The organism is Modestobacter sp. VKM Ac-2984 (assembly GCF_026967985.1).
In the GTDB taxonomy this organism is placed as follows: domain Bacteria; phylum Actinomycetota; class Actinomycetes; order Mycobacteriales; family Geodermatophilaceae; genus Modestobacter.
In genome coordinates this window covers 248,347-341,842 of sequence record NZ_JAPVBJ010000005.1, presented here as the reverse complement: position 1 = coordinate 341,842, position 93,496 = coordinate 248,347, and the positions used below count along the sequence as shown (strand labels likewise).

Genomic DNA, 93,496 nt, shown 5'->3' with positions numbered 1-93,496 from the left:
TCACCCGGTCAGTCGGATCTGATCCACCCAGCCCACCACCGTGGGGCGCCGTCGGACCGCTGGTCCGACGACGCCCCTCTGTGGTTTCTCCTCGGTGCCTGCCTGCTGGTCCCTGCCTGCCGTGGACGAACGCCCGCTCAGTTCAGCGGGCAGCACGCGCCTTGCGTCGACTCGGCGCCGGGTCGACGACCACCGACCGGCGTCGCGTCCCGCCGGCCCACAGGACCACTCAGTCGTGCCTGACGAGCACGCCTGCGCCGGTGAAGGTGATGCTCCCACGCTGGTAGTCCTGCCGGGTGCCCTCGGCGACGGCGTACTCGGCGGTGGTCGGCAGTCCGAGCGATGAGTACTCGGCCCCCAGCGCGTCATAGGCCCGCCCGATCGCGCCGACGACCGGTTGCGCCCCGGTGCCCGGCGTCCAGACCATCTTCCCGCGGGTGAACAGCTGATAGACCCCGGCACCAGACCCGAGCGGCAGCTCCTCGGTGACGGGGCCACCGAGGCCGGCGACCCCACCGAACTGGGTCCAACGCGCCGCGACGTCGCCCTGCAGGAGGTGCGCCCTGCCAGCCTGCGTCAGGTGGATCGAGGCACCGCTGGCGAAGGTGAGCACTCGCCCGGTCCCATCGGCGGTCGCCTGTTCCGGACCGATGGGCAGTCCCAGGTCGGACTCGTTGCCGCCGGCGGCCTGCCACCGGGCACCGATCGGCCCGGTGAGAGCCACGCCACCCGTCACGCTGGTCCAGGTGATCGCACCGCCGGTGAAGCGGGTGTAGCGGCCACCCCCGCGCGGGGTGTCCGTCTCGTCGCTCAGCGGCATGCCGAGCGTGCCGGCAGCGCCCTTCGCAGCGACCCAGGCGTCCCGGATCCCCCCGGCGACGACGTGGACCCGGCTGGGCGTCCATGTCACCGTGTAGCCCCGGGTGAACTCCTGCAGCACACCGCCGGGCGCACCGACCTCGCCGGTCATCGGCAGGCCCAGGGTCGCCGCACCACCTGCGCGGGACCAGACCGCAGCAACTCCGCCGCGCAGTTCATGAGCACCCGTGGCTGCGGCCCAGTAGACCGAGCCGTTGGTGAAGGTCTGCTGGACGCCGCCCGGCACCGCCGTCTCACCGCTGGTCGGGAAACCGAGCCCCCACTCCGCGCCCAACGCCGACCAGCGTGTCCGGATGGCGCCGCGGACCACCTGCGCCTGCGTGCCAGCCGTCCAGTAGATGGCTGCGTCGTTCGCGAACTGGTTGTACGCGCCCCCCTGGCCGGCGGTGTCCTCGTCGGTGACGGGGGCGCCGAGGACGGCCGGCCCCCCGGCTGCGAGATAGGCGGTGAGCACGTCCCCGCGCACCAGGCGGACCCCTGCGGTGGGCGACCAGTAGAGCCGCCCCTTCTCGTACCGCTGCCACGCGAACCCACTGCCGTACTGCTCGTCGCCGACCGCCTTGCCCAGGCTGCTGCGCAGGGCGGGCTCCGCGGCGTAGCGGCGGGCGATCGCGCTCAGGCTGTTGTCAGCGAGCGCGATCACCCTCGTGCGGACCTCTCCCAGGCGCGCGTAGCCGTAGGCGCCCGGGCATGCGGTCGACCCGACGTCCCGGTGCCCGAAGACGGTGGGCAGGGTGACCTTCGTGCCGCCCCCGTACCTGGCCGTGCCCCCGCCACCCGAGGTGAGCACGGTCGTGCCGCGCGGGTCCACCCCGTACAGCCCGAACTTCCAGGCGATCACATCGGCGACCGCGTCGACGGTGGCTTGCGGTACCGGGACCACGTCGTAGTTGCCGAGCATGGAGACACCGAAGGTGTAGCTGTTGAAGCCACCGGCGTGGGCACCGACGACGGTGGACGCGAGGCCGCCGTAGCGACCCTCGAAGACACGGCCGTACCTGTCGACGATGACGTTGTACCCGATGTCGCCCCAACCACGGGTCTGGGCGTGGTAGGCGTACATCGACCGGAGGATGGCCGGGACCTGCTCGGCCGAGTAGTTGTTGCCGTCTGCCGTGTGGTGGACGGTCGCGGCCTTGATGGTGGAGACGTACTCCGGTGCCCATGAACGGATCCGCTCGTCGGCACCCCACTCTGCGCGGGTGTAGATGCGCGGCTCCGCAGCGCCCGCATGCGCGGTGGCAGTCGGCAGCGCGGTGGCCAGGTCGTCGGCCGCGCTGTGACCGGGGTCGATGAGGGCGACGCGCACGTCCTCGGGGACGTCCCCGTCCTCAGCCTGGACGATCACCTGCACGCCCTGCGCTTCACCTGTCCAGTACGGTGCCGTCCCGGCCCGGACGTCGCCGCCGGTCGCGGCGCGCTCGTTCTGCTCGGCGTCGTCGGGCTCGAGGGACGTCCACTCGTCCCAGGCCCCATCCGTCCCCTGTACGCGCAGCTGGACGACGACGTCGGTGACCGACGCATCCTCTCGCCAGGTCACCCCGACGCTCGAGAACCGCTCAGCACCCTCCTGGGACACCGTCAGCGCCGGGACGCCGGCCAGTTCCCCACCCGAGTCCGGCACCTCCACGGACGCCGGCGTCGACTCCGGTGTCGTGGTCTCGGGCACCGTGGTCTCCGGCACCGCTCCCTTGGCGACCGACTCCGCCACGCCGCTTGGCTGCACCTCCCCGTCGGTGACGACCACCGCATCGCCGACCGGGTCGACGACCGAGCCCAGGGAGATCTCGTCGATCGAGGGGGCCACCGGATGGGCTTCGGGCATGGGTGCTGCGTAGACGGGCAGGGTCAGCAATGTCGCCGTCACGGCGAGGAAGGCGAAGAAGCCCGCAGTCAAGCGACGCACAGTGGTCCTCCGATGAGCGGTGGGGGCGGACCGCAACGAGCACGGATCAGTTGCACCTCATCTCATCGGCACCTCAGCCGGTCGGCTCAAGGCGTGCAGCGCACCTTCGTGAGCGGATCTGCCGGCCCGGCCGACGCGCTCGTCTCGGCGGGGGCCTCCACAGCGACCGGGCACCGGGCGGGACGACGGACTCTGGTGGGGCGGACGGGGCCGCTGGTGGTCCTGGGTCGGATCCCCCCGGCGCGTGCATGACCAGTGCACTCGTCTCCGGACGTATCGTCGTCGACGACTCCGCCGCGGGGCCCGAGGCTCTCGAGCGCTCGGCGAGCCGGCCAGCCCGACGTGAGGACACCTGTGAGCGACACCCAGCAGCCCGGCGGTGCATCTCGCCCGCTGCCGCCCCGCCTGGACCCGCGGGCCGGGCGTCCGGCGCACCGCGGCCAGGTCTCAGACCCAGCACGTCCACGAGGGCGCAACCGACTCGCCGGCATCGCCCGGGTCGTCGCCGGACTGTTGTCGTTGGTGCTGCTCGGCACGAGCGGCTGGGGCTGGTACCTCGGCCGGGTCGCCGACGCCAGCGTCAACCGCACCAACGCGATCCCCGCCTCGGGCAACGAGCAGACGGTGCAGACCGGCGAGGCGATGAACCTGTTGCTCGTGGGCAACGACAGCCGCGCAGGTGCCACGGAGGAGGAGCTGGCCCTGCTCAACACGGAGGCCAACGCCGGGCTGAACACCGACACCATGATCCTGGTGCACGTCCCGGCCGACGGGTCCGCGGCGTCGTTCGTCTCCTTCCCCCGCGACTCCTACGTGGAGATCCCCGGCCACGGCTGGGACAAGCTGAACGCCGCCTACGCCTACGGGAGCATGGAGGCGCCGGACGGCGCTTCCGACGCCGCGGTGCAGGCGGCCGGTGCGCAGTTGCTGATCCAGACGATCAGCTCGATGACCGGCCTGCGGATCGACCACTACGCCGAGGTCGACCTGCTGGGCTTCTTCCAGCTCTCCACCGTCGTCGGCGGCGTGGAGGTCAACCTCTGCGAACCCGCCAAGGACCGCTACTCCGGCATCGACCTCCCGGCGGGGGTGCAGACGATCAGCGGCGAGCAGGCACTGGCCTTCGTGCGTCAGCGACACAACATCGGGAACACCAGCAGCGACTTCGACCGGATCAAGCGCCAGCAGGTGTTCATCGCCGGCATGATCCGCAAGATGCTCAGCGACAACGTGCTGCTGGACCTGGGCAAGCAGCGCGAGCTGGTCCAGGCCGCCGCCGATGCCCTGACCGTCGACCAGAACCTCGACCTGCTCCGGCTGGCACAGCAGATGCAGTCGATCACCCCGGACAGCATCGAGTTCCAGACCGTCCCCTACGTCGGGACCGATCGGGACGAGCAGGACCGGTCGATCATCCGGCTCGAGGACGAGAACACGCTGCACGCCTTCTTCGCCGAGCTCAACGCGGAGCCCGAGCCTGCGGCGGAGGCGGCGTCACCCGAGGCCGCAGAGGTCGTCAGCCCGGCCGACGTGGACGTGGAGGTCTACAACGGCTCCGGCATCTCCGGGCTGGCCGGCAGCGCCGGCGACGAGCTGACGGCGGCGGGCTTCCCGGTCACCGGGACGGCGAACGCCGACTCGATGGACTACGAGGTCACCGAGATCCGGCACGCCACCGGGGACGAGGCCCTGGCAGCGACGCTGGCCGCCCAGATCCCGGGCGCGGTCACCAAGGTCGGCGACGATGCGGTCAGCGGCACGGTGCAGCTGGTGCTCGGCTCGGACTTCAACGGGGTGGGACAGGCCGTGACCGCTGCGCCCGCCGCGCCGGTGACGGAGGGCGTGGACGCCCGGACCGCCGCCGACACCGGGTGCATCAACTGATGCCGCCCACCCCCGCGGACCTGCTCACCGCCGCCCTCCGCCGGGACGCCGCGGCCCCGCTGATCACCTTCTACGACGACGTCTCCGGCGAGCGGACCGAGCTCTCGGCCACCACCCTCGCCAACTGGGTGGCCAAGACCGCCAACCTGCTGCAGGAGGAGTTCGACGTCGGCCCGGGCAGCACCGTCGGCCTGGCCCTGCCGGTGCACTGGCAGACGGCTGCGGTGCTGCTCGGGGTGTGGAGCTGCGGGGCCGCGGTCTGGGAGACCGCCGCCGAGGACGACGACCGGCTCACCGACGCCGACGTCGTGCTGGCCGATGCCGACCGGCTCCCCGCCCTGGAGGAGCTGGGCCTGGACGAGCTGCTGGGCCTGTCCCTGCACCCGTTGGGCATGGGGATGACCGGCTACACCGGCCCGGCGCGCGACTTCGCGCTCGAGGTGCGGAGCCACGGCGACGTCTTCGCCCCGTGGCAGCCCGTCGACCCCGCCGGGGTCGGGCTGGTGCTCGGCGGAGGCGAGCTGAGCCTGGCCGCCCTGGTCGAGACGGCGACCGAGCTGGCCGGGCGGCTGGGCCTCGTCGCCGGTGACCGGGTGCTGGTCGACCAGCAGGCGGCGACCGAGGCCGGGCCGGTGGCGTGGCTGCTGGCGCCCCTGGCCGCCGGGGCCTCACTGGTGCTCTGCCGCGCCGCCGCTCCATCCGGCCTCCTCCGTCGGGCGGAGACCGAACGGGTCACCGCTACGCTCGGGCTGAAGCTCGACGGGATCCGCGAGCTGGGCCGCCCCGCCTGACGCACCACCTGCCCAGCCCTCGAACGGATGGTGGTCAGCGCATGGACAAGGTCGTCGCGAGCGCACGGGAGGCCGTGGCCGACATCCCCGACGGGGCCACCCTGTCGGTCGGTGGGTTCGGGTTGTGCGGGGTGCCGATCGCGTTGATCGACGCGCTGTTGGAGCAGGGCGCCACGGACCTGACCACGATCTCGAACAACTGTGGGGTCGACGACCAGGCGCTCGGGGTGCTGCTCTACGCCGGGCGGATCGCCAAGACGATCAGCTCCTTCGTCGGCGGCAACAAGGAGCTGGCCCGGCTGTACCTCTCCGGCGAGCTGGAGGTCGAGCTGACCCCGCAGGGGTCGCTGGCCGAGCGGCTCCGCGCGGGTGGCACCGGGATCCCGGCCTTCTACACCCCCACCGGGGTGGGCACGCTGGTGGCCGACGGCGGCATCCCGGTGCGCTACGACGCCGCGGGCACCGTGGTGGCCACCAGTGAGCCCAAGGAGGTCCGCCGCTTCGGCGACCAGGACTTCGTCCTGGAGACCGCGCTGACCGCCGACTTCGGCCTGGTCCGGGCAGCGGTCGGCGACCGGCACGGCAACCTGGTGTTCCACGAGTCGGCGCGCAACTTCAACCCGCTGTGCGGCATGGCCGCGGCGATCACCATCGCCGAGGTGGAGGAGCTGGTCGAGCCCGGGGAGATCCTGCCCGAGTCGGTGCACCTGCCCGGGGTCTTCGTCCAACGCGTCGTGGTCGTGGGGCCGGAGGGCAAGCGGATCGAGCGTCGCACCACCCGTCCCCGCCCCGGCGCGGCCGCACCCGCCGGCACCGAGACCACGGAGGCCTGAGATGGCACTGTCCCGCGACCAGCTCGCCGCCCGGGTCGCCCTCGACCTGCAGGACGGCCAGTACGTCAACCTCGGCATCGGCATGCCCACCCTGGTGCCCAACCACATCCCCGACGGGGTGCACGTGGTGCTGCAGAGCGAGAACGGCGTGCTCGGGGTCGGCCCCTATCCCTTCGAGGGCGAGGAGGACGCCGACCTGATCAACGCGGGCAAGGAGACGATCACGATCCTGCCCGGGGCGAGCTTCTTCGACTCCTCGCTGTCCTTCGGCATGATCCGCGGCCACCACATCGACGTCGCCGTCCTGGGCGCGATGCAGGTCAACACCCGCGGCGACCTGGCCAACTGGCTGATCCCCGGCAAGATGGTCAACGGGATGGGCGGGGCGATGGACCTCGTCCACGGCGCCCGCGAGGTGATCGTGATGATGGAGCACGTCGCCCGCGACGGCTCCCCCAAGATCGTCGAGGAGTGCTCCCTGCCGCTGACCGGCAAGGGCTGCGTCGACCGCATCATCACCGACCTGGCGGTCATCGACGTCACCGACGCCGGGCTGGTGCTCCGCGAGACCGCACCGGGCGTCACCGTCGCCGACGTCGTCGCCGCCACCGGCGCCCCCCTGCAGGTCGACGGCGAGGTGCCCACCATGGCCCTGCCGGCCACGGTCTGAGTAAGGACCCCCCTGCCCCCCACGCCTCGCACGCTCGGCGCGGGCCCCTACAGGGAGTCCGTGAACGATCCAGGAACGAGAGCCGATGACCTTCTCCGTCATCGCCCGGGACGCCGCGACGGGCGACCTGGGCATCGCGGTCTCCTCCTGCATCCTGGCGGTCGGCCGGGCCGTCCCCACGGTCCGGCCCGGGGTGGGGGTGATCGCGGTCCAGGCGCGCAGCCGGCGGGGACTGGGCACCTCCCTGCTGGCCGGCCTGGCCGACGGCGCCTCGCCGCAGGACCTGGTACGCCGGGCCGCGCACGCCGCCGAGGACGCCGACCGGCAGATCGCCGTCCTGGACCCGGCCGGCCGGGTGGCCGCCGACACCGGCCCGGGGTCCCTGCCCACCAGCGGGCACGTGCTGGGCGAGGGGTTCAGCGTGCAGGGCAACATGCTCGCCTCCCCCGACGTCCTGCCGGCCATGGCGCAGGCCCTCACCGCGACCAGCGGGGTGCTGGCCGACCGGTTGATCGCCGCGCTGACCGCGGGACAGGACGCCGGCGGCGACCTGCGGGGCCGGCAGTCCGCCGCGCTGCAGGTGGTCAGCGGGGTCCCGGCCAGCGAGGACGACGACGGCGTCCGGGTGGACCTGCGGGTCGACGACTCCGGTGACCCGGTCGCCCAGCTGCGGATGCTGCGCAACCTGCAGCGCGCCTACGACGAGCGCGACTACGAGACCCTCGCCGTCTTCGCCCCGGAGGGAGCCCGGGACCTGTACGCGGCGCTGGCCGCCTCCCGGCGCGGGGACCGGGCCGGAGCCCGCAGCGCGCTCGAGGCAGTCAGGAACCGGCCCGGCTGGTCCACCTGGCTGGCCTCGATGGCCGGCGACGCCCGGCTCTCCGCCGTCTCCCAGCTGCTGGACTGAACGAGGACCCGGACGGACGCCTGCTCAGCGCAGCAGGCTGCGGGCGATCACCATGCGCTGCACCTGGTTGGTGCCCTCGTAGATCTGGGTGATCTTCGCGTCGCGCATCATCCGCTCGACCGGGAAGTCCTGGGTGTAGCCGGCGCCCCCGAACAGCTGGACGGCGTCGGTGGTCACCTGCATCGCAGTGTCCGAGGCGAACGCCTTGGCGGCAGCGGAGACCCGGGTGACGTCGGGACTCCCCTGCTCACCGGCGGCCGCGGCGACGTACACCAGGTGCCGGGCCGCCTGGATCTTCATGTCCATGTCGGCGAGCATGAACTGCACGCCCTGGAAGTCCGACACGGCCGAGCCGAACTGGCGACGGTCCTTGGTGTAGGCGATCGCGGCGTCCAGCGCACCCTGGGCGACGCCGACGGCCTGGGCGCCGATGGTCGGCCGGGTGAAGTCGAGCGTGCGCAGCGCCGTCTTGAACCCGGTGCCGGGCTCCCCGACGATCCGGTCGGCCGGGATGGTGCAGTCGGTGAAGTAGAGCTCGCAGGTCGGCGAGCCCTTGATCCCCATCTTCTTCTCCTTGGGGCCCACGGCGAAGCCCGGGTCGTCGCGGTGCACGACGAACGCGGAGATGCCGCTGGCGCCCTTCTCCGGGTCGGTGACGGCCATGACCGTGAACCACTCGGAGACGCTGGCGTTGGTGATCCAGGCCTTCGTGCCGTTGAGCACCCAGGTGTCACCCTCGAGCCGGGCCCGGGTCCGCATCGCCGCGGCGTCGGAACCGGCCTCCCGCTCGGAGAGCCCGTAGCTGATCATCGCGTCACCGGCGGCGATCGAGGGCAGCACCCGCTGCTTGAGGTCCTCGGACGCCGACAGGATCACCGGCACCGAGCCGAGCTTGTTGACCGCGGGGATCAGCGAGGCGCTGACGTCGACCCGGGCGACCTCCTCGATCACGATGCAGGTGGCGATCGCGTCGGCACCCTCACCGCCGTAGGCCTCGGGGACGTGCGTGGCGTGGAAGCCCGCCGCGGTCAGCGCCTTCTGCGCCTCCACCGGGTAGCGGGACTCGGCGTCCACCTCTGCGGCGAAGGGGGCGATCTCGCGTTCGGCGATCTCGCGGACCGCCTCGCGCACGGCCTCGTGCTCCTCGGTCAGCCCGTACGGCACAGCGTTGTTACTCACGGGTAGATGCTAAGCCCGCGCGGCCTCCGGCTGGAAGCAGCTCATCCCCCGGCGGGGTGTCCGATCAGGGGGTGATCCGCTGCTGCAGCGCGTCGTCCCGGGCGACGACCGACGCTGCCAGGTCCGCCTGGAACCGCTCCACGGCCGCGCGGAGTGTGTCGTCACCGGCCGCCAGGATGCGCACCGCGAGGAGGCCGGCGTTGCGGCCACCGCCGATCGACACCGTGGCCACCGGGACGCCCGCCGGCATCTGCACGATGGAGAGCAGGCTGTCCAGCCCGTCGAGCCGGTCCAGCGGCCGGGGGACGCCGATCACCGGCAGCGGCGTCGCCGAGGCGATCATCCCCGGCAGGTGGGCTGCTCCCCCGGCCCCGGCGATGACCACCCGCAGGCCCCGCACGTGCGCGGACTCGGCGTAGTCGAGCATCCGCCGCGGGGTGCGGTGCGCAGAGACGACGTGCGCCTCCCACGGGACGTCGAACTCGGCCAGCGCCTGGGCGGCCGGCTCCATCATCGGCCAGTCGGAGTCGCTGCCCATGACGATGCCGACGATCGGGTCGCTCACGGGGCCACTCCTCAGTGCTCGGTCTCGAAGGCGAACGCGGGGTCTACGACGCCGTCGGCCAGGTAGCGGGCCGCGGCCACCGCGCGGGCGCGCACCTCGGCCAGGTCCTCACCCAGCGCGGTGACGTGCCCGAGCTTGCGGCCGCGCCGCTGGCCCTTGCCGTACCAGTGCAGCTTCACGTCGGGCCAGTGCGCCATCAGGTGGTGCACCCGCTCGTCCAGTCCGGGCCCGTCCCAGCCTGCGTCCGCGGTCGCGCCGCCGAGCACGTTGGCCATCACGACCACCGGCGCGGTCATCGCCGTGGACCCCAGCGGGTAGTCCAGGACGGCGCGCAGGTGCTGCTCGAACTGGCTGGTCCGGGCGCCCTCGATGGTCCAGTGCCCGGAGTTGTGCGGTCGCATGGCCAGTTCGTTGACCAGCACCCCCTCCGCGGTCTCGAACAGCTCCACGGCCAGCATGCCCACCACGCCGAGCCGGTCGGCGATCCGGACGGCGAGCTCCTGGGCGGCGGTGGCCAGCTCCTCGGAGAGGCCGGGCGCGGGGGCGAGCACCTCGTTGCAGACGCCGTCCCGCTGGATCGTCTCGACCACCGGCCAGACCGCGACCTGGCCGAACGGGGAGCGGGCCACCTGCGCCGAGAGCTCGCGGACCATGGCCACCCGCTCCTCGGCGAGCAGGGTGCCGTGCTGCTCGAGGAGGTCGGCGACCTGGTCGGGGCCGGAGACGACGAAGACGCCCTTGCCGTCGTAGCCGCCGCGCGGGGTCTTCAACACCACCGGCCAGCCGACGCCGTCGGCGAAGGCCGTGACGTCGTGCACCGTGGTGACCTCGGCCCAGGCCGGCTGCGGCTCCCCCGCCTCAGCCAGCGCCCGGCGGAGCACCAGCTTGTCCTGGGCGTGCACCAGGGCGGCCGGGCCGGGAGCAACCCGGTGGCCGTCGGCCTCCAGTGCACGCAGGTGCTCGGTCGGCACGTGCTCGTGGTCGAAGGTGACGACCGTGGCGCCTTCGGCGAGACGCCGGAGGTCGGCGAGCTCGTTGTGGTCGCCGAACTGCACGTCGGCGGCCACGAGGGCAGCGGACTCGGCCGGGTCGGCGGCCAGCACCCGCAGCGACTGCCCCAGCGCGACAGCCGCCTGGTGGGTCATGCGGGAGAGCTGCCCGCCACCGACCATCGCCACCACGGGCATCCCGGTGGTCGGGTGGAGCGGCGTGTGCGGGGACGGGGTCGTGGACATCGACGTCCAGCCTAGTGATCACCGGGAACATGGCCGCCCGGGCCGTTCTCGCAGGCCGTCACCTCTCCCGTCTCACGCGAATCCTGTCGTCTCAGCGGTGAGGGCGGCCGTGTCGCTCCGGTGGTCACAGCCAGTGCGCGTGTCATTCTCCTGCGTGGCCGTGGCCTGGACTGCAGGAGCCCGGACGGACTCTGTGCGACAGGCCCTCCATGGAGACACGAGGGACGTACATGCGACAGGGATGGCGGGCCGCTGCGCTCGGCGCAGCGACGCTCACGATGACGACGGTGGTCGGCTGCAGCTCGACGTCCGACGATTCCGCGGCCGGGACGCCCTCCTCCCAGACGTCTGCCGATGCCGCCGCCTCTGCCGCGGCGACGGCGGCGCCAGGCACCTACGGAGCTCCTGTCGACCCGTCGATGCCCAACCCGACCGACGTGGCCACCGACACCCCGGCGATCACAGCGCCTGGAGAGACGGTGCCGGTGGTCGTCACCTACTCCGGCTGGACGGACACCAGCGCGGCCGTCGAGTTCGGGGCGTACGTCGCTGGCATCGTCGAGGCCGGTGGCACCTGCACGTTGACACTGACCGCCGGGGCGACCACGGCCAGCGCGGAGGTGACGGCGGGGCCTGACGCCTCCTCGACGTACTGCCCGACGATGGCCATCCCGGGTGCCGAGCTGGCGGCCGGCCCGTGGCAGGCCGTGGTCAGCTACGAGTCGTCGAGCACGTCGGGCCAGTCGGATCCTGTGACGGTGACCGTCCCGTGATCCGCACGGTCGCCCGACTGCTCACCATCACCGCACTGGTCGCCACGGCGCTCGCACTGCCCGGCACCGGGACCACGCCGGCCGGTACCGCGCAGGCAGCCGACCTGAGCTACTTCGAGGCCGGCAACATCATCTCCGACGCGGTGTTCTTCGACGGCCTCGCCACCGATGTAGGCACTGTGCAGACGTTCCTCGACGCCAAGGGCGCCAACTGCGTCGCCGGCGAGATGCCCTGCCTCAAGGACTACCGGCAGACGACCGCCGACCAGTCCGGCGATGCCTACTGCTCCACCTACCTCGGTGCTGCCAACGAGAGCGCCGCATCGATCCTGGTGAAGATCGGCGCGGCCTGTCGCATCAACCCGCGCGTGCTCGTGGTCCTCCTGCAGAAGGAGCAGGGACTGGTCACCGGCACGAAGCCGAGCGCCATGCGGTACACGAAGGCGACCGGCTTCGCCTGTCCGGACACGTCGCCGTGCAACCCGGAGTTCTCCGGGTTCGTCAGCCAGGTCTACTTCGCCGCACGACAGTTCCAGCGGTACGCCGCGGGGGTCGCGGGCAGCTACCGGGCCGGCAAGGAGAACAAGATCCACTACCACCCGAACCTCACCGGTTGCGGGTCCTCGCAGGTCTACATCCAGAACAAGGCGACTGCTGGCCTCTACAGCTACACGCCTTACCAGCCCAATGCCGCTGCGCTGGCCGCCGGCTACCGGACCGGCGACGGCTGCTCGTCCTACGGCAACCGCAACTTCTGGAACTACTTCACCGACTGGTTCGGCTCTACTCAATCGACCGGCGGCGGGGCCATCTACGGGAAGTACCAAGCTCTCGGGGGTGAGACCGGGGGGCTCGGTGCGCCGGTGACCTCGTTCCTGTGTGGACTTGCTGGGGGTGGGTGCTGGCAGACCTTCTCGAACGGTCGCATCTACTGGTCACCTTGGACCGGTGCGCAGGCGGTGACCGGGGACTTCCTGTCCAAGTGGGCCGGGCTCAACGCTGAACTGGGCAGCCTCGGCTACCCCTTGACGGACAGCCTCTGCGGATTGGCTGCGAGCGGCTGTTACCAGGTGTTCCAGCGCGGCTCGGTCTACAGCAGCCCCTCATCCGGAATCCGCGTCATCCGTGGGGACATCCGCGCTGCCTGGCAGCAAGTCGGCGCGGAGAGTGGCGTGCTCAGCTACCCCGTGACCGAGGAGATCTGCGGTCTCAGGCTCAGTGGCTGCTGGCAGGCCTTCCTGGGCGGGCGGGTCTACTGGACCGCATCGATCGGTGCCCGGGTGCTCCGCGGTGACATGCTGACCAGCTGGCTCGCCCTGGGGTCTGAAGCCGGCGTGCTCGGGTACCCGACGACCAACGCCCAGTGCGGGCTCATCCGGGGAGGTTGCTACCAGCTGTTCCTGAACGGCGCGCTCTACTCGTCTCCCACCAGTGGGACGCAGTTCATCCGCGGGTCCATCCGCACCACCTGGCAGGCCAGTGGATCCGAGTACGGAGCGCTCGGGTACCCGACGTCGAGCGAGGCGTGCGCCCAGCCCGGCGGTGCATGCGCTCAGACGTTCGAGAGTGGTCAGATCACCTGGTCAGCCAGCACGGGAGCACATGTGTTGACGCCTGCCATGTCCACGGCTTGGGCGGAGATCGGCGCAGGCGGTGGAGCCCTGGGCCACCCCCTGATGGACACGCAGTGCGGCTTGACGCGAAGTGGCTGCTACCAGGTCTTCCAGAACGGAGCGCTGTACTCGACCCCGACCACGGGGACCCGCTTCGTCCGCGGCGCGATCCGCACCGCTTGGCAGGCCGCGGGCCTGGAGTACGGCGCCCTGGGCTACCCGACCAGCAACGAGACCTGCGGGTTGACCGGCGGTACATGTGTCCAGACGTTCGAGGGCGGTCACGTCTACTGGAGCGCGCGCACCGGAGCACATCCGGTTCACGAGCCGGTCCTGAGCGGATGGCTCCGCATGCTCGAGGCCGACCCCTCGATCGGCTTCCCGATTGGCAGCCAGCGCTACACGACCACCGGGCTGGAACAACTGTTCACCGGGGGCACAGTCGTCTACAGCGCTGCGAATGGCTCGGTGTTCGTCGCCCGATGATGACGCTCCTCACACCTGTCCCAGGGCTCCACGTCGTCCAGATCGCAGCTCGCTCGACGACGCATAGCCTGGGGGCATGACCGAGGAGAGCGCCGCCAGGTCGCACTGGAGCAGGTGGCGAGCTCGCCTGGCGGAGCTCGGGGCCTTCGGCGTCGTCGGTGCGGTCTGTTTCGTCATCCAGGTGGCGAGCTTCCAGCTGTTCTACGCACACCTCGCCGTGGGAGCGGTCACCTCGAACGCGGCGGCCACCGTCATCTCGATGACGGCGGCGTACGCGGGCCACCGCTACTGGTCGTTCTCCCACCGAGCCCGCTCGGGCGTCGCGCGCGAGTACCTGCTGTTCGCCGCGATCAACTGCGTCACGCTCCTGCTCGGTCTGGCCGTGGTCGCGGTGGTCCGCTACCCGCTGGGGCAGGACAGCACCCTGGTGCTACAGGTGGCCAACGTCTGTTCGATCGTCCTGGGCACGGTGATCCGCTACCTGGCCTACCGCCGCTGGGTGTTCCTCGCTGCCACGGACGCGGGTCCGGACAGCGCCGAGCTCTCCCCCGTCGCCCCGGCGCAGCCGGAGTCTGCCGGCCCGACCGAGCAGACGACGCGCCGCGCACCGCTGTCCAGCTGACCCTGCTCGCAGTCGAGGGCTCCGTGGGGGACCGGCTGCGGACTGCGTCCGGGATCCGACGGGGCAGAGCTCAGGCAGCCAGTCGAGAGCCGTGCCTGCCGGAGACGACCTCCAGCCGGCTGGTGATCCGGGTCCGCAGTTCCTCGACGTGGCTGATCACGCCGACGGTCCGGCCGCCGCGGCGCAGCTCGTCCAGGACGGTCATCACCGCGTCCAGTGACTGCGGGTCCAGGGTGCCGAAGCCCTCGTCGACGAAGAGCGTGTCGATCCGGACCCCACCGCTCTCGGCCGTGACGACGTCGGCCAGCCCCAGGGCCAGGGCCAGGGACGCCATGAAGCTCTCCCCACCGGAGAGGGTCTTGGTCGGCCGCCGGGCGCCGGTGTACTCGTCGAGCACGTCGAGCCCCAGCCCACCCCGTGCGCCGTGCCTGCCCTGGGCGTCGCTGTGCAGGAACGTGTACCGGCCACCGGACATGTCCCGCAGCCGGCGGCTGGCCACGGCCGCGACCTGCTCCAGCCGGGCGGCGAGCACGAAGGACTGCAGCCGCATCCGGAGGGTGTTGGCCCCGCGGCCGTTGACCAGGTCGGCGAGCGCGGTGACCTGTTCGGCCCGGGCCCGGCACTCGTCCAGCTCCACCTCGATCTCGGTGAGGTCGGCGGTGAGCGACTCCAGGGCGTCCGCACAGCGGCGCACCTCGGCCAGCGCGCCCACGGCAGCCTCCCGGGTCCGGGTCGCGCCGCGGCAGCCGGCGGTGAGCGCATCCAGGTCCGGCCGGGGTGCGAGGTCGGCCAGCTCGGGCTCGGCGAGCGTCGCGGTGACCACCGACCACCGCTGGTCGTGCTCGGCCACCCGCCGACCGGTCGATGCGGCGGTGGCCCGGTCCAGCAGGGCGTCCGCGGCGGCCAGCAGGTCGGGGAACCCGGCGTCGGCGACGCGCTCCTCGGCGAGCCGGCGGGCTGCGTCGGCCGCCGTGCGGGCGCGCAGTTCCACGCCCTCGGCGTCCACGAGGGCCTCGCACCGCTCGGCCTCAACGGTGAGGCGGGTGATCCGGGAGCCGATGCCGGTGTCCTCGCCCTGCGCGGCGAGCAGACGCTGCTGCACCGCCGCGAGCGTCTCCTGCGCTGCCGCGCGCTCGGCGGTCCGCCGCGCCAGCTCCTCGCGGGCCGCGGCGGTGGCCGCCAGGGCGGCGTCCCGCTCGGTGGTCAGCGCGACCAGTGCCCGGCGTGCGCCGTCCAGGGCCCCGGCCCTGGTGCGCGCCTGCGCCTCCTGCTGGGCCGCCTCGGCGAGCGCGTGCTCCTTGTCGGCCAGCGGCTCCGGCCCTGCCTGGGCACGGAGCACCGCCAACTCCCGGTCGGTCTCCTCCAGCGCGGTGCGCACGTCGGCGAGCCGGACCTCGGCCCCGTCCGCGGCGGTGCGGGCGGCGTCCTCGTCGGCCTGGGTCACCACGGGGCCGTCGTGCCGGGCCAGCCGGGGGTGCTCCAACGCACCACACACCGGGCAGTCCTGACCGTCGGCCAGGCCGGCGGCGAGCTCGGCGGCCATCCCGTCCAGCCGCCGGGTGCGCAGGTCGCCCCAGGTCTCGCGGGCGTCCAGCCAGGCCTCCCGCGCGGCGTCGACGGCGCTGCGCTGCTCCTCCTGTCGACCGGCCAGGTCACCGGCGGCCCGGGCCGCGGCGAGGGCGGCACGCCACCCCTCGAGCACGGCGGTCAACCCGGGCAGGCTCGATGCCGCCTCCGCGGCCTCGACGACCCGGGCCTCCTGCTCGGCCAGCCGCGCCGGCCACTCCAGCGCGGCCGCCTCATCCGCGACGCAGCGGACGTGGAGCGCCTCGACCCGGCGAGTGGCCTGGTCGACCTCGCGAGCCAGCTCGGCAGCGCGGTCGACGTCGGGCAGCAGTGCCCGCAGGGCGGCGACCTCGTCCCGCAGCCCCCGGGAGAGCACCGTGTCGGCCGGACGACCGGCGGCGACCTCGGCCCAGCGGTCGCGGGCCGACGCCAGGTGGTCCGCCGCACCTTCGGCATCCAGTGCCGCACGGCCGGCCGCCTCGAGCACGTCCCGGACCGGCTCGGCCCGGCCGCCGGCGTCCAGCGCCGCACGCAACGGCAGCAGTTCGGCTGCCTCGGCCTCCAGCCGGACGAGCTCGGCCCGGGCCCGGTCGCGCCGGTCGTGCCGATCCACCTCGGCCCGGGCGGTGGCCAGCACGGCGTCGACCCGCTCGACCTCGGTGGCCGCCCGATCGGCCTCCCGCTCCTGGTCGGCCAGCCGCGTGGCCACCCCCGCACGCACCCGCTGCACCCAGGCACCGGCCGAGGCGTGCGGCGTGGCACCGACCAGCTCCGGCGCCAGCTCCTCGGGCACGTCCACGTCGGCCACCTGCGCCACCCGGGCCAGCAGGGTGCTGGCCCGCAGCCGGACCTCCTCCCACTGCCCGCGCGCGGCGGTGCGCTGGTCGGCGAGCCAGTCCTCGATCCGGGCGAAGCGACCGACGTCGAAGAGGGTGCGCAGCAGCCGGCCGCGGTCCTCCGGCTCGGCGCGCAGGAAGCGTGCGAAGTCACCCTGGGGCAGCAGCACCACCTGACAGAACTGCTCGGCCGACAGGCCCAGCCGGCTCCGCAGGTGCTCGGAGCCCTCGTCGATCCGGGTGCTGACCGGCTCCCAGCCGGCCGCCGTCCACCGCTGGACGGTGAGCTTGGCCTGTTCGGTGGTCCAGCCGGTGCCGCGCCGCTTGGGCCGCTGCTGCTCGGGCCGGCGGACGACCAGCAGCCGTTCCCCGCCGAGCGTGACCTCGCAGGTCACCTCGGTGCGCACCTGGTCGTCGGCGTGGTCGCTGCGCAGCCGCTTCTCCTCACCCCGCGCCCCGGGGACGGTGCCGTAGAGCGCGTACACGACCGCGTCGAGCAGCGTCGTCTTCCCGGCTCCGGTCGGGCCCCAGAGCAGGAAGAGCCCGTCCCGGCCGACCTCGTCGAGATCGACCTCGACCCGGTCGGCGAAGGGTCCGAAGGCGGTCAGGGAGAGCGAGTGGACCCTCATGCCAGCGACTCCTCGTGCGCCGCCGCAGCCAGCGCACGGCCCAGCAGCTCGAGCTCGGCCGGGGTGGCGGCCACCGCGCGGACGTGGGCGACGAACTCACCGGCGACCTCCAGGTCGCTGCGGCCGGCCAGCCGCTCGGTGTAGCTGCGCTGGTCGCCGGCGGTGCCCGTGCCGGCCCACTCCAGGTGCACCGCGTGCGCGAACCGGCCCTGCAGCTGGCGCATCGGGTCGGCCGGCCGGACCGCGTCGGTCAGCTGGGCGGAGACGAAGTGGTCGGTCACCGCCTCCAGCTCCGGATCGGCGAGCAGCGCGCCGAGCTCGCCGCGCAGCACGGTCAGCTGGCGCGGCGCCGGGAGCGGGACGGGCCGCACCTCCGACAGCCCGCGGGCGTCCAGGTCGACGAGCCAGGCCTGCTTCTGCTGGCCGGCCTCGCCGAAGGAGTAGGCGAGCGGCGAGCCGCTGTAGCGGATCCGGTCGCTGAGCGACTGGGGCCGGTGCAGGTGCCCCAGGGCGACGTAGTCGACCCCGTCGAAGACCGCGGCGGAGACCAGGTCGACCCCGCCGACGCAGATGTCCCGCTCGCTCTCGCTGGGGAGCCCGCCACCGACGAAGGCGTGCGCGAGCACCACCGACCGGGTGCCCGGACGGAGGAACAGGTCGGCCCGGACCCGGTCCATCGCCGCACCCACGACCGCCTCGTGGCCACGGGCGTCGGGCAGCCCCAGCTCGTGGCGGGCCACCTCCGGCTCGAGGTAGGGCAGCCCGTACACCGCGACGTCACCGTGCTGGTCGCTCAGCAGCACCGGCTCGTCGAGCGTCGGGGTCACTGCCCGGACGTGCACCCCGGACCGGGCCATCAGCCCCGCGCCGAAGCCCAGCCGGCGGGCCGAGTCGTGATTGCCCGGGGTGAGGACCACCTGGGCGCCTGCGCTGCGCAGCCGCATCAGCACCCGGTCGAGCACCCCGGTGGCATCGGCCGAGGGAACGGCGCGGTCGTAGACGTCCCCGGCGACGAGGACCACGTCGACGGACTCCGCCCGCACGACGTCGGCCAGCCCGCCGAGCACCTGTTCCTGTTCGGCGAGCAGGTCGGTGCCGTGCAGGGAGCGGCCGATGTGCCAGTCGGAGGTGTGCAGCAGCCGCATGCCCGGGACGTTAGGTGGCCCCTCCGACAGAACCGTCCAGGCACGCCGTGACGGACCGGTCCGGCAGACCCGTGGGGCAGGTGGGGAGAGCTGGTGCGGGCTCAGAACTGCTCGGTCGGGTGCGTGTCACCGCGGTGGTGCTCGCCCAGGTAGGCGGCGCTCTCCCGCGCCCGCCGGTCGGCGTCCTCCTCGACGAGCTGGTTGAGCAGCTGCTGCACCCCCTCGCTGTCGGGGACGGCACGGAACACGGTCGGGCCGCCCTCCCCCGCCGTCTCGATCGAGACGGTGCCGGAGTTGACCAGCCGCTCCCACAGGGTCTGCCGGTAGGAGACGTCGGTGATCCGGGACAGGCCGATGTCCCGGCCGTGCCGGGACAGGATGCCGACCCGGTACAGCAGCCGGTGGGTGGTGATCACGTAGTGCGTGGTGCGCCAGCGCAGCAGCGGGATGAGCACCAGGAACACCGCGAGGACGGCGGCGACCCCGACGACGACCAGCCGCCACAGCCCCTGCTGATCGCCTGCCGGCACGATCGCCGCGCCGAAGGAGGCCAGGCCGACCAGCGCCAGGAACGCCACGATCGGCCAGAAGACGGTCAGCCAGTGCGGGTGCAGGTGGCGCTCGACCTCTTCATCGGCACCGAGCACCTTGTCGGGGTAGGCCACGCCGCCAGGATGACCTACCCGGCTGCGCGCCGTCACCGGCCACGACGACGGAGTCGGCGGTGTCGCGGCGCGAGGGCCCGGAGGGTCTTCCGACGTGGCACGGGAAACGGCTCAGCGCCGCCAGGACACTCCCCTGGCGGCGTTGCGGCCCGTCAGGGTCGCGATGTGCTCGGCCGCACGTGTCGCACGTCGCCGGAGGCGAGCTCCAGGACCCCGGCGTCGGTGCGGACGACGAGCCGGCCGTCCCAGTCCACTGCCTCGGCGACCCCGTCGAGGGCCGAGCCGTCGGGCATCGTCACGGTGACGGCGGACCCGACCGTGCTGCACCAGGCCAGGTAGTCCTGGGCGAGGCCGGAGGAGACCGGGTCGCCGAGCACCTGCGACCAGCGGGCGTGGCGCCGCTCCAGCCCCCGCAGGAAGGCCAGCAGCACGGCGGCCCGGTCGACCGGTCCCCCCCGCACCAGCTCCAGCGAGGTGCCGGTGTCGGGGAGCTCGTCGGCGCGGGTCGAGACGTTGAGGCCGACCCCCACGACCACGGCGGTGCCCGAGCTCTCGGCCAGGATGCCGGCCAGCTTCCGGCCGTCGGCGGCGAGCAGGTCGTTGGGCCACTTCAGCGAGGTGCGGACGCCCGCGACCTCTCCGACCGCCTCGGCCAGCGCCACCCCGGTCAGCAGCGAGAGCCAGGCGCGCCGGGCCGCGGGGACGTCGGGGCGCAGCAGCACCGAGACCGTCAGGCCGGCCCGCGGCGGCGAGGTCCAGGTGCGGTCCAGCCGCCCCCGGCCGGCCACCTGGTGCTCGGCCACCAGGACCAGTCCCTCGGTCGCGCCGTCGGTCGCCCGGGCGACCAGCTCGGCGTTCGTCGACCCGATCGCCTCGACCACCTCCACCGCCCGCCACAGGCTGCTGCCAGGGGTGAGGGCGGCGGTCAGCGCGGCCGCGTCGAGGCCCGGCCGGTCGGTGGGAGGAGCTGCGGTGCGGGGGCTGTCGGGCACGTCACCTACGCTACGGCGCTGTGAGTGCCGCCGAACTGGAGAGCGCGGGAGAACCCGTCCCTGCCGACCTCGACCTGCACACCACCGCCGGCAAGCTGGCCGACTTCGAGCGGCGGGTGGAGGAGGCGACGCACGCCGGGTCGCAGCGCGCAGTCGACAAGCAGCACGCCGCCGGGAAGATGACCGCCCGGGAGCGGATCGAGGCGCTGCTGGACCCGGGCTCGTTCACCGAGCTCGACGAGTTCGCCCGGCACCGGTCCACCAACTTCGGGATGGACGCCAAGCGCCCGTTCGGGGACGGCGTCGTGACCGGCTACGGCACGGTCGACGGCCGGCCGGTCTGCGTCTTCTCCCAGGACGTCACCGTGTTCGGCGGCAGCCTCGGCGAGGTCTACGGCGAGAAGATCGTCAAGGTGCTGGACCTGGCCATGCGCAACGGCTGCCCGGTCATCGGGATCAACGAGGGCGGTGGCGCCCGGATCCAGGAGGGCGTGGTCTCCCTCGGCCTCTACGCCGAGATCTTCCGGCGCAACGTGCACGCCTCGGGCGTGATCCCGCAGATCTCCCTGGTGATGGGGGCCGCCGCCGGCGGCCACGTCTACTCCCCCGCGCTGACCGACTTCATCGTCATGGTCGACAAGACCAGCCAGATGTTCATCACCGGCCCGGACGTGGTGAAGACGGTGACCGGGGAGGACGTGACGCTGGAGGAGCTCGGCGGCGCCCGCACCCACAACACCAAGTCCGGCGTCGCGCACTACCTGGCCGAGGACGAGGCCGATGCGCTGGACTACGTGAAGGCCCTGCTGTCGCACCTGCCCAGCAACAACCTCGACCCGCTCCCGGCGATCGAGGTCCCGCCGGTCGAGATCGCCCTCCCCGAGGCGCTCACCGACGACGACCGCGAGCTGGACACCTTCATCCCGGACTCGCCGAACACGCCCTACGACATGCACACCGTCATCGAGCACGTGCTGGACGACGGCGAGTTCCTCGAGGTCCAGGCGCTGTGGGGGCCGAACATCCTGATCGGCTTCGGCCGGGTCGAGGGCCGCCCGGTCGGCGTGGTGGCCAACCAGCCCACCCAGCTCGCCGGCACGCTGGACATCGACGCCAGCGAGAAGGCCGCGCGCTTCGTGCGCACCTGCGACGCCTTCAACATCCCGGTGCTGACCTTCGTCGACGTCCCCGGCTTCCTGCCCGGCACCTCGCAGGAGTGGGACGGGATCATCCGCCGGGGCGCCAAGCTGATCTACGCCTACGCCGAGGCCACCGTCCCGAAGATCACCGTGATCACCCGCAAGGCCTACGGCGGCGCGTACGACGTGATGGGCTCCAAGCACCTCGGCGCCGACGTCAACCTGGCCTGGCCGACCGCCCAGATCGCGGTGATCGGAGCCCAGGGCGCCGTCGGCATCCTCTACCGCAAGGAGCTCGCCGCGGCCGAGGACCCCGAGTCGCTGCGCGCCGAGCTGGTCACCGACTACGAGGACACGCTCGCCAACCCCTACATCGCCGCCGACCGCGGGTACGTCGACGCGGTGATCCCGCCGTCGCACACCCGCGTCCACGTCGTCCGGGCGCTGCGGCTGCTGGCCAACAAGCGACAGACCCTGCCCGCCAAGAAGCACGGGAACATCCCACTCTGATGACCGAACAGATCCAGCCCCCACTGCTGCAGGTGGTCCGCGGCGAGCCGAGTGCCGAGGAGCTCGCCGCGCTGACCGTCGTCGTCGCAGCCCTGTCCCAGCGCCGCCCCCGTCGGCGTCCCACCCCGGTCGGGGCCTGGGCCGAGCGGGCCGACGTGCTGCGCCGGCCGCTGCTGGCCGGCCCCGGTGGCTGGCGCGCCTCGGGGCGGGCGTCATGACCCGGCGTCTCGTGCTCGCCTCGCAGTCCCCGGCTCGCCTGCAGCTGATGCGCCAGGCTGGGCTGAACCCGGAGGTGGTGGTCAGCGGCGTCGACGAGACGGCGGTGACCGCGCCCCGGGTCGGTGAGCTGGTCGCCCTGCTCGCCGCCGCCAAGGCCGCCGCAGTCGCCAAGGACCAGACCGACGCGCTGGTGATCGGCGCCGACTCGGTGCTCGAGTTCCGCGGCCAGGCGCTCGGCAAGCCGTCCGACACCGCCGACGCGCGGGCCCGCTGGCAGCGGATGGGCGGGCGCAGCGGCGTCCTGCACACCGGCCAGGCGGTCTTCGACGTACGGGACGGCGGCGTGGCCCAGCGGGACGTCGGCGTCTCGTCCACCGTGGTCCACTTCGCCACGCCGACGCCGGAGGAGCTGGAGGCCTACCTCGCCACCGGCGAGCCGCTGGGGGTGGCCGGCGCCTTCACCCTCGACGGGCTGGGTGCCCCATTCGTGCGCCGGATCGAGGGCGACCCGTCCGCCGTGCTCGGCCTCTCGCTGCCGCTGCTGCGCACCCAGCTCGCCAAGCTCGGCCTGGCGATCACCGACCTCTGGCGACGCTGACCGCGCTCGGCGCCGCTCAGCCCGCCCCCGCCTCTCAAGGGAGAACCAACGTGCAGAAGGTCCTGATCGCCAACCGCGGTGAGATCGCGGTGCGGGTGGCGCGCGCCTGCCGGGACGCCGGGCTCTCCAGCGTCGCCGTGTACGCCGACCCGGATCGGGACGCGCTGCACGTGCGCGCCGCCGACGAGGCCTTCGCCCTCGGGGGCAGCACTCCCGGTGACTCCTACCTGGTGATCGACAAGGTCCTCGCCGCGGCGCGGGAGTCCGGCGCCGACGCCGTGCACCCCGGCTACGGCTTCCTGTCGGAGAACGCCGACTTCGCCCAGGCCGTGATCGACGCCGGCCTCACGTGGATCGGCCCGTCCCCGCAGGCGATCATCGACCTCGGCGACAAGGTCGCCGCCCGGCACATCGCCACCCGCGCCGGCGCCCCGCTGGTGCCCGGCACCAAGGACCCGGTGGCGAACGCCGACGAGGTGGTCGCCTTCGCCCGGGAGCACGGGCTGCCGGTGGCCATCAAGGCCGCCTTCGGCGGCGGCGGTCGCGGCCTCAAGGTCGCCCGCACCCTCGAGGAGATCCCCGAGCTGTTCGACTCCGCGGTGCGCGAGGCCGTCTCGGCGTTCGGGCGCGGCGAGTGCTTCGTCGAACGCTTCCTGGACAAGCCCCGGCACGTGGAGGCCCAGGTGCTCGCCGACACGCACGGCACGGTGGTCGTCGTCGGCACCCGGGACTGCTCGCTGCAGCGGCGCAACCAGAAGCTCGTCGAGGAGGCCCCCGCGCCGTTCCTCACCGACGACCAGCGGGAGCGGATCCACTCCTCGGCCAAGGCCATCTGCGCCGAGGCCGGCTACGTCGGCGCCGGGACCGTCGAGTACCTGGTTGGCACCGACGGTTCGATCTCCTTCCTGGAGGTCAACACCCGGCTGCAGGTCGAGCACCCGGTCAGCGAGGAGACCTCGGGGATCGACCTGGTCCGCCAGCAGTTCCGGATCGCCGAGGGCCTGCCGCTGGAGATCACCGAGGACCCCACCCCGCGCGGGCACAGCTTCGAGTTCCGGATCAACGCCGAGGACGCCGGCCGCAACTTCATGCCCGCCCCCGGACCGGTGACCCGGCTGGAGGTCCCGCAGGGTCCGGGCGTGCGCTGGGACTCCGGGGTCGAGACCGGCGGTGAGGTGGCCGGTGCGTTCGACTCGATGCTGGCCAAGCTCATCGTCACCGGCGCCACCCGCGCGGAGGCCCTCCAGCGGGCCCGCCGTGCGCTGGCGGAACTGGTCGTCGAGGGCATGCCGACCGTCGTCCCGTTCCACCGAGCGGTCGTCGCCGACCCGGCGTTCACCAGCGAGCCGTTCACGGTGCACACCCGCTGGATCGAGACCGAGTGGGACAACCAGGTCCAGCCGTACGGCCCCGCGGCGGAGACCGACGCGGCCGAGCCGCGGCAGACCGTCGTGGTGGAGGTCGGTGGCCGCCGCCTGGAGGTGTCGCTGCCCGCCGGGCTGGCCGCAGGCGGGGCGGCACCGGCCGCCGGTGCGGCCAAGCCGCGCAAGCGCAGCGGCGGCGGCGGGTCGGCCGCCTCCGGCGACTCCCTCACCGCACCGATGCAGGGCACGATCGTCAAGGTCGCCGTAGCGGACGGTGCCACCGTCGCCGCCGGTGACCTGGTGGTCGTGCTCGAGGCGATGAAGATGGAGCAGCCGATCGTGGCGCACAAGGCCGGCACGGTGTCCGGACTGGCCGCCGAGGTCGGCGCCAGCGTGACCAGCGGCGCCGTCCTCTGCACGATCGCCGACGCCGCCGGCTGAGCCCCAACGCCGGTCACCGACCCGGCGCCGGGGCCGCCTCGTCCGCTGAGTCCACCGGGCCGGCGAGCGTCAGGCGCGGGCTCCTGCGCTCGGCGACCAGGTGATCACCCCACCGGTGCACGACTGCGCCCATGCACACCGGGCAGCCCACAGGTCTGCTCGCCGGCGCCGCAGTGACCGGCTGACGGGATGACGCACACGTGCCCCAGTGAGGGAGGGTCTCGCCCCTACATCGGCCGGCCCGGGCCCGGCCGAGCACATGTGTCCGCGGCCACCGCGTGGGCGCTGTGCCGGCGTGTGGTGACAGCCCGTGCGTCCCCCTGCCGATGCTTGCCCCCTGGCCTGCCGTGCTGAAGGATCCAGCGGCCGGTGCCAGCAGGCCCCGGCGACAGAACTGACACGGGGGCTCGTACGTGAGACGACGCAACATCCTGGTGGCCGGCGCCGCCACCTTCCTCCTCGGCCTGCCGCTGTCCGGCGTCGCCAGCGCCGACAGCGGTGCCTGGAGCGACCCGATCGACGACTGCTGCCCCGGGTACGGGACCGACATCGTGCAGCACTCGCTCGCCCTGAACAGCCAGGTCGTCTCCAGCACGGCCTACGTCTCGGCCTACGACCGGGCCTTGTTGCAGAGCGCTGCCATCAGGGCGAACCTGGACGTCACCGGCGACGGCGCGACCGACTACGTCCTCGACAAGGCCGCCGGCGGCGAGTCGGCCAGCCTGCGTTCCGGCGAGTACGGCCCGGTCGTGCCCAACTGCCCGGTCGCCTTCAGCATCGAGCCCTACGTGGCCGGCATCCAGGGCACCACCGCCACCGCGGTCACGTTGTCCACGAGCGCTGCCTGCATCGGCAGCCCGGTGTCGGCCCGGGTGAAGAACTACGTCTCGGCCGAGTCCGGGTTCGACTATGCGCCCGGGATGAAGCTCTTCAGCCCGGCGGTGTCCCGGGGATACACGGTCATCGGGGCCATCGCCGACCGCTACAACGCCCTCGGTGGCGCCCGCGGCTACCTGGGCATGCCGCTCACCGACGAGGCCGACAGCGCCCGCGGTGGCCGTTACAACCTCTTCCAGGGCGGGGCGATCTACTGGACCGAGGCCACCGGAGCCCACGCCGTCCGCGGCGCCATCCGCGACCGCTGGAGCAAGGTCGGCGCCGAGTGGTCGGTGCTCGGCTACCCCAAGACCGACGAGGTCCGCACCGGCGGCCGTCCCGGCGCGGTGAACCTGTTCGAGGGCGGGTCGGTCTACTGGTCCGCGGCCACCGGAGCCCACGAGATGTACGGCGCCATCCTCGGCGCCTGGGGCAGCCAGGGCTACGAAGGCGGCCGCCTGGGCTTCCCGACCACAGGTGAGTTCGACAGCCCCGACGGCCGCAAGCAGGAGTTCCAGGGCGGCAACATCGTCTGGACCCCCCAGCGCGGCGCGGTCATCGCCTACCGCTGACCCCGCTCACGCAGGGACGCGACGAACGACGCCCCGCACTGGCCCCCGCTCGAGGGGCCAGTGCGGGGCGTCGCGCCGTGCGGCCGCGCCTCGTGCTGCAAGATCCACGACGTCAACCGCCCGATCACCCGCTGCGACTCATCGATCACAGGAGCTCGGCCCATGAAGAAGATCGTCGCGACCGGCGTCGCTGGCCTGTTGCTCAGCCTGCCGCTGGCCGGCACCGCGAGCGCCGACCTGGGGCGGTGGAACGACCCCGCGTACGACTCCGCCCGGGACACTGACGACATCACCGGCTACTACCTGAACCACAACACCGAGGTGATGGTCACGGCCGTCGACTTCGCCAGGTACGACGCCGAGGTGCTCCGGAACTCGGACCTCTACGCCGATCTCGACGTGAACGGCGACGGGGTCGCGGACTACACGCTGTACAAGCCACAAGGGGAGTTCTCCGCCGTCCTGCTGTCCGGGGAAGACGGCTCGGAGATCGCGAACTGCCCCGCCAACTTCCACATTTACACCACCGGCACCGTGGCCATGTCGACCACCGCGAGCTGCGTCGGCAACCCGGACTGGGCACGAGTGCAGTACGCCCTCGTCAGTGGGGCCAGCATCGACGTCGCTCCTGACTCCGAGGAGTTCAGCCCGGCAGTGTTCCGCGGCTACCGGGTGATCGGCGCCATCGCAGACCGGTGGCGGGCTCTGGGCCAGGACCGCGGCTACCTGGGCATGCCCCTCACCGACGAGGCAGGCAGCGCTCGCGGTGGCCGTTACAACCTCTTCCAGGGCGGGGCGATCTACTGGACCGAGGCCACCGGAGCCCACGCCGTCCGCGGCGCCATCCGCGACCGCTGGAGCAAGGTCGGCGCCGAGTGGTCGGTGCTCGGCTACCCCAAGACCGACGAGGTCCGCACCGGCGGCCGTCCCGGCGCGGTGAACCTGTTCGAGGGCGGGTCGGTCTACTGGTCCGCGGCCACCGGAGCCCACGAGATGTACGGCGCCATCCTCGGCGCCTGGGGCAGCCAGGGCTACGAAGGCGGCCGCCTGGGCTTCCCGACCACAGGCGAGTTCGACAGCCCCGACGGCCGCAAGCAGGAGTTCCAGGGCGGCAACATCGTCTGGACCCCCCAGCGCGGCGCCGTCATCGCCTACCGCTGACCCGGATCCGGGTGGGAGACGACCAGGACGGCGGTCTCCCACCCGGGCACGCGGACCGCGGCCATCAGCGCGAGATGACCGTCCCGGAAGTCAGATCCTCGACCAGGGTGGCCGATTGGAACTCCTGCGTGACTGACCCCGCGCCGGTGCGGGCTGCCTCGACCGGGTAGCCGATGCCCGAGAACTGCGGCGATGCAGAGAGCCACTCGCCGGCTATGGCACCGGTCATCGACTGGGCCCCCGTGACCGGGGACCAGCCGATCACGCCACCGGTGAAGGTCTGCAGGCACCCGCCCCCCGCGAGACCACACGTCTCAGCACCAGTCGGATAACCCAGCACACCGTTCTCCAGCTTGGCAGCGACCCACCGGTCCCGCACCGCACCCCGCACCACCTGCGGCGCCGTCGACGCACTGTCGTACATCGACCCCCGCTCGAACAGCTGGTAACACCCACCATCACGCAGACCACACAACGTGTCCGTGATCGGGTGACCCACCACAGCCGCACCGTTCCCGGTCCGCCACACCTGACCCATCTCGCCGAGCAGGACCCGAGCGCCCGTCGCCGGGGACCAGCCGATCACGCCACCGGTGAAGGTCTGCAGGCACCCGCCCGCCGCGAGACCACACGTCTCAGCACCAGTCGGATAACCCAGCACACCGTTCTCCAGCTTGGCAGCGACCCACCGGTCCCGCACCGCACCCCGCACCACCTGCGGCGCCGTCGACGCACTGTCGTACATCGACCCCCGCTCGAACAGCTGGTAACACCCACCATCACGCAGACCACACAACGTGTCCGTGATCGGGTGACCCACCACAGCCGCACCGTTCCCGGTCCGCCACGCCTGACCCATCTCGCCGAGCAGGACCCGAGCGCCCGTCGCCGGGGACCAGCCGATCACGCCACCGGTGAAGGTCTGCAGGCACCCGCCCCCCGCGAGACCACACGTCTCAGCACCAGTCGGATAACCCAGCACACCGTTCTCCAGCTTGGCAGCGACCCACCGGTCCCGCACCGCACCCCGCACCACCTGCGGCGCCGTCGACGCACTGTCGTACATCGACCCCCGCTCGAACAGCTGGTAACACCCACCATCACGCAGACCACACAACGTGTCCGTGACCGGGTAACCCACCGAACTGCTCGGCCCCCCCAGGTCCTTCCAGCTGCTGCCCAGCTCCCCCGCCACGACGCGGGCTCCCGCCGCCGCGGACCAGTAGATCGAGCCACCGGAGAAGTCCTGGGCGCAACCGTCGGCCGGAAGACCGCAGCGCCGCACCGACGTCGCTGCACCCAGCACGCCTGCGGGGCCGCCGGTGGCTGCGTACTTGACGTCGATGGGGTGCGAGCCGACCGAGACGGCGACCACTGCGCCGGCCGGGTCGACCCGCGACACGGTGACGGAGAAGACGCCGCCCGCCAGCGGGACGACTGTCCCGATGGGCAGCGCCGTCCGGACGTCTCCATTCCAGTACGTCGAGCTGGCAGGCGTCGGGTCGAGGAGCAGGGAAGAGTCCTGCGACCCCGGGTTGCCCCGACGGATCACCACGCCGGACTGCAGCCCGACCCGGTTACGTGCCCCGTCCCCCAGCCAGGCGTCCTGCCCGGTCGGCGCGCGGTACTCGACCCAGTAGGCGGTGCCGGCGGCAGTCACGAGCTGCACGACACGGGTGCCGACGCCGCCTGACATCGGGGAGAGCGTGTACGTGCCCGATGCGCTGGAGGCGGTGATGGTCGTCCGTGCCTCGTTCGGGAGGGCACCGAGCTGGGCAGCATGCGAGGCGCTGAGCGAGCCGACCTCGTCCCAGGAGATGCCCATGACGTCGTAGTAGTCGTGGTACGACGCGATCTCGCACGCCGATCCGGCACCCTCCAGGGCCGCTGAGCACTGGAGCTTCGACGAATGGCCCAGGCCGAAGTTGTGGCCGAGCTCGTGGGCGATCAAGGAGGTGATGGTGCCCTGGACGTAGCTCCGACCACCGGAGTTCATGTCCTGGCGGACCTCACCCAGCCCGTAGGAGCACCCCGGCGCACCAGCGGGCACGTAGACCAGCAGGTGCCTGCCGGCGGCGTAGGTCCAGCCTGCCTTGGCCGCGGCCTCGGTCCAGAGCGCATAGGGGTCGGCGCATGTCGTCGTCCCCTGGAACCAGTCGACGGTCGCGGTGACCCCGACCCGGACCACGCCCCCGCTCTGCTGTTCCCAGAAGTCACCGACCGGTCCGTTGACCGCCGCGACGACCTGAGCGAGACTCGTGGAGTCACGGGCAGCACCGGCCGGCTGGAGCATCACCACCGTCACCGGGTGGTTCACCGGGGCGATGGTCTCCGCCGTCGTCTGCTGGTCGGGTACGGGCTCAGCGATGACCTCGGCGGAGAGGACCTCCAGCGCGGGGGCGTAGCCGTCGGCCGCCGCCTGGTCCTCGACGGGCTCACCGACCGTGGCTTCCACCATCGCGCCGGTGGGCACCTCGGCGACGTCCTCGGTCGGGACCCGGACGGTGTCGCCAGAATCGGTCTGCACCCAGCTGAGCAGCGTGTCTTCGTGCCCGGTCTCGTCATGGCCGGTCTCGTGGGGCCCGGCCTCAGCCTCGTGGCCTGCCGAGGGCGGAGCTGGATCGGCGTATGCCTGGACCAGCTCACCCACCACCGTGTCCCCAGGCTCGGCCACCGGGGCGTCCGTGGCCGAAGGGGCGGTCGGCGTGGCCGATGCCTCGTCCCCTCGGGCGGCCGTCGGCCCTGTCGCGAGCACCCCCGCCAGCACGACGGAGACCGCGGTGAGCCTCACGGAACGGAGGCGCAGCTGGTTGTCGAAGTGCACGAAGAGCTCCTGACCGAGAAGGGACCTCGGTGGTGATCGGCACTGCGCCAGCAGAACTGGAGCGATCCACCCGTGCCGTGTCGCAGCGCGACCCCACGGCTGCGGATGCGCAACACGCGCACCGAGCCCCTCAGCGGCGGCGAGCCGGGATCAGCTGTGCTCGTCCTCGATGCCCATCAGCCGCCGGCCGGCCTCGGTGATCGACCCGGACAGCGACGGGTAGATCGCGAAGGTCTGCGCCAGGTCTCCGGCGGTGAGGCCCTTGGTGACGGCCAGCGCGATCGGCAGGATCAGCTCCGACGCACCGGGCGCGACGACGACACCGCCGACGACGACGTCGGTGGAGCGGCGGGTGAACAGCTTGACGAAGCCGCTGTGCAGGTCGCCCATCTTGGCCCGGGCGTTGGTCGCCAGCGGCAGCCGCACGACCTCCACGTCGGCGTCCTCGGTCAGCGTCTTCTCCTGCACACCGACCGTGGCGATCTCCGGGTGGGTGAAGACGTTGGCCGAGACGGTCTTCAGCCGGATCGGCGCGACCGCCTCGCCGAGGGCGTGCCACATGGCGATCCGGCCCTGCATGGCGGCGACGGAGGCGAGCTGGAAGACCCCGGTCACGTCGCCGGCGGCGTAGACGCCGGCGACGGTGGTGCGGGAGACCCGGTCGACGACGATGTGCCCGGCGGGCGTCAGCTCGACGCCGCTGGCCTCCAGGTTCATCCCACCGCTGTTGGGCACGGTGCCCACGGTCATCAGCGCGTGCGAGCCCTCGACGACGCGGCCGTCGGTCAGCTCGACCCGCACCCCCTTCTCGGTGCGCACGACCTTGTCCGCGCGGCTGCGCTCGGCGATCCGGCCACCCCGGGACTGGAAGACCTCCTCCACGACCGCCGCAGCGTCGGCGTCCTCCCCGGGCAGCACCTGGTCGCGGGAGGACACCAGGGTGACCGGCACACCGGCCTCGAGGTAACCGGAGGCGAACTCCGCACCGGTGACGCCGGAACCGATCACGATCAGGTGCTCGGGCATCTCCTGGAGCTCGTAGACGTCGCGCCAGGACAGGATCCGCTCGCCGTCCGGCTCGGCACCCGGCAGCACCCGCGGGTCGGCGCCGGTGGCGATCAGGACGACGTCGCCCTCCAGCGTCTCGGCGACCTGCCCGTCCGCGTCCACGACCTCGACCCGGTGCACGGTCAGCCCGCGCGCCTCGTCGGCGAGCCGGGCCGAGGCACGGATGATCCGCACCCCCTCCGACTCCAGGCGGTGGTGGATGTCGGAGGACTGCGCGACGGCCAGCCCCTTGATCCGGCTGTTCACCGTCCCCAGGTCCAGCGCCGCCCGCCCCAGATCGGTGCCGGTGACCCCCAGGGCGACGGAGTCGCGCACCCAGGTCATCGCACCGGCGGAGGCGATGAAGGTCTTCGACGGCACGCAGTCGGTCAGCACGCTGGCGCCGCCGATGCCGTCGCGCTCGACGACGGTGACGTCCGCACCGAGCTGGGCGGCGACGAGCGCGGCCTCGTACCCAGCCGGGCCGCCGCCGATGATGACGATGCGGGTCATGGTCGTTGCTCCAAGCCTGGTTTGACGTCTGCGACCTTCATTGTCCCTGCCCGAGCGGTCACCGCCGTCCACCGACGCGGGCGCGTCAGTTCCGCGACGCGCTGACGCACCCCGTCAGCGGTCCCGCACCGTCGCATGCCGAGCGCGGTCAGACGGAGGGTCGCCGTCGTCGGACGCCCCGCTCTCGGAGCGATGCTCATCGACGGTGCGGTACGCAGGCACAGCTTCTTCTGCGAGCAGATGCCGACCACGCTGACAGCCATGCTCGAAGGTGGCCAGGTGCACGCCGTCGGGCAACAGTGCACCCGGATGACGCTCAGCCCAACCGGCCCAGTCCAGCAAGATCAGGTTGGGCGAGCTCGCCGCTGCCACACGCAGCTCATCGTTGAACCGCTCGGTCGCCTCGGGGAACACCGGGTTGTGGATGGTGAACCAGAGAACCGGCCGACCATGCGCCTCGTTCATGAACCACGCGACGTTGGCGCGCCACTCGTCGAGAGTCAGCTCCTTCACGTCGTTGGTGCCCAGGGAGATCAGCAGCGAGCCCGCCTCTTCCAACCATGCGCGTTCCTCGTGCAGAGAGCCTTCTGTCACAGTCCAGTCCGGCCAGGTGGGCTCCGCACCGGTCAGGCGTCCGATCAGGTCCGTCGACGTCGCGCCTGGCCACGCCGCGTACCCGACAGAGCGCTCTCCCAGGCCCATGCCTTCCCGGCACTGCTCCATGAGGGAGTCCCCGATCCCGAACACGTAGGGGTCAGCTGCCTCGACGGCCCTCTCGACAGTGGAGGTCGCCGACACCGTGGAGAGGGGCCAGCACGTCACCCCGACGATGACGCTGCAGACGACCGAGAGCACCGTGATCCCCTGTCGGGCGCGCCACCCAGCTGCCTTCCACCGGTCGCGCTCGCGCACCCTCGCCCTCACCCTCGTTGACCGACCGTCAGCGTACGACTACCGATACGTCAGAGTACGGGAGCCGGAAGCCGGACTCGGATCGACCACGGAGTCACCGCACGCGGGTGTCGGGAGCTCTTCCTCGGAGCCACCGATCCACCGCCTCCCGTCGGTCGCCTAGGTCCGGTCGCCGAGATCGTCGCCCAGCGGCGATCCGATGGGAGAGCTCCCGAACGCCTCCAGCAGCCGCCGGGCGGCCAGCGCCGGGGTGAGCTCGCCGGCCAGCACTGCCGCCTCCAGCTCCGGCGTCGCCGACCGCACCGCGGGGTGCTCGCGCAGCTGGTGCTCCAGCCCGTCGCGGACCAGCTGCCAGGTCCAGCGCACCTGCTGCGCCCGGCGCCGCTCCACCAGCTGACCCGAGGCCCGCATCCGGTCCTGGTGCTCGACGATCTTCGCCCACACCTCGGCCAGCCCGGCGCCGCTGAGCCCGGCGCAGGTGAGCACCGGGACGTCCCACTCGGTGTGCCCGCGCAGCATCCGGATCGCCCCGGCCAGCTCGCGGGCGGCGCGGCGCGCGTCGACCTCAGCCGGGCCGTCGGCCTTGTTGACCGCGATCACGTCGGCGATCTCCAGGATCCCGCGCTTGATCCCCTGCAGCTGGTCCCCGGTGCGGGCCAGGGTGAGGAACAGGAAGGAGTCGACCATCTCCGCGACGGTCACCTCCGACTGCCCGACGCCGACGGTCTCCACCAGGACGACGTCGTACCCGGCCGCCTCGACGACGACCATCGACTCCCGGGTCGCCTGGGCCACCCCGCCCAGCGTGCCCGCGGTGGGCGCCGGCCGGATGAACGCATCCGGGTCGACGGCCAACCGGGCCATCCGGGTCTTGTCGCCCAGGATCGAGCCACCGGACCGGGCCGACGACGGGTCGACGGCGAGCACCGCGACCTTCGACCCCGCCGCGGTCAGGTCGACGCCGAGGGAGTCGATGAACGTCGACTTCCCGACCCCGGGGACGCCGCTGATCCCCACCCGCCGGGCGTTCCCGGCGTGCGGCAGCAGCTGCACCAGGAGCTCCTGGGCGGCCTCCCGGTGGTCAGCCCGCCGCGACTCGACCAGCGTGATCGCCCGTGCCATCGCCCGCCGGCCCCCGGCGAGCACCCCCTCGGTCAGCCCGGGGACGTCGACGGGCCGGCCGGTCCGGGGGCCAAAGTCGCGACTTTGGCCCCCGGTCACGCGTGGCCGAGCCGGGCGGACAGGGTGCGGAGCAGGTCCTGCGCGGCCTCGGCGATCACCGTGCCGGGCGGGAAGACCGCGGCCGCGCCCATCTCCTTCAGCGTCGGGACGTCGTCGGGCGGGATCACCCCGCCCACCACGACCAGCACGTCGTCGGCCCCGAGCTCGGCGAGCGCGTCCCGCAGCGCGGGCACCAGGGTGAGGTGCCCGGCGGCGAGGGAGGAGACGCCGACGACGTGCACGTCGGCCTCCACCGCCTGCCGGGCGACCTCCTCCGGGGTCTGGAACAGCGGGCCGACGTCGACGTCGAAGCCGAGGTCGGCGAAGGCGGTGGCGATCACCTTCTGCCCGCGGTCGTGCCCGTCCTGGCCCATCTTGGCCACCAGGATGCGCGGGCGGCGGCCCTCCGCCTCGGCGAACGCAGCAGCCACCCGCCGGGTCTCCTCGACCGGGCCCGAGGCGCCGGCTTCATCGCGGTACACACCGGAGATGGTGCGCACCTGACCGGAGTGCCGGCCGTAGACCGCCTCCAGCGCGTCGGAGATCTCCCCCACCGTCGCCTTCGCCCGCGCGGCGTCGACGGCCAGCGCCAGCAGGTTCGACGACAGCTCGTCCCCGCGCCGTCCCTCTGCGGCGGCGCGGGCGGCGTCGGTCAGCCGGCCCAGCGCCTCGGTCACCGCGGCGCCGTCCCGGGAGGCGCGCAGCTCGGCCAGCTTCGCCTTCTGCTGGGCGAGCACGTCGGCGTTGTCGACCCGGAGGACGTCGACCGCCTCGTCGGACTCCACCCGGTACTTGTTCACCCCGATCACCGGCTGGCGGCCGGAGTCGATCCGGGCCTGGGTGCGGGCCGCGGCCTCCTCGATCCGCAGCTTCGGGATGCCGTCGTCGATCGCCTGCGCCATGCCCCCGTGCTCGGCGACCTCCTGGATGTGCGCCCACGCGCGCCGGGCCAGGTCGTAGGTCAGCTTCTCCACGTACGCCGACCCGCCCCACGGGTCGATGACCCGCGTCGTCCCGGACTCCTGCTGCAGCAGCAGCTGGGTGTTGCGGGCGATCCGGGCGGAGAAGTCCGTCGGCAGCGCCAGCGCCTCGTCCAGGGCGTTGGTGTGCAGCGACTGGGTGTGCCCCTGGGTGGCCGCCATCGCCTCCAGGCAGGTGCGGACGACGTTGTTGTAGACGTCCTGCGCGGTCAGCGACCAGCCCGACGTCTGGCAGTGGGTGCGCAACGACATCGACTTCGGGTTCTGCGCCCCGGCCTCGCGCACCAGTTTCGCCCAGAGCAGCCGGCCGGCCCGCAGCTTGGCGACCTCCATGAAGAAGTTCATGCCGATGCCCCAGAAGAAGCTCAGCCGCGGCGCGAAGACGTCGACGTCCAGCCCCGCCGCCTTGCCCGCCTGCAGGTACTCCACCCCGTCGGCGAGGGTGTAGGCCAGCTCCAGGTCGGCCGTCGCCCCGGCCTCCTGGATGTGGTAGCCGGAGATGGAGATCGAGTTGAACCGCGACATCTGCGTCGAGGTGAACCGGAAGATGTCGCTGATGATCTGCATCGAGGGCTTCGGCGGGTAGATGTAGGTGTTGCGGACCATGAACTCCTTGAGGATGTCGTTCTGGATCGTCCCCGTGAGCTGGTCCGGACTCACCCCCTGCTCCTCGGCGGCGACGACGTAGAGCGCCAGCACCGGCAGGACGGCGCCGTTCATCGTCATCGACACGCTCATCTTGTCCAGCGGGATGCCGTCGAAGAGCTGACGCATGTCCAGGATCGAGTCGATCGCCACCCCGGCCATCCCGACGTCGCCGGGCACGCGCGGGTGGTCGGAGTCGTAGCCGCGGTGGGTGGGCAGGTCGAAGGCGACCGAGAGCCCCTTCTGCCCGGCGGCCAGGTTGCGCCGGTAGAAGGCGTTGGACGCCGCCGCGGTGGAGAAGCCGGCGTACTGCCGGACCGTCCACGGCTGGGTGGTGTACATAGTCGGGTAGGGCCCGCGCAGGTAGGGCGCGACGCCGGGGAAGGTGCCGAGGAAGTCCAGTTCGGCGAGGTGGTCCTGGGTGAACAGCGGGGGGACGGCGATCCCCTCCGGCGTCTGCCAGGTCGCCTCGCCGACGTCCCGGCCGGTGGCGTCGGCGTAGGCCTTCGCCCAGTCGTCCGACGTGGCCGTCGGCTGCGGGCGGCCCAGCTCCAGCCCGCTGAAGTCGGGGATCGCACTCACGCCGGCACCTCCTGGCCGTTTGTAGGGCCAAGATCGCGATCTTGGCCCCTCGGGAGCAACTGAGCCACGACCTGCCCCAGGACCTCCAGGGCGTCGCACCCGGCGTACAGGTACCCGTCGACCCCGTCCACCGCCAGGGACGGCGGCCCGGCCAGCCAGACCTGAGTGGCACCGGCGGCCCGCAGCTCGGCGGCGAGCGGGGTGGCGGAGTCCGCGTAGTCGCGGTCGCTGCCGCAGATGCAGGCCACCGTCGTCCCGGCGAGCCCGTCCACCCCGTCCCCGGTCGGCGCCGCCAGCCCGCCCGCACCGAAGAGGTTGGCCGCGAACGTGGCCCGGGCGGTGTGCCGGGCGACCGGCCCGATCGTGGCCAGGTGCACCCGAGGGCGGGGATCGACGGACTCGACCCGGTCGCGCAGCTGCTCGAACGCCTGCGCGGCCCGCACCCGCGGCAGCCCGCCTGGGGCCGGCGGCAGCGCCTCGGCGGCCGGACGACGGGCGGGGAGCACCTCGGTCGGGTTCGGGAACTCGGTGACCCCGGTGATCGCGTCGGTGCGGTGCGCGACCCGCTCCTGCCGCTCCGCCCACGCGGCGCCGATCCGGTCGGCGACCAGCCCGGACGTCAGCGCCGCCGCCAGCCCGCCGGCCCGCTCCACCTCGGTGAACCAGGCCCAGGCGGCCTGGGCGAGGGACTCGGTCAGCGACTCGACGTACCAGGAGCCACCGGCCGGGTCGAGCACCCGGGCCAGGTGCCCCTCCTCGACCAGCAGTGCCTGGGTGTTGCGGGCGATCCGCCGGGCGAAGGCGTCCGGCAGCCCGAGCGCGGCGTCGAAGGGCTGCACCGTCACCACGTCGGCACCACCGACCCCGGCGGCGAAGCAGGCCACCGTGGTGCGCAGCATGTTCACCCACGGGTCGTGCCGGGTGACCATCACGTTCGAGGTGACCGCGTGCTGACGCATCGCCCGGGCCTCCGGTGGCACGCCGCTCGCCTCGCCCACCCGGTCCCACAGCCGGCGTGCGGCGCGCAGCGCGGCGATCGTCGTGAACTGGTCGGCGCTGGCCGACAGCCGGAACTCCAGCTGGCCGAAGGCGTCGGACACGTCCAGCCCGCCCTCGGTGAGCGCCCGCAGGTAGGCCACCCCGGCGGCGGCCGCGCAGCCGAGCTCCTCCACCACCGAGCCACCGGCGTCGGCGAACACCGTCCCGTCGACGACGACGGTGCGCCAGCCCGCCGGGGCGCGGCGGGCCAGGTCGGCCAGGCCGGTGAGGTCCTGCGGCTCCCCCGTCGCCGCCTGCACGCTCAGCGGGTCCAGCCCCAGACAGCCGCCCGGCGCCAGGTCGGTGCGCCCTTCGACCAGCGTCAGGAAGGCCTCCGCGGCGGACGGCCCGCCCTGCAGGGTCACCGGGGCCAGGTCCAGCAGGACGTCGGCGAGCACCTCGCCCAGCGCATCCGCCGGCACTGCGCCGTCGCCGACCACCAGCCACAGCGAGGAGACGCCGTTCTCCAGGTCCGCGGCGATCGCCTCCCGGGTGCGCGCCACGTCGGGGTCGGCGTGCCGCTGCCGCACGTCCCAGCCGGCGGGCACGTCGGCGTCGGCGCCACCGGCCGCGGTCACCCCGGCGGCGCCGGCCCGCGAGCCGCGGACGAACGGCGGTAGCCCGGGCACGCCGGCCAGCGCGGGCAGGTCCCCGGCGTCCTCGGCGGTGTAGAGCGGAGCGACGGTGACCCCGGTGGCGACGGTGCGGGCCAGCGCCTCCTCCACCGGGTCGGGCAGCTGGTCCCGGCCGGCCTTGCGCAGCACGCCGGCCACCAGGTCGCGCCACTGCTCCCGGCTCGCCGCGGGGAAGTCCCCGGCGAGGGTCAGCACGTCGGGCGCCGCGGGCTCGGCCGGCGGCCCGCCGCCGGGCCGCGCAGGTCGCTGGTCGGTGGAGCTCATCGTCGGGTCCCCGCCTCTCAGGTGCCTGAGGGAAGTGCGTCGGAAGAGGTCTACAGGGCCGGACCGACGGGCGTACCAGCGGGTACGGCGTCGGCCGCCAGCGCGTGCAGCGCCGTGCGGGCCAGCAACCGGACCCCGACCCCGATCGCCCGCTCGTCGACGTCGAAGGTGCCGCGGTGCAGGTCCAACGTCTCGCCGCTGCCGTGCGTGCCCAGCCGGGCGAGCGCGATCGGCAGCACCTCGGCGAACCAGCCGAAGTCCTCCCCGCCCATGCTCTGCGGGGACAGTGCCACGCCCTCGCTGCCCACCGTCTCCAGCGCCGCGGAGCGGAGCAGGGCCACGCTGCGCGGGTCGTTGACCACCGGCGGCACCCCGCGCACGTAGTCGATCGCCACCCGTGCCCCGGACGCCGTGGCGACCTCGGTGACCAGCCGGCGCACCAGGTCCTCGGCCTCGCTCCACACCGCGCGGTCGAGCACCCGGAGCGTGCCGCGCAGCTGCCCGGTCTCCGGGATGGTGTTGGCCGCCACCCCGGCGCTGATCGCGCCCCACACCAGGGAGACGCCGGCGCGCGGGTCGACCAGCCGGGACAGCAGCCCGGGGACCTCGGTGACCACCTGACCCATCGCGTGCACCAGGTCGACGGTCAACTGCGGCCGGGCGGTGTGCCCGCCGGGCCCGGTGAGCGTCACCTCCACCCGGTCACAGGCCGCGGTGATCGCCCCGGTGCGCAGGCCGACCGAACCGGCCGTCAGCGAGGGGTCGCAGTGCAGCGCGAACGCCCGGGTCGCGCCGGCCAGCACCCCCTCGTCGACGACCTCCAGCCCGCCGCCGGGGACCTGCTCCTCCGCGGGCTGGAAGACGCAGCGCACGGTGCCGGGCAGCTCGTCCAGCGAGGCCAGCGCCAGCGCGACGCCGAGCAGCACCGTGGTGTGCACGTCGTGGCCGCACGCGTGGCAGAGCCCCTCGCGGGTGGAGGCGTACGGGACGTCCTTGAGGTCGGCCAGCGGCAGCGCGTCGATGTCGGCGCGCAGCACGACGACCGGCCCGGCGTCCGGGTCGCCCCCGACGTCACAGACCAGCCCGGTGCCGGACTTCAGCCGGCGGGGCGCCAGGCCCGCCGCGGTGAGCCGCTGCTCGAGGAAGGCGGTCGTCTCGTGCTCGGCGAACCCCAGCTCGGGGTGGGCGTGCAGGTGCCGGCGGACGGCGACCAGCTCGGGGTGGTGTGCCTGCGACCAGGTGTCGACGGCCCGGCCGAGCACCTCTGTCGAGCTGGCCGTCTCCCCGCCGCTCACGCCGCCCCCGTCGCCGGCAGCCCGTCGCGGAGCTCGGCGAGCAGGCTGTCGACCACCGGGGCCAGTGCACCGTCGTGCGCAGCGGCCACGGCTCGCTGGCGCTGGTAGGAGGCGCCGGCGTCCAGGACCCGCCGGGCGTCGACCAGCTCGGCCTCGCAGCCCAGCTTGCGGGCGGTCGGCAGCAGCTCATCGACCAGGTCGGCGATCGCCTCGCGCACCGGGCGCACGGTGCCCTGCTCGTCGACGACGATCTGAGCGTCCATCCCGTAGCGCACCGCCCGCCACTTGTTCTCGCGCACGATCCAGTCCGTCGGTGAGGGCAGGGTGTAGCCGCGGTCGAGCTGGGTGTCGAACTGCTCGACCAGGCACTGGGCCAGCGCGGCGACCGCGCCGATCTCGTCGAGGGTCGGCAGGCCGTCGCAGATCCGCAGCTCGACGGTGCCGAAGTCCGGGTGCGGGCGGATGTCCCACCACACCTCGCGGACGCTCTCGATGGCGCCGGCGTCGATCAGCGTGCCCATGTACTCCTCGAACTCCGACCAGTCGGCCAGCTGGTACGGCAGCCCGGCGGTCGGCATCGCCTCGAAGACCTTGGTGCGGGCCGACGCCAGCCCGGTGTCGCAGCCGGACCAGTAGGGCGAGGACGCCGACAACGCCAGGAAGTGCGGCACGTACTGGGTCAGCGCGTTGACGATCGGGATGATCTTGTCGGGCGAGCGGACGCCGACGTGCACGTGCACCCCGAAGATCTGCAGGCGCCGGGCCGGCCACTGCATCCGCTCGACGAGCTCGGCGTAGCGCTCCTTCGGCGAGATCTCCTGGCTGTCCCACCGGGTGAAGGGGTGGCTGCCGGCGCACATCACGCCCAGGCCGCGCCGCTCGGCGGCGGCGACCACCTCGGCCAGGGTGCCGGCCAGGTCGGCCTTCGCCTCGGCGACGGTGGTGCAGACCCCGGTGATGATCTCGACCGTCGACTGCAGCAGCTCGTGCTTGGCCTTGGGGTGCTCGTCCATGCCGTCGGGGGTGAGCTCGGCGAGGATCTCGACGGCGCCGGAGGTGAGCTCGCGGGTCTGCGGGTCGATCAGCTGCAGCTCCCACTCCACTCCCAGGCTGGCGCGCTCGGACGAGTGGAAGGGGATCTGCACCCCGCGAGTCTAGGAGGGACGCCGGACAGCCGCCGGTCCACGGCAGCGCGTCCGCGAGATGTGGCCCTACAGTCCGGACTGTGCGACGGCGACTGGTGGTCATCGGTGGGGACGCCGCGGGTGGCAGCGCTGCCTCGCAGGCCAGGAAGCGGTGCGCCGACCTCGACGTGGTGATGTTCGAGCGCGGCCGCGCGACCTCCTACTCCGCCTGCGGGATCCCCTACTGGATCAGCGGCACGGTGGAGAGAGAGGCGGCGCTGATCGCCCGCACACCCGACCAGCACCGCGCCATGGGCATCGACGTGCGGATGCGCACCGAGGTGACCGGCATCGACCTGGACCGCCGCACGGTCACCTGGCGGGACCTGGACGGCGGCGGACGGGGCAGCGAGCCCTTCGACGAGCTGGTCTACGCCACCGGCAGCGTGCCGATGCGCCCGCCCGTGCCCGGCATCGACGCCGACGGGGTGTACGGCGTCCAGGTCCTGGACGACGGGGTGGCGCTGCGCGCCGAGCTCGACAGCGGGCGGGTGCGCCGGGTCGTGGTGGTGGGCGGGGGCTACATCGGGCTGGAGATCGCCGAGGCGTGCCGGGTCCGCGGCCTGGACGTCGCGGTGGTGGACCGCTCGGCCACCCCGGTGGGCACGTTCGACCCCGACGTCGGGCAGTTCATCGCCGACGCCGTGCGCGCCGAGGGCATCGAGCTGGTGATGAGCGAGGAGGTCGTCGCCGTCGACGTCGGCACCGACGGACGGGCCTGTGCGGTGCTGACCGCGGGCGGGCGGGAGCTGCCCGCCGATCTGGTCGTGCTCGGCCTGGGGGTGCGACCCAACGTCGGACTGGCCCGGGAGGCGGGGATCCCGCTGGGCATCTCCGGCGGCATCGCCGTCGACGCCCGGATGCACACCGAGGTGGAGGGGGTCTGGGCGGCCGGGGACTGCGTGGAGTCGCGGCACCGGCTGTCGGGCCAGCGGATGGTGGTGGCGCTGGGCACGCACGCCAACAAGCAGGGCCGGGTGGCCGGGATCAACATCGGCGGGGGGTACGCCACCTTCCCCGGCGTGATCGGCACCGCGATCACCAAGGTGTGCGATCTGGAGGTCGCCCGCACCGGCCTGTCCAGCGAGGAGGCGCGGCAGGCCGGCTACGCGTTCGTGACGGCGTCGGTCGACTCGACCACCACGGCCGGCTACTTCCCCGGCGCCCAGCCCATCCGGCTCAAGATGATCGCCGAGCGGCGCAGTGGGCGGCTGCTGGGCGCCCAGGTCGTCGGGGGCCCCGGGTCCGCCAAGCGGATCGACGCCCTGGCCGTCTCGATCTGGAACGAGATGACGGTCGACGAGATCCTGTCCCTCGACCTGTCCTACGCACCCCCGTTCGCCCCGGTCTGGGACCCGGTCCTCATCGCCGCCCGCAAGGCCTTCGAGGCAGTGGAGAGCGACGTCCGGGACCTCTGACCGGCTCGCCGGGCCGGGCGACCGGAGGTCGGGCGTCCGCCGCTCGCCCGCGGGGGTCGACAGCCGCTGGGCTAGTTTCGGCCCGTGAGCACGCCGACCGCCCCCGCCGTTCCCGACCCCGCCGCCCTCGCCGCCTCGGCGGCCGAGCAGCTGACCGCCGCCCTGGGCGGGGACCACGACGTCGCGGTGGTGATGGGCTCGGGCTGGGCGCCGGCTGCCGACGCCTTCGGCGAGACGCTGGCCAGCGTGGCCATCGGCGACCTGCCCGGGTTCGCCGCCCCGACCGTCACCGGCCACGGCGGGGAGATCCGCTCGGTCCAGGTCGGTGCGCGCAAGGTGCTGCTCTTCCTCGGCCGCACACACCTGTACGAGGGCCGCGGGGTCGAGCCGGTGGTGCACGGCATCCGCACCGCCGCGGCGGCCGGGGTGCGCACCGTCGTCCTCACCAACGCCGCCGGCGGCCTGGCCCCCGACCACCGGGTCGGGCAGGCCGTGCTGATCAGCGACCACCTCAACATGACCGCCCGCTCGCCGCTGGTGGGCGCGACCTTCGTCGACCTCACCGACCTGTACTCCGCGCGGCTGCGCACCCTGGCCCGGGAGATCGACCCGTCGCTGACCGAGGGCGTCTACGCCGCGCTGCCCGGCCCGCACTTCGAGACCCCGGCCGAGATCCGGATGCTCACCACGCTGGGCGCGGACCTGGTCGGCATGTCCACCGCGCTGGAGGCGATCGCCGCCCGGGCGGCCGGGATGGAGGTGTTCGGCCTGTCGATGGTCACCAACGCCGCCGCCGGCATCACCGGCGAGGCGCTGGACCACCTGGAGGTGCTGGAGGCCGGCAACGCCGCGGCCGGCCGGCTGGGCGCCTTCCTGGTGGAGCTGATCGGGCGGATGCCGTGACCGGTCCGGTCCTGGTCACCGGCGCCGCAGGCGGGTTGGGGACGGCGCTGCGCGGGGGGCTGCCCGAGCGGGGCTGGGCACTGCGCAGCCTGGACGTGGTGCCGATCGAGGAGCCGCGCCCGGGCGAGGAGCACCTGGTGGCCGACGCCGCCGACCTGCCCGCGATGACCGCGGCGGCGCAGGGGGCGGCCGCGGTGGTCCACCTGGCCGGGATCCTCGGCGAGGCGACCTGGCCGGCCATCGTGCGCTCGCACATCGAGACCACCCGCACCGCGCTGGAGGCCGCCCGGCGCGCCGGCGTCCCCCGGGTGGTGCTGGCCAGCAGCAACCACGCCAGCGGCTTCACCCCCCGGCCGGCCTCCGGCCTGCTCACCGAGGCCGACGCACCGCCGCGACCGGACACCTACTACGGCGTGGCCAAGGTGACGATGGAGGCGCTCGGCTCGCTGTACGCCGACCGGTACGGCCTGGACGTCGTCTGCCTGCGGATCGGCAGCGCGTTCCCCCGGCCGACGACGGTCCGCCAGCTGGCCACCTGGCTCTCCCCCGGCGACACCGTTCGGCTGGTCGACGCGGCACTGCGCACCCCCTCACCCGGCTTCCGGGTGGTCTGGGGCGTCTCGGCGAACACCCGCGGCTGGTGGGACCTCACCGCCGCCCGCGCGCTGGGCTACGAACCAGCCGACGACGCCGAGGCCTACGCCGCCGAGCTGATCGCCGCCCAGGGCGAGGCGGACCCGGCCGACCCGGTGCACGCCCGGGTCGGCGGGGAGTACACCCTGCCGGGCGTGGACGTCGACGTGGTCGAGGCGGCGCAGGGCCCGGTCCAGCCCAGTGGAGGCCCGCGATGACCGACCTGCTGACCACCGCCCGCGCCTGGGCGGCCGCCGACCCGCACGCCGGTGACCGCGCCGAGATCGAGGCGCTCGTCGCCGCGGGGGACGAGGCCGAGCTGGCCCGCCGGTTCACCGGCCCGCTGACCTTCGGCACCGCCGGGCTGCGCGGCCCGCTGCGCGCCGGTCCGGCCGGGATGAACGCCGCCGTGGTCAGCCGCGCGGCCGCCGGCCTGGCCCGGCACCTCGCCGACACCGGCCAGGGCGGCCGCGGCGTGGTCATCGGCTACGACGCCCGGCACCGCTCCGACGAGTTCGCGCACGTCTCCGCCGCGGTGCTCTCCGGCGCCGGGTTCGCCGTCTCCGTGCTGCCCCGCCCGCTGCCCACGCCGGTGCTGTCCTACGCCGTCCGGCACCTGGGCGCGGCCGCCGGGGTGATGGTGACTGCCAGCCACAACCCGCCGCAGGACAACGGCTACAAGGTCTACCTCGCCGACGGTGCGCAGCTGGTGCCGCCGGCCGACCGGGAGATCGAGGCCGCGATCGCGGCCACCGGCCCCGCCCGCGACATCCCGCTCGGGGACGAGTGGACCACTCTCGGCGACGACGTCGAGGCCGACTACGTCGCCGCGGTGGTGCGCGCCCTGGAGCCCGACCGGGTGGACGCGGCGGCCCGCCGGCGTCTCGTGGTCGCCTACACGGCGATGCACGGGGTGGGCTCGGCGACCACCCAGCAGGTGTTCGAGACCGCCGGCTTCGCCGCGCTGCACTGCGTCGCGGAGCAGGACCGGCCCGACCCGGCGTTCCCGACGGTCGCCTTCCCCAACCCGGAGGAGCCGGGCGCGGTCGACCTGCTGACCGCACTGGCCGACCGCACCGGCGCCGACGTCGCGATCGCCGAGGACCCGGACGCGGACCGCTGCTCGGTGGTGGCGGGCGGGCGCCAGCTGACCGGCGACGAGGTCGGCGCGCTGCTGGGCGACTGGCTGCTCCGCCGCGGCGTGCGCGGCACCTACGCGAACTCGCTGGTGAGCGGCTCGCTGCTGGGCACGCTCGCCCGCGCGCACGGCGTGCCGTTCGAGCAGACCCCGACCGGCTTCAAGTGGATCATCCGGGCCGGGTCGGCGGCAGCGCCGCTGGTCTTCGGCTACGAGGAGGCGCTGGGGTACGCGGTGTCGCCGTCGGTGGCGCACGACAAGGACGGCGTCTCCGCGGCCCTCGCGGTCGCCCTGCTCGCCGCCGAGCTGGCGGTCGAGGGACGCACGCTGACCGACCGGCTCGACGAGCTGGCGGTCGAGCACGGCCTGTACGCCACCGGCCAGTACTCGGTGCGGGTCGAGGACCTGACGCTCATCTCCGGCGCGATGGCCCGGCTGCGCGCCCAGCCGCCGGCCCAGCTGCTGGGCCGCCCGGTCGAGGTGGTCGACCTGGCGCACGCCACCCCGCCGCTGGACGCGGTCCGGCTGACCGGCGAGGGCGTGCGGGTGATCGTGCGCCCCAGCGGGACCGAGCCGAAGCTCAAGGCCTACCTGGAGACCGTGGTCCCGGTGCCCGCCACCGACGGGCTGCCGGCCGCCCGCAGCCGGGGCGCGGACGAGCTGGACCGGCTGCGCGCGGAGATGGCCGCCGCCCTCGGGCTGTAGCCGCCCGGCGTCAGCCCCAGTAGGGCGGCCGCTCCGGCTCGGGAGCCGGCTCGGGCTGCGGGGTTGCCAGCGGGGCCGCGGACGGCGGCGGACCGTACCGGTTGGGGCCGCCGTCGCCGGGCAGGAAGCCGGTGATCACCAGCAGCGCCAGCTGACCGAAGAGCGGCACCAGCCCGATCAGCAGCCACCACGCGGACATGCCGCGGTCGTGCAGCCGGGTCGCGCCGCTGGAGAGCGACGCCGGCATCGCCAGCAGCCCGATCGTGGTCACGATCGGGCCGTAGCCGGTCTCGCCCATGGCGATGCTCTCCAGCGAGCTGTTGCCCAGGGCCACGTCGGCCATCAGGGCCAGCACGCTGAGCGCCCCGATCGGCAGGGCGTACTGCAGCCACCAGGTGCGCCGGTCGATGCGCCCGCGGCGCACGTACCACTGCCAGAAGTCCACGCACCCAGTCTGCCTCGTGCGGCGCGTGTCAGCGAGGAGGTGGCCCGTACCGGTTCGGGTGCGGCTGGGTCCCGAGGAACCCGCAGGTGATCAACAGGATCAACCAGCCGATGCCCGGGAGCAGGCTCCACAGCAGCCACCAGGCGGAGTGGTCGCGGTCGTGCAACCGGGTGACGGTGGCCGCGACGTTCGGCACGGCGAGCACCAGGGCGACGAGCGCGGTCACCGGCCCGCCCTCCTCGGGGAAGAACCAGAGGACGTCCACGTCGACGACGCCCTCCCGGTCCTCGAACCGCGGGTAGCTGTCCGGGAACCACTGCGCGTCCACGACCGAGGCCATCAGCCCGAACAGACCGATGAGCAGCACGTAGCGGACCCACCAGTCGCTGCGCCGGATCCGCCCGGTGGGCACGTACCAGCCGAGCAGACCGCCGCGGCCGTCGTTCCCGCTCATCCCCCGACGGTCTCCCGGCAGCCGGTGTGCAACGACCGCTGCGCGGCCTCCAGCACCCGGACGACGTCCCGCCCGAAGGTGACGTCGCACGGGTGCACCCCGCCGGTCAGCGCAGCCGCCTGCAGCTCGTCGACGGCGACCGCATGGGCCTCGACCGCGGTGCCGGACTCGGGCAGCAGCACCAGCCGGCCGGCGTCCCCGTGCACCCAGATGTCGATGCCGATGGCCAGCTCTCCCACGGTCGCCGAGACGGTCACCGTGCTCGCGCGGCCCTCGGGGTGGGTGAGCACCAGGTGCACGGTGTCGCCCAGCCCGGCGCCGGCCTGGACTGCGGTCACCGGTCCGAGCGCGGGGACGAGCAGGGAGAGCGCGTGCGGTCCGAGGTCCCACAGCGCGCCGTGCTCCAGGCGCCACGGGGTCTCGAACGGCGATCCGGCCAGCCGGCCCAGCCAGGTGACCGCCCCACCGGCCAGGGTGGTGCGGGACGCCTGCTCGAGCCAGGTGGAGGTCGCCGTCCGGAAGCGGTTGGTGAAGAAGACCACCGAGGCGACCCCGGCCGCCTCGACCGCGGCGACCACCCGGTCGGCCGCGGCGACCGACAGCGCGACCGGTTTCTCCAGCAGCAGGTGCTTGCCTGCGGCGGCCGCCCGCTCGACGAGCGGCGCCTGCACGTCCGGGGGCAGCGCGAAGCTGACCGCGTCCACGTCGGCGAGCAGGGCGTCGACGTCGTCGGTCCCCGGGACGTCGAACTGCGCCCCGACCGCCTTCGCCTTGGCCAGGTCCCGACCCCACACGCCGACCAACTCGGCGTCCGGGTGCCCGGCCAGGGAGGTGGCGTGCACCTCACTCGCCCAGAAGCCGGTGCCGAGCACCCCGAACCGCATGCCCTAGACCGCGCCGAACTGGCGGTCGCCCGCATCCCCGAGGCCGGGGACGATGTAGGCGTCCTCGTTGAGCCGCTCGTCGATGCTGGCGGTGAAGACGCGCAGCGGCAGGCCGCTCTCCTCCAGCCGCTTGATCCCCTCCGGGGCGGCCAGCGCGCAGAGCACGGTGATCTCGGTGCAGCCGCGGGCGGTGAGCAGGGAGCAGCAGTGCACCAGCGACCCGCCGGTGGCCAGCATCGGGTCGAGCACGAACACCTGGCGGCCGACCAGCGACTCGGGCAGCGAGGCCATGTAGGCCTCGGGCTGGAAGGTGACCTCGTTGCGGGCCAGCCCGACGAAGCCCATCTGCGACTCCGGCAGCATCCCGTGCGCGGTGTCGGCCATGCCGAGCCCGGCCCGCAGCACCGGCACGATCAGCGGCGGCGCGGCCAGCCGGTAGCCGGTGGTGTCGGTGACCGGGGTGGTGATCGGCTCCTCGGCGACCGCGAGGTCGCGGCTGGCCTCGTAGACCAGGATCTGGGTGAGCTCCCGCAGCGCGGCCCGGAAGGCGGCGTTGTCGGTGCGCTCGTCGCGCATCCGCGACAGTCGGGCGCGGGCGATCGGGTGGTCGACGACGGTCAGCTGCACGGCGCACACCGTATCGGCCCCCGACTGCAGGTCAGGAGCGGAGCCGGGCGGCGGCCTCCCCGGCTCCCGGCCCGGTGACCCCAGAGGCCGAGACCGACCGGCCGGTGGCCAGCAGCAGGAGGTCTCCGGCGGTGCCGCGCACCTCCGGTCCCGCACCCTCCGCCCAGGCGGTGTCGGTGGCCACCAGGCGAACCCCGCCGAACCGCCGGGACGGGCGGCCGTAGAAGACGTTGGACCACACGTGCTGCAGCGCCGGGACGGCGAGCTCCGGTGGTGTCGGCAGCCGGCGGCGGAGCGGGCGGGCGACGTCCTGGCTGTGCACGAGGACGTCGACCAGCGGGTCCCAGGGGCTGGACACCCCGACCCGGCGGTCGAGGGCGGCCGTCTCGCGCAGCTGGGCGGTGAGCGTGGCCGGCGGGTGTGCGGCGGCGCGTTCCCGGGCGGCGCGGGCCTCGGCCCGGTCGAAGTCGCCTCGGGCCCGCAGGATGCGCAGCGCCATGCCGACGGTGGACTGCCGAGTGGAGAGGGCGAGGTGGGCCAGCACGTCGTGCACCGTCCAGCCAGCGCAGAGCGAGGGCGCCTCCCACTCGTCGTGGTGCAGGGTGTCGAGCAGGTCGGCGAGGGCGTGCCGCTGCGCGGCGACCTCGGGGAGCATGGCGACGCGGGGTTCGGGCACGGATGCCTCGCAGGGGACGGTGGACATCGGTCGTGTCGAGGACTCCAGCGCCACGGCGAAGTCATCGCCGTGCCCACGGACCGGGACGAGGAGCGCATGAAGCGAGCAGTCCGTCTCCTGACCCTGGCCGACGTCGGCGATCGAGCGGGAGACCGGATCTCGGTCTCGGCGCAGCACGAGCTGGAGCTCGCTGACGGGAGTCGGGTGCTGCTGCTGGACGACCGGGGCTGGGGCTCGTCGGGCAGTTGGGACACGTGCTCGGTGGCAGAGGTGGTCGACACGTCGCGCGCCGTCGTCGGACCGGACGAGCCCTTCGGTGACCGGTCGCCCGAGGACATGGCCGCCGACCACTGGGGCACGCTGGCCAACACCGCACGGGCCCAAGGGGTCGCCGTCGATGCGATCGAGCTCAGCCGGCTGCCGCACGACGTGGTGCTCAGCCCGCGACTGCGGGCGCGCTTGTGCACCCACCCTGAAGCCACCTCGGAGTGACGCTGGCGAGCGCTACGACGGCGCCCGCCCGCCCTCACCAGACCGGGCCCGGTCACAGCCGTGGGCCGATGAGGATCTCGGTGTCGTCGGGGCGGTAGGTGCGCCATCGACCGCCGGGATCTCGCTGGACCCGGAAGCCGTGGTGGACCTTGGTGTGGTGCCGCTCGCACAGGAGCGCTGAGTTCTGCAGCGAGGTCTCTCCGCCGTGCAGCCAGTGGATCAGGTGGTGCACGTCGCACCACCAGCTCGGGGCGCCACAGCCGGCGAACACGCAGCTCTTGTCGCGGCTTTCGACGGCCTTGCGCAGCCCGGGGGTGACCACCCGGTGATCTCTACCGAGATCGAGCGGGGTCCCGTCGGGGCCCATCACGATGCGGGAGATGCTGCCGTCGCAGGCCAGGTAGCGGGCCCGCGCCGCGGAGATCGTGGCTCCGAAGCCCATCTCCGCAGCACCGGCGCCGGTGGCCGGGTCGACCAGGTCGTCCAGGTCGATCCCCACCACCACGTGCGGCTTCACCGTGCGCAGGATCGGCAGGTTCCCCGAAGCCAGTTGGTTGTCACACAGCTGCACGAAGGCATCGGCGTTCTGCTGCGCCCGGGTGCGGTCATCGCCCTTCGGGCGGTCGGCCTGCACGATCGACTCGATCGCCGCCTGCGCCTTCTCCCCACCGACGGCATCCAGTTCGAACCGGCCGGTGACGCTGCCGTCGGCGTGCGTGACCATCGTGAACCGACGCCCCTCGGTGGGATCGGGCTCGGTCCCGTCGGGATCAAGTGCGTCCTCGAACGCCTGCACCGCCGTGGCCAGCGACTGGTGCGGCGAGTCGACCGCCACCTGGGTCCAGACCTGGTCGAAGGCCGCGAGGTCGATGCCCTGCTCCTCGGCCCGGGCCACCTCACCGGCCCCGATCTTCTCGGCGACCACGTTCACCTGCGCCGCGGTGACCACGCCCTCGGCGAACCCGGCCGCCAGCACCGGGAAGTGCTCCAGCACCCGCCCCGACCGCACGATCCGAGACGCCTCCGTCTGCGACAACCGCGCATGCCCGATGAGCCACGACCGCATGCTCTTGAGCCCGTCGCGCTCGGCGGCCTGCGTGGTCTCCGCCCGGCGCACGGTGCGGGTCAACTCCGCCGCAACCCGGTTGCCGAGCTGCACCAGCATCGCCGTCCGGTCCAGCACCTGCGCATCCGACAGCAGGTGCAGATCATCGGCCGCCAGGACGTCCAGAGCCGACTGGAGCTCGCTCACGGACACCTCCCGACGTGTTCGAACGTGTGTACGAATACTACCGCCGACGAGGCGCCCCCACAACGCGAATCAGCAGGTCAAGTGCCTGTCCACAGATCGCCGCACTCTCTTGACACGCCACCCGGAAGAGAGTTGGAGGGAGTCCCCGGCTGCGGACTGTGTCCACTGGCCCGATGCCGCCGTGGAGAATGCGGCGCATGACCCACGTGCTGGACCCGAACGCGCTGGCCGACACCAGCAGCGGAACGGGCACCCTGCCCGACCCGTTCGCCGACGTCACTCGCTCGAACGACGCCTTCCGCGCGTTCCTGCACGGCCTGCCCGGCGTCGACCAGGTCGGGGCCGAGGCCCGGGCGAAGGTGCTGGGCACCCGGTCGATCAAGACGACCGCCAAGGCGTGGGCGATCGACACGGCGATCTCGATGGTCGACCTGACCACGCTGGAGGGCTCGGACACCCCGGGCAAGGTCCGCGCACTGGCCGCCAAGGCCCGCCGTCCCGACCCGACCGACCCGAGCTGCCCGGCCGTCGCCGCGGTCTGCGTCTACGGCGACCTGGCCGGCGTCGCCAAGGAGGCGCTGGCCGGCACCGGCATCAACGTCGCCGCCGTCGCCACCGCCTTCCCCAGCGGCCGGGCCAGCCGGGAGGTCAAGCTCGCCGACGTCCGGGACGCCGTCGCAGGAGGCGCCGACGAGATCGACATGGTCATCGACCGCGGCGCGTTCCTCACCGGCCGCTACCTCGACGTCTTCGAGGAGATCGTCGCGGTCAAGGAGGCCTGCGGGCCGGCGCACCTCAAGGTGATCCTGGAGACCGGTGAGCTGGTCACCCTCGACGCCGTCCGCCGCGCCTCCTGGCTGGCGATGCTGGCCGGCGGCGACTTCATCAAGACCTCCACCGGCAAGGTCTCCCCCGCCGCCACCCTGCCGGTCTGCCTGGTGATGCTGGAGGCCGTCCGCGACTTCCGCGCCGCCACCGGCCGCCAGGTCGGGGTCAAGCCCGCCGGCGGCATCCGGACGACGAAGGACGCCGTCAAGCACCTGGTGCTGATCAACGAGACCGTCGGCTCGGACTGGCTGTCCCCCGACTGGTTCCGCTTCGGCGCCTCCAGCCTGCTCAACGACCTGCTCCTGCAGCGCCAGAAGCTCCGCACCGGCCACTACTCCGGCCCCGACCACGTGAGCGTGGACTGATGACCAGCCTGTTCGAGTACGCGCCCGCACCCGAGTCCCGGTCGATCGTCGACATCCGGCCCAGCTACGGGCTGTTCATCGACGGGGAGTTCGTCGACGGCACCGGCACGCCCCTGAAGACGGTCAACCCGGCCACCGAGGAGGTGCTCAGCGAGGTCGCCACCGCCCACGAGGACGACGTCGACCGCGCCGTGCGGGCCGCCCGCCGGGCGTTCGTCAAGACCTGGGGCCCGATGCGCCCGGCCGACCGCGGCAAGTACCTCTTCCGCATCGCCCGGCTGCTGCAGGAGCGGGCCCGGGAGTTCGCCGTCCTGGAGACCCTGGACAACGGCAAGCCGATCCGGGAGTCCCGGGACGTCGACGTCCCGCTGGCCGCGGCGCACTTCTTCTACCACGCCGGCTGGGCCGACAAGCTGGAGCACGCGGGCCTCGGCCCGGCGCCGCGCCCGCTGGGTGTGGCCGGTCAGGTCATCCCGTGGAACTTCCCGCTGCTGATGCTGGCGTGGAAGGTCGCCCCGGCGTTGGCCACCGGCAACACCGTCGTCCTCAAGCCGGCCGAGACCACCCCGCTGACCGCGCTGCTGTTCGCCGAGATCTGCCAGCAGGCCGACCTGCCGCCGGGCGTGGTGAACATCGTGACCGGCGCCGGGGAGACCGGCCGCGCGGTGATCAGCCACCCCGACGTCGACAAGGTCGCGTTCACCGGCTCCACCGAGGTGGGCCGCTCCATCGCCCGCGCGGTCGCCGGCACCGAGAAGCGGCTCACCCTGGAGCTGGGCGGCAAGGCGGCGAACATCGTCTTCGACGACGCCCCGATCGACCAGGCCGTCGAGGGCATCGTCCGCGGCATCTTCTTCAACCAGGGCCACGTGTGCTGCGCCGGTTCCCGGCTGCTGGTGCAGGAGTCGGTGCACGACGACGTCGTCGCTTCGCTGCAGCGGCGGATCGGCACGCTGCGGGTCGGTGACCCGATGGACAAGAACACCGACCTGGGCGCGATCAACTCGGCCGAGCAGCTGGCCCGCATCCGTGAGCTGACCGCCTTCGGCGAGACCGAGGGCGCGACCTGCTGGCAGCCCGACGGCGACCTGCCCGACCGCGGCTTCTGGTTCAAGCCGACCGTCTTCACCGACGTCTCCCCCGCCCACCGGATCGCCCGCGACGAGGTGTTCGGCCCGGTGCTCTCGGTGATGACCTTCCGCACCCCCGACGAGGCGGTCGCGAAGGCGAACAACACCACCTACGGGCTCTCGGCCGGCATCTGGTCGGAGAAGGGCTCCCGGATCCTGAAGGTCACCGACCAGCTGCGCGCCGGCGTGGTGTGGGCCAACACCTTCAACGAGTTCGACCCGACCTCGCCGTTCGGCGGCTACAAGCAGTCCGGCTACGGCCGCGAGGGCGGCCGGCAGGGCCTCGCCGCCTACCTGAGGAGCGACTCCTGATGTCCGACCGGCTCACCGTGCGCAAGACCTACAAGCTCTACCTGGGCGGGGCGTTCCCCCGGTCGGAGTCCGGCCGCACCTACGAGGTGCACGACGCCAAGGGGCACTTCCTGGCCAACGCCGCCTGGGCCTCCCGCAAGGACGGTCGGGACGCCGTGGTCGCCGCCCGCAGCGCCTTCGGGAAGTGGTCGGGTGCCACCGCCTACAACCGCGGCCAGGTGCTCTACCGGGTCGCCGAGGTGATGGAGGGCCGCGCCGCCCAGTTCACCGAGGAGGTCGCCGCCGGCGAGGGGCTCTCCGCGGCCAAGGCGCGGGCCGCGGTGGACGCCGCGATCGACCGGTGGGTCTGGTACGCCGGCTGGACCGACAAGCTCGCCGCCGTGCTGGGCAGCACCAACCCGGTCGCCGGGCCGTACTTCGGCTTCTCCGTCCCCGAGCCCACCGGCGTCGTCGCCGTCCTCGCCCCGCAGCGCAGCTCGCTGCTCGGCCTGGTCAGCGTGCTCGCCCCGGTCCTGGCCGCCGGCAACACCGCCGTCGTGGTCAGCTCCAAGGAGCGCCCGCTGCCCGCGATCACGCTCGGCGAGGTGCTCGCCACCTCCGACGTCCCGGGCGGCGTGGTCAACCTGCTCACCGGAGACGCTGCGGAGATCGGCCCCTGGCTGGCCGAGCACGCCGACGTCGACGCGATCGACCTGGCCGGCGCCCCCGCACCGCTGGCGATGGAGCTCGAGCGCTCCGCCGCCGGGACGATCAAGCGGGTGCTGCGCGCTCCCGCCGAGGAGCCGGACTGGACCGCGGACCCGGGGCTCTCCCGGCTGCGGCCGTTCCTGGAGACCAAGTCCGTCTGGCACCCGATCGGCGTCTGAGAGGACCCCGCTGCCCCCCGCCACTCGCGAGCTCGCGGCGGGACCCTGCAGCGCGGCCGAGGGCTCGATCCCACGTCGCGAACGCACAGGTGCACCGGGCAGGATGGACGGGTGCCCAGGCCCAGCATCGTCCCCATCGCCCTGACCCTCGACGACCGCACGGGCTACACGCTCTGGGCGCCGCCGTGGGAAGAGGACGGCGAGGAGTGGCAGGCATTCCTCGGCAGCACGATCGACGTGCCGGCCGACATCAACGACGACGACCCCGAGGCCCCCGGCCCCACCGCCGTCGTCCACCTGTTCCCCTCGCCGGCCGCGCTCGCCGCGTTCTGCCGGGTGAGCACCGACCACGACCTGGCCGACCACCCGGTCTGGCCCACGGTGTCGACGCTGGGCGCCGCGGAGCTCACCCCCGACGAGGACCACCGCTACGACCTCGACGGCGTCTACGACATCGTCGCGGAGAACCCCGACCGCTGGGCCGTCGAGGAGCTGGCCGCCGACGTCGACATCGTCGGTCGGCTCGCCGAGTGCTGCGACACCACCGGCGACGAGGACGACGAGGACCTGGACGACGACGAGACCAGCTTCGAGGCCGTCGCCGAGCTGGTCTCCCGCCCCGAGATCGCCGCCCTCGGCCTGGGCGTCGGGGCGTTCCTCGGCCGGAGCGGCGAGGAGAGCTGGGCGCGGCTGGGCACCGCCGTCGACGAACTGTGGGAGGACGTCCTCGAGGAGCTCGACGACCACCTGGACTGGACCGGCGCCGGCACCGTCGCGGCGGACGACTACCCCTCCGCCGCCGAGGAGGCCGAGGCCCGCGCCGCCGAGCCCGGTGACGAGGACGACGACGAGGACGACGACGTCGCCCCGGCCGCCCGCCCCGCCGCCGGCTCCACCGCGGCCAGCCCCACCCAGGCGTCCACCGCCGGCATCCGGACCATCCGCAGTGGCAGCGGGCTGACCGCGACCCCGGCGGCCGTCGCCGCCGCCCAGGAGTTCTGGGAGGCGGTCGGCATCCTGCCCGTGGAGCTGGTCGTGCCGGAGGGCGCAGGGATCACCCTGCGCTGCTACGTCGACGACCGCGCGCGCTTCCTGGGTCGCGACGGAAAGGTCTTCGTCTTCCCGACCCCGGTCGAGCTGGCCCGGTTCTGCGCGGGCGACGAGGAGCACGACCTCACCGAGATCGCCTCGTGGCCCGAGGTGGCCGACACCGACACCATGCCGCTGCCGGCCGACGAGGACCGGTACGACCTGGCGGCGCTGGCCGAGGTGCTCCGCGAGGTGGCCGGGGGCGCCGGCGGGCTGGCGACCCACCAGGCCCTGGCGCAGCCGGCCGAGGGCGCCCTCGACCTCGCCGAGTACGCCGGCCTGGCGCGCGTGCAGGAGCTGCTCGCCGCCGGTGCACCGCTGGGCCGGGCCGTGGCCCGCAGCGAGGCCGAGCCGACCGCCCCGCTGTCCGCGGAGGACGCGTCGGCGCTGGGGACGGCGTGGGGCGACGTCCTCACCGACGTCGGCACCGCGCTGGTCTTCCGCAACGACTGAGCAGACCACGACGAGACGGCAACGGCCGGCCCCCGCGATGCGGGAGCCGGCCGTTGCCGTTCGGGCCCCGTCAGCTACGACGGGGCCCCTGCTCAGAAGGAGCGGGCCGGGCGGGCGCCGGGGCGCTGCCCGTCGCTGGAGCCGCGGTAGCCACCGGCGCGCCGCTCGCCGCCACCGGAACGATCCCGATCGCCGTAGGAGCGCTCGCCCGAGGGGCGGTCACCGTACGAGCGGTCGCGGTCGCCGGAGGGACGGCCAGCTGCGCTGCGATCCCGATCGCCGTAGGAGCGCTCGCCCGAGGGGCGGTCTCCGTACGTGCGCTCGCGGTCGCCGGAGGGACGGCGCGGGCCACCGCGGTAGCCACCCGGACGCTCCCCGGTGGGACGACGCCCACCGGAACCACCGGCCGGACGGCGCGACTCGCGCACCGGACGGACGATCGGCTCGACGAACGTGCCACCGGCCACGAGGTCCGTGATCGGGGCGTCGCCCGGACGGATCCGCGACACCTGCGGGTCGAGCTTGGCCTGGCGGAAGCGGCGCTTGGCCTGGCCCACCTGGTCGGGGAGGAGCAGCGAGACCACGACACCCGCGGCACCGGCGCGCGCGGTGCGGCCGGAACGGTGCAGGTAGGTCTTGTGGTCTGCCGGCGGGTCGTAGTGCAGGACCAGCGACACGTCGTCGACGTGGATGCCACGCGCGGCGACGTCGGTGGCCACCAGCACCGGGCTGCGGGCGTCGGTGAACGCCTCCAGCGCACGGCGGCGGGCCGCCTGCGGGAGCCCACCGTGGATGGGCTCGGCCGCGATGCCGACCTGCTGCAGGTTGCCGGCCAGCCGGTCGGCACCGTGCTGCGTCCGCACGAAGATGATGATCCGGCCCGGACGGGCGGCCATCGCCTCGGCGATCTTCAGCTTGTCCGGGAAGGACACGCTGTAGGCCAGGTGCTCGGCCTGCGGGCCGCTGTCCTCCGCCTTGGCGACCTCGTGGCGGGCCGGGTCCTTGAGGTAGCGGCGCACCAGGGTGTCGACCTCGCCGTCCAGCGTGGCCGAGAAGAGCAGCCGCTGGCCGTCGGGCCGGGTCTGGTCGAGCAGCTCCTTGACCACCGGCAGGAAGCCGAGGTCGGACATGAAGTCGGCCTCGTCGATGACGGAGACGATCACCTCGGCGAGGGTGGCCTCGCCCTGGTTGATCAGGTCCTGGAGCCGCCCGGGGGTGGCGATCAGCACGTCGACACCGCGACGCAGCTGCTGGATCTGGCGGTACATCGAGGCACCGCCGTAGACGGCGGCCAGCTGGACGCCGTTGGACTGCCCGAGCGGGGCCAGGTTGTCGTGCACCTGCTGGGCCAGCTCGCGGGTCGGCACCAGGATCAGGCCACGCGGCGCGCGGCGACCCTGACCGGGCTCGGCACCGAGCCGGGCGAGCAGCGGCAGGCCGAAGGCCAGCGTCTTGCCCGAGCCGGTGGCGGCCTTGCCGAGCACGTCGCGCCCGGCGAGGGCGTCCGGCAGGGCGGAGGTCTGGATGGCGAAGGGGTGACGAATGCCCTTGCGCTCGAGCGCGGTGACCAGCGGCTGGGGCAGGCCCAGCTGGGCGAAGGTCGGGCCGGTGGGCTCGGGCGCCGCCTCGGCCGCGGGGGCCTCGGTGGCGGGCGCGTCGAGGACGGCGGCGTCAGCCGGGGCGTCCTGCAGAGCGGGGGTGTTCTGAACGTCGACAGAGTCGAACGAGGACAAGCGGGGACTCCGATACAGATCGGCGCGCGTCCCGTGGTGATGGTGGTCGCCGGATGCCCGGCGTCCACGCTGGTGATCGGGGGCGTCTGCTATGACGCGTGATCTGCACGGATGCGCTGTGCCCGGGCAGGACCGCCCGGGAGGATGACCGGCATTCACCGGCACGTCCAGGTTAGCAGCGACCGCGCCCAGAAGATTCCCGAGCGTGGGTGATCCTGCTCGCGCGAGTCAGGAGCGGAGCGCCTCGAAGCCCGGGCGGAGCACCTCGGTGAACACCCGGGCCCGCACCGCGTCGTCGGCGAACCCACCGCGCAGCGCCCGCTCGGCCACCGCCTGCACGTCGTCCCAGCCCCAGCCGAAGGTGTCCACGACCGCGGCCAGCTCGCTGGTGGCCGACACCCCGCTCATCAACCGGTTGTCGGTGTTGAGGGTCACCGTGAAGCCGGCCCGGTGCAGCCGGTCGACCGGGTGGTCGGCCAGCGTCGGGTAGGCGCCGGTCTGCACGTTGGACGACGGGGCGACCTCCAGCGGCACCTGCTCCTCGCGCACCCGCTCGGCCAGCGCGCCGAGCGGGCCGTCGGCCGGCACCTCGTCGGCGATCCGCACCCCGTGGCCGAGCCGCTCGGCGCCGGCGCCGTCCAGCGCCGCTCGGATGGAATCGATGCCCGCCGCCTCGCCCGCGTGCACGGTGCGGTGGACACCGGCCCGGTCCAGCAGTTCGATCGCCGCGGGGATGCGGTCCGGCGGGAAGCCGTCCTCCGGTCCGGCCAGGTCGAAGCCGACCACCCCGGCGTCCCGGTGCCGCACGACCTGCTCGGCGACCTCGACCCAGCGGTCGGCCTGGCGCATCGCGCACAGCAGCGTGCCGACGACGATCGGGTGCCCGGCGGCCGCGGCCTCCCGGCTGCCCTGGGCGTAGCCGTCGAGCATCGCCTCGACCGCGTCGTCCAGCGACATCCCACCGGCGGTCAGCAGCTCCGGCGCCATCCGCACCTCGGCGTAGACGACCCCGTCGGCGGCCAGGTCCAGCGCGCACTCGCGGGCCACCCGCTGCACTGCCTCCGGGCGCTGCATGACCGCCACCGTGTGCGCGAACGTCAGCAGGTAGCGCTCCAGCGAACCGGAGTCGGCGGACTCGCGGAACCAGCGGCCCAGCGCCTCCGGCTCGTCGGCGGGCAGCTCGCGGTAGCCGACCTCCTCGGCCAGCTCCAGCACCGTCTGCGGCCGCAGCCCGCCGTCCAGGTGGTCGTGCAGCAGCACCTTCGGCGCGCGGGCGAGGGTCTCGGCGTTCAGGGGTGCGGCGGGCATCCCCGCACGCTACCGAGGCGTCCCCGGACCCCAGGTCCGGGACGGGTCACCGGTCGACGCGGTCCTGCCAGCGGAAGGTGCGCACGCAGAGCACCAGGCCGACGACGCACCAGATGCCCAGCACCAGGGCGACCCGGCCGAGCTCCCAGCTGCCGGCCGGCTCCTGGGCGGCCAGCGCGTCGGGGAGGAACACCGAGCGCAGCCCCTGGGCCATCCACTTCAGCGGGAAGACCGCAGCGACCGTCTGCAGCCAGGTGGGCACCTCGCTGAACTGGAAGAACACCCCGGAGATGAACTGCAGGACCAGCGCCACCGGGGTGACCGTCGCCGAGGCGGAGCGCCCGTTGCGGGCCAGGCTGGAGACGGCGATCCCCAGCAGCGTGGAGGCCGCCGAGCCCAGCGCGGCGACCCAGGCGAAGGTCAGCCACTCCGTACCCGACGGCAGGTCGACGCCGTAGAAGACGACGCCGATGACCAGCAGGATCACCACGATCGCCACGGTGACGACCAGGACCTGGACGACCTTCCCGACGAAGTAGGCGCTCTTGGGCATCGGCGTGCCCGCCAGGCCCTTGAGGGTGCCGTCGCTGCGCTCGGTCGCGATGCCGATGGCCATGTTCTGCAGGCTGGCGCCGAGGATGCCCGCGGCGATCACCCCGGCCATGAAGTACTGGGTGAAGCTCACCCCGGAGCCCAGCTCGTAGTCCAGCACCGCGCCGAACACCAGCAGCAGGATCACCGGGAACATCAGCGTGAAGACGACCGACTCCCGCTGACGGAAGAACTCCTTGAGCTCCACCCCGGCCCGGGTCCGGCAGACACTGCCGATCGACGGCAGCGAGCGTTCCTCGATCATCGTCATGCGGGGTCGCCGATCATGCGCAGGTAGACGTCCTCGAGCGTGGGTCGGGCGACCGCCAGGTCGGGCACCTCACCGGGGAAGCGGGTGGCCAGCTCCGCGACGAAGGCCGTCGGGGCGGCGGTCTCCGCGGTGCGCCGGACGCCGTCCTCGGTCCAGCTGACGACGGCCGGGGCCTGCCCGCGCCCGCCCAGCGCCGACGGGACGGCCACCTCGACCAACCGGCCCCGGGTGATGACACCCACCCGGTCGGCCAGCTCCTCGGCCTCGTCGAGGTAGTGCGTGGTCAGCAGCATCGTGGTGCCCAGGTCGCGCAGCGAGCGGATCAGCGACCAGAACTGCCGGCGGGCCTCCGGGTCGAAGCCGGTGGTGGGCTCGTCGAGGAAGAGCAGCCGCGGCCGGCCGACGATGCCCAGCGCGACGTCGAGCCGGCGACGCTGGCCCCCGGAGAGGGTGCGCCCGCGGGAGCCGGCCTTCTCGGTGAGCCCGACCAGCTCCAGCACCTCGGCCGGGTCGCGCGGTTCGGGGTAGTAGGCGGCCTGGGCGCGCAGCAGCTCCAGGCAGGTCAACTGGCTGTCCCCGGCGCCGGACTGCAGCACGATGCCGAGCTCGGCCTTCCAGCGCCGCCCGCCGTCGGCCGGGTCCACGCCCAGCACCCGGACCTCGCCGCCGTCCCGCGCGCGGTAGCCCTCCAGCACCTCGACGGTGGTGGTCTTCCCCGCACCGTTGGGCCCGAGCAGGGCGAAGATCTCCCCGCGCTGGATGTCCAGGTCGACGCCGTCGACGGCGTTGCGGTCGCCGTAGCGCTTCACCAGGCCGCGGATGCTGATCGCGGCCTCGGGATCGAGCGGGCTGGCCGGCTGGACCGCTCCGGGCGCGGGTGCGGCGGGCGTTCGGGTCACGAACGGTCAGTGTCCTCTCCCCGGCTGTGCACCCCGCGCCACCCCTCCCCCGACGATCATGGAGCCGGCGGGACGACTCGCCGATCCCCGGCGGCGAGTCCCCACGCCGGCTCCATGATCACGACTGCAGCGGTGGGCTCAGGCGGTGATGCGGTCGAGCAGCAGGGGCAGCGGCTCGTCGTCGGTGTCGACGCCGATCGCCCCCTCCAGCGCCTCCAGGGCGCGCGGGATGCGGGCGGCGTCGTCGGTCTGCAGCTCCAGCAGCGGCTGCCCGGCGGTCACCTGCTCCCCCACCCCGGCGGTCCAGACGACGCCGGCCGCGGCCGACACCGGGTCCTCCTTGCGGGCCCGGCCGGCACCCAGCCGCCACGCCGCCACGCCGAGCGCGTAGGCGTCCAGCCGGGTCAGCGTGCCGGTCGCCGGGGCGGTCACCACGTGCCGCTCGGCCGGCTGCGGCAGCGGGGCGTCGGGGTCACCGCCCTGCGCGGCGATCATCCGGCGCCAGACGTCCATCGCCCGGCCGTCGGCCAGGGCGTCGGCGGGGTCGACGTCGTCCCGACCCACCCCGGCGAGCATCTCCCGCGCCAGGGCGAGGGTCAGCTCGACGACGTCGGCCGGGCCACCGCCGGCCAGCACCTCGACCGACTCGGCCACCTCGACGGCGTTGCCGGCGGCCCGGCCCAGCGGCCGGTCCATCGCCGTCACCAGCGCCACGGTGCGCACGCCGGCCGCCTCGCCCAGGCCGACCATCGTGCGGGCCAAGGTGCGGGCGTCGGCCGGGTCGCGCATGAACGCACCCGACCCGGTCTTCACGTCCAGCACCAGGGCGTCGGCGCCCTCGGCGATCTTCTTGCTCATGATCGAGCTGGCGATCAGCGGGATCGACTCGACGGTGCCGGTCACGTCCCGGAGGGAGTAGAGCACCTTGTCCGCCGGTGCGAGGTCCGAACCCGCGGCGCAGATGACCGCGCCGACGTCCCGGAGCTGCGCCAGGTAGGCCTCCTCACCGACGTCGGCCCGCCACCCGGGGATCGACTCGAGCTTGTCCAGGGTGCCGCCGGTGTGTCCGAGGCCGCGGCCGGACAGCTGCGGCACGGCGACCCCGCAGGCGGCGACCAACGGGGCCAGCGGCAGGGTGATCTTGTCGCCGACGCCGCCGGTGGAGTGCTTGTCCGCGGTCGGTCGGCCCAGCGAGGAGAGGTCCTTGCGGACGCCGGAGTCGATCATCGCCTGCGTCCAGGCGGCCAGCTCGTCGGCGGACATGCCCCGGAAGAAGACGGCCATGAGCAGCGCGCTCATCTGCTCGTCGGGCACCACCCGGTCGGTGTAGGCCCCGATCACCCAGCGGATCTGCTCGGAGCTCAGCGGCCGGCCGTCCCGCTTGGCCCGGATGACGTCGATCGCGTCGAAGGGCTGGGTCATCGGGACGCCTCCACCCCGTCGCCGGCGGTGCGCGCGGCCGCCGCCACCAGGTCCTCGGGACCGAAGGCGTCCGGCAGCACCTCACGCATCGGCACGATCCCCAGCGACACCGTCTCGATGAGCATCTCGGCTCCCCCGTGCTCCCAGAGCAGCTGCCGGCAGCGGCCGCAGGGCATCAGCGGCTGCCCGTCGCCGCCCACGCAGGCCACCGCGACCAGCCGGCCACCGCCGGAGCGGGCCAGGTCGCTGACCATGCCGCACTCGGCGCACAGGCCGAGACCGTAGGAGGCGTTCTCCACGTTGCACCCGGTGACCACCCGGCCGTCGTCGACCAGGCCGGCCACCCCCACCGGGAACTGCGAGTAGGGGGCGTACGCGTGCGCCATCGCCTCCCGGGCGGACGTCCGCAGGGCGTCCCAGTCGATCTCCGGCGACGTCACGGGGTCGCTCCCATCAGTGCTCTCCTCGTCGGTAGACCAGCCCGTCGGCCTTCGGTGGCCGCAGCCGTTGCGAGGCCAGCGACAGGACCAGCAGCGTGGTCAGGTGCGGGGTGAAGGAGACGATGCCGTCGGGCAGCTCGTCGATGGTCAGGAACGCGGCCAGCGTGGCGGCTGCGAAGGCGGCCGCGATGACCGCCTGGGTCCACTTCCCGCGGACCGCCTGCCACACGGTGACCGCGGCGAGCAGGAACGCCACCAGCAGCAGCAACGCCACCACCGCGGTCTGGCTGCGCAGTTGCAACGCGTCGGCGAAGCCGAACAGGCCCGCACCGGCGGCCAGGCCGCCCGGGCGCCAGTTGCCGAAGATCAGCGCGGCCAGGCCGATGAAGCCACGGCCGTTGGTCTGCCCCTCGCGGTAGATGTTGGCGATGAAGACCAGGAAGACCCCGCCCAGGCCGGCCAGCATGCCGGAGATGATCACCGCGATGTACTTGAGCCGGTAGACCGGGACGCCGAGGGAGTCCGCGGCCGCCGGGTTCTCCCCGCAGGAGCGCAGCCGCAGGCCGAACGCGGTCCGCCAGAGCAGCAGGTAGGCCGCCGGGACCATCAGCACGGCCAGCACGGTGAGCACGCCGACGCCACTGCTCACCCCGCGGAGCAGCCCGGCGAGGTCGCTGATCAGGAACCAGCGCTGGGACTCCAGGTCACCGAGCAGGTCGGGGCCGGAGGAGAGCACCGGCAGCGAGAAGCTCGGCGGGCGGCTGGACAGCGACGGCGACTGGGTGACCCCACCCCCGGCGGGGTTGTCGGTGTAGAGGAGCTCGGAGAGGAAGCGGACGACGCCGGCGGCCAGGATGTTGATCGCCACGCCGGAGACGACGTGGTCGACGCCGAAGGTGACGGTGGCGACGGCGTGCAGCAGGCCGCCGAGCGCACCGCAGATCGCGCCCCCGACCAGCGCGCCGACCCAGCCCCACTGGTAGCCGGCCCAGCCGGCTCCCCAGGTGCCCAGGATCATCATGCCCTCGAGGCCGATGTTCACCACGCCCGCACGCTCGGCGAACAAGCCGCCGAGGGCGACCAGCAGGAGCGGGACGGCGAGCAGCAGTGCCGCACCGAAGGTGGACGACGACGTCAGCGCCTGCTGACCGGAGATCACCCGCACGGCGGAGAACAGCACCAGCAGCCCGACCAGCAGCCAGGTCACCCGGCGCGCCCGGCCACCACCGAGGAACAACTCGGTCACCGGGCCACGGCCGGCACCGGAGGTGGGTACGGCGGTTGCGGTGCTCATGCCCCTGCTCCCTGACGACTGTCGGTGCGGCCGGGTTCACCGTTCGCGTTGCGGACCCCGACGCCGGTGCCGGTGCCGGTCGTGGGACCGACGTCCGGTGGCGGCCCGTCGCCGGGCCCCTGCTCGCCGCCGGTGCTGCCGTCACCGGTGGTGGGCGGCGCGACGGCGCTGCCGCGCTCGGCCTGCTGCCGGGTCACCCGGCGGGCGATCTCGTTGGCGATGACGACGGCGAGCACGATCGTGCCCTGGATGATCGTGACGACCGAGGCCGGGATGTCGGCGAACTGCAGGGGGATCGCGGCCCGGTCGAGGAAGGCGAACAGCAGCGCGCCGAACGCGATCCCCAGCGGGGAGTTCCGGCCCAGCAGGGCCACGGCGATGCCCAGGAAGCCCAGGCCCGCGGTGAACTCGGTGTTGTAGCTGCGTGCCTCGCCGAGCAGGTCGGGCATGCCGATCAGGCCGGCGATGGCGCCGGAGATGAGCATCGCCTTGAGCACCATCCGGCGGGCGTCCACCCCGCTCGCGGTGGCCGCGGACGGCGACATCCCGGTGGCCCGCAGGTCGAAGCCGAACCGGGTGCGCTTGACCAGCACGGCCACGGCGATGCCGACCACCACGGCCACGACCAGGAAGCCGTAGAGCTCCGAGCGCGGTTCCGCCAGGCCCAGCCCGGTGAGCACGCCGTTCAGACCGGGGAACCAACCGGACTCGGGGATCGGGCTGGTGGTGATGATCGAGGCGCCCTCGGGCGAGCCCCGCAGCGGCCCGGTGAGCAGGTAGGACGCCAACCCCAGGGCGATGAAGTTCAGCATGATCGAGCTGATCACCTCGCTCACGCCCCGGGTCACCTTCAGCACGGCGACGATGCCGGCCCAGAAGGCCCCGACGACCATCGCGACGACGACGATGAGCAGCAGGTGCAGCGGCCCGGGCAGGGCCACCGCCGCGCCGGCGCCGGCGGCGAGCACCGTGGCGATCCGGTACTGGCCCTCGACGCCGATGTTGAACAGGCCCATCCGGAAGGCCACCGAGACCGCCAGCCCGGCGAGGAAGAGCGGCACCGCACGGTTGAGCACCACCACGATCGCCTGGGTCTGCTGGGCGGGCGAGTCGCCGAAGTCGAACATGACCCGGACCGCGGTGGCCGGGTTCTGGCCGATCAGCGCGATGACGGCCGCGGACAGGGCGAGCGCCACCACCACGGCGATGGCCGGGGCCATGAGCGACAGGCCCAGCCGGCGGAGGCCGGTCACGCCGCACCCGCCGAGTCGTCGCCGCGCACGGCGCCGGTCATGTGCCCACCGAGCTCCTCCGGGGTGACCCGTCTCGGGTCCAGCGTCGCGACCAGTGCGCCGCGGAGCATGACGTGCAGCGTGTCGGACAGGCTGATCAGCTCGTCCAGGTCGGCCGAGACCAGCAGGATCCCCATCCCCTCCGCGCGGGCGTCCTTGAGCAGCTCCCAGATGCCGGCCTGGGCGCCGACGTCGACACCGCGGGTCGGGTGGGCGGCGACGAGCAGCCGCGGGTGCGCGCTCATCTCCCGCCCGACGATGAGCTTCTGCTGGTTGCCCCCGGAGAGCGCCACCGCCGCGGTGTCCGGCCCTGGTGCCCGGACGTCGTACTCCCGCATGATCCGGGCGGTGTCCGCCCGGGCTGCCCGCCGGTCGATGAAGAACCCCTTGACCGCCGGCGGCCGGGTCTGGTGTCCGAGGATCCGGTTCTCCCACAGCGGCGCGTCCAGCAGCATCCCCTGCCGGTGCCGGTCCTCCGGGACGAAGCCGATGCCGCCCTCGCGGCGTCGGCGGGTGCTCCACTGCGCGATGTCCTCGTCGCCGAGCCGGAGCTCACCGGCAGCCAGCGGCCGCAGGCCCATGATCGCGTCGACCAGCTCGGCCTGGCCGTTGCCCTCGACGCCGGCGATGCCGACGACCTCCCCCTCGCGCACGGTGAGGGTCACGTCGTCGACGACCGACCGGCCGCCGGCGACGGCGGCGGTGACGGTCACCCCGCGCATCCGGAGGACCGGGGCCTCGCGCACCGTGGACTCCCGCGTCGCCGCGACGGGCAGCTCCGCGCCGACCATCATCTCCGCCAGCTCCTTGGCGCTCGTCGTCCGCGGGTCGGCGGTGCCGACGGTGGTGCCTCGGCGGATGACGGTGATCGAGTCGGCGACCTTGCGCACCTCGTCGAGCTTGTGCGAGATGAAGATGACGGTGAGGCCCTCGCGCTTGAGCTCGGCGAGGTTGCCGAACAGCTCGTCGACCTCCTGCGGGACCAGGACGGCGGTCGGCTCGTCGAGGATCAGCGTGGTGGCGCCCCGGTAGAGGACCTTCGCGATCTCCACGCGCTGCCGGTCGCCGACGCCGAGGTCCTCGACCAGGCTGTCGGGGTCCAGGCCCAGCGCGTAGTTGTCCGAGATCTCCTGGATCCGGCTGCGGGCCGCGCCGCGGTCCAGCCGGCCGCCCTTGGTCGGCTCGCTGCCGAGGACGACGTTCTCCAGGACGGTGAAGTTGTCGGCCAGCATGAAGTGCTGGTGGACCATCCCGATGCCGGCGGCGATGGCGTCCGCCGGGCTCCGGAAGGTCGCCGGCTTCCCGTCGAGCAGGATCTGGCCCTCGTCCGGGCGGTGCATGCCGTACAGGGTCTTCATCAGCGTGGACTTGCCCGCGCCGTTCTCCCCCACGATGGCGTGCACCTCACCGCGCCGGACACGCAGCTCGATGTCCTTGTTGGCCACGACGCCGGGGAAGCGCTTGGTGATGCCGCGCAGCTCGACCGCCAGTGGTGCCGACTCGTTCAACGGGATCTCCATGGTGGGCGCTGGACCGGGGCTGGTGACCGGAGGTCTTCCGGTCGTGAGCGCGTCGGACGACGTCCGGTCCGACGCGGAGACGGTACACACGGAAAACGGCGGGCCCGGGAGCGTGTACCGCTCCCGGGCCCGCCGCGTCCGTGCTGCTCAGGACGAGCGCGTCACGGGACCGTCGGGACCTCGATCTCGCCGTCGATGATCTGCTGCCGGTACTCGTCGATCTGGGTCTGGATGTCGTCGATCTGCCCACCGGAGGTGGACAGGCCCACGCCGTCGGTCGACAGGTCGTTGATGATGTCCTGCCCGCCCTCGACAGCGCCCTCGGAGTAGTCGGTGATGAACGACTCCACCGCGTTGTCGACCCGCTTCAGCATCGACGTCATGATCACCGCCTGCAGCGCCGGGTCACCGACCGTCTCGTACTGGTCGGAGTCGACGCCGATCGCGCGGCCACCGGAGTCGGCAGCGGCCTCGAAGACGCCCTGGCCGGAGCCGCCGGCGGCGTGGTAGACGATGTCGGCGCCGGCGTCGAACATGCCCTGGGCGACGATCTGGCCGCGGGCCGGGTCGCCGAAGCCGGAGAAGTCACCGGCCGGGGAGATGTACTGGGTGTCGATGGTGATGTCCGGGTTCACCGCGCGGGCGCCCGCCACGTAGCCGGCCTCGAACTTCTGGATCAGCGGGTTCTCCACGCCGCCGACGAAGCCGATGTGGTCGGTCTCCGACTTCAGCGCCGCAGCCGCACCGGCGAGGAAGGACCCCTCCTCCTCGGCGAAGAGCAGGCCGGTCAGGTTCTCGGCGCCCATCTCGGCCACCGACGAGTCGACGACCGCGAAGGTGGTCTCGGGGTACTCGGCAGCGATGTCGCCGATGATCTCGCCGTAGGCGAAGCCCACCCCGATCACCGGGTCGTAGCCCTGCTCGGCGAGCTGGGTGAGCAGCTCGGCGCGGTCGGAACCGTCGTCGTTGGGCGAGAGCTCCTGGACCTCGCCGCCCATCTCCTCGATGGCGGCCTCGACACCGGCGTAGGCCGAGTCGTTGAACGACTTGTCGCCGCGACCGCCGGTGTCGTAGGCGAGCCCGACCATCAGCTCCTCGCCGGCGGCGCTGCCGCCGTCACCGGCACCGGCGTCGGCGTCGGTCTCGTCACTGGCGCAGGCCGCCAGGGCCATGCTGCCGGCCAGCAGCAGAGCTGCGGCCTTCATCCCACGCACTCGGCGCAAGACGGTCTCCTCTCTCAGAGGGCTCCGCCGACCAAGCGGTCGACCGGGCCCCGGTGCGGTGTGTTCCAGGCTGCTCCGCCGTCCGGCTCACACGTGCCGGCTCACAAGTACGAGCTCACACCCACGAGGCGGTTCCGACGGCGACGTGCGCACGCTAACCGCGGCTCGGGCGCCGGGGACCCCCAGGCGAACGGATAGAGACCCGATCGTTGCCAATGGGCAACACCCGGCACACACGAGGGGCCCCGAGAGACCTCCGGCACACCGTGGACCCGGCGCGGTTCCATCGGGCAGGTCACCGCGGGTTAGCGTCGGGCATGCGCCGACCCCTGCCGTTGCGCCGGCCGACCGCCGTGCTGCTCGTGGCCGGGCTGTGGGTGATCGGGCTCCTGCTGGCCCCCGCCGGCCCGGCCCTGGCCGAGAGCTCCCGGCCCACCGTCGACCCGGCGGCCCCCACCCCGACCAGTCCGCACCCGAACGGGCCACCCCAGGGCAGCGCCCCCGACGGCAGCACCGTGGGCGGTGACCGGCTGGACACCCGCGGCCAGGTGACCGCACCCGGTGCGCCTCCGCTCCCCGAGGGCATCGACGCCCGCGGCTGGCTGGTCGCCGACGCCGGAACCGGTGCGGTGCTGGGGGCCCGGGACCCGCACGGCCGCTACTACCCGGCCAGCACGCTCAAGGCGCTGACGCTGCTCACCCTCGTGCCGGTCCTGGACCCTGCGCTGGTCGTCGAGGGCACTGTCGACGACGAGGCGATCGAGGGCAGCCGGGTGGGTCTGGTGCGCGGCGGCCAGTACCCGGTCGACCTGCTCTTCCGCGCCCTGGTCATGCAGTCGGGCAACGACGTGGCCAACGCCCTCGCCCGGGCCGCGGGCGGGGTGGGGTCGACCCTCGCCGCGATGAACGAGACCGCCGCCCAGCTGGGCGCGTACGACACCGTGGCGGGCACGCCCTCCGGGCTCGACGTGGCCGGGCAGTCGTCCTCGCCCTACGACCTCGCGTTGATCCTGCGCCAGCTGGTCACCGACCCCTACAGCCTGGACGTGCTGCAGACCCGCACCGCGCAGATGCCGACCGTCGCGGGCTACGAGGGCTACCAGATCCAGAACCAGAACGCCCTGCTGAGCGACTACCCGGGCACCCTCGGCGGCAAGACGGGGTTCACTGACGCGGCCCGGCACACCTTCGTCGTGGCCGCCGAGCGCGACGGCCGGCGCCTGGTGGTCAGCGTCATGCAGGCCGAGCGCCGCCCGGTGCACGAGCTGGAGCAGGCCAGGCGACTGCTCGACTGGGGCTTCGCCGTACCCGCCGGCGCCGAGGGCGTCGGCCGGCTGGTCGAGCCGGGCGAGGTCGCCGCTGCGATGGAGGCCGCAGAGGTCGCCGAGCAGATGGCCGAGGAGAAGACGGCGTCGATGGCCGCCGGGGCCACGACCGTGGCCGAGCCGGCCGGCACGGCCGCCGTGGCAGCTCCCGGCTCCGCGACGAGCACCTCCCCGCTCGTGCCCGCCGGGCTGGCCGCCGGCGCGCTGGTGATCGTGGCGGCCACGGTCATCGGCCGCCGTCGGGCGGTGCTCCGGGACGCCCGGACCGAGGCCGCCCCCGGTCCCCGCGGCGGGTGAGGAGCCGGGGCAGCAGCCGGCTGCCGGCCGCACCGGCGAGCGCCCCGACCGCGAGCAGGCCGAGGGCGAGCCGACCCGCGGCCGGGCTCGCGGCCCGTTCGTCGACCCGTGCGACCTCCGGCAGCGGCGTCGGCCCGGCCGGGCCGTGCGGCGCGAGGGTGTGTGCGTGCTCGATCGCGGGGAGCGTCGCCGTCCAGCACGCGGTGAAGAAGGCGAACCGGCACACCACGTTGATCCAGACGATCAGGCCGACCAGGCCGCCGAACGTCGAGGCGGTCACGTTGCCGCCGATGACCGCCAGGTAGAGCCCACCGACCAGCTTCAGCGCCTCGAATCCCACGGCGCCGAAGACGGCGCCGGGCAGCACCTGCCGGTAGCCGAAGGGGGTGCCCGGCACGCCCTTGAGCAACCACAGGAACAGCAGGGTGGCCCCGGCCACCGCCAGCAGGATCGGCAGTGCCCGGCTGACCAGGAAGAAGCCGGGCACCTCGTCGACCTCGGTCAGCCCGAGCACCTGGTCGGCGACGGTGGCCGCGCCGGCGGTGAGCGCGATGCTCAGGGCACCTGCGACGCCGAGCCCGAACAGCGAGACGAGGTCCCGCACCCGGTCGGCCAGGAGCTCCGGGGGGTCGGCCCGGCCCCGCCAGACGATGTCCATGCCGATGCGCAGCTTGTCCATCGCCGCCAGCCCGATGAAGACCACGCCGAGCAGGCCCAGCAGGCCGAACGTGGTGGCGCTCTCGACGGCCGTGGTGACGGTCTGCGCCAGGCTGTCCCCGGTCTCCCCCGGCACGGCGTCCCGGAGGGCGCCCAGGAGCTCGTCCTGCAGCAGCGGGTCGCCGCGCAGGACGAAGCCGGCGACCGCGACGAGCAGCAGGGTCACCGGCGCCAGCGCGAGGAAGACGTAGTAGGTGACCCCGGAGGCCATCAGGGTGGCGTGCACCCGGATGTAGCGCCCACCGGCACGGGCCAGGTGGTCCAGCCAGGAGCGCCGGGCCCGCTGGCGGCGCAGGAACCCGCCCGCCGCCCCGACCGCACGGGTGACGGGATTGGTCATCGTGGCCAGTCTGGACGCACCTCGGCGGCCCCGCGCAGCAGCGGCCCGACGCGGACGCGGGTCAGTGCTGCGGGCCGGTGAGCGGGTACTCGCGGGAGACGGCCCACGCCCCGCTGGGCAGCTGCTCGAACTCGGTGAAGCTGTCGACCCAGAACTCCGCGTGCACCTCGGCCAGGCCGGCGTAGGCCAGGTCCAGCATGTCGGTCGGCACGTCGTGGGCCACGGTGACGTGCGGGTGGTACGGGAAGCTCAACGGCCGGGCCAGCGGCCCGGTCCGGACGTCGGTCGCGATCAGCTCGCAGTCACCGATGCCCTGCGCGACCGCCACGAAGACCACCTCCGAGATCGGGCGGAAGGTGCCCGTGCCGGACAGGTGCATGTCGAACGGTGGGTGCTGCGCCGCCACCCGGGCGAGGTGCTCGGTGATCGCCGGCCGCGAGCCGATCGGCACCTCGGTGGGCGGCAGCAGCGTGACGTGCGGGGGCACGAGGGTGGCCTGGGGGTCACCGCACTTGCCCCGCCACTCGACCAGCAGTTGCGCCCACGGCTCGGGGACCGACACCACGACGCCGAGGACGACGGTGTCCGGCGACGTCCCGGCGTCGAGCCGGTGCACGAAGGTGTCGTCGGCCCGGAGCGGCCGGTCCTTCACGTCGGTGCCCCGACGGCGGGGAGGAAGCCGACCCGCTCGTAGACCGTGGCCAGCGTCGGGGCCGCCACCTCGCGAGCCCGGGCCGCCCCGGCGGCGAGCACGCGCTCGAGCTCGGCGGGGTCGGCCAGCAGCTCGGCGGTGCGCTGCTGGACGGGGGCCAGGGCGTCGGTCACGACCTCGGCGACCTCCTTCTTCAGGTCGCCGTAGCCGCGGCCGGCGAAGTGCTCCCCCAGCTGCGCCACGCTCTGCCCGGACAGCGCCGAGTGGATGGCCAGCAGGTTCGTCACCCCGGGCTTCCCCACCGGGTCGGCCACGACCTCGCGGCCGGTGTCGGTGACCGCCGAGCGGATCCGCTTCGCCGTCACCTTCGGGTCGTCCAGGAGGTTGATGCAGCCGGCCGGCGGGAGGCTCTTGCTCATCTTCTTGTCCGGGGACTGGAGGTCCAGCACCTTCGCCGCCCCTGGCGGCACGTAGGCCTCGGGGAGGGCGAAGGTGTCGCCGTACCGGCCGTTGAACCGGGTAGCCAGGTCGCGGGTCAGCTCCAGGTGCTGGCGCTGGTCCTCACCCACCGGCACCCGGGCAGCCTGGTACAGCAGGATGTCGGCGGCCTGGAGCACCGGGTAGGTGAAGAGCCCCACCGACGTCGTCCCGGCCCCCTCGCGGGAGCTCTTGTCCTTGAACTGGGTCATCCGGCTGGCCTCACCGAAGCCGGTCAGGCACTGGAGCACCCAGGCCAGCTGCGCGTGCTCGGGCACGTGGCTCTGCACGAACAGCGCACTGCGGTCCGGGTCGACCCCGAGCGCGAGCAGCTGCGCCGCGGAGGCCAGCGTGCGCGCGCGCAGCAGTGCCGGGTCGGGCTGCTCCGCGGTGATCGCGTGCAGGTCGACGACGCAGTAGAAGGCCTCGTGGTCGTCCTGCAGCGCGACCCACTGCCGCAGTGCCCCCAGGAAGTTGCCGAGGTGGAAGGAGTCCGCCGTCGGCTGGATGCCGGACAGCACGCGGGGAGCAGGCACGTCCTCCATCGAACCACGCGCCCCAGCAGGGCCCGCTCAGGCTCCGGCAGCACCCGCCGGTGCGCTGGTCAGGACGTCGTCCAGCGCGCCGAGGAAGACGTCGTCCTCCTCGGGGGTGCCGACGGTGACCCGGATCCCCTCACCGGCGAACGGCCGGGTGATCACCGCACGCGCCTCGAGCGCAGCGGCGACCTCGGCGGCACGCTCCCCCAGCGGCAGCCACACGAAGTTTGCCTGGCTGTCGGCCACCGACAGCCCGCGCTCGCGCAGCGCCCCGGTGAGCCGGGCGCGTTCGGTGGTGACGGCGGCACAGCGCTCGCGCACCTCGGCCTCACTGGCCAGCGCCGCGACCGCCGCGGCCTGGGCGAGGGAGGAGACGCTGAACGGCACCTGGGTACGACGGACGGCGTCGGCCACGGCCGGGTCCTCGGCGAGCAGGTAGCCCACCCGCAGGCCGGCCAGGCCCCAGGCCTTGGAGAACGTCCGCAGCACGGCGACGTTGGGCCGACCCCGCATCAGCTCGACCCCGTCGGGGACGTCGGGGTCGGTGACGAACTCGCGGTAGGCCTCGTCCAGCACGACCAGCGTCTGCGCCGGGACGGCGTCCAGGAAGCGCTCCAGCTCCGGCCGCCGCACCGCCGTCCCGGTCGGGTTGTTCGGGTTGCAGACGAAGACCAGCCGGGTCGTGTCGTCGATCGCCGCGGCCAGCCCGTCCAGGTCGTGGGTGTCCGCGGCCCCGCCGGGGGTCCCCGGGACCAGCGGCACCTGCTGGGCCCGGGCCCCGGCGACCTGGGCGAGCAGCGGGTACATCTCGAAGGAGCGCCAGGCGAACGCGATGCTCGAGCCCGGTTCGTTGTAGGCCTGGGCCAGCTGCTGGCAGACGGTGACCGCACCGCAGCCGGTGGCCACCTGCGCCGGCTCGACGCCGTAGCGCTCGGCCAGGGCCCGGGTGAGGACGACGGCGCCGTTGTCGGGGTACCGGTTCGTCTCCCCCGCGGTCGCGGCGATCGCCTGGACGACGGCCGGCAGCGGCGGGAAGGCGACCTCGTTGCTGGCCAGCTTCACGGCACGGTCGACACCGATCTCGCGGGCCAGGTCGGCGGGGTTGCGGCCGGGTCGGTAGACCGGCATGGCGGCCACGGCAGGGCGGGCGCTGACCACGGACTCCTCCTCCTCGGTCGTTGCCGGAGCTGCTCCGGGCGACTCACTAGGGTTGGCGGCATGCGCGTACTCGTCACCGGTGGGGCCGGCTACATCGGCAGCGTAGTCACGGCGGCCCTGCTGGAGGCCGGCCACGAGGTCACGGTGCTCGACGACCTGTCGACCGGCCACGAGGACGCCGTCCCCGCAGGCGCCCGGTTCGTCCGGGCGTCGCTGCACGACTCCGCGCCCGTGCTGGCCGACGTGCGCCCCGAGGCGGTGCTGCACTTCGCGGCCAAGAGCCTGGTCGCGCAGAGCCAGGTCGCGCCGGAGGTCTACTGGCACTCCAACGTCGGCGGCTCGCTGGCGCTGCTGGAGGCGATGCGCGCGGTCGACTGCCGGCGGATCGTCTTCTCCTCGACCGCGGCCACCTACGGCGAGCCCGACGAGGTGCCGATCCGCGAGGACGCCCCGACCCGGCCCACCAACACCTACGGCGCCAGCAAGCTCGCCGTCGACACCATGCTGACCTCCTACGCGGTGGCCCACTCCTTCGCCGCGGTCAGCCTGCGGTACTTCAACGTCGGCGGCGCGGCCTACGGCGTCGGTGAGCGGCACGCCACCGAGACCCACCTGATCCCGATCGCCCTGCAGGTCGCCTCCGGCACCCGCGAGGCGCTCACCGTGTACGGCTCGGACTACCCGACCCCCGACGGCACCTGCATCCGCGACTACGTGCACGTCCAGGACCTCGCCGCGGCCCACCTGCTGGCGCTGCCGGCCCCGGCGCCGGGCGAGCACCGCATCTACAACCTGGGCAGCGGCACCGGGTTCTCCGTGCAGCAGATGGTCGACGCGGTCCGGGAGGTCACCGGGCACGAGGTGCCGGTCGTCGTCGGCGACCGGCGGCCCGGCGACCCGGCCCGGCTGGTGGCCAGCTCCGCCCGGATCCAGGACGAGCTCGGCTGGGCACCGCAGCACACCGACCTCGGCGAGATCGTCGCCGACGCCTGGGCGTTCACGAACAGCCGGGCCTGAGCAGGCCCGACCGTCAGCCTGCGGTGGACTCCGCGGCCCTGTCGGCGTCGTCGTCGTCCTGCTGCGGAGCGGCGCTGACGCTGATCCGGGAGATCCGCCGTCCGTCGAGCTCGAGCACCGTCAGGGTGCGCTCCTCGACCGTCACGGTGTCCCCGACCACCGGCAGGCGCCCCAGCTCGGCGAGCACGTAGCCGGCCACCGTCTCGTACGGGCCCTCCGGCAGCTGCAGCCCCGTCGCCCCGGCGAAGTCGTCGAGGTTGAGCAGCCCGTCCACCTCGTGCGGCCCCTCGGCCGGCTCCTCGGACTCGGGCGCGACGTCCTCGTCGTACTCGTCGTAGATGTCCCCGATGACCTCCTCGATGAGGTCCTCCAGGGTGACGATGCCGTCGGTGCCGCCGTACTCGTCGACCACGATCGCGAAGTGCCGGTTCTCCTTGCGCATCCGGGACAGGGCGGTCAGCACGCCGGCGGTGCCCGGCAGCTGCTTGATCTCGCGGGCGAGGTCACCCACGGTCGCCGCCCGCCCGGCCGGGTGGGTGGGCAGGAACAGGTCGCGCACGTGCACGAAGCCGACGACGTCGTCCTCGTTCCGGCCCACCACCGGATAGCGGGACCAGTTGGAGTCCGCGACCTGCTTGGCCGCCCGGCTGGCGGTCATGCTGGCCTCCAGGAAGTGCACCTCGGTGCGGGGGGTCATCACCTCGCGCACCTCCCGGTCGCCGGCCCGGAACACCTCGTCGATCAGCCGGCGCTCGTCGCTGGACAGCGACTCGTGCGCGGCGACCAGGTCGCGCAGCTCCTCCTGGCTGATCGACTCACCGCTCGCCCGGGGGTCACCGCCCAGCAGGCGGACCAGCACGTTCGTGGACTTCGACAGCAGCCAGATGATCGGCCGGAACAGCTTGGCGATGGCGTTGAGCGGGGCGGCGACCACCAGCGAGAAGCCCTCGGCCCGCTGCAGGGCCAGCCGCTTGGGGGTCAGTTCGCCGACGACCAGGGACAGGTAGCTGATCGCGATGGTGACGGCGACGAAGGACAGCGGGTCGGCCACACCGGGCTGCACCCCCCAACCGATCAGGACGTCGCCGAGCGGCCCGGACAGGGTGCTGGCGCCGAACGCGGCGGAGAAGAAGCCGGCCAGCGTGACGCCGACCTGGACGGAGGCGAGGAACTGGTTGGGGTCGGCGAGCAGCTTGTTCAGCGCCTGCCCGCGCCGGCCGGTCTCGGCCAGGGCTCGGACCTGGGACTCGCGGAGGGACACCAGCGCGATCTCGGCACCGGAGAACGCGCCGCCGACCAGCACGAAGGCGAAGACCATGACGATGTTGAGCCAGACGTCGCTCACGAGCGGCGTGCTCCTCCAGATGTGGGGTGTGCCGGGAACGCCCGGAGTCGCCCACGGTAGTGGCTGGGCCGAGGGCCAGCCCGCGCCTCCCTGCCGGGCCCACCCGCGCAGCGGCCCTCCCGCGACCACCTCGGTCACCGTCCGCATACGGCTACCCTCGACCGGGTAACGACCCGATCCCACTGACGAGGACGCAGACGTGCCGCTCCGCCTCACCTCGCCGTCCTCGGCCGGCCGCCTCCGGTCGCGGTGGGTCCTCCTGCTGATCGCCGTCGTCGTCGCCGCGGTGGCCCTGACCACCGTGCTGGGCGGCCGCCTCCTGCCCGGCCTGGACGACGCCTCGCAGGCCACGCACGTCGAGCAGCGCGCCACGGACGTCGAGCGCCGGGCCGCGGACGTCGAGCAGGCGGACGCCGCACCACCTGCCTCTCCCAGCGACCCTGCGCCGTCCAGCACTGCGCCCGCTCCGGTGACCGGCAGTGCGGGTGAGCCGACCGCCGCGACCACCTCTGCGGCCCCGGCGCCGCCGCCCCCACCGGCCCCGGGTCCTCCCCCGGCCCCTGCCCGTGCCCCGGGCCCGGCCCCCGCTCCTCCGCCGCCTCCGCCGCCGGCAGCCGCGCCTGCGCCCCGGGCTCCTGCACCGTCCGCGGCAGCGCCGGCGCCCGCACCACCGCCGGCCGCGGCGGCCGCCCCCCGGCCAGCAGCGGCGGCCGCACCAGCGGCGTCCGGGCCCGAGGGGCAGGTGCTGGCCCTGGTGAACGTCGAGCGGGCCGCCGCCGGCTGCGCCCCGGTCAGCGCGGACACCGGCCTGGCCACGGTCGCCCGGGCGCACAGCGCCGACATGCGGGACCGCGGCTACTTCTCCCACGTGAACCCCGAGGGACTGGACCCCTTCGCCCGCGCCCGCGCGGCTGGGCTGGGCCACGCGCGGGCGGAGAACATCGCCGCCGGCCAGCCCGACGCGACCGCGGTGATGGCGGCCTGGATGACCAGCCCCGGGCACCGGGAGAACATCCTCGACTGCGACCTGCGCACGCTGGGGGTCGGGGTCGCCACCGGTTCCGGCGGCCCGTGGTGGACCCAGCTCTTCGGTGCCTGAGCCCCCACCACCAGCCCGATCTCGGCCCGCCCCCAACGCAGAACGGCCCCCGCGACCAGAGGTCGCGGGGGCCGTTCTGAACTACAACTGTCAGGCCGTCATCACGACAACTGTCGTCAGGCCATCGCCTTCTGCAGGTTGGTGTCGATCGCCGCCAGGAAGTCCTGGGTGGTCAGCCACGGGCTGTCCTTGGAGATCAGCAGCGCGAGGTCCTTGGTCATCTGACCGCCCTCGACGGTCTCGATGCAGACCCGCTCGAGGGTCTCGGCGAACCGGGTCACCTCGGGGGTGCCGTCGAGCACGCCGCGGTGGGCCAGGCCCCGGGTCCAGGCGAAGATCGACGCGATCGGGTTCGTCGAGGTCTCCTTGCCCTGCTGGTGCTGGCGGTAGTGCCGGGTGACCGTGCCGTGGGCGGCCTCGGCCTCGACGGTCTTGCCGTCCGGGGTGGCCAGCACCGACGTCATCAGGCCGAGCGAGCCGAAGCCCTGGGCCACGGTGTCGGACTGCACGTCACCGTCGTAGTTCTTGCACGCCCAGACGTAGCCGCCCTCCCACTTGAGGGAGGCGGCGACCATGTCGTCGATGAGCCGGTGCTCGTAGGTGATCCCGGCCGCGTCGAACTGCTCCTTGAACTCGGCCTGGAAGACCTCCTCGAAGATGTCCTTGAACCGGCCGTCGTAGGCCTTCAGGATCGTGTTCTTCGTGGACAGGTAGACCGGGTAGCCGCGGTTGAGCCCGTAGTTCAGCGAGGCCCGGGCGAAGTCGCGGATCGAGTCGTCGAGGTTGTACATCGACAGCGAGACGCCGGCGCCGGGGGCCTGGAAGACCTCGCGCTCGATCGGCTCACCGCCGTCCTCGGGGGTGAACACGACCTTCAAGGTGCCCGCGGAGGGGAACGTGAAGTCGGTGGCGCGGTACTGGTCGCCGTAGGCGTGGCGGCCGATGATGATCGGCTTGGTCCAGCCCGGCACCAGGCGCGGCACGTTCTGCATGATGATCGGCTCGCGGAAGATGACGCCGCCGAGGATGTTGCGGATCGTCCCGTTCGGGGAGCGCCACATCTTCTTCAGGCCGAACTCCTCGACCCGCGCCTCGTCCGGGGTGATGGTGGCGCACTTGACGCCGACGCCGTGCTGCTTGATGGCGTTGGCCGCATCGACGGTGACCTGGTCGTCGGTCGCGTCGCGGTTCTCCATCCCGAGGTCGTAGTACTCGAGGTCGACGTCGAGGTACGGGAGGATCAGCTGGTCCTTGATGAACTGCCAGATGATCCGGGTCATCTCGTCGCCGTCGAGCTCGACGACCTTGCCCTCGACCTTGATCTTGCTCACGTCGTTCTCCTTTGTGCACTCGTGGCCCCGCTGCAGGGCCCCGCCGCGAGCGTGCGAGCGGTGGGGGGCAGCGGGGTCCTTTCTCAGAGGTCGGCTACATCGGCCTGCTTGGCGCGTACCGCCTCGGCGGCCTCGCGCAGACCGGCCAGCTCACTGTCGGAGAGGTCGCCCTCGACGACCTTCCGGACACCTTCTCGGCCGATCTCGGCCTCGACCCCCAGGTAGACCCCGGCGATCCCGTACTCGCCGTCGACCCAGGCGCACACCGGCATCACGGCGCCGCTGTCGGAGATCACGGCGCGGGCCATCCGGGCGGCTGCCGCGGACGGCGCGTAGTAGGCGGACCCGGTCTTCAGCAGCGCCACGACCTCGGCCCCGCCGTTGCGGGTGCGGTCGACCAGGTGCGCGATGCGGTCGGCGGGCAGCGCGTCGGACAGCGGCTTGCCGTCGACGGTGCAGCGGGACGGCACCGGGACCATCGTGTCGCCGTGCGACCCCAGGGTCAGCGTGCGCACGGAGGCGACCGGGACGCCGAGCTCCTCGGCGACGTTGTTGCTGAAGCGTGCGGTGTCCAGCATCCCGGCCTGGCCCATCACCCGGGCCTTCGGGAAGCCGGTGGCCAGCTGCGCCAGGGCGGTCATCTCGTCCAACGGGTTGGACACGACGATGACGACGGCGTCCGGGGAGGTCTGTGCGACGTTCTCGGCGACCTGGCGGACGATGCCGGCGTTGGTCTCGATCAGGTCCATCCGGCTCATGCCGGGCTTGCGGGGCAGGCCCGCGGTGATCACCACGACGTCGGAGCCCTCGGTGCCCGCGTACGAGCCGCCGCCGACCCCCACCACCCGGGTCTCGAACCCCTCGATCGGGCGCGACTGGTTGATGTCCAGCGCCAGCCCCTCGGGCTTCCCCTCCACGATGTCGGTGAGCACGACCGTCTCGAACAGGTCGTACTCCGCCAGTCGCAATGCGGTGGTCGAGCCGTAGAAACCGGCACCGACCACGGTCACCTTGCCGTTCCGGGCCCGCTCTGCCATGCCCGCCAACCTAGCCCCGAGCGGCGTCGTCCGGCCATGCGGGGGCCGCACCGGACCGGTCAGGCGGGCGGGATGCCCAGGGCCAGGACCACGAGGGCGACGCCGGCGGAGCCCGTCAGGGCGACGTCGATGCGCTGGCTGCGGACGGCGAGGAAGCCGGTGCGGCGCAGCGGGAGCAGCAGCCGCAGCGTGGCCGCGGCGATCAGCGCGACCCCCATCACGACCAGGCCCGGACGCCACCGGTCGACCGCGACGAGCAGCAGCCCGGCCCCGGCGACGACGATGACGGCCAGCAGCGGCCACTGCCGGAGGAAGCCGGCCAGCAGCGGTCGGCGCAGGTAGAGCGGCGGCCGGGTGGGTGGGGTCCCGCCGGCGGGCCGGGTCATGCCGTCAGCACCTCGACCCCGGTGGCCTGCTCAGCGGCCAGGACGACGTTGGCCAGCAGCATCGCCCGGGTCATCGGGCCGACGCCGCCGGGGTTGGGGGCCACGAAGCCGGCCACCTCGCGCACGTCCGCGGCGACGTCGCCGGCGATCTTGCCGTCGACCCGGCTGACCCCCACGTCGAGCACGGCCGCGCCGGGCTTGACCATGTCGGCGGTGATCAGCCCCGGGACGCCGGCCGCCGCGACGACGACGTCGGCCGCGCGGGTGTGCGCGGCCAGGTCCCGGGTGCCGGTGTGGCAGAGGGTCACGGTCGCGTTCTCGGTGCGCCGGGTGAGCAGCAGACCCAGCGGTCGGCCGACGGTGATGCCGCGGCCGACCACGACCACCTCCGCGCCGGCCAGCGGGACGTCGAAGCGGCGGAGCAGCTCGACGATCCCGACCGGCGTGCAGGGCAGCGCCCCGGGGACGCCGAGCACCAGCCGGCCGAGGTTCACCGGGTGCAGGCCGTCGGCGTCCTTGGCCGGGTCGATCCGCTCGAGCACGACGCTCTCGTCGATGCCCCGCGGCAGGGGCAGCTGCACGATGTAGCCGGTGCAGGCCGGGTCGGCGTTGAGCTCGTCGACGACGGCGAGCACCTCGGCGAGGTCGGCGGTGGCCGGCAGCTCCCGCTGGATGCTCGCGATGCCGACCTGCGCGCAGTCGGAGTGCTTGGCGCCGACGTACCAGCGGCTGCCCGGGTCGTCACCGACCAGCAGGGTGCCCAGGCCCGGCCGCCGTCCGGCCGCGGCGAGGGCCGCCACCCGCTCAGTCAGCTCCGCCCGGATCGTCGCCGCGGTCGCCTTGCCGTCCAGAGTCGTCGCCACCACGGGGTGCAGTCTGCCCGACGCACCTCGCCGGACTCGCTCAGCCGGCCACCAGGGCGCCGTGGGCGCTGGTGAACAGCACGGCCTGGGCCAGGTCCAGCCGCACCCCGGTGGGGTCGAACCCCCGCCAGTTGACGCCGTCGGTCTGGGCACCGCGCAGGTCCGCCCCGCGCAGCTGGGTCGACTGCAGCCGGGCCCGCCGCAGGTCGGCCCGGGTCAGGTCGGCGTCGGTCAGCACGGTGTCGGTCAGGTCGGCCTCGGTCAGCTTCTGGCCGGAGAGGTCGACACCGGAGAGGTCCACGCCCCGCAGCGACACGTAGGACCAGTCGCACTCGCTCGAGGTCATCGGCCGCAGCGTGGCGCCGGGGAACTGCGAGCCGGTGAGCTTGCACCCGGTCCAGGTGACGTTGGAGAGCTTCGCCCGGTCGAACCGGCAGGAGAGGAACGCCGTCCCCTCGTGCCGGGAGCCCGACAGCGCCGCCCCGGTGAGCACGCAACGCTCGAACACGCACCGCGTGGTGACCAGCTCGGACATGTCGGCGTCGTCGAACCGGCAGTCGATGAACGTGACCTGCTCCAGCCGGGCCCAGTCCCAGTCGACCCGGGCGAGGTCCTCGCCCTCCCAGACGGTGCCCGGCTCCGGCGGCTGCGGGTCCGGCATCAGTGGGCGAAGTGGCGGGTGCCGGTGAGGTAGAGCGTCACCCCGGCGGCCTGCGCGGCAGCGACGACCTCCTCGTCCCGCACCGAACCGCCCGGCTGCACCACGGCCCGCACCCCGGCGTCCAGCAGCACCTGCAGCCCGTCGGCGAAGGGGAAGAACGCGTCAGAGGCGGCCACCGAGCCGGTCGCCCGCTCCCCTGCCCGGGCCACCGCGAGCCGGGCGGAGTCGACCCGGTTGACCTGCCCCATGCCGACCCCGACGGTGGCCTTGTCGGCCGCCAGCAGGATGGCGTTGCTCTTCACCGAGCGGACCGCCCGCCAGGCGAACACCAGGTCGTCCAGCCCGGCGGCGTCCAGCGGGGCACCCGCGGCCAGCGTCCAACTGGTCGGGTCGTCGCCGGGTGCGTCGATCCGGTCGGCGGTCTGCAGCAGCAGCCCGCCGCTGATCGCGCGCAGCTCCACCGACAGCCGCGGCGCCTCCGGCATGCGCAGCAGCCGGATGTTCTTCTTCGCCGTCAGCACGCCGAGGGCGTCCTGGGTGAACGAGGGGGCGACGACGACCTCGGTGAAGACCTCGGAGATCTGCTCGGCCAGGGTCAGGTCGACCTCACGGTTGGCCGCGATCACGCCACCGAACGCCGAGACCGGGTCGCAGGCGTGCGCCTTCCGGTGGGCGGCGGCGATGTCGGCGCCGACGGCGATCCCGCAGGGGTTGGCGTGCTTGATGATCGCCACGCAGGGATCGGCGTGGTCGTGGGCGGCCCGCCAGGCGGCGTCGGTGTCGACGTAGTTGTTGTACGACATCTGCTTGCCGTGCAGCTGCTCGGCGTCCGCCAGACCCGACTGCCCGCTGCGGTACAGCGCCGCGCCCTGGTGCGGGTTCTCGCCGTAGCGCAGGACCTCGGTGCGCTCCCAGCTCCCGCCGACCCACTCGGGGAAGCCGCTCGCGTCGTCCGGGGCCAGCACGTTGCCCATCCAGGAGGCGACGGCGACGTCGTAGGCGGCGGTGTGCCGGAACGCCTCGGCCGCCAGCTCCCGCCGCTGGGCCAGGGTGAACCCGCCGGCCGTGACCGCCTCGACCACCTCGTCGTAGCGGCCCGGGTCGACGACGACGGCGACCGAGGGGTGGTTCTTCGCCGCGGCGCGCACCATCGCCGGGCCGCCGATGTCGATCTGCTCGATGCACTCGTCCGGCGAGGCACCGGAGGCCACCGTGTCGCTGAACGGGTAGAGGTTCACCACGACCAGGTCGAAGGCGGCGATGCCGAGCTCGTCGAGCTGAACGACGTGCTCGGGCCGGCGCCGGTCGGCGAGGATGCCGGCGTGCACCGCCGGGTGCAGCGTCTTGACCCGGCCGTCCAGGCACTCGGGGAAACCGGTGACCTGCTCGACGGGGGTGACCGGCAGACCGGCGGCGGCGATCCGGGCCGCGGTGGCGCCGGTGCTGACCAGCTCCACCCCGGCGTCCACCAGCCCGCGGGCGAGCTCTTCGACGCCGTTCTTGTCGTAGACGCCGAGCAGGGCGCGGCGGACGGGGGTGCGGTCGCTCATCGGGTGCTCTCCTGGGTCGGTGGGTCGGTCGGGGACAGCCCGTCGGCCTGGACCACGAGGCCGGCCAGGGTCTGCACCAGGAGCTCCCGCTCCACGGTCTTGATCCGCTCGTGCAGGCGTTCCTCGTCGTCCCCGGGCAGCACCGGGACCGGGCGCTGGGCCAGGACCGGGCCGGTGTCGACGCCGGCGTCGACGAGGTGGACGGTCGCGCCGGTGGTGGGGACGCCCGCGGCCAGCGCGTCCCGGACGGCGTGCGCGCCGGGGAAGGCCGGCAGCAGCGCCGGGTGGCTGTTGAGCACCCGGCCACCGAACGCGTCCAGGACGGCCGCGCCCAGCAGCCTCATGAAGCCGGCGCAGACGACCCAGTCGGGCCGGTGCCGGGTCAGTTCCGCGGCCAGGGCGGCGTCCCAGCCGGGCCGGTCGGGGGCGTCCCGCAGGGCGGTGACGAACGTGGGGACGCCGGCATCGCGGGCGTGCGCCAGGCCGGGGGCGTCCGCGCGGTCGGAGCCGACGGCGACCACCTCGGCGGGGTAGCCCGGCGAGGCCGCGGCGGACAGCAGCGCCGCGCACAGCGTGCCGGCCCCGGACAACAGGACGACGACGCGGGACCGCGGGACGGCTGCGTCGGCGGACACGTTCGCCAACCCTAGCCGTCGCCTCCGGCCGGGCCGACCGCGGCCGGGCTCAGCCCCGCGCGCGCCAGCGGCTGACGGCGGCGGCCACGGCGGCGGCGAGGGCCGCCTGCGCGGCGATCGCCAGTCCCGTGGCCAGGGCCGGCGCACCCACCTCGGCCAGCGCCGCATCACCGAGCCGGCCGCCGGCGACCAGCACCCACAGCCCGGCGCAGGCGCCCACGCCCAGCCCGGCGACCACGCCCCACAGGGCCGCGATCACCGTGCCGCCGTCGTCGTCGCCGAGCCGGCGACCGATGACCGCACCCGCGACGAGGCCGGCCACCGCGGGCAGGACCTGGGAGAGGAAGGCCAGCAGCGGCACCGCCTGGGTGTCGGGCAGCGCGGCCAGCAGCGGCAGCGCGGGCACGCTGCCCAGCGTCACCCCGCTGGTGGACACGAAGGTCCCGGCGCCCACCAGGAAGCCGGGGCCGGCGGCCAGGCCCATCACCGCGCCGACGGCGTTGGGCAGCACCAGCAGGCTGAGCCCGACCTGCCCGGCGGCTCCGGCACCGGCGCCACCGAGGCCGGTGACGATCCGGCCGAGCCCCGCCACGTCGTCGACGAGGGCCACGGCGATCACCGCGGTGCAGCAGGCGGCCAGCGCCAGGGTCCCGGCGGCCACCGCGCGCAGCACCACCCGCCCGGGACCGGGGAGCCGGTCGACCAGCTCCGCACCCAGGCCGGAGTCGCGCAGCACCCCCAGCCCACCGGCGACGAGCGCGACGACGCCGGCGCCCAGCACCGCGCGCGGCAGGGCGACCGAGGCACCCGGGGCGTCCAGGACCAGGGCGAGGCCGGTGGCGAGGGCGACGTGGACGGCGACGACGACCGCCAGCACCGCGGCCGCCCCGCCGCCGGTGCGCACTCGTCGGAGGGCCACCATCGAGCCCGCGGCCCGGCTGAGCCCCCAGGCGATCGCCACCGTCAGGGCCAGCGGCGCGAGCCGCAGCGGGCCCGAGGGGAGCCGGAGCTCCGCGCCCTGTGCGAGCAGCCACAGCCGGCCCGCCACCCGCGCGGAGGAGGTCAGGGGCAGCCCGCCGTCGGGGTCCAGGGTCTGGACGACGACGACGGCGAGGGTCAGGCCGGCGAGGCCCAGCGCCGACACGGCCAGCGCGGCGGCCGCGGCCAGGAGGCCGGTGAACCGACCGCGACGCTCCCCCGACCCGACGGAGGGCAGACGCGCCAGCAGGGAGGTCACCCCCTCACTGTCGCAAGGTGCAGGAGGCCCGGCGTGGCGCACGCGCCGGGGCGACTCAAGTCACGGCCCGACCCGTGGCGGGGGGTCAGCGGCCGGCAGCGGGGCGTGGTCGATCCGGGTCCGCCGGGTCCTCGGCGGTCGCCCCGCCGGCCGACGGCGCCGGGGCCGGCCGCTGCCAGTGGGCTTCGGGCTGCCCGTACTCCGGGCGCCCGTACTGCGGCGGCTCGTGCTGCGGCTGCGCGTACTGCGGCTGCCCGAAGGCCACCGGCTGCCCGTAGTGCGGGCGGCCGTACTGCGGCTGCTCGGGGTCCGCCGGTGGCCGGTACCCGGACGCCGGCCGGTGCTGCGGCGACCCACTCTCCCCGGCCCCCTCCCCGGGATGGGCCTGCCCACCCCGGAGGACGGACGCCTCGCGGAGCTCGGGCAGCAGGGACAGCGCGGCCAGGACGGTCACGGCGGCGGCGAGGAGGACACCGAGCAGGGCGGGGAGCTGGAAGCCGTAGTCCGCGCTCCGCAGCCAGGCGATGAGCGTGCAGAGCAGGGCCAGCGCGGCCAGGACGACGGTCGGCGCGGCGCGCAGCGAGCCGCCCCGGTCCGGCCGGACCGCGGGGAGCAACGCCCACGCTCCGGCGGCCAGCAGCAACAGCGCGCTGAGCACGACCAGCCCGGAGTACTCGTACCCGCTGGCGGTGATCCGGCCGACGAAGTCGAAGCTGACCGAGGCCCACGGGAGGAAGCCGACGAGCACGTAGAGGAGGGCTCCCCCGGCCACCAGCACGTCGGCCGCCCCCAGCCGGCTCCGGTCGAAGCCGGAGCCCGCGGCCCGCGCACCCGAGGGCGGACCGCCCGGCTGCTGGGGCCCCACAGGAGGCTGGGCCGGGCCACTCGGCGTCATCGTGCTCTCCTCGGCGTGCGTGCGGACGGGCACCAGGGAGTCTCCGCCGTCTCGCGCGCAGCGGAGACCCCTGGGGACGCCACTGCCCGGCGCCTCCGGAGAGGGGCCGGGCAGTGGCGGTGGGACGCGGTCGGTGGCGTCAGCCGCCGACGATCTCCCGCATGAGGCGAGCGGTCTCCGACGGCGTCTTGCCGACCCTGACCCCGGCGGCCTCGAGGGCCTCCTGCTTGGCCGCCGCGGTGCCCGCCGAGCCGGAGACGATGGCGCCGGCGTGGCCCATCGTCTTGCCCTCGGGAGCGGTGAACCCGGCGACGTAGCCGACGACCGGCTTGGTCACGTTGGCCTTGATGAAGTCCGCCGCGCGCTCCTCGGCGTCGCCGCCGATCTCGCCGATCATCACGATCGCCTCGGTCTCCGGGTCGTCCTGGAACGCCTGGAGGCAGTCGATGTGCGTCGTCCCGATGACCGGGTCACCGCCGATGCCGACGGCGGTGGAGAAGCCGATGTCCCGGAGCTCGTACATCATCTGGTAGGTCAGCGTGCCGGACTTGCTGACCAGGCCGATCTTGCCGGCCTGGGTGATGTTCGCCGGGATGATGCCGGCGTTGGACCGCCCGGGGCTGATCAGCCCGGGGCAGTTCGGGCCGATGATCCGGGTCGAGCCGCCCTGGGCGTGCGCCCAGAAGTAGGTCGAGTCGTGCACCGGGATGCCCTCGGTGATGACCACGGCCATCCCGATCTGGGCGTCCACGGCCTCGATGACGGCGCCCTTGGCGAACTTCGGCGGCACGAAGACGACGGTGACGTCGGCCCCGGTCTCCTTCATCGCCTCGGCGACGGAGCCGAAGACGGGGACGGACGTGCCGTCGAAGTCCACGGTCTGACCGGCCTTGCTCGGGTTCACGCCACCGACGACGGCGGTGCCGGAGGCGAGCATCCGCTGGGTGTGCTTGCGGCCCTCGGATCCGGTGATGCCCTGGACGATGACCTTGCTGTTCTCGGTGAGGAAGATCGACATCTCTGCTGTGTCCTGTTCTCGGGTGCCGGGGCGATCAGGCGGCGAGCTCGGCGGCGCGGCGGGCGGCGCCGTCCATGGTGTCGACCACGGTCACCAGGGGGTGGGCGGCCTCGGCGAGGATCCGCCGGCCCTCCTCCACGTTGTTGCCGTCCAGCCGCACGACCAGCGGCTTGGTGGCCTCGTCGCCGAGCAGGCCCAGCGCCGAGACGATGCCGTCGGCCACGGCGTCGCAGGCGGTGATCCCGCCGAAGACGTTCACGAAGACGCTCTTCACGGCCGGGTCGGACAGGATGACGCCCAGCCCGTCGGCCATCACCTGGGCGGAGGCGCCACCGCCGATGTCCAGGAAGTTGGCCGGGCGGACCCCGCCGAACTCCTCACCGGCGTAGGCGACGACGTCCAGCGTGCTCATGACCAGGCCGGCGCCGTTGCCGATGATGCCGACCTGACCGTCCAGCTTGACGTAGTTGAGGCCCTTCTCCTTGGCCGCGGCCTCCAGCGGGTCGGCGGCGGCGACGTCCTCGAGGGCGTCGTGCTCGCCGTGCCGGAAGGAGGCGTTCTCGTCCAGGGTGACCTTGGCGTCCAGGGCGAGCACGGTGCCGTCAGGCGCCTTGGCCAGCGGGTTGATCTCGACCAGGGTGGCGTCCTCCTTGCTGAAGACGTCCCACAGCTGGACGGCGATGGCGATCACCTGGTCGCGGACCTCGGCGGGGAAGCCGGCGGCGTCGACGATCTCGGCGGCCTTCTGCGCGTCGACCCCGACGCTGGCGTCGACGGGGATGCGGGCCAGCGCCTCCGGGCGCTCGACGGCGAGCGTCTCGATCTCCACGCCGCCCTCGACCGAGGCCATGGCCAGGAAGGTGCGGTTGGAGCGGTCGAGCAGGTAGGAGAAGTAGTACTCCTCGGCGATGTCGCTGGCCTGGGCCACCATCACCTTGTGGGTGATGTGCCCCTTGATGTCCAGCCCGAGGATGTCCTGCGCCCGCGCCTTGGCGGTCTCGGGGTCGTCGGCCAGCTTCACGCCGCCGGCCTTGCCGCGGCCGCCGACCTTCACCTGCGCCTTCACGACGACCGGGGCGGAGATCTCGCGAGCGATCGCCTCCGCCTCCTCGGGCGTCTCGGCGACGCCGCCGGGGAGCACGGGCACGCCGTGCGAGGCCAACAGGTCACGGGCCTGGTACTCGAAGAGATCCACGAGCAAGGACCGTAGCCCGCCCTGGTCCGCCTCGCGTCACCTGCCCTCCGTCCGAGGGGGACGTCTCACCCGTCTCTTCCGCCCAGCGGGACCAGGGAGGGGTCAGGCCCCGGCCGTGGCACCCACGTGGTCCCGGACCCAGCCCACGATCTCCTCGGTGCTCGCACCGGGGGTGAAGACCCGGGCCACGCCCAGCCGGGACAGCTCGGGCAGGTCGGCCTCGGGGATGATCCCGCCACCGAAGACGACGACGTCGTCGACCTCCCGCTCGCGGAGCAGCTCGGCGAGCCGCCGGAACAGCGTCATGTGGGCGCCGGAGAGCACCGAGAGCCCGACGGCGTCGGCGTCCTCCTGGATGACGGTGTCCACGATCTGTTCTGGCGTCTGGTGCAGCCCGGTGTAGACGACCTCCATGCCCGCGTCGCGGAGCGCGCGGGCGACGATCTTGGCGCCGCGGTCATGGCCGTCGAGGCCCGGCTTGGCGATCACGACACGAATGCGCTCGGCTGCCACGCCGGCGACTCTAGGGGCGGCAGGGTGTCCTACGTCACCCCTGAGCGGGCGAACCGCGCCGCCAGCGCCAGGCCAGGAGCGTGAGCCCCACCGCCCCGAGCGCCAGCACCAGCAGACCGATGCCCGGGACGGTCCACTCCAGGTCCGGGCTGGACCACGCGCCGCGGAGCCCGCCCAGGGCGCTGTCCAGCAGGAAGACGGCGACGGCGAGCAGCCCGCCGACGGCGGCGAGCCGGGGCCGCAGCGACGGTGCGACGACGGCGGAGAGCACGAGCGCACCCGCGAGCAGCAACCCGCCCAGCAGGGCCAGCCCAGGTCGCTCCAGCAGCGCCTGCGGCCCCTCCTGGTCCACGACGACCTCCAGCCCGCTCCGCGGGTCGGTCACCACCTCGTCCGGGACGTCGGCCGCCGGCAGCGCGAGGGCGAGCACCGCCGCCACGCCGAGGAGCACCGCTACCCCGGCGAGCACCGGACGCAGCGGGTCCAGACCGCCGCCGTCCTCCATCACCGTGCGACCCCAGGCGGCGAAGGCGGTCAGCCCGGCGAGGACGGCGAGGCCCAGGGCGACGACGCCGAGCACCCAGCCGGCGCCGACCTCCACCGAGCTGGTGAGCACCAGCTCGCCGGCCAGCACCTCGACCGCCGGACGGGTGGTCGATCCCTGTCCACGATGGAGCTCGATGAGGAGCCGGCCGACCGCCAGCGCGCCGGTGACCGCTGCATAGGCCAGGCCGAACCGCGGCACGCGCCCGAGGAGCAGCCCGGCACCGACCGCGACCGAGGCGACCGGTGCGACGAGGGCCACGACGGCGTCCAGGGCGCCCTGCACCGGGCTCACCGCCGTCCCCCCGACCACCAGGTAGGTCGGGAAGGCCGCCGCTGCGCCGGCCAGCCCGGCGAGCAGGAGGAGCAACCCGCAGGCCCGGGCCAGCACCGGGACCTGCCCGACGACGAGCCGGTCGGAGGCGGCGGCGGACGGCGAGGTCGCACCGGCCCGGAGACCTCCCGTGCGACGGGCCGCGGGGCTGCGCGCCGCACCGGGCCGGCCTGGCGTGCCGGTGCGGTCGGGGGCGCGGTCACGGGCGGGCACTGGGGGTCTCCTCGGGATCAGGCTGTCTGGCCACGGACGCGTGTCGTGTGTCGGTTGTATGACTTTCAACACAACGGGGCATTACGGTCCCCTGAACCGAGCACACCACTGTCCATGGCGCGCCGCCCGGCGCGGTGCCGGGACGGACGGGAGGGAGAACGGCGTGCAGGTACCCGTTCTGCCCTCCGTACCAGCCTGGCACGCCCCGCACTCCGCGGCAGGCAGCGACGTCCCGCCGGCGAACGCCCGGCGCACCGGCCTCCGCCGGCTGGTCTCCCCGGCCGCGATCACCGGCAGCCTCACCGAGCTGGCCTGGGTGGGGGCACACACGCTGCTCTACCCACTCGGCACCCGCACCGAGCGGTTGCGCCCCGACGGGAGCTACCGCCCCCGCCCGCAGCCGGCCGCCGTCCGCGCCCTGTTCGCCGCCGACCCCCTGGCCGCCCGCATCCCCGTGGTCCTGGTCCACGGGCTGGTCGACAACCGGTCGGTGTTCACGGTGATGCGCCGGGGTCTCCGACGACGCGGCTTCGCCCAGGTCTGCACGTGGAACTACAGCCCGTTGCTGCGCGACGTGGAGAGCGCCGCCGAGGCGCTGGGCCAGCACATCGAGGAGGTCTGCCGGGCCACCGGTCACGACCGGGTGCACGTGGTGGGCCACAGCCTCGGCGGGCTCGTCGCCCGGTACCTCGTGCAGCGCCTGGGCGGTGATGCGCGGGTGGAGTCGCTGGTCACCCTCGGGACGCCGCACGGTGGGAGCCGGTGGGCGCACGTCCTGCCCACCCGCCTGGTGCGCCAGCTCCGACCGGGGTCGGCGTTGTTCCAGGAGCTCGCCGCGCCGGCGCCGGAGTGCCGGACCCGGGTGACGGCGGTCTACAGCGACCTCGACCAGATGGTCGTGCCGTCGTCGGCCGGGCGCTGCGACCACCCCGACCTCCAGGCCCGCAACGTCCTCGTGCCGGGCGTGGGCCACATGTCGCTGCCCATCCACCGGGGTGTGGTGGACGAGGTCGCCGCGACCCTGGCCGGCCTGCGGACCGCGACCGACGACATCCCCGTCGCCGCTGCCTGACCACATGTCGACACCTGCCAACTGCGGGTGTCGTCACTCATAGCACTGCTCCACGACACGCGCAGTCAGGTCGTTGGTGGCTCCTGGCCCCCTCCGTAGCGTCGCGAATGACACCGATGGGATCTCCGTCGGCGTCATCGAAACCGCAGTGCCAGCACCAGCCGCTCCCTGCGGCCGGCTGGTGCCCGACGACGCCCGGCTGCCCGCGGCGTGCTGCCCGGGAAGGTGCCCGTTGTCCCGTCTGCGAGAACTCGTCGGCCGCACGCAGTCCGAGGTCGTCCCTGCCGCTGCCCTCACCGGCACGTCCGGCGACTGGAGCGACGAGTTCGACGACGACTGGGACTGGGACCGCGAGTGGGCGGCCACCCAGGAGACCGACCCCGGCACCGCCACCGGCACCCCGGCCGGACCCGCGGAGACCCCACCGAGCTCAGCGGGCGCGGCCCCGCAGCGCCGCGTCCCCCGCCCGCCGCGGCGCCGGGCACCGCTGCTGCTCGCCGTCGCCGTCGTCGGCGCCCTGGCGACCTCGCTGATGGGCGGCCTCGGCGAGCCGACACCCGCCCCGGTGGCCTCCGGGGTGGACTACGGGCTGGGCCTGACCGATGCCAGCTTCGCCGGCGGCGTGGACGTGGAGGGCGTGCGCGGGGAGATCAGCCAGGTGGAGGCCCAGGCCCGGCTGAGCGAGATCGCCGCATCCCGGGCCGCCCGCGAGCCGGACTTCGTCGTGCCCACCGCCGGCCGGATGACCACGTGCTTCTGCCAGCGCTGGGGCACCATGCACTGGGGCCTCGACCTCGCCGCCCCGCTCGGCACGCCGATCTTCGCCGCGGCGGACGGGGTCGTGCTGCGCGCCGGCCCCGCGTCCGGCTACGGCAACGCCGTCTACATCCAGGACGCCGACGGGAACGTCCAGATCTACGGGCACATGCGCTACTACGACGTGGCCGCCGGCGACGTCGTCTCGGCGGGTCAGCAGATCGCCAAGGTCGGCAACCAGGGCCAGTCGACCGGGCCGCACCTGCACTTCGAGATCCACCGCGGTGGGATGAACGGCAAGCCGATCGACCCGGAGGCCTGGCTCGCCGAGCGGGGCGTCTCCGTCGGCTGACCCAGGTCGGGGCCCCGGCAGACTGGCCCGGTGACCTCCGCCGACCCGCCGTCCGTGCGGCTGGTCCAGCTCTCGGCTGCGGCGTTCACCGCCCTGGCCGCCGGTGATCTCGCCACGGCCGACGAACTCAGCCCCGTGCCGCTGACCGGGTACTTCGCCGGCCCGGACTGGGCGTCCGTGTGGCGCCGGCGCGCCGCACAGTTGACCACCCAGCCCGGGGACGCCGGCTGGATCACCCGGGTCATCTGGGACCCCACCCGTCGGGCGGCAGTCGGACGGGCAGGTTTCCACGGCTCACCCGACGGCGACGGCATGGTGGAGATCGGGTACGCCGTGGCACCCGCATGGCGCCGGCGGGGCTACGCCCGGGCCGCCTTCGAACAGTTGCTCAGCCGCGCACGGGCGGAGCCCGCGGTCCGCACCGTCCGGGTGACGATCAGCCCGACCAACACCGCGTCCCAGGCCCTCGCGCTGCCCTACGGCTTCGTGCTGGTCGGTGAGCAGGAGGACGACGAGGACGGTCTCGAGCTGGTCTACGAGCTCGCCACCGACCAGCTCAGAGCTTGACCAGCGGGGCGTAGCGGAGCACGAGGCGCTTGGTGCCACCGGAGCCGAAGTCGACCGTGGCCTGCGCCTTGTCGCCGGCGCCGTTGATCTCGACCACCGTGCCGAGCCCGAAGGCGTCGTGGCTGACCCGGTCGCCGACGTCGACGCTGATCACTGCCCGGTTGCCGGCACCGCCGCGGAGCCCCCCGGTGGACAGGCCCGTCGAGGCGACCCGCGCCTGCGCCGAGCTCATCGGCTTGCTGGGGGCCGGCTCCAGCCGCTCCCAGTGGACGGCGTCGGTCGGCAGCTCGTCGAGGAACCGGGACGGCGGGTTGTAGGCCGGCTGCCCCCAGTTGGTGCGCACGGTGGCGCGGGACAGGAACAGCCGCTGCCGCGCCCGGGTGATGCCCACGTAGGCCAGCCGCCGCTCCTCCTCCAGCTCCCGCGGGTCACCGAGGGCCCGCAGGTGCGGGAAGACGCCGTCCTCCAGGCCGGTGAGGAAGACCACCGGGAACTCCAGGCCCTTGGCGGTGTGCAGGGTCATCAAGGTCACCACGCCGGCCTCGTCGCCGCTGACCGGGATCTGGTCGGCGTCGGCGACCAGCGAGACCTGCTCGAGGAACTCGGTGACCGTGCCCCCGGGGTTCGCCGCCTCGAACTCGGCGGCCACCGAGATCAGCTCGTTGAGGTTGTCGACCCGCCCCTCGTCCTGCGGGTCGGTGCTGGCCTCGAGCTCGGCCAGGTAGCCGGTGCGGTCCAACACGCTCTCCAGCAGGGCCGCCGGGCCCGAACCGGTCTCGACCAGCTGCTCGAACTCCTCCAGCAGGGCGACGAACTCCTGGATCGCCTTGAGCGAGCGGGTGGCCAGGTCACCGACCTCCGAGCACCGGCGCAGCGCGCTGGCGAACGGGATCCGCTCGCGGTCGGCGAACCGCTCGACGCACGCCTCGGCCCGCTCGCCGATGCCCCGCTTGGGGGTGTTGAGCACCCGGCGCAGGCTGACCACGTCGGCCGGGTTGGCGATCACCTTGAGGTAGGCGACCGCGTCCCGGACCTCCCGGCGCTCGTAGAAGCGCACCCCGCCGACGACCTTGTAGGGCATGCCGACCCGGATGAACACCTCCTCGAAGACACGGGAGGCGTTGTTGGTGCGGTAGAAGATCGCGATGTCGGCCGGCCGGGCCGTGCCCTCGTCGGTGAGCGCGTCGATCTGCTCGGCGACCCAGGCGGCCTCGTCGTGCTCGTTGTCGGCGACGTAGCCCTCGATCAGCTCGCCGTCACCGGCGTCGGACCACAGGTTCTTCGGCCGACGGGCGGTGTTTCGGGCGATCACCTGGTTGGCCGCGCGCAGGATGCGCTGGGTGGAGCGGTAGTTCTGCTCCAGCACGATGGTGGTGGCGTCGGGGTAGTCGCGTTCGAACTCGTCGATGTTGCGGATCGTCGCGCCGCGGAAGGCGTAGATCGACTGGTCGGCGTCGCCGACGACGCACAGCTCGGCCGGCGGCACCGGGCCACCGTGCGTGCCGACCAGTTCGCGGACCAGCACGTACTGGGCGTGGTTGGTGTCCTGGTACTCGTCGACCAGCACGTGCCGGAACCGGCGGCGGTAGTGCTCGGCCACGTCGGGGAAGGCCTGGAGCAGGTGCACCGTGGTCATGATCAGGTCGTCGAAGTCCATGGCGTGCGCCTCGCGCAGCCGCCGCTGGTAGAGGGTGTACGCCTCCTTCAGCACCTTCTCCGGTGCCGTCTGCGGGGCGTAGGACTCCTCGTCGACCAGCTCGTTCTTCAGGTTCGACACCTGGTTGGCCAGGCTGCGGCCGGGATACCGCTTGGCGTCGAGGTCCAGGTCGCGGGCGACCATCGTCATCAGCCGGACCGAGTCGCCCTGGTCGTAGATGGTGAACGAGCTCTTCATGCCCAGCTTGCCGGCCTCGGCCCGCAGGATGCGCACGCACATGGAGTGGAACGTGGACACCCACATGGCCCGGGCCCGCGGACCGACCAGCGCGGCGACGCGCTCCTTCATCTCCCCGGCGGCCTTGTTGGTGAAGGTGATCGCCATGATCTCGCCGGGCTGCACGCCGCGGGCGCCGAGCAGGTAGGCGATGCGGTGGGTGAGCACGCGCGTCTTGCCGGAGCCGGCGCCGGCGACGATGAGCAGCGGACTGCCCTCGTGCACCGTGGCCTCGCGCTGCGGGCCGTTCAGGCCGGCGAGCATCCGGTCCAGCTCGCGGCCGGTCTGGCCGGAGGTGTGCCGGGGGAGCGCGGCGGTGCCGGGGAGGGTGTGCTGGGGGCTGCTCATGACCCCGCCACTCTAAGCCGGGACACCGACGACTCCGGGCGGCCCGCGTGTCGGCGGGGTGGTCGGCGGCGTGATCGGCGATGGCCCAGGACCGTGGGCTGTGGCACACTCCTGGACGTGCTCAGCCCCCGAGAGTTTTCCTACGGCCACCGGGTTCCGGTGTCCGTCTCGGCTGGCTGAACCGCCACCGCACACGACGCCCCGGGCCCACGGCCCCGGGGCGTTTTTCCGT

General features: G+C 73.5%; 80 protein-coding genes. 29 read left to right on the top strand and 51 right to left on the bottom strand.

The window, feature by feature from the left end; translation table 11 throughout:
• Nucleotides 1-229 precede the first annotated feature (229 nt).
• Nucleotides 230-2,776, bottom strand: coding sequence for an N-acetylmuramoyl-L-alanine amidase (locus tag O2W16_RS13330; RefSeq protein ID WP_442928915.1), 2,547 nt, complete (start codon nucleotides 2,774-2,776; stop codon nucleotides 230-232).
• 363 nt (nucleotides 2,777-3,139) lie between these two features.
• Between O2W16_RS13330 and O2W16_RS13325 the strand changes: the two genes are divergently transcribed.
• The 5 genes from O2W16_RS13325 to O2W16_RS13305 all read left to right on the top strand — a co-directional run bounded on the left by O2W16_RS13325 (nucleotide 3,140) and on the right by O2W16_RS13305 (nucleotide 7,870).
• Complete coding sequence (locus tag O2W16_RS13325) at nucleotides 3,140-4,669, top strand: LCP family protein (RefSeq protein WP_269159287.1); 1,530 nt, start codon at nucleotides 3,140-3,142, stop codon at nucleotides 4,667-4,669.
• Nucleotides 4,669-5,460, top strand: a complete 792-nt coding sequence (locus tag O2W16_RS13320; protein WP_269159286.1) for a TIGR03089 family protein — start codon at nucleotides 4,669-4,671, stop codon at nucleotides 5,458-5,460. The genes O2W16_RS13325 and O2W16_RS13320 overlap by 1 nt, the downstream gene beginning before the upstream one ends.
• A gap of 41 nt (nucleotides 5,461-5,501) precedes the next feature.
• Nucleotides 5,502-6,293, top strand: a complete 792-nt coding sequence (locus O2W16_RS13315; RefSeq protein WP_269159285.1) for a CoA transferase subunit A — start codon at nucleotides 5,502-5,504, stop codon at nucleotides 6,291-6,293.
• Between the two features lies 1 nt (nucleotide 6,294).
• Nucleotides 6,295-6,963, top strand: a complete 669-nt coding sequence (locus tag O2W16_RS13310; RefSeq protein WP_269159284.1) for a CoA transferase subunit B — start codon at nucleotides 6,295-6,297, stop codon at nucleotides 6,961-6,963.
• Nucleotides 6,964-7,048: 85 nt separating this feature from the next.
• Nucleotides 7,049-7,870 (top strand): DUF1028 domain-containing protein, encoded by an 822-nt coding sequence (locus O2W16_RS13305; RefSeq protein WP_269159283.1) that lies wholly within the window; start codon nucleotides 7,049-7,051, stop codon nucleotides 7,868-7,870.
• A 24-nt stretch (nucleotides 7,871-7,894) separates the two neighbouring features.
• Here O2W16_RS13305 and O2W16_RS13300 read toward each other — a convergent pair whose 3' ends face one another.
• The 3 genes from O2W16_RS13300 to O2W16_RS13290 all read right to left on the bottom strand — a co-directional run bounded on the left by O2W16_RS13300 (nucleotide 7,895) and on the right by O2W16_RS13290 (nucleotide 10,849).
• Entirely contained in the window at nucleotides 7,895-9,049 is a 1,155-nt protein-coding gene (locus tag O2W16_RS13300; RefSeq protein ID WP_269159282.1) for an acyl-CoA dehydrogenase family protein, read from the bottom strand.
• A 64-nt stretch (nucleotides 9,050-9,113) separates the two neighbouring features.
• The gene (gene purE, locus O2W16_RS13295; protein WP_331253752.1) at nucleotides 9,114-9,614 is read right to left on the bottom strand and encodes a 5-(carboxyamino)imidazole ribonucleotide mutase; all 501 of its coding nucleotides are present in this window, start codon (nucleotides 9,612-9,614) and stop codon (nucleotides 9,114-9,116) included.
• A gap of 11 nt (nucleotides 9,615-9,625) precedes the next feature.
• On the bottom strand, nucleotides 9,626-10,849 hold the full coding sequence (locus tag O2W16_RS13290; RefSeq protein ID WP_269159281.1) for a 5-(carboxyamino)imidazole ribonucleotide synthase: 1,224 nt from the start codon (nucleotides 10,847-10,849) through the stop codon (nucleotides 9,626-9,628).
• Nucleotides 10,850-11,268: 419 nt separating this feature from the next.
• On the opposite strand from O2W16_RS13290, the gene O2W16_RS13285 reads away from it, so the two are divergent.
• From O2W16_RS13285 to O2W16_RS13275, 3 genes are all read left to right on the top strand, one after another.
• Nucleotides 11,269-11,622, top strand: a complete 354-nt coding sequence (locus O2W16_RS13285; protein ID WP_269159280.1) for a hypothetical protein — start codon at nucleotides 11,269-11,271, stop codon at nucleotides 11,620-11,622.
• Complete coding sequence (locus O2W16_RS13280) at nucleotides 11,619-13,721, top strand: LGFP repeat-containing protein (RefSeq protein WP_269159279.1); 2,103 nt, start codon at nucleotides 11,619-11,621, stop codon at nucleotides 13,719-13,721. The genes O2W16_RS13285 and O2W16_RS13280 overlap by 4 nt, the downstream gene beginning before the upstream one ends.
• A gap of 76 nt (nucleotides 13,722-13,797) precedes the next feature.
• Nucleotides 13,798-14,343 carry a GtrA family protein gene (locus O2W16_RS13275; RefSeq protein WP_269159278.1) on the top strand — a complete coding sequence of 182 codons (546 nt, stop codon included), beginning with the start codon at nucleotides 13,798-13,800 and terminating at the stop codon, nucleotides 14,341-14,343.
• A gap of 70 nt (nucleotides 14,344-14,413) precedes the next feature.
• Here O2W16_RS13275 and O2W16_RS13270 read toward each other — a convergent pair whose 3' ends face one another.
• The 4 genes from O2W16_RS13270 to O2W16_RS13255 all read right to left on the bottom strand — a co-directional run bounded on the left by O2W16_RS13270 (nucleotide 14,414) and on the right by O2W16_RS13255 (nucleotide 20,176).
• Nucleotides 14,414-17,374, bottom strand: a complete 2,961-nt coding sequence (locus O2W16_RS13270; protein WP_269159277.1) for an AAA family ATPase — start codon at nucleotides 17,372-17,374, stop codon at nucleotides 14,414-14,416.
• Nucleotides 17,371-18,519 (bottom strand): exonuclease SbcCD subunit D, encoded by a 1,149-nt coding sequence (locus O2W16_RS13265; RefSeq protein WP_269159276.1) that lies wholly within the window; start codon nucleotides 18,517-18,519, stop codon nucleotides 17,371-17,373. The genes O2W16_RS13270 and O2W16_RS13265 overlap by 4 nt, the downstream gene beginning before the upstream one ends.
• 101 nt (nucleotides 18,520-18,620) lie before the next feature.
• Nucleotides 18,621-19,184: a PH domain-containing protein gene (locus O2W16_RS13260; RefSeq protein WP_269159275.1), complete on the bottom strand. Its 564-nt coding sequence runs from the start codon at nucleotides 19,182-19,184 to the stop codon at nucleotides 18,621-18,623.
• A gap of 152 nt (nucleotides 19,185-19,336) precedes the next feature.
• Entirely contained in the window at nucleotides 19,337-20,176 is an 840-nt protein-coding gene (locus O2W16_RS13255) for a biotin--[acetyl-CoA-carboxylase] ligase (protein ID WP_269159274.1), read from the bottom strand.
• Between the two features lie 20 nt (nucleotides 20,177-20,196).
• On the opposite strand from O2W16_RS13255, the gene O2W16_RS13250 reads away from it, so the two are divergent.
• The 6 genes from O2W16_RS13250 (at nucleotide 20,197) to O2W16_RS13225 (ending at nucleotide 27,056) form a co-directional block, all read left to right on the top strand.
• A complete protein-coding gene (locus tag O2W16_RS13250; protein ID WP_269159273.1) occupies nucleotides 20,197-21,825 on the top strand; it encodes an acyl-CoA carboxylase subunit beta in 1,629 nt (542 codons plus the stop codon).
• A complete protein-coding gene (locus tag O2W16_RS13245; RefSeq protein ID WP_269159272.1) occupies nucleotides 21,825-22,043 on the top strand; it encodes an acyl-CoA carboxylase subunit epsilon in 219 nt (72 codons plus the stop codon). The genes O2W16_RS13250 and O2W16_RS13245 overlap by 1 nt, the downstream gene beginning before the upstream one ends.
• Nucleotides 22,040-22,642, top strand: a complete 603-nt coding sequence (locus tag O2W16_RS13240) for a Maf family protein (RefSeq protein WP_269159271.1) — start codon at nucleotides 22,040-22,042, stop codon at nucleotides 22,640-22,642. Before O2W16_RS13245 ends, O2W16_RS13240 begins: the two co-directional genes overlap by 4 nt.
• 50 nt (nucleotides 22,643-22,692) lie before the next feature.
• Complete coding sequence (locus O2W16_RS13235; protein ID WP_269159270.1) at nucleotides 22,693-24,447, top strand: acetyl/propionyl/methylcrotonyl-CoA carboxylase subunit alpha; 1,755 nt, start codon at nucleotides 22,693-22,695, stop codon at nucleotides 24,445-24,447.
• A 413-nt stretch (nucleotides 24,448-24,860) separates the two neighbouring features.
• Complete coding sequence (locus O2W16_RS13230; RefSeq protein ID WP_269159269.1) at nucleotides 24,861-25,895, top strand: LGFP repeat-containing protein; 1,035 nt, start codon at nucleotides 24,861-24,863, stop codon at nucleotides 25,893-25,895.
• 162 nt (nucleotides 25,896-26,057) lie between these two features.
• Nucleotides 26,058-27,056 carry an LGFP repeat-containing protein gene (locus O2W16_RS13225; protein WP_269159268.1) on the top strand — a complete coding sequence of 333 codons (999 nt, stop codon included), beginning with the start codon at nucleotides 26,058-26,060 and terminating at the stop codon, nucleotides 27,054-27,056.
• Nucleotides 27,057-27,120: 64 nt separating this feature from the next.
• On the opposite strand, the gene O2W16_RS13220 is transcribed toward O2W16_RS13225, so the two are convergent.
• From O2W16_RS13220 to O2W16_RS13185, 8 genes are all read right to left on the bottom strand, one after another.
• Nucleotides 27,121-29,583 carry a hypothetical protein gene (locus O2W16_RS13220; protein ID WP_269159267.1) on the bottom strand — a complete coding sequence of 821 codons (2,463 nt, stop codon included), beginning with the start codon at nucleotides 29,581-29,583 and terminating at the stop codon, nucleotides 27,121-27,123.
• A gap of 447 nt (nucleotides 29,584-30,030) precedes the next feature.
• Complete coding sequence (locus tag O2W16_RS13215; protein WP_269159266.1) at nucleotides 30,031-31,440, bottom strand: NAD(P)H-quinone dehydrogenase; 1,410 nt, start codon at nucleotides 31,438-31,440, stop codon at nucleotides 30,031-30,033.
• Nucleotides 31,441-31,554: 114 nt separating this feature from the next.
• Nucleotides 31,555-32,352, bottom strand: a complete 798-nt coding sequence (locus O2W16_RS13210; RefSeq protein WP_269159265.1) for an SGNH/GDSL hydrolase family protein — start codon at nucleotides 32,350-32,352, stop codon at nucleotides 31,555-31,557.
• 159 nt (nucleotides 32,353-32,511) lie between these two features.
• Nucleotides 32,512-33,573, bottom strand: a complete 1,062-nt coding sequence (meaB, locus tag O2W16_RS13205) for a methylmalonyl Co-A mutase-associated GTPase MeaB (RefSeq protein ID WP_269159264.1) — start codon at nucleotides 33,571-33,573, stop codon at nucleotides 32,512-32,514.
• A complete protein-coding gene (scpA, locus tag O2W16_RS13200; RefSeq protein ID WP_269159263.1) occupies nucleotides 33,570-35,780 on the bottom strand; it encodes a methylmalonyl-CoA mutase in 2,211 nt (736 codons plus the stop codon). The genes meaB and scpA overlap by 4 nt, the downstream gene beginning before the upstream one ends.
• Nucleotides 35,777-37,717: a methylmalonyl-CoA mutase subunit beta gene (locus O2W16_RS13195; RefSeq protein WP_269159262.1), complete on the bottom strand. Its 1,941-nt coding sequence runs from the start codon at nucleotides 37,715-37,717 to the stop codon at nucleotides 35,777-35,779. Before O2W16_RS13195 ends, scpA begins: the two co-directional genes overlap by 4 nt.
• A 50-nt stretch (nucleotides 37,718-37,767) precedes the next feature.
• Entirely contained in the window at nucleotides 37,768-39,012 is a 1,245-nt protein-coding gene (locus O2W16_RS13190; RefSeq protein ID WP_269159261.1) for an amidohydrolase, read from the bottom strand.
• A complete protein-coding gene (locus O2W16_RS13185; protein ID WP_269159260.1) occupies nucleotides 39,009-40,157 on the bottom strand; it encodes a glutamate--cysteine ligase in 1,149 nt (382 codons plus the stop codon). The genes O2W16_RS13190 and O2W16_RS13185 overlap by 4 nt, the downstream gene beginning before the upstream one ends.
• Before the next feature lie 80 nt (nucleotides 40,158-40,237).
• Here O2W16_RS13185 and O2W16_RS13180 point away from each other — a divergent pair, with 80 nt between their 5' ends.
• From O2W16_RS13180 to O2W16_RS13165, 4 genes are all read left to right on the top strand, one after another.
• Complete coding sequence (locus tag O2W16_RS13180; RefSeq protein ID WP_269159259.1) at nucleotides 40,238-41,614, top strand: FAD-dependent oxidoreductase; 1,377 nt, start codon at nucleotides 40,238-40,240, stop codon at nucleotides 41,612-41,614.
• An 84-nt stretch (nucleotides 41,615-41,698) separates the two neighbouring features.
• Entirely contained in the window at nucleotides 41,699-42,517 is an 819-nt protein-coding gene (locus O2W16_RS13175) for a purine-nucleoside phosphorylase (RefSeq protein ID WP_269159258.1), read from the top strand.
• Nucleotides 42,514-43,368 carry an NAD-dependent epimerase/dehydratase family protein gene (locus tag O2W16_RS13170; protein WP_269159257.1) on the top strand — a complete coding sequence of 285 codons (855 nt, stop codon included), beginning with the start codon at nucleotides 42,514-42,516 and terminating at the stop codon, nucleotides 43,366-43,368. The genes O2W16_RS13175 and O2W16_RS13170 overlap by 4 nt, the downstream gene beginning before the upstream one ends.
• The gene (locus O2W16_RS13165) at nucleotides 43,365-44,993 is read left to right on the top strand and encodes a phospho-sugar mutase (protein WP_269159256.1); all 1,629 of its coding nucleotides are present in this window, start codon (nucleotides 43,365-43,367) and stop codon (nucleotides 44,991-44,993) included. Before O2W16_RS13170 ends, O2W16_RS13165 begins: the two co-directional genes overlap by 4 nt.
• A 10-nt stretch (nucleotides 44,994-45,003) precedes the next feature.
• Here the strand turns inward: O2W16_RS13165 and O2W16_RS13160 are convergent, their stop codons facing one another.
• From O2W16_RS13160 to O2W16_RS13140, 5 genes are read right to left on the bottom strand one after another with little or no spacing between them, the layout of a single operon-like run.
• Nucleotides 45,004-45,438 (bottom strand): DUF805 domain-containing protein, encoded by a 435-nt coding sequence (locus tag O2W16_RS13160; protein ID WP_269159255.1) that lies wholly within the window; start codon nucleotides 45,436-45,438, stop codon nucleotides 45,004-45,006.
• Nucleotides 45,439-45,466: 28 nt separating this feature from the next.
• Nucleotides 45,467-45,892 carry a DUF805 domain-containing protein gene (locus tag O2W16_RS13155; protein WP_269159254.1) on the bottom strand — a complete coding sequence of 142 codons (426 nt, stop codon included), beginning with the start codon at nucleotides 45,890-45,892 and terminating at the stop codon, nucleotides 45,467-45,469.
• Complete coding sequence (locus tag O2W16_RS13150) at nucleotides 45,889-46,776, bottom strand: Gfo/Idh/MocA family protein (RefSeq protein WP_269159253.1); 888 nt, start codon at nucleotides 46,774-46,776, stop codon at nucleotides 45,889-45,891. The genes O2W16_RS13155 and O2W16_RS13150 overlap by 4 nt, the downstream gene beginning before the upstream one ends.
• A 3-nt stretch (nucleotides 46,777-46,779) precedes the next feature.
• Entirely contained in the window at nucleotides 46,780-47,403 is a 624-nt protein-coding gene (upp, locus tag O2W16_RS13145; protein ID WP_269159252.1) for a uracil phosphoribosyltransferase, read from the bottom strand.
• A 31-nt stretch (nucleotides 47,404-47,434) separates the two neighbouring features.
• Nucleotides 47,435-48,079 (bottom strand): maleylpyruvate isomerase family mycothiol-dependent enzyme, encoded by a 645-nt coding sequence (locus O2W16_RS13140; protein WP_269159251.1) that lies wholly within the window; start codon nucleotides 48,077-48,079, stop codon nucleotides 47,435-47,437.
• 96 nt (nucleotides 48,080-48,175) lie between these two features.
• Here O2W16_RS13140 and O2W16_RS13135 point away from each other — a divergent pair, with 96 nt between their 5' ends.
• A complete protein-coding gene (locus O2W16_RS13135; RefSeq protein WP_269159250.1) occupies nucleotides 48,176-48,571 on the top strand; it encodes a hypothetical protein in 396 nt (131 codons plus the stop codon).
• Between the two features lie 52 nt (nucleotides 48,572-48,623).
• On the opposite strand, the gene O2W16_RS13130 is transcribed toward O2W16_RS13135, so the two are convergent.
• Nucleotides 48,624-49,823 (bottom strand): HNH endonuclease signature motif containing protein, encoded by a 1,200-nt coding sequence (locus tag O2W16_RS13130; RefSeq protein WP_269159249.1) that lies wholly within the window; start codon nucleotides 49,821-49,823, stop codon nucleotides 48,624-48,626.
• 197 nt (nucleotides 49,824-50,020) lie between these two features.
• Between O2W16_RS13130 and deoC the strand changes: the two genes are divergently transcribed.
• From deoC to O2W16_RS13110, 4 genes are all read left to right on the top strand, one after another.
• The gene (gene deoC, locus O2W16_RS13125; protein ID WP_269159248.1) at nucleotides 50,021-51,016 is read left to right on the top strand and encodes a deoxyribose-phosphate aldolase; all 996 of its coding nucleotides are present in this window, start codon (nucleotides 50,021-50,023) and stop codon (nucleotides 51,014-51,016) included.
• On the top strand, nucleotides 51,016-52,458 hold the full coding sequence (locus tag O2W16_RS13120) for an aldehyde dehydrogenase family protein (RefSeq protein WP_269159247.1): 1,443 nt from the start codon (nucleotides 51,016-51,018) through the stop codon (nucleotides 52,456-52,458). Before deoC ends, O2W16_RS13120 begins: the two co-directional genes overlap by 1 nt.
• Nucleotides 52,458-53,324 (top strand): aldehyde dehydrogenase family protein, encoded by an 867-nt coding sequence (locus tag O2W16_RS13115; RefSeq protein ID WP_269159246.1) that lies wholly within the window; start codon nucleotides 52,458-52,460, stop codon nucleotides 53,322-53,324. Before O2W16_RS13120 ends, O2W16_RS13115 begins: the two co-directional genes overlap by 1 nt.
• Nucleotides 53,325-53,435: 111 nt before the next feature.
• A complete protein-coding gene (locus O2W16_RS13110; protein ID WP_269159245.1) occupies nucleotides 53,436-54,866 on the top strand; it encodes a hypothetical protein in 1,431 nt (476 codons plus the stop codon).
• A 92-nt stretch (nucleotides 54,867-54,958) separates the two neighbouring features.
• On the opposite strand, the gene O2W16_RS13105 is transcribed toward O2W16_RS13110, so the two are convergent.
• The 10 genes from O2W16_RS13105 to O2W16_RS13060 all read right to left on the bottom strand — a co-directional run bounded on the left by O2W16_RS13105 (nucleotide 54,959) and on the right by O2W16_RS13060 (nucleotide 66,850).
• Complete coding sequence (locus O2W16_RS13105) at nucleotides 54,959-56,599, bottom strand: DEAD/DEAH box helicase (RefSeq protein WP_269159244.1); 1,641 nt, start codon at nucleotides 56,597-56,599, stop codon at nucleotides 54,959-54,961.
• A gap of 228 nt (nucleotides 56,600-56,827) precedes the next feature.
• A complete protein-coding gene (locus O2W16_RS13100; RefSeq protein WP_269159243.1) occupies nucleotides 56,828-57,907 on the bottom strand; it encodes an adenosine deaminase in 1,080 nt (359 codons plus the stop codon).
• 46 nt (nucleotides 57,908-57,953) lie between these two features.
• Nucleotides 57,954-58,769 carry an ABC transporter permease gene (locus tag O2W16_RS13095; RefSeq protein WP_269159242.1) on the bottom strand — a complete coding sequence of 272 codons (816 nt, stop codon included), beginning with the start codon at nucleotides 58,767-58,769 and terminating at the stop codon, nucleotides 57,954-57,956.
• Nucleotides 58,766-59,668: an ABC transporter ATP-binding protein gene (locus O2W16_RS13090; protein ID WP_269159241.1), complete on the bottom strand. Its 903-nt coding sequence runs from the start codon at nucleotides 59,666-59,668 to the stop codon at nucleotides 58,766-58,768. The genes O2W16_RS13095 and O2W16_RS13090 overlap by 4 nt, the downstream gene beginning before the upstream one ends.
• Before the next feature lie 138 nt (nucleotides 59,669-59,806).
• Entirely contained in the window at nucleotides 59,807-61,090 is a 1,284-nt protein-coding gene (locus tag O2W16_RS13085; protein ID WP_269159240.1) for a thymidine phosphorylase, read from the bottom strand.
• Nucleotides 61,087-61,530, bottom strand: coding sequence for a cytidine deaminase (locus tag O2W16_RS13080; protein ID WP_269159239.1), 444 nt, complete (start codon nucleotides 61,528-61,530; stop codon nucleotides 61,087-61,089). Before O2W16_RS13080 ends, O2W16_RS13085 begins: the two co-directional genes overlap by 4 nt.
• Before the next feature lie 13 nt (nucleotides 61,531-61,543).
• A complete protein-coding gene (locus O2W16_RS13075) occupies nucleotides 61,544-62,824 on the bottom strand; it encodes an ABC transporter permease (protein ID WP_269159238.1) in 1,281 nt (426 codons plus the stop codon).
• Nucleotides 62,821-64,077 (bottom strand): ABC transporter permease, encoded by a 1,257-nt coding sequence (locus O2W16_RS13070; protein WP_269159237.1) that lies wholly within the window; start codon nucleotides 64,075-64,077, stop codon nucleotides 62,821-62,823. Before O2W16_RS13070 ends, O2W16_RS13075 begins: the two co-directional genes overlap by 4 nt.
• Complete coding sequence (locus tag O2W16_RS13065; RefSeq protein WP_269159236.1) at nucleotides 64,074-65,624, bottom strand: ABC transporter ATP-binding protein; 1,551 nt, start codon at nucleotides 65,622-65,624, stop codon at nucleotides 64,074-64,076. Before O2W16_RS13065 ends, O2W16_RS13070 begins: the two co-directional genes overlap by 4 nt.
• A 173-nt stretch (nucleotides 65,625-65,797) precedes the next feature.
• Nucleotides 65,798-66,850, bottom strand: coding sequence for a BMP family lipoprotein (locus tag O2W16_RS13060; RefSeq protein WP_269159292.1), 1,053 nt, complete (start codon nucleotides 66,848-66,850; stop codon nucleotides 65,798-65,800).
• A gap of 326 nt (nucleotides 66,851-67,176) precedes the next feature.
• Between O2W16_RS13060 and O2W16_RS13055 the strand changes: the two genes are divergently transcribed.
• The gene (locus tag O2W16_RS13055; RefSeq protein ID WP_269159235.1) at nucleotides 67,177-68,481 is read left to right on the top strand and encodes a D-alanyl-D-alanine carboxypeptidase family protein; all 1,305 of its coding nucleotides are present in this window, start codon (nucleotides 67,177-67,179) and stop codon (nucleotides 68,479-68,481) included.
• On the opposite strand, the gene O2W16_RS13050 is transcribed toward O2W16_RS13055, so the two are convergent.
• From O2W16_RS13050 to hisC, 4 genes are all read right to left on the bottom strand, one after another.
• Nucleotides 68,411-69,538: a YihY/virulence factor BrkB family protein gene (locus O2W16_RS13050; RefSeq protein ID WP_269159234.1), complete on the bottom strand. Its 1,128-nt coding sequence runs from the start codon at nucleotides 69,536-69,538 to the stop codon at nucleotides 68,411-68,413. The two genes, O2W16_RS13055 and O2W16_RS13050, sit on opposite strands and share 71 nt — an antisense overlap.
• A 61-nt stretch (nucleotides 69,539-69,599) precedes the next feature.
• Nucleotides 69,600-70,190 carry a 2'-5' RNA ligase family protein gene (locus O2W16_RS13045; protein WP_269159233.1) on the bottom strand — a complete coding sequence of 197 codons (591 nt, stop codon included), beginning with the start codon at nucleotides 70,188-70,190 and terminating at the stop codon, nucleotides 69,600-69,602.
• Entirely contained in the window at nucleotides 70,187-71,212 is a 1,026-nt protein-coding gene (gene trpS / locus O2W16_RS13040) for a tryptophan--tRNA ligase (RefSeq protein WP_442928914.1), read from the bottom strand. The genes O2W16_RS13045 and trpS overlap by 4 nt, the downstream gene beginning before the upstream one ends.
• Before the next feature lie 27 nt (nucleotides 71,213-71,239).
• Complete coding sequence (gene hisC, locus O2W16_RS13035) at nucleotides 71,240-72,364, bottom strand: histidinol-phosphate transaminase (protein WP_269159231.1); 1,125 nt, start codon at nucleotides 72,362-72,364, stop codon at nucleotides 71,240-71,242.
• Nucleotides 72,365-72,424: 60 nt separating this feature from the next.
• Here hisC and galE point away from each other — a divergent pair, with 60 nt between their 5' ends.
• Nucleotides 72,425-73,381, top strand: coding sequence for a UDP-glucose 4-epimerase GalE (galE, locus tag O2W16_RS13030; protein ID WP_269159230.1), 957 nt, complete (start codon nucleotides 72,425-72,427; stop codon nucleotides 73,379-73,381).
• A gap of 13 nt (nucleotides 73,382-73,394) precedes the next feature.
• Here the strand turns inward: galE and O2W16_RS13025 are convergent, their stop codons facing one another.
• Nucleotides 73,395-74,726: a hemolysin family protein gene (locus O2W16_RS13025; protein ID WP_269159229.1), complete on the bottom strand. Its 1,332-nt coding sequence runs from the start codon at nucleotides 74,724-74,726 to the stop codon at nucleotides 73,395-73,397.
• A gap of 199 nt (nucleotides 74,727-74,925) precedes the next feature.
• Here O2W16_RS13025 and O2W16_RS13020 point away from each other — a divergent pair, with 199 nt between their 5' ends.
• On the top strand, nucleotides 74,926-75,825 hold the full coding sequence (locus O2W16_RS13020; protein WP_269159228.1) for a CAP domain-containing protein: 900 nt from the start codon (nucleotides 74,926-74,928) through the stop codon (nucleotides 75,823-75,825).
• Between the two features lie 116 nt (nucleotides 75,826-75,941).
• Here the strand turns inward: O2W16_RS13020 and O2W16_RS13015 are convergent, their stop codons facing one another.
• The 13 genes from O2W16_RS13015 to O2W16_RS12955 all read right to left on the bottom strand — a co-directional run bounded on the left by O2W16_RS13015 (nucleotide 75,942) and on the right by O2W16_RS12955 (nucleotide 88,236).
• Nucleotides 75,942-77,156: an NADP-dependent isocitrate dehydrogenase gene (locus O2W16_RS13015; protein WP_269159227.1), complete on the bottom strand. Its 1,215-nt coding sequence runs from the start codon at nucleotides 77,154-77,156 to the stop codon at nucleotides 75,942-75,944.
• Between the two features lie 83 nt (nucleotides 77,157-77,239).
• Complete coding sequence (gene mdh, locus O2W16_RS13010; RefSeq protein WP_269159226.1) at nucleotides 77,240-78,193, bottom strand: malate dehydrogenase; 954 nt, start codon at nucleotides 78,191-78,193, stop codon at nucleotides 77,240-77,242.
• Nucleotides 78,194-78,252: 59 nt separating this feature from the next.
• Nucleotides 78,253-78,579, bottom strand: a complete 327-nt coding sequence (locus O2W16_RS13005; RefSeq protein ID WP_269159225.1) for a DUF3017 domain-containing protein — start codon at nucleotides 78,577-78,579, stop codon at nucleotides 78,253-78,255.
• Nucleotides 78,576-79,445: a bifunctional methylenetetrahydrofolate dehydrogenase/methenyltetrahydrofolate cyclohydrolase gene (locus O2W16_RS13000; protein ID WP_269159224.1), complete on the bottom strand. Its 870-nt coding sequence runs from the start codon at nucleotides 79,443-79,445 to the stop codon at nucleotides 78,576-78,578. Before O2W16_RS13000 ends, O2W16_RS13005 begins: the two co-directional genes overlap by 4 nt.
• Nucleotides 79,446-79,482: 37 nt before the next feature.
• Nucleotides 79,483-80,103: a pentapeptide repeat-containing protein gene (locus O2W16_RS12995; protein ID WP_269159223.1), complete on the bottom strand. Its 621-nt coding sequence runs from the start codon at nucleotides 80,101-80,103 to the stop codon at nucleotides 79,483-79,485.
• Nucleotides 80,103-81,653 (bottom strand): bifunctional phosphoribosylaminoimidazolecarboxamide formyltransferase/IMP cyclohydrolase, encoded by a 1,551-nt coding sequence (gene purH / locus O2W16_RS12990; RefSeq protein ID WP_269159222.1) that lies wholly within the window; start codon nucleotides 81,651-81,653, stop codon nucleotides 80,103-80,105. Before purH ends, O2W16_RS12995 begins: the two co-directional genes overlap by 1 nt.
• The gene (purN, locus tag O2W16_RS12985) at nucleotides 81,650-82,288 is read right to left on the bottom strand and encodes a phosphoribosylglycinamide formyltransferase (protein ID WP_269159221.1); all 639 of its coding nucleotides are present in this window, start codon (nucleotides 82,286-82,288) and stop codon (nucleotides 81,650-81,652) included. The genes purH and purN overlap by 4 nt, the downstream gene beginning before the upstream one ends.
• 49 nt (nucleotides 82,289-82,337) lie before the next feature.
• A complete protein-coding gene (locus tag O2W16_RS12980; RefSeq protein WP_269159220.1) occupies nucleotides 82,338-83,525 on the bottom strand; it encodes a cell division protein PerM in 1,188 nt (395 codons plus the stop codon).
• An 85-nt stretch (nucleotides 83,526-83,610) separates the two neighbouring features.
• Nucleotides 83,611-84,453 (bottom strand): hypothetical protein, encoded by an 843-nt coding sequence (locus O2W16_RS12975; protein ID WP_269159219.1) that lies wholly within the window; start codon nucleotides 84,451-84,453, stop codon nucleotides 83,611-83,613.
• A gap of 106 nt (nucleotides 84,454-84,559) precedes the next feature.
• Nucleotides 84,560-85,438: a succinate--CoA ligase subunit alpha gene (gene sucD / locus O2W16_RS12970; RefSeq protein ID WP_269159218.1), complete on the bottom strand. Its 879-nt coding sequence runs from the start codon at nucleotides 85,436-85,438 to the stop codon at nucleotides 84,560-84,562.
• Nucleotides 85,439-85,472: 34 nt separating this feature from the next.
• Complete coding sequence (gene sucC / locus O2W16_RS12965) at nucleotides 85,473-86,633, bottom strand: ADP-forming succinate--CoA ligase subunit beta (RefSeq protein WP_269159217.1); 1,161 nt, start codon at nucleotides 86,631-86,633, stop codon at nucleotides 85,473-85,475.
• Nucleotides 86,634-86,735: 102 nt separating this feature from the next.
• Entirely contained in the window at nucleotides 86,736-87,146 is a 411-nt protein-coding gene (locus tag O2W16_RS12960; RefSeq protein ID WP_269159216.1) for a cobalamin B12-binding domain-containing protein, read from the bottom strand.
• A gap of 34 nt (nucleotides 87,147-87,180) precedes the next feature.
• Complete coding sequence (locus O2W16_RS12955) at nucleotides 87,181-88,236, bottom strand: hypothetical protein (protein ID WP_269159215.1); 1,056 nt, start codon at nucleotides 88,234-88,236, stop codon at nucleotides 87,181-87,183.
• Between the two features lie 163 nt (nucleotides 88,237-88,399).
• Here O2W16_RS12955 and O2W16_RS12950 point away from each other — a divergent pair, with 163 nt between their 5' ends.
• The 3 genes from O2W16_RS12950 to O2W16_RS12940 all read left to right on the top strand — a co-directional run bounded on the left by O2W16_RS12950 (nucleotide 88,400) and on the right by O2W16_RS12940 (nucleotide 90,983).
• Nucleotides 88,400-89,308 (top strand): esterase/lipase family protein, encoded by a 909-nt coding sequence (locus O2W16_RS12950; RefSeq protein ID WP_269159214.1) that lies wholly within the window; start codon nucleotides 88,400-88,402, stop codon nucleotides 89,306-89,308.
• Nucleotides 89,309-89,540: 232 nt separating this feature from the next.
• Nucleotides 89,541-90,416, top strand: a complete 876-nt coding sequence (locus O2W16_RS12945) for a M23 family metallopeptidase (RefSeq protein ID WP_269159213.1) — start codon at nucleotides 89,541-89,543, stop codon at nucleotides 90,414-90,416.
• Between the two features lie 30 nt (nucleotides 90,417-90,446).
• Nucleotides 90,447-90,983, top strand: a complete 537-nt coding sequence (locus O2W16_RS12940; protein WP_269159212.1) for a GNAT family N-acetyltransferase — start codon at nucleotides 90,447-90,449, stop codon at nucleotides 90,981-90,983.
• Here O2W16_RS12940 and pcrA read toward each other — a convergent pair.
• Nucleotides 90,973-93,264 carry a DNA helicase PcrA gene (gene pcrA, locus O2W16_RS12935; RefSeq protein WP_269159211.1) on the bottom strand — a complete coding sequence of 764 codons (2,292 nt, stop codon included), beginning with the start codon at nucleotides 93,262-93,264 and terminating at the stop codon, nucleotides 90,973-90,975. The genes O2W16_RS12940 and pcrA overlap by 11 nt on opposite strands.
• Between the last annotated feature and the right edge of the window lie 232 nt (nucleotides 93,265-93,496).

Bases quoted from the DNA above. Each gene is read 5' to 3' on its own strand.
- O2W16_RS13320 (WP_269159286.1), top strand. From the start codon at position 4,669: ATGCCGCCCACCCCCGCGGACCTGCTCACCGCCGCCCTCCGCCGGGAC.
- O2W16_RS13315 (WP_269159285.1), top strand. From the start codon at position 5,502: ATGGACAAGGTCGTCGCGAGCGCACGGGAGGCCGTGGCCGACATCCCC.
- O2W16_RS13310 (WP_269159284.1), top strand. From the start codon at position 6,295: ATGGCACTGTCCCGCGACCAGCTCGCCGCCCGGGTCGCCCTCGACCTG.
- O2W16_RS13305 (WP_269159283.1), top strand. From the start codon at position 7,049: ATGACCTTCTCCGTCATCGCCCGGGACGCCGCGACGGGCGACCTGGGC.
- O2W16_RS13290 (WP_269159281.1), bottom strand. From the start codon at position 10,849: ATGTCCACGACCCCGTCCCCGCACACGCCGCTCCACCCGACCACCGGG.
- O2W16_RS13285 (WP_269159280.1), top strand. From the start codon at position 11,269: ATGCCCAACCCGACCGACGTGGCCACCGACACCCCGGCGATCACAGCG.
- O2W16_RS13275 (WP_269159278.1), top strand. From the start codon at position 13,798: ATGACCGAGGAGAGCGCCGCCAGGTCGCACTGGAGCAGGTGGCGAGCT.
- O2W16_RS13270 (WP_269159277.1), bottom strand. From the start codon at position 17,374: ATGAGGGTCCACTCGCTCTCCCTGACCGCCTTCGGACCCTTCGCCGAC.
- O2W16_RS13265 (WP_269159276.1), bottom strand. From the start codon at position 18,519: ATGCGGCTGCTGCACACCTCCGACTGGCACATCGGCCGCTCCCTGCAC.
- O2W16_RS13245 (WP_269159272.1), top strand. From the start codon at position 21,825: ATGACCGAACAGATCCAGCCCCCACTGCTGCAGGTGGTCCGCGGCGAG.
- O2W16_RS13240 (WP_269159271.1), top strand. From the start codon at position 22,040: ATGACCCGGCGTCTCGTGCTCGCCTCGCAGTCCCCGGCTCGCCTGCAG.
- O2W16_RS13225 (WP_269159268.1), top strand. From the start codon at position 26,058: ATGAAGAAGATCGTCGCGACCGGCGTCGCTGGCCTGTTGCTCAGCCTG.
- O2W16_RS13215 (WP_269159266.1), bottom strand. From the start codon at position 31,440: ATGACCCGCATCGTCATCATCGGCGGCGGCCCGGCTGGGTACGAGGCC.
- O2W16_RS13195 (WP_269159262.1), bottom strand. From the start codon at position 37,717: ATGAGCTCCACCGACCAGCGACCTGCGCGGCCCGGCGGCGGGCCGCCG.
- O2W16_RS13165 (WP_269159256.1), top strand. From the start codon at position 43,365: ATGACCGACCTGCTGACCACCGCCCGCGCCTGGGCGGCCGCCGACCCG.
- O2W16_RS13155 (WP_269159254.1), bottom strand. From the start codon at position 45,892: ATGAGCGGGAACGACGGCCGCGGCGGTCTGCTCGGCTGGTACGTGCCC.
- O2W16_RS13150 (WP_269159253.1), bottom strand. From the start codon at position 46,776: ATGCGGTTCGGGGTGCTCGGCACCGGCTTCTGGGCGAGTGAGGTGCAC.
- O2W16_RS13135 (WP_269159250.1), top strand. From the start codon at position 48,176: ATGAAGCGAGCAGTCCGTCTCCTGACCCTGGCCGACGTCGGCGATCGA.
- deoC (WP_269159248.1), top strand. From the start codon at position 50,021: ATGACCCACGTGCTGGACCCGAACGCGCTGGCCGACACCAGCAGCGGA.
- O2W16_RS13120 (WP_269159247.1), top strand. From the start codon at position 51,016: ATGACCAGCCTGTTCGAGTACGCGCCCGCACCCGAGTCCCGGTCGATC.
- O2W16_RS13115 (WP_269159246.1), top strand. From the start codon at position 52,458: ATGTCCGACCGGCTCACCGTGCGCAAGACCTACAAGCTCTACCTGGGC.
- O2W16_RS13100 (WP_269159243.1), bottom strand. From the start codon at position 57,907: ATGCCCGCCGCACCCCTGAACGCCGAGACCCTCGCCCGCGCGCCGAAG.
- O2W16_RS13095 (WP_269159242.1), bottom strand. From the start codon at position 58,769: ATGACGATGATCGAGGAACGCTCGCTGCCGTCGATCGGCAGTGTCTGC.
- O2W16_RS13085 (WP_269159240.1), bottom strand. From the start codon at position 61,090: ATGACCCAGCCCTTCGACGCGATCGACGTCATCCGGGCCAAGCGGGAC.
- O2W16_RS13075 (WP_269159238.1), bottom strand. From the start codon at position 62,824: ATGAGCACCGCAACCGCCGTACCCACCTCCGGTGCCGGCCGTGGCCCG.
- O2W16_RS13055 (WP_269159235.1), top strand. From the start codon at position 67,177: ATGCGCCGACCCCTGCCGTTGCGCCGGCCGACCGCCGTGCTGCTCGTG.
- O2W16_RS13050 (WP_269159234.1), bottom strand. From the start codon at position 69,538: ATGACCAATCCCGTCACCCGTGCGGTCGGGGCGGCGGGCGGGTTCCTG.
- trpS (WP_442928914.1), bottom strand. From the start codon at position 71,212: ATGGAGGACGTGCCTGCTCCCCGCGTGCTGTCCGGCATCCAGCCGACG.
- galE (WP_269159230.1), top strand. From the start codon at position 72,425: ATGCGCGTACTCGTCACCGGTGGGGCCGGCTACATCGGCAGCGTAGTC.
- mdh (WP_269159226.1), bottom strand. From the start codon at position 78,193: ATGGCAGAGCGGGCCCGGAACGGCAAGGTGACCGTGGTCGGTGCCGGT.
- O2W16_RS13005 (WP_269159225.1), bottom strand. From the start codon at position 78,579: ATGACCCGGCCCGCCGGCGGGACCCCACCCACCCGGCCGCCGCTCTAC.
- O2W16_RS12995 (WP_269159223.1), bottom strand. From the start codon at position 80,103: ATGCCGGACCCGCAGCCGCCGGAGCCGGGCACCGTCTGGGAGGGCGAG.
- purH (WP_269159222.1), bottom strand. From the start codon at position 81,653: ATGAGCGACCGCACCCCCGTCCGCCGCGCCCTGCTCGGCGTCTACGAC.
- sucD (WP_269159218.1), bottom strand. From the start codon at position 85,438: ATGTCGATCTTCCTCACCGAGAACAGCAAGGTCATCGTCCAGGGCATC.
- pcrA (WP_269159211.1), bottom strand. From the start codon at position 93,264: ATGAGCAGCCCCCAGCACACCCTCCCCGGCACCGCCGCGCTCCCCCGG.